Raw genomic sequence first — 87,348 nt, 5'->3', positions numbered from 1 at the left:
CAATGGAATTTAAAAAAGCTGCCGCCTGCAAAATACAGACAGCAGCTTCAACAAGTTGCCTAGGCTTTTTTAAAATGTCCTTTACAAGGGGTACATTTTAGAATATGAGCCAGCTTTTTTATGTTCAAGATCCTTTTTTCAATTTAGACGCTGTCCAGTTGCCAAATGACTGAATCAGCTGCACGAGGCAGATTAACAGGAGGACCGTGATGAACATGACTGGAAGATCCCATTGCTGGTACCCATAGCGTAGCGCTAAATCCCCGAGTCCTCCAGCCCCCACGGCCCCGGCCATCGCCGTTGCACCAATCAACCCAATTGTCGCTATGGTCAGACAGAGCACGATCCCCGGCCTGGCTTCACGCAACATGATTCGGAAAATGATTTGGGACCTTGACGCCCCCATTGCCGAATAGGCCTCGATGATGCCACGATCCACTTCCAGCAGGGCCGTTTCTATCAAACGGGCAATATACGGTGCCGTAAACACGATTAGTGGAACAATTGCCCCCTTAACACCGATTGCCGTGCCTGCCACCCATTCAGTGAAGGGGATGATGGCCACGATCAAGATAATGAACGGAACCGAGCGTATGATGTTAACTAGAACATTCAATAGAAGAAAGACCCCTTTATTCGGTGCAAGATGGTCTTTTCTCGTTATTACCAGTAGCACCCCTATTGGGATGCCAATGAGGGTCGCAATGAAAAGGGCGATCCCGACCATCAATAGCGTTTCGTATAGAGACTGGGTAAATAACGGTGACATCTCTAATAATCTTTCCATCATGGCTTCACCACCCCTAGTTCCTGTATGACATCCACATGGTGGACCGTCTGTTCAAGATAACCTATGGCCCTCATAATTGCTTCTTCCTCACCCGAAATATGAAGCAGCATCATACCAAGCGGCATCCCTTTAACCGTAATCATCGAACCGCTTAACACATTAGTAACTACAGAAAAACGGACGGCAAGGGAATGCAGGACCGGATTAAGTGCAGCCTCTCCCCTGAATGATATCCTGACAACTTTGGAGACCGGCCTTTCTACCAAGATGTTGTTCAACATCATGGTTGGAATCGCATCATCGAAAATGGTACGGATGAAGTTCTTCGTCGTTGGTGCTTGGGGCCTACTGAAAATGTCAAGAACGGAACCCTGTTCGATTATTTCCCCCTGCTCCAGGACAGCAACGCGGTCACAGATCTTTTTAATCACTTCCATTTCATGAGTGATCAGCACGATCGTCAAGCCTAGCTTCTCATTAATATCAAGCAAAAGGTCAAGAATCGACTCTGTCGTGTGCGGATCAAGTGCGGAAGTCGCTTCATCGCATAATAGAAGTTCAGGGTCCATGGCCAACGCGCGTGCAATGCCTACCCTTTGCTTCTGTCCCCCTGACAGTTGGGATGGATATTCCCCTGCTTTATCCTGCAAACCCACTAACAAAAGCAAGCTGTCCACTTTCCGCTTGATTACTTGTTTTGAAACCTTATTCATCCTTAAGATTTCTGCCACATTATCAAACACATTATAGGAGTTTAGCAAGTTAAATTGCTGAAAAATCATCCCGATTTTCTTTCGTGATAATCGCAGCTCTCTTTCACTCAACTGCAATAAATCGACGCCATTCACGATGACTTTACCACTAGTCGGTTTTTCCAGTAGATTAACCGTCCGTAGAAGTGTGCTTTTTCCAGCTCCACTAAAGCCAATCACGCCGAAAATCTCGCCTCTGTTCACGGAAAGGGACACCCCTTTTAATGCATGGACGCTTTTTTTCCCCACTTTATAGGTTTTGTGTATATCAGTCAGCTGAATCATCCTAGACCCCCTAATTCGAAACTTTATTTTCAGGTTTGGGCCAGCCACCTTTTATTCAAAAGGTTGATCAACCGTTTTAAACACGCCCTCATAGTTTTCTTTTATGAATGCTTTCACTTCTTTTGAACTATATAATTCGGTTAATTTTTTGTAGTCTGCATTATCTTTATTTTCTTCTGCCGTTGCCAAGTAAATTGGGAACTTTTCTCCTTGTTCGATATATAATGGATCTTCCTTTGGATCGTATCCGTTTTGGATTGCAAAGTTACTAGGAATAATCGCGACGTCCAAGCTGTTCATCGCTGGAGCAAGCATCCCGCCTTCAAGCTCCTTAAATTTCAATTTCTTTGGATTTTCGGCAATATCCTGAATCGTTGCATAATTTTCAAGGCCTGGTTTCAACTTGATTAAGCCCGCTTCTTCATATAGCAAAAGACCCCGCCACAGATTAAGAGGATCATTCATGATACCCAGTGTAGCCCCATCCGGAATTTCATCTATCGTCTTATATTTTTTCGAATAGAAAGCCATATTTGTGGTAAAAACTTTCCCAACCGTTGTGATATTGGCTTTATGGTTCTCATTATATTGTTCTAAATACGGTTTAGTTTGGAATACATTTACATCTAAATCTCCATTTTCAAGAGCGCGGTTAGGTGTGACGAAATCATTGAATGGTACAATCTCCATCTTGATGCCCTCATCCTTGGCCACCTCTTTCACTTTTTTCGCTACCTCTTCAAAAGGACCAGCGGAAACCCCCACTTTAATCGTCTTTTCTTGGACTTGCTCATCACTGCCGCAACCTGCCAATAAAATTAAACCAGTTATTGCAAGAAGCATCCCCATCATTTTTTTTGTCATAATTAATCTCCCTCCCCATTTTTCAGTATACAATTATTATTATTTTAAAAACACCTAATTTTCGCATTGCCGTATATTTTAAAATAGCTAATGGTTTTTTTATTTATTTAACTATAATAAATACTAATTTATTCAATAATATTGGAACGAAAATAGGCAGTCGCTGTGAAAGCAACTGCCTAATGTAAACCGTTATCAAGTTGAAATTTTGAGCAAATAAATAAGCTGGCCTCATAGGGCCAGCTACATTTTTGTTTATTATGACGCTCTTCTTGTTCCTCTTAAGATTAAGCTTAAGATGAATACAAATACGATAGCACCGATTAATGCTGGAATGATAGCGAAATCTGCTACTGAAGGTCCCCAAGTTCCAAGAATTAATGAACCTAACCATGCACCAACAAAACCTGCAATGATGTTACCAACAATACCGAATGGTACGTCGCGTCCAACAATCATACCTGCTAACCAACCGATAATACCACCGATAATTAATGACCATAAGAATCCCATAATATATTTCCTCCTTGAGTAAATAAATTTTATTCAGCAGACTAGAAGAAATCCAATCACTTTCATTATTCGTGTCCTATCAAGACTAACCTTTACACTCAAAAGGTATAATGCCTGGTACACATATCTTAATAATGAGAATGCTACTGGTTATTTAAAAGTTAACTTTTGTCCAAATGGATTTGATTGGACACTGCGTAATGTTGGTGTGTGTCTTTCTTCTTGTTTGCTGTTGTACTAAGTATTTTCCCCATATTCTAAATCTAAAACCTTATTTTATTTTTATTTTTTTATAGTTTAAATAAGGATTACCTCAATAAAGAACAGGGTATAATACTATTTTTTATCTTCTGCTATCGTATTAATCCGTTTCTTTCTTATAAAAAAGCTTTGTTAAACAATAGTGTTGATTTTAAGAAGCTTTATGCGTGAAGGTCTTTTTTTCATTACCACGCAGATAACCTTGTTCTTGTATCGTTTTCATCGGTAATATATTCAACATCTTCAAATCCAGATTCTATTGCATTCTTGTATAGTAATTCGATTGTTTCTTTATTTTTACAATAGATGGTGATATAACAACTATCGACCACTAATAAAATAAGCTCACATTGACTTTCAATAAATTCTTCATAGGTTTCAATATCAGAAAATTCGCCTTTTGGATATGCTTGTAAGTCAGCGAAAATAATATAATATATATTGTTTTCTAATAGGGTTTTAAGTTCTGCACCTTCAATTACTTTTTTATCTTCTGTGAAAAGTTCTTCATCTAATTCATCATCAACTATTATATATGACTCACCGTTACCAATTCGCCAACTGAAAACAGTTATGTCAATTGGCTTTAGCACTTCTCCGATAAAGGTTCCATATTCATTTGGAATTTCAAAGCTAATTCCTTTCTTCATAAAAAAACAACTCCCCCGAAGCATTGTAAAACAAAGCAGTTTGATTAAATTTCATTTTTCTTAGACTTTTATATGTTTCAATGGTTGAAAATAACGAGCTTTCTACAATCATTTTACTCACTATTTCGTTATCACTTCGATGTTTAACTACATCTAAGAAGTGAAACCAGCTCAAATGAGTTTTGATAATACGACCAGTACCAAGAACCCCTGAAAAAGTTGCTTTTTGTCCGTCTCTTGCGATTAAGACACAAACCTGTTCGTGACTAATCCCACGAAATCTTGAGGAGCCGCCACGTTTGCGAGGCTTACGCCCTTCAATGTTTCTTTTACCCTTTTCAGAATACAAAAAATAGGTTTCATCCATCTCCACAATCCCTGAAAATGAATTAAAGTCCATTTGCTTTAATGCAGACAATACCTTATGTCTCCAATAAAAAAGTGTAACGAAATGAACATCACCTAAGGTCTGCGGATTTGCGAAGAGAATTACCTTCCAACATACATTTAATGAAATCTAACCATTTATCAGGCTTTATCAAATATCAACAGAGTTAAATAACATAGCCTATAAAAAAAAGAGTGCCCAGATTTCACTAGGGCACTCTTTGGGTGATTCATGTAAAGCATCACTTTAAAAAATAAGTTTATCCGGATCGCTGCCGAATCGTTCGTTTTTGTTCAAGGCATCGATTTGATTCATCTCATTAAGGCTTAATGAAAAATCGAAGACTTGAGCGTTCTCCTCAATACGTGAAGGTGTGATGGATTTTGGAATCACGATGATATCATGTTGCAAATGCCATCTGATCAACACCTGCGCAGAGCTTTTACCATGCTTCTTCGCAATATGATTAATGGTCGGTTCATCTATTAAATGACCGCGTCCAAGTGGGCTCCAAGCTTCAACCTTGATATCATGTTTCTTGCAGTAATCGCGAATTTCGGTTTGAGTCAATAATGGATGTAGCTCGATTTGATTGACGACAGGTTTGACCTCACTGTTTGCCAATAGATTTTCTAAATGGTGAACATGGAAGTTACTTACACCAATTGATTTCACTTTTCCATCTTTATAAAGTTTCTCTAGTGCCTTCCATGTGTCCAGGTATTTATCTTGGCCTGGCCAGTGAATCAAATATAAGTCCAAATAGTCCAAGCCCAGCCGTTCCAAGCTATCCTCAAAAGCCTGAAGCGTCGTTTCATATCCTTGTTCCGTATTCCATACTTTCGATGTGATGAACAATTCTTCACGTGGGATTCCACTTTCCCTTATCGCTTGTCCCACACCTTCTTCGTTTTCGTAAATAGCTGCGGTATCAATTGCACGATATCCTATCTCAAGGGCCTTCTTGACGGATTCAACCGTTTCTTCACCGTTTTTCACCTTGAAAACACCGAAACCCAGTTGTGGCATTTGTACTCCATTATGTAAAGTGATTTTCTCTCCAACAGTTGAAATCATAAGGTATACCTCCATAGTTTTTATTTTCCAATTATATCATCTGCATCATGGCAATTCGAAAATTAAGCCTCGGAATTGCATGTCAATATGCGTATAAACGATCCATTATTCTACAAAAGTAGAGTTTATAGAAAGTTTTCTCCTAAATAAAAAAATATTTTGTAAGAAAATGACGAAACATCTTTCCTTATAGATAAGAAATTCGTTACAATTGAATAGTTGGACAAAAAATGTTAAAAGTAGGTGTCTTCTTTTTTAAAAGAATAATCCATTACTATAACTCCCATTCTAAATAAGAAGGAGTTGTAAGATTGTCTTTCACCCACTCTTCGGACGCAAACTAGGTTTTTCATTTACATACTTGAATATTAAGGGAGTCTTCCATGCATGAGTAGTATATTCATTTTAACCGCTGCAATTATTTTCTTTGCCTTAGTTTTTGACTTTATCAATGGGTTCCATGATACAGCCAATGCAATCGCTACCGCAGTATCAACTAAAGCGCTTCAACCACGTCACGCCATCGTCATGGCCGCGATCATGAATTTATTAGGAGCATTGACATTCACGGGAGTTGCACAAACCATAACGAAGGACATCGTCGATCCATTTACGTTAACCAATGGCTCATATGTCATTCTAGCAGCCCTGGTTTCGGCAATCATATGGAATTTGGTCACCTGGTACTTTGGGATTCCAAGTAGTTCATCCCATGCTATCATCGGTTCCATAGCAGGAGCTACGATAATAGCAGGCGGTTTTGACTCCATCAAGTGGGGTGGTTTTTCTAAAATTGTCCAAGCTTTGATCTTATCTCCAATCATTGCATTTGCAGTCGGTTTTATCGTGTATAGTATCTTTAAGATCGTATTTAAAAATAATAACTTAGGTAAGACCAATAAACGTTTCCGGAGAATTCAAATTCTTACGGCCGCCATTCAATCGTACACACACGGAACAAACGATGCCCAGAAGTCGATGGGGATCATCACATTGGCCCTAATGGCCAACGGATATGCCCAAACTTCCAACATACCATTTTGGGTACAACTTTCTTGTGCGGTGGCCATGGCCCTTGGTACTTCTATCGGAGGATGGAAAATCATTAAAACAGTCGGTGGAAAAATCATGAAGATCCGTCCTATAAATGGAGTGGCTGCGGATATGTCAGGTGCCGCCATTATCTTAGGGGCTACCATCATTCATATGCCTGTCAGTACAACCCACGTCATCTCTTCTTCCATACTCGGTGTTGGCTCGGCACATCGGATTAAAGGAGTAAAATGGACTACAGCAAAAAGCATGCTGGTCACATGGTTTATCACGTTACCAATTTCAGCTGCCTTGGCAGCAACTATTTACTATATCATTTCCTTGTTTTTATAACACAGTGAACCTTTCCGAATTGGAAAGGTTTTTCTTTCGATTACATTCAATCGAAGAACTAGATATTCCCATAACAGCCTTTCCTCCTATCTTTTTGTTAAGTTTTATTAAGATTTTGTAAATTTTCGTCGAAAAACCTTTCCTAATGCTAGATGAATTCGTTACAATCAAATTGTTAATACTTAAAGCATACACATCTTTTCGTAAGTACGCTTGACTAATTGGGAGGCATTAACCATGGCTTTTAAATCTAAAAAAGACAAATTCGCAGTAATGCTTTTAAACATTGCTCAAAACATCAAAGAAAGTGCAGACTATTTCGCAGATTATAAACTTAAAAATATCAGCGACTTAAAAGTTTTTTCAGATAAGATGAAAGATTACGAGCATAAGGGCGATGAAATGGTTCATACCATCATCAAAGAGTTAAACAACGCCTTCATCACCCCTATTGAACGTGAAGATATTCTTGAATTGACCATGAGAATGGATGATGTCATTGACGGTTTAGAGCATTGTTCCGCTTTGTTCGAAATGTATTCCATCGTTAATGCGGATGAGTATATGATAAAGTTTGTCGATGCCATTAAAGAATGTACGTATGAAATCGAACATGCTGTCGATACACTTTCAACTAAAAAGTTACCAATGATTCGTGAAAATGCGATTAAGATTAAAGAGCTTGAATCTGTTTGTGATGGCATTCAACGTCAATCGATTAAAAACTTGTTCATCGTTGAAAAAGATCCAATCAGAATCATTCAATATAAAGAGATTTACGAAAGTCTTGAAGAAATTGCTGATAACTGTCAAGCCGTTGCCAATACACTTGAAACAATCATAATGAAAAACGCCTAAGGAGTACCCCCAAAAATGGATACTTTGTTACTTTTAACGATTATCATTGTTTTCCTAGCACTTGCGTTCGACTTCATCAATGGTTTCCATGATACGGCGAATGCCATTGCCACATCTGTTTCAACAAAAGCGTTAAAACCTAGGCATGCTATTATCATGGCCGCTATCATGAACTTTGTCGGAGCTATGACCTTTACGGGGGTAGCGAAGACGATTACGAAGGATATTGTGGATCCGTTCACGCTTCCGAATGGTTCCTATGTGATCATGGCCGCTTTACTTGCAGCGATTATATGGAACCTTCTAACGTGGTATTACGGAATACCAAGCTCTTCTTCCCATGCATTGATTGGTTCAATCGCAGGTGCCGCAATTGCTGCAGCCGGCTTTGGTTCGATTAAATGGGAAGGATTCTTGAAGATCATTCAGGCGTTGATTTTCTCCCCTATTATTGCTTTCTTGATCGGTTTTATCGTGTACAGCATCTTTAAAGTTGTATTCAAAAACAATAACTTGACGAAAACGAATCAAAGGTTCCGTACGATTCAGATTGCCACTGCCGCGCTTCAATCGTACACTCACGGAACGAATGATGCTCAAAAAGCGATGGGAATCATCACACTGGCGTTGATTGCCAATGGATATACAACAAGCAATGATATCGCTATATGGGTGCAATTCAGTTGTGCCGTGGCAATGGGTCTCGGAACATCGATCGGTGGATGGAAAATCATCAAAACCGTTGGCGGAAAGATCATGAAAATCCGACCAATTAATGGTGTCGCAGCTGATTTAACGGGCGCTTTCATCATTTTTGGAGCGACGCTGATTCATATGCCAGTAAGCACCACTCATGTTATATCGTCTTCCATTCTTGGAGTCGGTGCATCCCACCGGGTTAAGGGAGTTAAATGGGGAACCGCACAAAGAATGCTCATTACTTGGTTCATTACCTTGCCTATTTCCGCCACATTGGCTGGGTTGATATACTTGGCTATAAATTTCTTATTCTAACGTTTCCAAAAACCTGCTGATTCAGCAGGTTTTTATTTTTACCTGGAATTCTTCTATCCTATTACTATGTTAAATAAGGATAATCGTTTAAAATTTGTATAAGAAGGAAATTTTTAAAGCGAGGGGTCTTAGTAATATGAAGGATTTTACGAAAAACAGGGATATTTTCAAGGACCTTTACGGGGATATGATGGAATTTGCAGATAGAATCAGTTCGGTATTAGGCTGTCCCATCACAATAGAAGATGGAAATCATCGTCTCCTTGCCTATAGTACGCATGACGATACTACAGACCAGGCCCGCATCATGACCATCATTGGCAGGCGGGTACCCGAAAAGGTCATCAACAGCTTATGGAAAGACGGTATCATCCCTTCCTTATTAAAAGATGAGGCCCCGATTAAAGTTGATGCCAAGCATGACGTTGGTCTCGGCAATCGCGCAGCGGTATCCATTCGGAAAAATAATGAAGTCTTAGGCTTCATCTGGGCTTTGGAAGTAAACGAACCCTTTTCTGAAGAGGCTATGGATTTTCTCCATTTCTCTGCAAAGGAAGCTAAAAATCAACTACAACAGCTACAATTGAAAAAGAAAAGGAAAGAAGCGGGACATCAAGAGTTTCTTTGGCGCATGTTAACGGGGCATTATCAGGAAGAATCTGAAATCATTGAAAATTTTGCGAAGCTATCTATTCCTGTCCCTGTCGTTTTTTCCATATTGGTGTTCGAATTCCCTGAAGAGATCAACCGGGAAGTCGAACGCTTCATATCCTATATGCTAACGACCACCCAAAAGGTTCATTGCTTCTTGTTTGCCATTGATCAGAATAGGCTCATTCTTTTTACAGGATCCAATCAGGAGAATGATTCCGCTTTCTCCACTTATGAATTCATTCCTTACTTCATCTTAGAAATGCAACGCCGTTTCGGTGTCGAACATATCCTTGGGGCATCCGGAAACCTGTATAAAAGCCTGACCGATGTAAAATCAAGTTATGAGGAAGCGCAGTATACCCTGAAAATGAAAACAATCTTTCCTATTGAAATGGAGCACATTCGCCATTATGAGGAGCTTGGCATGTTTCAAATGCTTGAAGTCTTTGCAAGCAATAAACAGCGAACGGTCCATCCTTCCATCCTAAAGCTCAAGGCCTATGATTCGAAAAACCAAACGGAATTATTGCACACACTTACCGTCTATCTCGAAAAGGACGACAATCCCAATGAGGCTTCAAGAACTCTCCATATCCATGTCAATACATTGAACTACCGCTTAAAACGAATTAGCGAGATTGGAGATATCCGCTTAAGAGATCCGATCCAAAAGATGTCCCTCTTTTTGGACATCAAGATCGAACAATATAAAGAGTTCCTTAAAAACACACGATGAATTCCAAAAAAACCGGTAATGCTAGGTATACAGAAAGGAGCAATACATCATGAACCTGGAATCAAGAGAAGACCTAGAAAAAGAACTGCTGATCGTGAAAAAATGGGAAAAGGAACAAAAAGGTTTGTGGATTTGGGACCGGATTGGCCGTCTCCCGTTTAAGATACTCGACAAGGTGACCCCTGCCTTCATTCAAAAGAAGCTGGGGATTGTGCTCGATGAAATAGGTAGCTATATACAGACCGGCGGGAAATACTTAACGAAAGAGTCCACCATCATAGGAAAGTTGCAGGCTCAAAAACCAGAATTAGAGATCACTCAGTTGGAAGACGTTTCAAGTAAGGTCCCGCTCCAAATTATGGACTTTGTCAGTCAAGATATTAAAAAATCCGGCAGCAACTTAGCAACAGTCCAAGGAGCTAGTACCGGAATAGGCGGAATCTTCACCTTGGCCATTGATATCCCCCTCCTTCTCGGCATGTCCATTAAAACCCTGCAAGATATCGCGGTTGCATATGGATACAATCCGCGGGACAAGCAGGAACGGATTTTCATCGTCAAATGCCTTCAATTTACCACTTCGGATATCGTTGGAAAAAAGACGCTTCTAAAGGAACTGGAGAATATGAATCTTCCTGGATCAGAATCAAAAAGGGAAATCGCTTCCGAGTTACAAGGGTGGCGGGAAGTGGTCTATACATACCGTGATCAATTCGGTTGGAAGAAACTGTTGCAAATGGTGCCAGTCGCAGGCATTATCTTTGGAGCTTTCACCAACCGTTCCATGATTGCCGACATCGCGGATACAGGCATGATGATTTATAAGAAAAGGCGGATTGAAGAACGAATAAGAGACATCGTTCCCATTGATTAATTTCATGTTACATTTTCTTACATTCACCTTGAATAACCAAGTTCCAATCCAATAGTCACCCATACCGTTCGACTCTGCCTTTGTGGAATTTCACAAAGGCTTCTTTTTCACTTTTCTGATTTCAACATACCAACCTTTTCCATTCCTGTTTATACTTTAGGTAATACTTAAAAAGAAACTCTTGGAGGGATTTTAGATGAGAATAGGCATTCCGAAAGAAATTAAAAACAACGAGAACCGTGTAGCTATCACTCCAGCTGGCGTTATGGCATTAGCCAATGCCGGACATGAAGTTCTAATAGAAATGAACGCTGGGTTAGGAAGCAGTTTCACCAATGAATCCTATCAAGAAGCTGGCGCCATCATGGTTGAAGATGCTGCAAGCGTTTGGGATAGCACAGATATGATCATGAAGGTTAAAGAACCTATCCCATCTGAATATAAATATTTCCGCAAAGACTTGATCCTTTTCACATATCTTCACCTTGCTGCTGAACCGGAATTGGCGAAAGCATTGAAGGACAATGGTGTACTAGCCATTGCCTATGAAACGGTATCTGTAAATCGCACATTGCCTTTGTTAACACCTATGAGCGAAGTGGCCGGACGCATGGCCTCTCAAATCGGTGCTCAGTTCCTCGAAAAGAACAACGGCGGTAAAGGCATTCTACTAAGTGGTGTACCTGGTGTGAAACGTGGGAAAGTAGCCGTCATCGGCGGTGGAATGGTTGGTACGAATGCAGCGAAAATCGCCATCGGTCTAGGGGCAGATGTGACCATTCTTGATTTGAGTCCTGACCGCCTACGCCAATTGGATGATATCTTCGGCAATCAGTTGACCACTCTCATTTCCAATCCATTTAACGTTGCGGAAGCCGTTAAAGAAGCGGATTTAGTCATTGGTGCGGTTCTGATTCCAGGTGCGAAAGCTCCTAAACTCGTCTCGGAAGAAATGGTCAAATCCATGTCTCCAGGATCAGTCATTGTCGATGTTGCCATCGACCAAGGCGGAATCTTCGAAACGGTTGATCATATTACAACACACGATAACCCTACTTACGTAAAACATGGTGTCGTTCATTATGCAGTGGCAAACATGCCTGGAGCGGTCCCTCAAACATCGACCGTTGCCTTAACGAACGTAACCGTTCCTTACGCTTTGCAAATTGCCAATAAAGGCGCCGTTCAAGCAATTCTTGAGAATGAAGCCTTGGCAAAAGGGGTAAACGTAGCAAACGGGGAAATCACGTTCGAAGCCGTTGCGAAAGACCTTGGTTATACCTATGTAAATGTAGTGAACGCATTGGATCAAAATAATATTAATGCCTAATAAAAAAGAAGGGCCCAAAACGACTAGACGTTTTTGGCCCTTCTTTTTTTACTTTTGGCCTCTTTCCACTTTCACGCATTTAATGAAATATGTGATAAAGCCTGCAAGAAAGCTATATGATCATTAATTGATTCCCTTTGTTTTATCTGTGCAGGCTTTCATCGCCTCCAAAATGCTTGCCCTGAACCGATTCTCTTCTAACGTGGCAACAGCTGCTATCGTTGATCCCCCTGGTGTGCAGACGTCATCCTTTAATGCTCCCGGATGCTTCTCCGTTTCTAGCACCATTTTAGCGGCTCCCAATACAGCTTGTGCTGCCAGGCGATATGCTTGGGTCCTTGGAATGCCGTCCCTGACACCCCCATCGGCGAGTGCTTCAATGAACATGTATACATATGCCGGTGAAGAACCACTGATGGCCGGCACTGCATCCATTTGATGTTCTTGTATGAGCTCGGTCTTTCCAAAGCTATTCAACAGAGTAGTGACATCCAATATATCCGCTGCAGTGATTTCATCATTCATGCTGATTACCGTCATGCCTTCCCCAACGAGGGATGGGGTGTTCGGCATCGTCCTTGCGACCTTCACCGGTTTGCCAAGGCCCTCTTCAATTTGTGAAGTGGTGATTCCAGCTGCCATCGTAATGATTACTACATCTTCTTTTACATAATCCTTCACTTCTGAAAGAACTTGCTCGTGCAAGGCTGGTTGAATGGCCAGGAAAAGCATATCGGCAAACCCAGCCACTTCCTTATTATCTAAGCAAGCTTTCACCGCATATTTTGAGGTGATTTTTGTTAGGGTCGCTACACTTGCTGTACTGACCATGACCATTTCAGGTGAAACGATACCTGATCGCAGCATGCCTGCAAGCATCGCCTCTCCCATTTTTCCGCACCCAATGAATCCAATTTTTTTACTCATATTTTACACTTCCAATCATATCTTCATCTAGTACCTTATTATAGCGGATACGGCTAAGAGAAACATGCCCAAGACTTCCTAACATGCAGAATAGTGAGAATCTAGGACCAATATTCCCTTCGCACTCCTGAAAATCCCCATTCTAGATAGTGAATTTTTTAGCGAAAATTTTGGATTGATTGTATGGTCAGGAAACGTTTATAATTTTTTCCAATTAGTCAATCAATAATATTGAAATGAGAATTACCCTACAGGAATGGAGACCCGAAATGGACATGAAGAAAAATTCAATCAATACCACACTTGTCTTGACTGGATTGATCATTGGGATGTTTTTCAGCTCATTGGAACAGACGATTGTCGGGACAGCGATGCCGACAATTATCGGAGAATTGAATGGCTTCACCATTTTTGCCTGGGTTACGACGGCCTATTTGATTGCTTCCACGACTGTCGTACCTATCGTGGGGAAGTTATCGGATTTATATGGCAGGCGGTCTCTTTACCTGCTTGGAACGATTATTTTTACAGTTGGTTCCTTCTTATGTGCCACTGCCACTTCAATGGAACAGCTCATCATCTACCGGGGGCTACAAGGAATTGGTGGCGGGATGATTATGCCCTTGTCCCAGACCATCATCGGTGATATTTTCACGGCTGAACAAAGAGCTAAATGGCAAGGTGTTTTCGGGGCCATCTTTGGATTAAGTGCGGTCATCGGCCCCTTTTTGGGTGGACTGATTGTGGATCATATCAGCTGGCACTGGATTTTCCTCATTAATGTTCCAACGGGTTTATTATCGGCAGGCATGATATATATCGGATTAAAGCATGAAACGATTTTGAAAAAGGAGAAAGTGAACATTGATTACTTAGGCATTATCACCTTGATCCCCGGCATTGTATTGCTATTGCTCGGATTGACCTTTGGTGGTGATAAGTTTGACTGGATATCGCTTACCTCCTTTTCTATCTTTGTCAGTACCCTGATTTTCCTCGTTTTATTTGTTATGTTTGAAAGAAGGGCCATTGAGCCGATTCTCGATTTATCCCTCTTTAAGAATAGGGTCTTTGCCACCACGAATGCATTAGGTTTTTTATTGGGGCTCGGCATGTTCGGGGCCATCATGTTCGTACCGCTTTTCATGCAAGGAGTACTGGGTGTATCACCTACTAAAGCTGGTTCGACCATGACCCCGATGATGATTGGGATGATTCTGGCAAGTGTCGTCGGAGGACGGTTGCTGTTAAGATTCCGGTTTCGTACGGTGCTGACCTCGGGAATGGCTTTTACAAGCCTTGGATTTATCCTCATGAGTACGATGGATAGTGAAACCAACACGCTGACTGCCTATATTTTCATGGCCGTCCTTGGAGTAGGAATGGGGCAGGTCATGCCGACTTTGATGATAGCGGTTCAAAATGAATTCCCTAAATCGCAGCTTGGTTCGGTCACCGCAGCCTCGACCTTCTTTCGTTCAATAGGCGGAACGATGGGCATTACGATTTTGAACGCTGTCATGAATCACCATCTTCAAAGGAATATGGATGATGCAGTGGTGAACGAAAAAAATCCTGTATTGCATGAAGCATTGGGAGCACTAGCCGATCAGACCGATAAGCTATTCAACATCATGCTTTATCCTGAAAACCTGAAAATGCCGCCAGAAGTCAGCAATGCCTTGATCAAAACGATTGAACACGCCTGGATCCAAGCTTTTTCAAGCGTCTTCATCACCGGTATCTTTTTTGTTGCCGCTGGTATCTTAGTCGCCTTATCCGTAGGTTCCGGTCAAATTAAGCGGGATCAAGCAGTAAAAGATGATAGGAGCATATAAGAATCGTGATCGGCTCATTGTAGCCGATTTTTTCATTGTCACCTGAGGTTTCTTTTTCGTCCTGAAGGGAAATTTAACTGTAACATACATATTTGGAGTGATACGATGCAAAACGACCCTACGATCCCATCCATCTTGCCACAGGAATTTTACAACCAGCCGACCCTTGAGCTGGCCCAATCACTTTTGGGCTGTCTCCTTGTGAAAGAAACCCCGGAAGGAACGGCTGCCGGCTTTATCGTCGAAACCGAAGCCTATATGGGTGCCATGGACAGGGCTGCTCACAGTTTTGGAAATAGAAGGACCAAGCGCACGGAGGTCATGTTCGGTGAGTCTGGCATGATTTATACATACTCCATGCACACCCATACACTGGTTAATGTCGTGAGTGGTGGCCCCGATATACCTGAAGCCATTTTGATACGCGCAGTGGAACCCTATGTGGGGCTGGATTTAATGCATGAAAGGCGTGGACTTCCTGATGTCCGCAAGCTGACGAACGGACCGGGAAAATTATCTAAAGCATTGGGCATTACGATGGCAGATTACGGACATTTTTTCACAGAACCCCCCTTATATCTTACATCGGGTAAACAGCCTGAACACATTTCAAGCGGACCCCGTATCGGAATCGGGAACTCTGGGGAAGCAAAAGACTATCCATGGCGATTTTGGGTGACGGGAAGTCCTTTTATTTCCCGTTAACATGAGGGCAGGCAGAACAGGTAAAGGCATATGACAACAATGAGTACTTACCTTTTCCCTTCTCTGCCTCCTTCCCAACCCATGCACGAGCTTTTTCCCTCTCACCTAGACATGACTATAGCTTTCTTCATCTCGCTTATAAAAACTCGCGTTATATACTTCTTACTTTATCTAGGGATCCACCCCCTAACCATATAACAGTTTCTAATTATGATTTTATCCAAATGCGTTCACTAATTACAATGGCGGGATATCTTGTAAATAACCGAAGTCCTTTAGACTACTTTCCTTTTAAATCAATGAAACTTTCGATTGAATAATTTAACATTTTTTGAACAAATTATAATAAATATGTTATATTATGTCGTGACGTGCTTTAAATGGAAAAAATACCGGCTGAAATAAATGGAGGTGCTTTTCGTAAACAATCTTAATCTTTGTTGCCATTTTTATAATAACGATCAATCCATAACTGACTGTTATTATTAGTCATTTTCTTTGTGCGTCCTTATAACTAAGGAGGTCACCTATTTTGTTTAAAAAAATTCTACTACTCACAATGGCCGTTTTCTTTATAACGACCACTTCATTCAGCCCTTCGCTTAAGGTCCATGCTGCAGAATCCAATGACACGGGAATCATTCATAATATTAATAGTGCCAATGTCTATAAAGGGCCAGGTAAGGCTTACGGGACAACTGGTGGAAAAGTGCTACAAGGGGAATTGGTTACCATCATCAAAACCTCCGGCAACTGGACGTATTTCCAAAGCAACGATGATTATGGCTGGATTGCTTCAAGGTTTGTTCAGTCATCTCTTGGTGAAGCTGTACTGACAAACGGAAAAGCTTCTCATCAACTGTATTCGGGACCTGGAACATCATTTGGGAAAAAAGGATCTGCAAAAGCGGGTGCTACAACCATCCTATTCGAGAAGAGCGGTTCTTGGCGTCAGATATATGTTAATGGTCAAGAAGCATGGGTAGCTGAAAAATACATTCAGCCTACATATGGTGTGGCCAAGGTCAAAGCTACTCATGTCAATTTGTATAATGGAGCCGGTAAGCAATACGGCACCTCTGGAAAATTAGACAACGGTAGTGTAGTTGCTTATGCAGAAGTGAAAAATAGTTGGCGACACGTGTTTGTAAATGGAAAGAGCTACTGGATTTGGAATGCTCACTTGACTAGCACCGACTATGATTCCATTTCACACAAAACCATCATCTCCAAAAATTATGCCAACCTATATAATGGACCAGCCAAAGTTTCTGGTGCTAAAACAAAAGTGAACAACGGCACACCGCTTGTTTCATTAGCGACAATGGGAAGTTGGACATATATCCAGACCTCGTCAAATGAGGGATGGGTTTGGTCAGACTCTCTAGTAGACACGACTTCTACCGCAAAAATCACTGGTACGAGTTCAGCTAAAATCTATAAATCTCCTAATAAGAGCGGTGGCACAACAGGATCCCTTGCAAAAAATAAAATGGTTGCCATTTCTGAAATAAAAAACGGATGGCGCTCCGTGAGAAGTAGCAATACAAAGGGTTGGATCGAAGATAAGTACATGAACAAAACGATGAAGATTTCCTCCAAATCCGAGGGTTTGTCTCAATCAATAAATAATGTAAATGTTTATTTATCTGCCACAAAATCGTTAGGATTGATTGGTCTCATCCCAAAAGGATCTACCGTGAGCTATTTAGATGAGAAAAATGGCTGGAGATACATCCAGGCTGGTAATCTTCAAGGTTGGGTTTGGGATAATTCCCTCTCCACCGTCTCCCAATTAGGTGGACTTACCCTCATTATCGATCCTGGTCATGGCGGAACGGACCCCGGTGCAGTGGGTAATGGTCTGAAAGAAGCCGAACTCACCCTAGATATAAGTGAGAGAGCTCAAAAATTATTTGATAAAACACCCATCAATACCAGCATGACAAGAACGTCAAAAACTAGCAGTGTTACAGCGAATGGAAGTAGTATTTCCACCAGTCAATCCCTGCAAAAGCGTATGGACTTCGCAGCAGCGAACAAGAAATCCGACGATGATATCTTTGTCAGTGTCCATATAAATGCCGGCGGCGGCACTGGCGGGGAAACGTACTATTATAGTTCGTATAGCAGAGCTGCGGTTAATCCGTATAATGCCGATAGCAAACTTCTAGCCCAAAAAATTCAAGCTAGATTAATAGATTATATGGACTTTAAAAATAGAGGGACAAAAGAAGCTAACTTCTATGTTCTTAAATATAATTCCATGCCAGCAACACTTGTGGAAGCAGGGTTTATTGATAATGCAAGCGATGCAGCGAAACTGAAACAAACCTATTATAAACAACAGGCTGCCAAAGCCATCTATCAAGGAACACTTGATTATTACAAAGCAAAAGGGTTCGACGTAGACGCTTATAATCTATAAGTGATCGAACAACATAGCCCGGATAATGGACATCCACACGTTCATTATCCGGGTTTCTTCTTATTAATTTCCATCCAACTCGATTCATTTCCTTACCCCAACAGGAGGTGTTCCTATTAACAAGACGTTATGGCTCATTCCTTTATTTTTTCTCCTTCCTAATACGGAAGAATCAAGGCTAGTCCGGATAGGTACCTTGTGTTTTACTCTTATCGGAAGCCTTCTTTCCTACCCCATGATTATCTGCTTACGCTTATCTTAGCGGGTCTTTTCACATAAAAAAAAAGACCTTCATTGTGAAGTGAATCCAAAAAGTTAGACACTTTATTTAGTTAGGCAACCTTGAAGGCATGAACCCGGTAATTAACCGGGCTCATGCCTTTTGATTTGTTAAGTTAACATAAAATCTGATCTCAGAAGCTGGCCTTTCGTCCCCGTTAATTTAAGTACATTCTTTCACAATCTTAATCTTGTTACTTATTAAAGAATATGTACGATTACTCCCTTGTTATAAAAGAAAAATCAGAGTTCACCTAATTTATAGGTCTAACTCTGACTTTTCTTTTACTGAATATATCCTAATTTAACATGGAAACATCATATTGCTTATTGTTCCACTAAATATTTCGAATGATATTTTTGTATATCGCCTGCCCCCATAAATAACAATACTCCATTCTTATGGTTAGCCAGTTCATTAATATTTTCTTCTTCTAAGATCTTGGAATTTGGTACTCTGCTGCTTAAATCTAATACGCTTTCGTTAGATTTATTTTCTCTAGCAGAACCAAATATTTCGAAGAGATAAACACAATGTGCATTAGACAAGCTTTGAGCAAAATCATCAATGAATTTATAGGTTCTAGAGTACGTGTGTGGTTGAAAAACTGCAATTATAGGTCTATTTGGATATTTCTCTTTAGCAGTCATTATTGTTGCAGTTATTTCAGTTGGATGATGTGCATAATCATCTATTATTATTTGATTTTTATATGTTTTTTCATTAAATCTTCTTTGTACCCCTTCATAACTTAAAAATGCAGATTGTATATCGGAAATTTCAATTTCATTATAATAACAAACTGTGATTACAGCTAGTGTGTTTAAAATATTATGTTTACCATGTTGCTTAATAAAAAAATCATAGTAAAAATGTCCATTTATATACACATCAAATGTTGTTCCATTTTTCGTAGGCCGAATATTCTTCGCGATAACATTATTTCTTTCATCAAATCCAAAATATACTGTCGGGACAGTGAAATTCTTACCTTTTAAATGAGGATCATCCCCATTAGCAATTATTCTTTCTTTCACTCCCTTCGAAAATTCAGTAAATGCCGCTTCTACATCTTTAATATCCGAAAAATAATCTGGATGATCAAAGTCAATATTATTTATAATAGCCATCGATGGTTTATATGACAAGAAATGTCTTTTATATTCACAGGCTTCAAATATAAAATGTTTTGAAGTATCATTCACTTTACCGGTCCCATCACCAATAAGGTAATTTGTAGTCATTACACTATTAAAAACATGCGCTAATAGTCCAGTAGTCGATGTTTTTCCATGAGTACCAGTTATTGCAATACTATAAAAATCGGTTAAAAATCCTCCTAAATATTCATTATATCTGTAAATAGGTAATCCTAATTCATTCGCTTTTTTTACTTCTTGATGCTCTTCGTTAAATGCATTTCCTAAAATAATAATTTGTCCTAATTTTATATTACTTGAATTAAACTTTAAAATAGGTATATTCCTTTTTGTAAGTCCTAATTGCGTAAAAATAAAATCTTCTACATCTGAACCTTGTACATTATTCCCTAAATCACTCAATATCTGTGCTAAGGCACTCATCCCCGAACCTTTTATTCCAATAAAATGATACTCCATCCTTCTACACCACACTTAATTTATTTTAAATATTTTTCAATAATAACTATAAATCACCAATAGCATACAAAGGATTAATGAGTAGTCCTAAGCTGCTAAATAACTCTTTATTCTTTATTGGTAATTCCCCCAATGAACCTAGCTCACTCTGGAAATACGAGTTAACAAGAAATGTACTTAAAAAGGTGAAAAGTGTCCCATTTGATTACCCAAAGCTAAAAGAGGAAATTATTTTTGTGGATGGTGGAAATTTTGATATTCCATGTATTATATAAACCTACTATTCAAACAAATAAAGCTATTATTATGCTTCATGGAGGACCATCTGATTCTTGGAAAGCCACATGGTCCCCAATTATTCATAGTTTAACGAGTAATAATTATAATGTATTTTTGGCAAATCCAAGAGGTAGCATAATTAGAGATTATCCGTTACCAATGATAGCTAAAGGTGATCTAGGTGTAAAAGATTCATATGACATAGGTAAATGTATTGGTTGGCTAATAGATAGTGGATATGCAAAGGATGGTGGTATAGGTTTATATGGACATAGTTATGGTGGTTTTTTAGCTAATCAGGTATTAAAAACATATGAAAGTAAGATTGAGTGTATCGCTATTACTAGTAGCTATTATCAATTTTCATTATTTGTGGTAATAAATATGGCAGAGCATTAGTTATCGCATCTAGAAATCCAACTGTAAGGAACAATGGAGCCAAAACCCTTTTTAGCCTCCAAGAAGAAATTCCTACTTTTTAAAGAAGGAGTAGTAATAATTACACCTTCTTTTTTCCATTTATGATCCATAAAAAATGTCATTAAAGCAGAAATCACAAAAGTAATTGAGTTTATTAATAAAATAATATTTATTGGTAAAAATGTGATAATAAGTCCACCTATCGCTGGCCCCACCACACCTAATACTGAATTAGTACTTAATATCCATGAGTTCATCTTAATAGTGATCTCTTGATTACTTCCCGAAAGATCAGAAATAATTGTTTGACTGACAGGATTATATAAAATACTGAATAGACTACTTATCCCTGATAATACCGCAATATGTATAATGCTTAATTCAATATTAGTGAACAGAACAAACATCAAAAACATGATAAAAGCTTGTGACAAATCACCTAAATAGAGCAGAAATTTCTTATTAAAACTATCAGCTAAAACTCCGGCAAAAATGGCAACCAATGCTACAGGTAAGGTATTAGAAATAATCAAAGCAGTTGCTCCACCTGTCCCTATAAATTTTTCATTAACATACCAAATGAGTCCAATTTTCACTAAATGGTTACCTATTAACGAAGTATAAAGTCCCAACCACAAATATTGAAAAGCACTTGGATCCTTCAAAGAAAATAATTTAACATTATTAACACTAACGGTTGTCGGTGCGTTCATCGCAACTCCCTTTTCATCAAACATATTTTTTACACTTTTCCAAATAGATTAAATTAACTATAATAAACTTAATCTTCTAGAAAATTTAATTCTTAATGTTCATAAGGTAAATCAGTAGTTTTAGCTATAATATTCAATGCAGTTGTTGATGGTAAGTCACCAATAAGAGCTACCCCTACTAAAGTCGTTGTGAGAATAATACCAATTACAATTTTATTTAACTTCATATCAACCACCTCCTGAGATAAATTTACCAAATCTAACTCCTTCTTGCATTGAATATATATGGTTACATATTCGGATATATTGTAATGATGCATTATTTTTTTTTTTTTTTTCTTAGGTCACTATGCTTATATGAATAATTTAAAGAGGTGTGAAAATGGATACTTTTAATTTTAAAAATTTAGGTGCAGCTATTTACGAATTGAGATTAAAACTGAATATAAGTCAAAGTGAATTAGCAAAAGGAATTTGTAGTCAATCTCAAATTAGCAAGATTGAAAAAGGAGTAATAAGCCCCTATATAGATACTTTAATGAATATTTCAAAAAAACTTGGAGTAGATCAATATTATTTCATTAACTTGATTTCAAAAGAACATTATGAGTTTATTAAAGACTTTAAAAGTTCTGTCCGTTCAATGATTAAGAAAAAAGATTACAAAGAGGTACGAAGATTAGTAAATAAATATAAGAAACACCCAGTCATGCAGAATATTGAGGAGCAACAATTTATTAAATGGCATCTTGGTATTTGTGCATATTATTTAGAAAACGATTTCAATAAATCTATTCAACTCTTAACTGAGACTTTAGAAATGGATCATACTATCCATGCTACTGAACAAAACCTACATATTCTTAATAGTATTGCAGTAATATACAGTGAAATAGAGATTTGGGAGCAATCTAAAAAATATTATTCTAAAGCTTGGGAAGTTTTTCACACTTCAATCTATCCAATGAATATTCAAATATTAATAAAACTCTGTTACAATTTAGGAAAGACTCTATATAAATTAGCGTTATATGACGAGGCTCTAGTGAAAATCAGGAAAGGAATCCACTCAACAAAGGAAGCTGAAACTAATTACCTGTTTGGGGAACTATTTTATCAAGAAGGGTTAGTTTTAATTAAGCTTAATATGTATGAAAAGGCATCAATTTCCTTTAATCAAGCAGCTTCCGTATTTTCACTGGTTGATAAAGAAAGTTTTTTAAAAGTAGCTAATGACAAACTTAATTACTGTAAAAAATTTTTATCATAAAGATTATAATATGATCACAACTTTCTATTTTGTTTTAACTGTTTTAGTAATACAACAAATAGGCCACCTATAATTTCATTGGTGGCCTATTTGTATATTGGTGACCTCTGGCAAGCGTTCTAAAGATTTTTTTAGCATATCTGAAACTAATGAATACGTTGGTCGAGATCCAATTGTATATGTAATAATTTCACCATTAAATAAATCTAATACAGGGGATAAATATAGTTTTTCGCCACATACCTTGAATTCTGTAATATCTGTTACCCACTTTTCATTAGGCTGTTCAGCTATGAATTGTCGGTTTAGAATATTAGGGGCTATCTTCCCGACAGTTCCTTTGTAGGACTTATATTTTTTCATTCGCACAAGACACTTTAACCCTAATTCCTTGCACTTTTTTATGATTTACTCTCTTACCACGACCGACTAGTTTCTCGAATTCGGCGATACCCGTAACGGCCTTCATGTTCATCATAAATTCTTTTAATTTCTTCTTTTAAATCGGCATCTGGATCAGATCTGTCCATTTGTTTTATATAAAAATAGTAGGTACTTCGAGGGATTACTGCAAGCTTAACTAGCTCTTTCACCGGAAATTCAATCCTTAATTCATAGACTACTTGCGCTTCGTCTTGTTTGGTGATTTTTGCTTGTTTTGAACTAAGGCATTCAACTTTTTAAATAGGTATTTTCCATACGTAGACGTTCTAATTCTGCTTGTAACGCTTCAAAGGAGCCTTCAGTTGAAGCGTTTATGGTATTTTGTTTTTTGTTTTCTTGTTTCATAGATGGACGCCCCTTTTTCTTTGATTTCAGAGCGTCAATACCATCGGTATTGAACAGTTTAACCCAATTATGTACCGTTGAAGAAGATGAGATGTTATAGATCGCAGCAGCCTCATTAGGAGTTATTCCAAAATCGTTTATAAAGTTTAGTACATCCATTTTAAAGTTCAAATCATAATTTGTATAGGAAGAATAAAAAGCTTCCACTACATTTGATTTATACTCAGCTACACATACCTTTAATGGTGTTAAGCTAACATTGAATTGTTCAGCTATAGTTTTAAATGAAGCTGTTCCTTTCAGATAAGTTAAAACTGACTATTATTTTAGTTCTGGACTAAATTTTGTCATACGAAAAACTGCACCTCCAATTGTTAGATGGTGTCTAACAATTGGGGTGCAGTTCATTGAGAAGGCCCCTTCTTTTCCTTATTTATTCGATACACCTGCAGATTCAAACGTTGCCATTTCCTTCACGACCAAAGTAGCAGCCTGAAGAATGGGAAAAGCAACCGCGGCACCTGTTCCCTCCCCTATTCGCATGCCCAATTGGAGAATTGGTTCTTTACCAAGCCATTCTATCGCCGTTCGATGCCCAGGTTCTGCGGATTGATGGCCAACGAACATGTAATCCGCGGCACAAGCCGAAATCATGGTAGCAATCACACCTGCAGTGGTCGTAATGAACCCATCAAGCAAAATCGGTATTCTTTTGCTGGCTGCCGCAAGCATGGCTCCTGCCATACCGGCAATCTCGAGTCCACCGATTTTGATTAAGATATCGATGGGATCTTTTGGGTTAGGCTTTCTAAATGAAAGGGCCTCTTCAATGATTCTTTGTTTATGTATGATTCCTTCACTTTTCAGGCCGGTTCCCTGACCTACCAGCGACTCTATGCTTTTTCCACTTACCACCGATATGATGGCCGAACTGGTTGTCGTATTTCCAATTCCCATTTCACCAAGGATCAGGCATTTGGCCCCCTGGTCTATCATAGACTCCGCCCGTTCATACCCGACTTCAAGAGCTTGGTTCACTTCATCTAACGTCATCGCGTCTTCTTTATGAAAGTTTCGAGTGCCACGGCGTACTTTCCTTGCAGTCAGTTTATCCGCGTCAATATCTGCATCAATCCCGATATCAACAATGTCAAAGTAAGCGGAAATCGCCCGGCTGAAAACATTGATCGCCGCTCCGTTATTTAGGAAATTGAGCGCCATTTGTTCTGTCACTTCTTTTGGATAAGCGGAAACACCCTCATCCGTAATGCCATGATCAGCTGCAAACACGATTACTCCCGGTCTTGAGACTTCCGGAAATGCCTGACCTGTCATCTTCGCCAGGTCGATGGCCAATTCTTCAAGTCTTCCCAAACTTCCCTGGGGAACAGTCAGCGAATCCACGTATTTTTTAACTTGCCTTCCCATTTCTTCATCCAGCTCTGGGATGGATAGAGTGGCCAGTCCATTCTTCATCATCAAAAAAACCTCCACATATAAAATAAAAAACCTTAACCAATGGAAAAGGTTCTTACCTATCATCTTCTAAAAGTTCAACTTAGTCTATACAATAAACATATTTTATTGAGGCGCACCCAGTTCGTTCAAGGGAAAGAAACGAAACTCCACTTTTCCGACAAGTGAGTCTTCCGAGATGACACCGAACATTCTGCTATCCCAACTATGCCTGCGATTATCTCCCATTACAAACAAGAACCCCTTTGGTACTTTCACGTCGAAATTCTCAGTCAGGTTTTCATTAGGGGGAATCTGCTCTTTATTTGATTTCACGTACGGTTCCTTATACGCTTTCCCATTGATATAAAGAACGTCATCCTTCATTTTCACACGGTCGCCCTCAAGTCCGATGACTCTTTTGATATACTCTTTTTCTGCATCCGGAGCATGAAAAACCACCATATCAGAATGCTCGATGTTTCCGACTTTCGTAACGACAATGCGGTCACTATTTTCAAAAGTCGGCTCCATGGACTCACCTTTTACAGTAACTGGAACAAACAAGAACTGACGACAGATGAAAACGACGATTATGGCAATGAGTATGGATTTCATCCAAGATACTATTTCTTTTTTCATAAAGTCTCCCTTCACACGCTATTCATATATACATATTTTACTAAAATGTATTTATCTTGTATACGATAACTAAGGATTTTCGTTTCGATATACAGTGTTTGGAATATGGTACACTTAAAAATGAAGAAATAAACGGTAGGAAGTGGATGGATGTTGCTACAGTCAATTAATACATATTTAAATAGGGCGATGCCATTTATCACCCCAATAAGCGTTGTCATCGGTGTCTTATTGGCTGAACGGTTAACCGATTACACATTCCTGGTTCCATGGATTTTTGCCTTCATTACCTTTACAGGGAGCCTTGGCTCCAATTTCAAGTCATTAAAACGGGCAGTCTATCACCCGTTACCCGTTTTCATTGTCTTAATCATCCTACATATCCTCATGCCAATATGGGCCTGGTCCCTCGGTCACTTAGTATTCCACGGGGATGCCTATACAATTACCGGATTGGTTCTAAGTGTCGTCATTCCAACCGGGGTCACTAGTATCATTTGGATAACCATTTATAAAGGGAATGCTGCCCTAGCTTTAACGATTATCCTGATTGATACCCTTCTTTCTCCATTCATCGTGCCCTACAGCGTCTCACTATTCGGCGGCGGCACAATTGAAATGGACACATGGCCCATGGTGAAAGGCTTGATAGGAATGGTCGTTCTACCATCTGTGCTTGCGATGTTCTTGAATCAAGTCACAAAAGGGAAGATCAAGGAAGGGCTTGCCCCGCGACTAGCTCCATTTTCCAAACTAAGCGTCGGGTTCGTCGTGATTTTGAACAGTTCAAAAATCGCACCCTACCTTACCCATTTCAATAAGAAATTATTGATCATGGCTCTCTTGGTGCTATCAATCGCCGCTTCAGGCTATGCTTTTTCCTGGTGGATTGGAAAACTATTAAACTGGGAGAAGGAAGATGTCATCACCTTGACCTTTACCGGGGGGATGCGCAACATCAGCGCCGGGGCGGTCCTTGCCACCACCTATTTCCCTGCGGCCGTTGCCGTGCCGGTGATACTTGGTATGCTATTTCAACAAATGCTCGCTTCCCTTTTCGGCTATTCCCTTGATAGGCATTACCATCAACGTGTAGACGAAGGGTGAACTTGATTTATTTAATACAGATATTTGGTGCGTCTTTTTTCCCTTTCTATAAAATTCCAAGTATACTATAAAAGTAGAATTTGCTCGTGCAAAAAAAACAATAGGAGGTTTTTTTATGATGAAAGTCGTTGCCATTGTGGGTAGTATACGTAAGGAATCTTATAACCTGAAGCTAGCTACATATATTCAAAAGAAATATCAAGAAAAGTTCGATCTTGAGATCTTGAACATTAGGGAATTACCATTTTTCGACCAGGATATCGAAAATGATCCCCCTGCCGTTGTGACAGAATTTAAGGGCAAAGTGGCCAAGGCGGATGCCGTCTTGTGGGTAACCCCTGAATATAATGGAACCGTACCAGGCGTGTTAGTCAACGCGATTGATTGGTTATCTCGTGTAGATAAAGTCTTGATTGGTAAGCCATCATGGATTGTCGGTGCTTCCATGGGGAATTTAGGGACAGTAAAAGCTCAACTTCATTTACGGGATATCCTGTTTGCTGCAGGCGTCTCTTCTCCGCTTCTTCCTGGAAATGAAGTATATGTGGGGGCTGTTCATGAAAAAATCGATCCACAAGGAAACCTTACCCATGAACCGACTGTACAGTTTTTAGATATGGTCGTCGAAAACTTCATTGCTTGGTATCAACAGCATAATCGTTAATTCCATTTAAAAATCCCAGTAGTCATGACGCTACTGGGATTTTTTACGCCTAAACAACACTACTTTCTTCATTCTTTATGAGTTGTGAGTCTGGCACTTGAAACGGGCGATTTTTTGTGAACGAACCTCATAAACAAGGGTTACCCCTAAGAGTCATATTTCTGACTTTTTAGGAAAATCTCTAGATTTTTATAACTTGAATGCCCCTAACAACTCCTGTAATTCACTAGCCATTTTGGAAAGATTGTTAGATGCAGATGCTATCTCTTCCATGGAAGCCAATTGCTCTTCAGTGGAAGCTGCAACATTCTGGCTATGTGCTGTTGAATCTCTTGCGACTGTCGTAATGCTCGTTATATTTCTCAGTACCTCTTGGGCACTCGCTGACATTTGCTCGGCAGTTGCCGCCATTTCTTCGATTTGATCACTCGATTCCCCAATCGAATCCAGAATGACTTTGAAACTTTCCTCCGTTTTCGAGACAATACCAAGTCCCTCTTTCACGTCCAGTTTGACTTGATTAATGGATTGATTGGATTTCATCATGTCCTCTTGAATCTCTTGAATGAGTTCAGCTATTTGAGTAGAAGATTGCTGAGACTGTTCAGCCAGCTTACGGACCTCATCAGCGACTACCGCAAATCCTTTACCATGTTCGCCTGCCCTTGCTGCTTCTATCGCCGCATTCAATGCTAATAAATTCGTCTGATTCGCAATTTCTGTAATGGCTTTCGTTATTTCGCCTATTTCTTGCGATCTTTTATCCAATGAAAGAATCGCTTCTCCGCTTTTATCAACCGAATGGGAAATCGTTTGAATTTGCTGGGCGGTCTTATCAACGAACTCGCCTCCCAATCTCGCTTGCTCAGCTACTTGTGCTCCAGCTTTTGCAATAGCATTGGAACTTTCCGCCATCTGTTGAATGGAAACCGATACTTCCCCTAACTCCGCCGAACTTTCCTCAAGGCTTGCGGCAGAATGTACGGATCCATCCGCTATCATTTGGATTGCACCAGAAATATCTGCAGTTGCCTTACTTGTTTGTTCAGCACTGGCCGTCATCTCTTCTGATGAGGCAACCACTTGATCCGAAGTATGGAAAGCACCTTGCATCATGTTTCTAAGGTTACTGACCATTTCATTCATCGATTTGGCAAGAGCCCCGACCTCATCTTTGGTATCAATATCCGATGTTTCCGTTAAATCTCCTTTTGATATATCTCCGACCAAATTCACAACCCTTTTCAACGGCCTCGAGATCACCTGAGAAATGATATATCCTAAAGCAATACTGATTAAAACGGATAAAATAATAAAGATGTATGTATTGTTCTTCGTATGGTTATATGATTCACTTGCACGTTTATAAGCTTCCTGAGCCTTTTCATGGGTCATATCATTCAGCTCTCGAACCTTTATTTCCAATTGATCGCCCTTCCCTTTATTTTCTTTTAATGTTCTGAGGAAGCCTTCGACGTCATTGGATTTTCCTAATGCAATATTCTTATCTGTCAGAACATAAAAATCCTCGAGGGCTATTTTGTATTCTTCAACAAGCTTTCTTTCGGAAGCATCCATATTAGTGCTTTCAAATTTCGTCGTAAGCGTGTTAATTGCATCTTTCTGTTCATTTATTACCTGCACAGCCGATTCCTTTTCCGCAGGCGTTTGCGCGACAAATGCCAGATTACGGACACCGATGCGAATATTTTGATAAGCAACCTCAATATCGCTAAAGTATTGTTGGGGTACAAGCTGATCCTCATACATTCCCTCAAGATCTTCATTCAAAGTTTTTAAATTCTTTACTCCATTCATTCCTACAATAGCCAGAAGCAGGGCCATTAATAAAAACGCTGAAATCAATTTTGTTTTAATCTTCATATTCATATACATCTTCATCTTATATCCTCCACCTAATATTTTGTTTTCTTCCCCTTAGAGCAATAGCCCTTCTTTTATTTATAGTTCTGAATATCTTTCCTTCTTCTTCCACTGCTTATATCGGCACTTCAAGAAATTAGTTAATGCAACTAGCACACTCACATAAAAAACTTATCTACGATTAATCCTAAGTAAAAATTCTATCCGTTACTTTTTATCAAAACCTTGTGAACGTTTACACAATAAACTTTGATATTTCGAAATACATTATGCGAACATTATCATAATTAAGGGATTAATCTCTTTACAACTTAGAACATTTAAAGTAATATTGAATTTATCGCTTTTAAGGAGTTGTGTGTTTTTTGGAGGAGAATACAGGGATTACAATCGACATGTTAGTAAGTGTTTATAATGATTTAGCTAAGAAAATGGCTAACGATCGGTTTAAGGCATTCGCCAGCCACTTGAGGAAACATGAGTTGACGCTCAATCAATATTCCATTCTCAGTTATATTGAACGGAATAACGCATGCACATCAATTCAATTGGCACAGCACTTAAACTTAAAAGCAGCATCGATCACTTATTTAGTCGATTCTCTCGAGAAAAAAGAATTGATTAAACGCGTAGAAAACCCTGAGGATAGAAGGAGTCAGCTTATCCAATTAACTGAAGATGGTTATAGCGTCGTTTCTTACTCTGTAGATAACTCCCATGCTTCGAGATTGTTTGAAGAAATGGACCAGGATGATCGGGAAATGCTATATATGATGGCGCGTATTATGAACAAGAAAATTTTCCGCAAAGTAGAGAACCAACATGACGATTGATACCCCCGCTTGCTTCAAATTTTTTTAAGGAGAATGATACATTTGAAAAAATTATTAAAATTAAAAATAGTCTGGAGACCTATCTGGATAGTTGCGCTGCTCATGTTAGCCATGGTTAGCGTATATTTACCAGTATTCAAAGGCGCCGACCAAAACTTAACCGATTTCCCATTGATCATTGTCAATGAAGATAAAGATTTTTCCGAACAAATCGACGGGAAAAAGATTTTTGCTACCCTTCCTCAATCTCAAGACGAGCATTCGTTGAAATGGATGACTGAAACAAGCGAGCAAAAAGCAAGACAGGCTATTAAAGAAAATAAAGCAAATGGGGCCTTGATTATTCCGGCCAATTATTCTAGTCAAATCACTAAGATTCACGATGCCTTGTTGTCCGGGAAAAAGGCGCCGAAAGCAGTAGAGGTTAAAATTTTGCTCAACGAAGGTGGCGGACAGCTTACATCATCGATTGCTCCTTCGATTCTTAAATCATTGGTCGCTTCAGCTTCAGCCGATATTAGCGGTGAGCTAAAGCAAGAACTGATTCAAGCTAATAAAAAAGTTTCTCCCCAAGCCACCTATTTATTAGATCAGCCCATTATACCTACAACCTCAAATGTTCTTGGTCTTCCTGGAGACCTAAATAAAGGAATGACTCCATTCATGTTGGTCCTTATGGCATCTATTACTGGGTTTATGGGGACGCAAATGATCAGTGGGTACATGAATAAAATTAGTGAGAAAATGAGAGAAAGAGGCTTATCTCTTAGTCACTCAACTGTCCAACTTACCGAAATGCTTCTAGGGGCAATTTTGATGGTCATAACGTCATCTGCATTAATGGTTGTTGTATTCGGATTTTTCAGTAGCACCCATTCAATAAGTATCTGGCCGATTTGGTTATTCATGATCTTAGGTACCCTTACTATGTATTTCCTATTCAAAATGCTTAGTCTATTTTTGGGAACATGGGGAATTCTGGTGATGTTCCCGCTGAACATTTTGGGGATTTTCGGAAGCGGTGGCGCAGTCCCATTAACAGGACTACCAGCATTCCACCGTTTTGTAAGTACCGTCCTACCTACTCGTTATATAGAAGATGGAATGAAATCATTACTATATTTCAACGGAAATTTGGAAGCGGGGCTTGGCACAGCTCTTTGGGTCCTTTTTAGCTACTTGGTGGTGTTTATCATTATCTGCCTAAGCTTTATTTATCGCGCACATAAAAAAGAAAAAGCTACACAAAATGAACCTTCACCTTCAGTCACACAAGCTAGTGAAGCAGAAACCGAAGAACAACCGAACACCGTACTTCAAACAAGTACCCCTGTTTCGGGTGAATTAATGAAAAAGGCACCTTCAACTCAATCTGTTAAAGCAACCATGATAACTTTATCAAAAGATCATAATGGCACAGATGATGATTGGTATCGGAAAGCGCTTCTCAACTTTACAGTAAAGGAAACGAACGATACCCCTCAAAATGACATGGATGATGATGTCTTTCGTCAAGCCTTAATCATGATTAATAAACAAAATTAATCCCTTTTAAAAAGCGTGAAATTGGAAGTAATGGAGGTATGTATGTGAATATTTTAGTTGTATATGATAGTGAAGGCGGACATACAGAAGCCTTGGCAAAGGCTATTGCCCTCGGTGCAGAAAAAACGGAAGAAGCAACAGTGTTTATACAGCATGTTAATGAAGCGGATGTTCACGAGCTCCCAAATATGGATGCGATCATTTGGGGATGCCCTGGTCATTTTGGAACCATTAGTTCAGGTTTAAAAGCATGGATCGATAAACTGGGCTACCTATGGGCTAAAGGTCAATTGATTAATAAGGTGGGGGCTGTTTTCTGTACAACTGCAACCACACATGGTGGATTGGAAGCTACCCTATTAAACCTGATCACCCCCATGCTTCATCAAGGGATGATTATTGCCGGTTTACCAGGGAACATTCCAGAAAATGCGCTATATGGTTCCTATTACGGTGTCGGCATTTCCTGCCCAGTAGAAAGTGACGTACTTATAACCGAGCAAGATAAAGCACTTGGGATGGCGCTGGGACAGCGTGTCGTCGAATTAACGAAACGAATGGTACAAGTTTAATAGAATTAAAAAACGAGGCTGCCTAGTCATTTCCATGACTTTTGGGACAGCCTCGTTTTTTTATATGAGTGGAGCACCCTTAGTTTTCAAGCATATTTCGCTGGTTCCTCTTCTCTAAAAAAGCTCTTCATCGCATGGAATACATCAGCCTTTTGCTTGAGGATGTAATGCCGGAATTTTTCATTGTCAATATTCTTATAGGCCGTCATGAGGGTTGAATGGCGATTATATTGATTGACTTCACCATAACCAAACATATTGGAGACCTTCATGAGTTCTTCCACAAGCTTTACACATCTGACATTATCGGACGTGAGATTGTCACCGTCGGAAAAATGGAATGGATAGATATTGAATTTAACAGGATCATATTTATGATCGATAAGTTCTAATGCTTTGCGGTAGACGGATGAACAGATCGTTCCACCGCTTTCCCCTTTTGAAAAGAAATCTCCTTCAGACACAACCTTCGCTTCCGTGTGATGGGCAATGAACTCGATTTCAACCGTTTCATATTTTGTCCGTAAAAAGCGGTTCATCCAAAAGAAAAAGCTCCGGGCCATATACTTTTCCCATAGTCCCATACTTCCTGAAGTATCCATCATCGCCAATACAACCGCTTTGGAGTCCGGCTTTTCGACCTCATTCCACGTTTTGAATTTAAAGTCTTCCTTATAAATGGGATGAAAGCCTGGGTCACCACTTAGGGCATTCCGTTTAAAGGCAGATATCATCGTTTTCTTTTTGTCGATATTCCCCATCAAGCCTGTTTTCCTGATATCGTTGAATTCAATGTGCTCCAGCGTATGCTCCGCATGTTCCTTTTTCTGTAGATTCGGCAGCTCCAATTGACTGAACAGTGCTTCTTCCAGCTCCATCATGGACACTTCGGCTTCATAATAGTCATCGCCCGCCTTATCCCCTGCACCCTGCCCTTTACCGGAACCTGCATTCGATGGTGCCCCATCTCTTGCTACGACATCCCCGACTTTACTATCTCCGTCCCCTTGACCGACATGTTTGTTCTTATCATAGTTATAGCGAATTTTATATTCATCCAGGGAGCGGATCGGGATTTTGATAACGTCCTTACCATTGGACATCACGATGCTTTCTTCAGAAATCAAATCAGGCAGATTATTCTTGATAGCCTCTTGCACCTTTTCCTGATGGCGTTGTTGATCATCATAGCCTTTTCGATGGAGGGACCAATTTTCCTCTGAGATCACATATTGCTTCTTACTCTCTTCTGACATTCTCTTCCCCCCTTAAAAATGTTTGCACGCTTTTCATCATTCCTTCATATAATAAATTAGTGTGAGAAAGCCCACAGCATCACAGGTTTATCTAGTCAAAAATACAATCCGAAAAAAATCGTATGAAAAGTAAAGTATTAATCTATCTTATGCAGCAGCGAAAGATAATTTACATAAAAATTCAAGAATAGTTGTTTGCCCATGAAGAAGACAAGTCTTTACCCGATATAAGGGGGGAATTCAAGTGACATGATAAGCCGGGAGTCAATTTTGCTGGGGGAATGACGTCGGGTCATTTGCGTGAGGGAACTTTGAGGTTATTATGATAAAGATTACTTTCTTGAGTGAATCTTCAAGCCACCTTTTTGTACATCCGGAAGTCGTATCCGAAACAAGGGTTCCACTTAAAACCCTAACTCGGCATAAATAAAAGGGCATCCTGGGAACTAACTTGGATACCCTTTTTACATAGGAATATTTTTATTGGCACATTGATTCACTCTTTTTTTTCCTCGACTTCATGTTGGACGGTACCTGGGCGTTTATACCATTCCTTCAGTTCTTCGTTCGTTCTCTGCCGTTCCATTTGCTTGCCGAGTTCTTTCATCTCGTCTAAATCCTTGGCCATCGAACTGTTTTCTGGAACATGCTCCCGTTTCAATTCTTCTTTACTCATTGAAATCACCTCTTCCTTATTGATACCCAATATTTCCAAATTCCAAACCGGACATATGTCTTACCGCTTTGGGGTAAAGATAAACCATATGGAAAAATTTCAGGAGGTGCTTGGAGCATGCAAACCACTACGCTCTATGTAAGGGAAGCGACAGCGGAGGGCCCGATTTTAAACCTAGAGTCCATCCTATTGAATACGGACGGTGTCGAGCGAGCCATCATTGATGTAGAAGATGGTGAGATTAAAATCGAGTATAGTGAAGAAAAGTTATCACCAGATCAACTCGTCACACTTATCGAACAATACGGACTGAATGTGACTAAATAAAGGATAAGGATCCCACGACAAAAAACACCGAACTCTCCCGGTACAAGCAGAGTTCGGTGTTTTCATTGATAACGCTTTAGAATTTCCTGCAGCTTCAAAGCCAGTCCGATATTTCCGTCTACCTTCAGGCCACCTGTCATGAACGCGACCGTGGTATTTAAATCATCCTTTAATAACTTCGAGAAGTTTTTCTCAGATAACTTCAATGTCACTTGCGGATCGTTTGCCGTCCCTTCCACCACTTCAACCTGTCCATTTTCAATTAGCAGCTGAACCGTTCCTATATCTTCAATGTCGAATTGATAGACACGATTCTTTTCGTTTTGGATATGCTCCGGATTGCTGTTGATTTTACCAACCAATTCATTCAATTCAGCGATAACACTCATCTGAAATCCCTCCATCAACTTTTTTAATGATGCACTTAGAGATTGATAACTATACGATTATTCTTGGCCATGAAAACTATCCTATATCGAGTAAGAACTTAACTAGGAAGCTCGAACTATTTCAGACTCTTGCATGTCTTGATTTATGAATAAGAGAACCATCATTGCTTCAGCTAAAAGATACCACAAACTCAAATAATTGACAATATTTTCTTATTTCGTTATAAATACCCCCACCTTTCAAGGCAGGGGTCTTCGTTTTTTTAGCGATTTAGCAAGCTTCCTACATAGCGCAGTAAGTCATTGGCCGAGGTCGAATTATACCCATGTTCGTCAATAAGTCTCTTGATGACCTCATTCACTTTCTTCAGTTGTCTTTCGTCTGGTGTCTTCGTTGACGTCGTGATTTTAACAACATCCTTCAAATCAGCAAACAGTTTCTTTTGAATGGCTTCACGCAGGCGGTCATGCGAATTATAATCAAATCGTTTTCCTTTTCGTGCATATGCAGAAATCCGAATCAGGATTTCTTCACGGAATGCTTTTTTCGCATTCTCGGAAATGCCGATTTGTTCTTCAATGGACCGCATCAATTTCTCATCTGGATTAATTTCTTCCCCAGTCAGTGGATCGCGCAGTCTTGATTTATTGCAATATGCTTCGACATTATCAAGGTAATTATCCATAAGGATTTTTGCCGACTCTTCATAGGAATATACAAATGCCTTTTGCACTTCATTTTTGGCAATCGAATCATATTCTTTACGTGCAAGCGAGATAAAATTCAAATACCGTTCCCTAAGCTCGTTCGTAATCGACGGATGTTGGTCAAGGCCTGCCTTAAGCGACATTAATACGTCCAGTGCATTGATGGACGGATTTTCCTTACGAATGATCGTGGAGGAAATCCGGTTGATCACATAACGTGGATCGATTCCGCTCATGCCTTCATCTTGATATTCCTTCTTCAACTCATTGATGTCCGCAGAGTTGAAGCCTTCGACATTTTCCCCGTCATACAATCTCATCTTTTTCAATAAATCGATGTCACCTTTTTTGGGGTCCTTCAAACGGGTCATGATGCTGAAAATGGCTGCCACCTTTAACGTATGTGGAGCGATGTGGACATCGGACACATCACTTTCATGAATCATCTTTTCATAGATCTTTTCTTCCTCGCTCACCTTTAAATTATATGGAATCGGCATGACGATGATCCGGGAATGCAGGGCTTCATTTTTTTTGTTGGAAATGAATGCTTTGTACTCCGTTTCATTCGTATGAGCCACAATTAGTTCATCGGCACTGATTAATGCGAACCTTCCCGCTTTAAAATTCCCCTCCTGGGTCAACGAGAGCAAATGCCATAAAAACTTCTCATCACATTTCAGCATCTCCTGGAACTCCATCATTCCGCGGTTTGCTTTATTGAGCTCTCCATCAAAGCGATAGGCGCGCGGATCAGATTCTGAACCAAATTCAGCAATCGTCGAAAAGTCGATACTACCCGTCAAGTCGGCAATATCCTGTGATTTAGGGTCGGATGGACTGAACGTACCAATCCCCACACGTTTGTCTTCTGAAAGGAAGATACGCTCCACCATCACGTCTTCAATCCGGCTTCCATACTCCTGTTCCAACCTCATCACATTCAGCGGCGACAAATTTCCTTCAACCCGAATGCCATATTCCTCAAAGAAATCCTGCCGCAAGTTTTGCGGAATGAGATGCAGTGGATCTTCATGCATCGGGCATCCTTTTATCGCGTAGATCGCCCCTGAATCATTTAATGAATAACTTTCGAGCCCCCTCTTCAGGAGTGAAACAAGTGTCGATTTCCCGCCTGAGACCGGCCCCATCAAAAGCAAAATCCTTTTTCGTACGTCCAACCTCTTGGCTGCCGGATGAAAATATTCCTCGATGAGCCTTTCCAGTGAATCCTCAAGACCAAACAGCTGACCGCTGAAAAAATTGTATTTCTTCGTCCCATCTACTTCCTCTATCCCAGCATCTCTGATCATGTTGTATACACGCGAATGAGCAGATTGTGCAACTAATGGCTTTTCTTTCAAGATGTCTAAGTACTCTGCGAAGGTACCTTCCCACTTCAGCTTCTGTTCATCTTCTCTAAATTTTTCGATTTTCTTTAAAATATCCATCTCGGAACCTCCCCCTATCACTTTCAGAGAATACTTAAATCTATGCGCCGAGTTTGACAAACATGTCAGACTTTCCAAAGAGGACATCCTTAGTCCGGTTTCTCACTTTACAGCTTTGCTGTAAAGTCTTGAATATTTGAAGACAAATCTCCCGAGAAGAAAAATTACGTGCACACCCACCAAAAATTAGGGTATACTAAGCCTATACTTAAGTGGGACAATATGGATAAGGGAGGTTACATCATGGGCACAGTTATTATCATTGCAGTCGCCATTGCATTTTTAGCAGCCATCTTCACTGGTGGATATGCCGACAAACCAGGTGTGAAAAATAAATAATCTATAGAAAAAGGGTTGTCCCAAAATGACTTTTGGGTCAGCCCTTTTTTTGGAAAGAAAAGCGTATAAAAAAGAGACACCATATAAGTGCCTCCACTAAGAATGATTTCCCTTTTATTTTTCAAACTCTTCAGCAAGCATGCTTGGAATAGAAATTTCCCAACCAGCTTGAGATGTGTAGTTGTATTTACCAGAAATAGTTCCGTACACAGTAATTACATCATCTTCTATATAATCAGTCGTACCCGCATACATGACCATTATAATGTCATTAGGGTCATATCCATATGAAGTTTTTGTAACAGCTAAACGGATAGCCGTAAAGTCCTCTTCCTCCTGGATTTGAACCACCTTACCCGTGTATTTCGTATACTCACCAATCATTTTATCTGGATTTTTCTTCAACCTATTATATTCAATAGGTTTTGCATTTGCTTTTTTAGCAGCCGCTTCTTCTTTAGCTTTCTTTTCTGCTTCTTCCTTGGCTCGCTTCTCAGCCTCAGCCTTTTTCTTAGCCGCTAATTCAGCTTTAGCTTCTTCTTTAGCTTTCTTTTCTGCTTCTTCCTTGGCTTGCTTCTCAGCTTTAGCTTTTTCTTCAAGTGTTTCTGCTTTTTCTGTTTTCTGTTCTTTAGCTAGCTTCTCTTTATCTATTGTGGTTGCTTCTGATTCCCCACTTACTCCTATAATAATCATTGAAATGATGGCTACGATAAATGAACCACCCAACTTAATAAAACGTGATTTTGCCTTTCCGTTCTTTTTGATTAGTGCTACTATACCTAGAATAATAAATACAAAGATAGCTATGAAGCTACAAAAAAATAAAATACCACCTAATACCTGCAAATTGTTACTTCCTTTCTTAATTAAAAAAATCAGTGCGAATGATTATTATATACTTAAATACGTTGCGAAGTTTTCTCACTATTGCCTTTGTCAATATTTACTTTGTTAAAAAGCGGATATTGCTCCTTATACTTGAATTATGACTTGACTTCGTGAAGCTTTTAAAATAGTTCATCAAGCAAAATTCATCTGCATTATTTTGATTAATACAAGAAATAAGAGCCCAACACTTAGTGTCGGGCTCCTTATTTTTAAGCTCTATATAATTAATGGAATGTGATCCTTTTGAATGGATGCTACAACATTAAGTAGAGAATATCCACCGATGATTATTGTTTTTTCAATCCTTGTTTTTCCACATAGTCCTTCATATACATGCGGCTTTTCTTGCCGGCCATATCAGCCATTTGTTGCGTCCAGGTTTCTTTACGTTTTCCGTTGGTCCGAAGCTCATAATAACGGGAAATCGTTTCATTATACTCTTCAAGCTGGTCGATGAATGTCTGTTTGTCCGTTTGATAGCCATTTTCATGGTATACATTGACTTGAGGAAGCCTTGGCTTTTTATCTGAACGTTTTTTAGGATACCCAACCACAAGGCCGAATAAAGGGACGACACGCTGCGGAATATCCAGGATTTCCGAAACTTGCTGAAGATCGTTACGTATGCCACCGATATAGCAAATGCCAAGGTCCATCGATTCAGCAGCAAGTGCCGCATTTTGAGCAGCGAGTGCTGCATCGATGCATGCTACCATGAATTTTTCCGTACTTTCAATCGGTGCCGTAAGATCCTGATCTTCCATCTCTGCAACCATGTCCATACGATGCAGATCGGCGCAGAATACGAATAAATGTCCATTATTTTCTACATATGCTTGAGGTCCGGCCAATTCAGCAAGCCTGGCTTTCTTTTCCGGATCCGTCACCCCAATGATGGAATATGCTTGGATATAGCTTGAAGTCGATGCAGCCTGCGCACACTCAACAATCGTGGAAATTTGTTCTTTGGACAATAACTTGTCCTCAAAGGAACGGACGGAACGGTGGTCTAATATTTTCTCGATCATGTTATTCATTTCTTTCCCCCCCTAAATATATGTATGGTGAAATATCCGTCAGCAAAGGGTCCCCCTCGCTGACGGATTCCTCATCAATATTCTCTTTTTAATTCCAAATCGCGGTAATCCTGTTGTCTTAGTGCTTCATATATCAATATGGCAGCCGTATTGGATAGGTTCAATGACCGTATTTTATCCGTCATCGGAATCCGGAGACAGCGGTCCATATTGTCATTGATCAATTCTTTTGGCAGTCCTGTCGTTTCGCGTCCGAAAATGAAGTACACTTCACTTTCTTTATCACTATAATCGAAGGTTGTATGTGGTTGCTCACCAAATTTCGTTAAGTAATAAAACTCGCCACCGGCATTCTTCTCAAAGAACTCTTCCAATGAATCATAATAATGGATTTTAACATGTTCCCAATAATCGAGCCCCGCCCGCTTAAGCTGTTTGTCATCCGTTGAAAAACCAAGCGGACGGATTAGGTGCAAGTGTGTATCCGTTCCTGCACACGTTCTTGCGATGTTACCTGTATTTGCTGGAATCTGTGGTTGATATAAAACTACATGTATAGCCACTTCATTTTCACCTCTAGTTTAAACTTCATCTAATTATAGCATTAAACAAACAGACTAAAAACAATCACACTCCATCTAATATCATGAAGAACTTATAGACGATATTCGGGGTATACCTGGACGAATCCTCATACGTCCAGTACCGGTGACGACTATTCATCGTATGGGCGTTCACGAGTGGCATTCCATTTTGATCCTTGGCCGTCACAATCAAGTTATGGTCAAATCGTCCATCCCCTTCAAAGTCAATGCACAGGATGTCACCCAGGTTCAATTCTTGAGCCGTCCCTACTTCTTTAGTCCTGATCCCCTTACCACCCTTAAGCAGATGATATAAAGAATGGGCAGTCGTCCAAGTATAGCTCCAGTTCTTGCCCCTGATCCACCATCCCTGATTTTTATTCGACGCCCCCCACATGGGGATGCCCCCTGCATGCAAACACTGGGAAATAAAATTGGTGCAATCATCGGTGAACTTGTAATAATCCGGATTAAATTCATTCCACCATCGCTCGGCATACTGAACAGCCTTCATTCGGTCATATCTATAAGAAAGCCGGTCCAATCCCACTTCCCAATTTTGCGGGACCTCAATAGAGTCAAGATTCGGCTCAAGTTCCCGTTCTTCTATTAAATATCCATCTCGGAACCTTGCCTCCCTTTCCTCCATTTCCTCTTCTATATAAAAGACATCCTCCTGTTTCATCAAGTATTGCAGTTGCACTTGATAGCCGAGTATCTGAACATCTCCTTCATGCCGCTCCGAGTGAACCTTGCCAGCAGCATTCACACGCACAATTTCAGTAGAGTGTTTCTTCAACGCTTCCTTTTTCAAATAAATCTTTCCCTCACCCCGGACATGCTCGTCGGAAGTGTAAAGTTCCACTCTTTCCTGTAAAAGCTGTTTCAACTGTTCCCTCACAATCAAACCCTCCTTCATAACGCCTCTTCTAATGTGTATGAAGGAGGGCATGGACAAAAACACAACTACATTTAGGAGGAAAAAATGCCTTCTTGCCCATTTATCGGTCTGTTTGTTGGTTTTATCGGTCAAATGGGTCCATTTATCGGTCTATTCAGCCTTTTTATCGGTCAAACACCCATTTGAAAAGACCCCGAAACAGGAATCGGGGTCTTTCTTCCAACTATTGATGGGTGATGGTGAATTGCAATCCTTTTTCTATTTCCGCTAATACCTCTTCATCGCTTTCCTTCATCCTGGCTTCTTCCAAGATGGATGCCGATTGTTCCTGACCAATTTTCCCAATCGCCCATGCTGCGGTTCCACGCAGTACAGGGCGCGGGTCTTCCTTCATGATCTGAATCAATTCCGGCAGAGCCGTTTCGTCCTTAAAGTGAGCCAGTGCAAGGATGGCATTACGTTGTATCGGTTTTTTGCCCCGCCACGATCCGGAAACATGCCCATATGTCTCCTTAAAGTCGCGATTGGAGATGGTGAGCAAAGGTTTCAGTAGCGGTTTAGCGAGCTCGGGGTCCGGCTCCATTTCTTGATGGAAATGAAAATCCATCCCTTTGTTTTTTGGACAGACCGTCTGACACGTATCACATCCATACAACCGGTTGCCGATCTTCGTCCTGAATTCATCAGGAAGGAAGTCTTTCGTCTGCGTTAAAAAGGCAATACAGCGTTTGGCATTCAGCTGCCCACCCTGCACCAGTGCACCTGTTGGGCACACATCCACACACTTGTTGCATGTGCCGCATTGATCCTCCATCGGCTGATCCGGCTCAAATGGCAGGTTGGTGATCATGTCACCCAAATACACATATGAACCAAATTCCGGAGTGATGATCATGCTGTTCTTGGCGCTCCAACCGATTCCTGCCCGCTCAGCAACGGCCCGGTCCGAAAGCTCACCCGTGTCGACCATTGATTTTGCCATGGCACCAGGTACTTTCTCTTTGATAAAATCCTCCAGGAGCTGCAGTTTATTACGTAAAACCTTATGGTAATCCGTTCCCCAGGAGGCCCGGCAAAAAATCCCGCGCCGCTCTCCTTTCTTGCTCTGAGGGGCATGCTTTAATTTCGAAGGGTAGGCCAGTGCAATGGAAATGATCGATTGCGGTTTATCAAAGATCAATTCGGGCCTGACCCTTTTTTCAATGTCCTTTTCTTCAAAACCGGACTGGTAATCCAACTCCTGCTGCCGGATCAGCCTACTTTTCAAATCCGTGAAAGTCGTGGCCGACGTAAATCCGATTTTATCGATGCCTATTTCCTTACTATATATAATCACTTCTTGCTTGAGTGCATGCATATCCATATTGATCACCTTCGTTCTCTTCATTCTACCCAATGATGCGTGTAACATATCAAACCATTGGTATCTATGATAAACTAATTTCAATCATTTTTGGAGGTGTATCACTTGGAAATTAAGATTTCCTCTAATATCGGCAGCAAAATCCCTGATTTCAAGGTTGGTGTCATTACATACGAAAACATCGAAGTCGGCCCCTCACCGCAAATGGTAAAAGGGAGACTTCAATTATTCCAGGAAGCTCTATTCTTCGACCTGGAAGAAAAAGAACTCACGGATTTTCCAGGTATCAAGGAATGGCGTGAAATTTTTAAAATGACTGGAACAAACCCGTCACGCTACCGGCCTTCCGTCGAAGCCCTCTATCGCCGGGTCAAAAAACAGAATTACTTAACACCCATCCATTCGGCCATCGACTTGAATAATTTTTTCTCGCTTTTATACGAAGTTCCGATTGGCATTTACGATACCGACAAATTAGCAGGAAATATCTCGATTGATATTGGCGGGAGCACAGACAAGTATGACGGCTTGAACGGCCGGTTGAACTCGATGGAAAACATGATTGTTTCCGTTGATGATCATGGCCCGTTTGGAAGTCCCTATGTCGATTCAGAACGGACAAAGGTCACCGAAGAAACGAAACATGCCATCCAGATCATTTATTTGCAAGCCAAGACACCAATCAAAGAAGCGCAACAGCTGACGAAATCATTGATGGACATGTTCCTTGAGATCCACGGCGGGGAAGGAACGTATTCTGTCCTAGAAGGATAAAACAAATAAAACCTGGGTCGCGAAATACATGACCCAGGTTTTTTTATGCGATTCAGTTTTGTAGCTGCAATTGTTGTGTGGCAAGCTTACGATACAAGTCGTGACTAGTAAGCAGCTCCTCATGTGTTCCTGCTCCAGTAATCCGACCTTCTTCCACCACAAGCAGTTGGTCGGCTTCAATTACAGTTGAAAGCCTATGGGCAATGATTATTGTCGTCCGTCCAGCCATCAGATTTTTGATGGCCTGCTGTACAAGGAGCTCCGATTCACTGTCGAGATTCGAGGTCGCCTCGTCAAGCAGCAGGATTTTTGGATTGCGCAGCACAGCACGGGCAATGGCAATCCGTTGCCGTTGACCACCTGATAACTTCACGCCTCTTTCCCCCACCTCGGTATCAAAGCCCTCCGGAAGCTTTTCAATAAACCGCTCGGCATTGGCCATTTTTGCCGCACCGATGATTTCATCCAATTCCACATGGCGGCCTAATCCATACGCTATATTTTCTTTTATCGACCCGGTCATGATCGGACTTTCCTGTGATACATACCCAATTTGCGACCGCCATAACGACAGGTCAATATCCTTGATTGACACGGGTCCCAGCGTGATTTGCCCATTTGTCGGTTCATAAAACCGTTCAATCAACGAGAAGATGGTCGTCTTCCCGCCACCGCTTGGTCCCACAAGGGCGACGGTCTTATTAGCTGGAACCGTAAAGGATATGTCCTGTAAGATCGGCTTGGCCGTTTGATAGGAAAATGAAACATTCTTGAATGTAAAATCCGCCGTAACTAACGTGCCATGCTTCCCTTCATATGTTTCACCCGGTATCGACAGGACGTTCTGAATCCGTTCCGTTGCTCCCATCGCCTTTTGAAAGGCCGTAAAGAACGAGGCCAACTGACTGAATGGGACGATGATTTGTATCATGTAAATAATGATGGCCACTAGCGTCCCGGCGGTCAATGCACCGGAAGCAACCCGTACTCCCCCGTACCCAATCAATATTACAAGGATCACCATCATGACCGTCGTCATGAAGGGGGATATGATGGCTTGGATACGCGCCTCCTTCAAGCCGAAACGAAAGAGCTCACTTACGCCACCATTGCCTTTTTCACGTTCTATCGCTTCTGCATTATGTGATTTCACAAGACGCACTTCACTCAGGACCCTCCCTAGGTTTCCGCTGAAGGTCGCCATTTCATCCTGTGTTTGCCTAGAGACTTTATACATTTTTCGTCCAAGCGGAATTAGAATTAACATCGACAATGGCACGATGCTAAGCATGATGGTGGTCATTCGCCAATCCAACATAAATAAAATGATGACCGATCCAATTATCGAAATGATTCCCGAAATGAATGTCACGAAATGGTTGGTGATAATCGTCTTGATCGTATTCGTATCCTGAGTGATCCGGCTAAGCGTCTCACCGGACTGGTGGGAATCGAAAAAGGAAATCGGCAATTGCAATGTATGGTTCCACAGTTTCCGGCGAATACCGGCCACTACATTTTCACCGATATAGCTCAAAAAGTAATAAGAAAATCCTCCCGCAACAGTCTGGACGATGAATGCACCAAGTAAAAGGAAGATGGTCGTTCTTTCAATCCCACTTCCTGAGACCATATCGACCAGGTCCTTCGTGACCAAAGGCACAACAAGGCTCGCCACCGTTTCCACTAAACTTAGCACCAATACAAAAATAACCATTCCCATTGGCAACTTTTCCGATCTTAACAAGGAAAAAAATGATTTGATATTCAACTTCTTATCCATGAACAACCTCTTCTCTCCATATACACTTACCTAAATTATAGGCAAATGAACAGATACTTACAAATGCAGGCATTAAAAAAATCCAGCTGCATTCAGCGGGATCTCTTATCGAACATATAAAAAACGCAAAGCTTCGTTCTCCAAGTAACGAAACCCTGCGTTATGAGTATGTAAAATTGGAGCGGGTGAAGGGAATCGAACCCTCATCATCAGCTTGGAAGGCTGAGGTTTTACCACTAAACTACACCCGCAGGCTATTGTAGAAGTTTGTCGAAGAAACTAATAAAATTATTATAAAGGTTAATAGAATAAAATGCAATAGTTTTTTCACAAGACTTTCTTACCACTCATTTATGATTACTTAGCATCTCAGTAAATATAAAAAACCCAAGGCTTCGTTCTCCAGGTAACGAAACCCTGCGTTATGAGTATGTATGATTGGAGCGGGTGAAGGGAATCGAACCCTCATCATCAGCTTGGAAGGCTGAGGTTTTACCACTAAACTACACCCGCAGGTTTTTGTAGAACTTTGTCGAATGACTAACAACAAAAATAATTATATAGCTAATTCTAAAGAAATGCAATAGTCTTTTTGAAAAAAATATAATTTCCTGGAGATATGACTAGTCTATGCTCTATTCTAGAATACATGTTAAAAAGTTCCCTAAAAAGAGAACTTTCCAACCATTCATGTTCAAGACCATATGACTTCCATAAGACGTGGATAAACCTGCTCTGCTGTCTCAAGTAGCATAATCAACTTTCGGAATGCTAAATCCGGGTGAAATTCCTCATCCAGGGAATAGGCATAGCGGATGGAAATCGTCCCATTTTCCTCGTACAACTTCGAATATCGGAAATTAGCATTATATTCATTCAACAGTGTATGTACATCCATTTTCTTATCAGGATTCTTTAGCTCAGCTACATTGAAACAAAATAAGTCCGCCACCTTTTCATCTTGACTAAAAGAAAAGACCAAAAGGACCTTCCACCCGTCCTTTAACTTCTGTTCCACTCTAAAAAAGGTGATATCATCCTCCTTCAGCTCATTCATATAGATTTTCTCCCGGTTTAAAAAATCTCGAAATTTAGCAACGTTTGACATAATCCATCACCTTTCTGTCTGTATGTACATTTTATATGCAAATTCGGAATATTTACACACATTTCAATGGATAAAAGACAAAAAAATGAAATAGTCCCCGTGAACATAAAAAAAAGCATAGTAAAGGTCTCCCTCTACTATGCCTGATATGAAAACTTATAGCGTTGCATATTTTGGATCGGCAACTTTTACAAGCTGCTTGCCTAGATTTTTCCCTTTGAATAAGTCCAAGAATGCCTCAGGCGTGTTCTCGAACCCTTCCACAATCGTTTCTTCATACTTCAGCTTACCTTCTTGCAGCCACTGGCCCAAGTCTGAAGCGCCTTCTTGTAAACGATCTGCATAATTGCCAATCGTAAAGCCTTTCATAAGGGCACTCGTTTTAATCATCGCGGATTGCAGGCGTGGCCCAAAATCTTTTCCTTCTGCATTATAAGAAGAAATCGCACCACACAATGGAATACGAGCATTCGTATTTAACAGTGTGAAAACAGCATCAGTTACTTCTCCACCAACATTATCGTAATAAACATCGACACCATCAGGAAGAGCGTTTTTCAAATCTGTTTCAAAACTATCTTTCTTATAATTGACGGCTCCATCAAAGCCCAATTCTTTTGTTAAATACTCGATTTTCTCATCCGAACCGGCAATGCCCACTACCTTGGCCCCTTTGATTTTAGCAATTTGTCCGACTACCGAACCAACGGCACCAGCTGCTCCGGACACAACGACCGTTTCGCCTTCTTGTGGTTTACCGATATCCAGTAATCCAAAGTACGCTGTTAATCCCGTCATTCCCAGTATCCCTAAATGAGTCGTGATTGGCGCAACTTTAGGATCAATCACTCTAACTTGCTTTTCATTTACAACTGTATATTCTGCCCAGTCGATGTTTCCCACAACGACATCGCCCTGCTTGAAGGAATCTGATTTGGATTCTACCACCTCAGCCACGACGCCCCCCGTAATAACTTTGTTCAATTCGAATGGGGCAATATATGATTTAGTGTCTTGCATTCTTCCACGCATATAAGGATCAACGGATAAGTAAAGTGTCCGAACTAGTACTTGATTGTCTTTTGGTGTAGGAACTTCACCCTCCACAAATTTGAAGTCTTCTTTTGAAGGCATCCCTTTAGGTCGGTTTGCCAAAGTAATGGTTTGTTGTTTTAATTGTGTCATGTGTATTCCTCCTTGATTTTTACTACATGATATAGAAAAGTAAGACTAGCATTATCTAATAACACCGGTCAAAATTTATGCTTGCTTTTCTTCTATATTCTATAATGTAGCCCATATTGTAAATCCTAAACGTTCCATCGCCATTCCCTTCCCCTTACATCAAAAGTAAAGTTGGCCCTATACAGACCGTTCATATATCTGGTACACTATTATAGTTACCAAGGGTAACTATAATAGACGAGGGGGCAACGAAAATCGAAACGTACCGCAAATTCTTCCATCAATTAGTTCTATTATACAGGCCTTTTGAAAATAACCTTAATATCGAGCTTGGTAAACACAATCTATACAGAGCGCAATGGACAATTTTGTATCGATTATTTAATGACGGTCCCTCAACACTTGTAGACCTATCCACCTATCAAGGTGTGGAAAAACCGACGGTCACACGAACCATTAACCGATTAGAAGAACTCGGTTACGTGGAACAAATTCCAGGTAAGGATAAACGTGAAAGAATCATGCAACTTACTGAATTAGGGAAAACTATATATCTGGAAGTACGTGTGACGATTGATCAATTCGAGCAGGATATCTTGACGGGGATTTCGGAGGTTGAACAGCAAGAGGCCATTCGCATTATGGAAAGCATACGACACAAACTTATAAAGTGAGGAGACAAGAAAATTGCAACAATCTAAACAAAAATTGTGGACGAAGGACTTTATCATCGTTTCTTCCGTCAACTTTTTTATCACGTTAATCTTTTATTTATTAATGGTCACTATCGGGGTCTATGCGGTAAAGGAATATGGTGCCACAACGAGCCAGGCAGGACTTATAACCGGAATTTTCATTATCGGTTCATTAATTGGCCGACTCATGATCGGTCGCTTCATCAATGCAATTGGTCGAAAGAAGACATTAATCATTGGATTGGTTCTCTTCACATTGGCATCCATATTATACTTTGTGGATCTCGGGGTTCCCTTTCTCCTCTTTAACCGCTTAATTCATGGTTTTACAATGGGAATGGCCGGAACTGCCTCTGGAACGATCGTGGCTCAGATCATCCCGGTCACAAGAAAAGCGGAAGGCATCGGCTACTTCAGCATGAGTGCAACATTGGCTACAGCAATCGGACCTTTCATCGGGCTTTCCTTAAGTCAACATTCTTCATTCCAAGTGATTCTAGGATTCTGCGTGGTCTTAGGCATAATCGCTTTTATTACATCCCTTTTCGTATATGTTCCAAAATTACAGACCTCAACCAAGGGATCTGAGGTTAAAGGCTTTAAGCTCTCTAGCTTTATTGAACCGAATGCCGTTCCAATCGCAATCATTACGCTACTAGTCGCTTTCTGTTACTCTAGCGTCCTGTCCTATATTAATTTTTATGCAATTGAAATTAACCTGGTCAGCACGGCAAGCTTCTTCTTCCTTGTCTATGCGGTCGCCGTACTCGTATCGCGTCCTTTCACAGGTCGCTTAATGGACTCCAAAGGTTCGAACTATATTATGTACCCTTCCTTCATTATCTTTGCTGGAGGTATGTTGCTACTAAGTACAGCAACCACTAGTTTTACCTTGCTTTTAGCCGGAATCCTAATTGGTCTTGGCTTTGGTAATATGCAATCGAGCACGCAAGCTATCGCTGTCAAATTGACGCCGCCTCACCGTATGGGGTTAGCCACATCCACTTTCTTTATCGCACTTGATGCGGGACTTGGCTTCGGACCTTACGCTTTAGGATTTATCATTCCAAAAACGGGATACAGCAATCTATACATCATCTTGGGAATTGTCGTCCTTGTCACTGCTGTTCTTTACTATTTCTTGCATGGAAAAAAAGAACGTGCAACAATGGCAGAGCTTAAGAAATCCGGATTGGCTTGATTAAAAATCTAAATAAAAAAGAGTAGCCAGAAGAGAATGTTGATCTCTTTCTGGCTACTTTTTTTATGCTTGTTTTTCGCGTGCATTTTTTATGAAGAGGGAAACAACCAGACCAACGACAGCAAGAAGTAAACCGAAGATAAAGGCATCTTGAACACCTGCGGTCAACGCAGCGCCTAAAACAGTTGGGTCTAATGGATTCTCCACTTCCAACATATACGATTTTTGCGAAGCTGACATGATTGTAATAGCTACTGTCGTACCTATTGCACCCGACACTTGTTGCAATGTATTCATTAAAGCCGTTCCATCGGGATATAGATCTTTTGGAAGCTGATTAAGACCATTTGTCTGTGCAGGCATCATCACCAGGGAGACACCGACCATCAATAACGAATGCAGGATGATAATCGTTGTGATCGTCGTTTCCGTTGTGACATTCGATAGGAACCATAACACGATAATCACGATGATGAATCCTGGAGTGACTAATCCTCTTGGACCATACTTGTCAAAAATGCGCCCAGTTATCGGAGACATGATCCCGTTCAGGATTCCACCCGGCAATAGCACAAGACCAGCCGTAAACGCAGCTAATGCCATTCCCGTTTGCAGGTACAGTGGCAATAGTATCATGGAAGACAAGATGACCATGAAGGCAAGGAAAACCGTGATTAATCCTAAGGTAAACATTGGGTATTTCATGACACTTAAGTCTATCATCGGCTTATCCATCTTCAATTGTCTTAGTGAGAATGAAAGCAAGCCAATTAACCCGACAATAAGGGTTAATAAGACGACAGCACTCCCCCATCCTTTATCTCCAGCCATACTGAAGCCATATACAATTCCGCCAAAACCGATCGTCGATAAAATAATCGATGGAATGTCGATTTTAGGTTTAGTGATTGGTGAGACGTTTTGCATATATACTAATCCAAACAATAAGGCAAAAACAAGGAAAGGCAAGGAAACCCAAAAAATCCAATTCCAAGTCAGGTGTTGAAGAATCAGGCCAGAAACCGTTGGTCCGATTGCTGGTGCGAACATGATGACCAGCCCCATTAGCCCCATCGTGGCCCCACGTTTATGAACCGGGAAAATCAATAGTATCGTATTGAACATAAGAGGTAACAATAAAGCTGTTCCGATTGCCTGAATGACACGAGCTACCAGCAACAATCCAAAACCTGGAGATAATGCGGCAACGAGCGTCCCAATGATGGAGAACACCAATGAAGCAAAGAATAATTGACGAGTACTGAACCACTGTATCAAGAGTCCTGATACCGGGACCAAGATTCCCAGGGTCAATAGATATCCCGTCGTTAGCCACTGTATCGTGGAAGGGCTGACACTGAATTCTTCTATTAAATCGCCCAGTGCCATATTTAAAGCTGTTTCACTAAATAGTCCGATGAATCCTGCGATTAGAAAAGCGATCAAAATAGGTGTCGTTCTAATGGCCAGATTGGGACTTTGTTGCTGTGTTGCATCTGACATAAAAATAATTCCCTCCAATTGTTACTTGATATGATTTGACCTAGCACATCATAATTTTTCTGTATGCCTCATTTGCCTATAAATAATGATGGGATAAGTTTAGCAATCGCTTCTAGAGGTTCCGCATTTTTCGCCGTTAAAGATAATAGGATGCCTCCTTCGATTAAAGCATTGATAACAAGGCTCAAATCTTTCGACCGCTCTACACTGTATCCCGCATCCAGAAATTTATTCACATAAATGGATTGCCATTGTGCAAAGGCACTCTGACAGGCCATTCTTATAGGTTCACTCGTTGAGTATGTTTCTGCCGCTATCGTACCAATTGGCAATCCAATGAGCTCTCCCTTTTCACCGAACAGCTTAGATACCTCATAGACATGATCTTGAAGTGCCTTAATGGGATCATCATTGATCTCGAACACATGCTTTATATTCCGTAAAACAACCTCTTTAGCATGGTTAATTGCCTCGATGGCGAGTTCCTCTTTCCCCTTTGGAAAGTAATGATAAAGAGAACCTTTAGGAATACTGCTCTCCTCAATGATTTCCTTTAGTCCTACACCATAATATCCACGGACTCTAAAAAGTCGAGAAGCGGCTTCAATAAGGATTTCTTTAGATGTTCGTTTATCAGCCATTACTGAATCATCACTCCTAGAAAATTATAACAACCGGTCTATTAGTACAATAAGGGGAGCTTAAAACTTTGTCAATCCAGAAGGACCGTTATAAAAAAACCTTTCTCGCTAAACAGATAATTCCCCTGAAATTACAATCAAACGTTCAAGGCTTCCTATCATGATTTTTAAAATCAAGAATCGCAATGACAAACATGCCAAAACCAAGCATGAGAGATAGAACTTCAAAAGTACCCATTCCTGCATCGCCTCCTTTCCTTCAGCATTTACTGATCCGAGATTGTCCTATACAAGGAATATAAAAAAAGCAAACCCCTTTTGAGTCTGCTTCTGTCTTATATGATTTAAATAATCCTTCTCCTACATTTATTGAGGAAGGTTAGCATGGTGTGGAACCCCTACTACTATTATTAAAACAACTCTATGAAATGTTGCGCCGTTTTAGAAAGGTAGCGGTCATTGCGCCAGATCAGCGCTATATTCGATTGAAACGAAGAATCGACGATATCAAGCACCCTTACGCCTTTTATGCCGTGTGGAGAGACAGCGGATTTCGGGACGATACTTGCGCCTATTCCTGCTGAGACCATAGAAAGCAGGACGTTCACATCATGGCACTCACACAGAATATCGGGCTTCAATTCCCTCTTTTTAAACTCCTCCATAATCTCTTCATAGATTCCGGATCCTTTCTCCCTATGCACTAAAAGCAATGGAGTATTTTCCACTTCACTTATGGAAATTTCATCTTTGGAACGAAACTTCTCCCATTCTTCAGGGACGACAAAAACGTTCGGTACCTCCCCAAGATTCTTGATGGAAACCTGGTCCATATCTATAGGTAAATAAACAAGGGCGACCTCGATATCCTGATTCTCCATATAGTTATGGATTTCATATGGATCTCCTGCAAATAATTTAAAAGTAACGGAAGGATATTTTTCATTGAACAGTTTAATTTTGCTTGGTAAGTAAGACATATATGCAAGTACTGCCCCTATGGCTAAAGTACCTTGTATCCCCTCACCTGTTTCTTTCACTTCGAGCATGGAGTCATCGAATAAATCCAGCAGAACCTTAGATTTCTCATAAAGCGCTCTTCCCGCCTCGGTTAACTCCATACTCTTGCCATTCCTTTTCCGATCAAGCAACGTAACGCCCAGTTCTTCCTCCATGAGATTAAGTTGCTGACTTAAAGGTGGCTGAGACATATTCAACTTTTTGGCTGCACGAGAAACTTGCCCCTCTTCCGAAAGGGCAAGGAAATAGCGTAACTGTCTAATATCCATATTTCCACCTCAAAATGATATATATATGCTGAGCATATATATATGTAATAATATAGGTATTTTTAATTAGGTGCAAACCATGATAAACTCAAAGCGTTTCAATAAAAAGGGGTGGATTGAATGACAAAGATTAAAGATTTAAACAAAAGCTTCATTAACGGGGAATGGGTCGAGGGTTTAAGTACACGTAGATACGATATCCTAAATCCATATGACAATACAGTAATCTCAAACGTTAGCTTGGCTACGGCAAAGCAACTGGAAGATACTTTTGAAATAGCAAAACAAGCTCAAAAAGACTGGGCAAAAACATCTGCCGACACACGTCGCCAGGTTATGATAAAAGTCGGGGAATTTTTAGAGAATAACCGTGAGGAAATCATTGAAATGATCGCTCGGGAAACCGGTGGGTCTCTTATCAAAGCGACTGTTGAATTCCAACTGACGATGGAAATAGTAGAAGCTTCGGCTAATATGGTCGATGAAATACATCAAATGCATGAAGTGCCATCAGCAATCGATGGAAAGGTCAATCATATACATCGTCTGCCTTTGGGGGTCATTTCCTCCATTTCACCATTTAACTTTCCTATGAATCTATCGATGAGAACCATTGCTCCAGCCATCGCATTAGGAAATGCAATCGTTCATAAACCTGATGTTCAAGTTTCGTTTGCCGGCGGAATCTTCATTGCCGCAGCCTTCGAATATGCTGGACTACCAAAAGGGATCTTCAATATGATTCTTACGGATTTAGACGAAATCGGGGACGGCATGCTGACCAATCCGATACCTAGACTAATCAGTTTTACAGGATCGACCCCTGTAGGAAAACATATCGGAGCCATCGCAGGACAAAACCTGAAACGTGTGGCACTGGAACTTGGCGGAAACAATCCCTTCGTCGTCTTGTCTGACGCAGATGTGGACCGTGCCGTTGATGCGGCGATTTTCGGCAAATACATCCACCAAGGGCAAATTTGCATGGCCATTAACCGCCTGATTGTCCATAAAGACCTTTACGAAGAATTCACCACCAGATTCGTAGAGCGGGCTAAGTCACTTCCTTATGGTGACCAGTTAGATCCGAAAACCGTTATTGGACCACTTGTGAACGAACGTCAATTAGAAAAGGTTCAACAAATTATCGCAGACGCCAAAGCTGCCGGCGTGAATCTAGCATTAGAAGGAAAACGCTTTGGCAATGTACTTACTCCAACCATTTTCCGTGATGTTAAAAATACAGATGCCATTGCTCAAACGGAATTGTTCTCTCCTGTTGTTTCCATCATTGAAGCAGAAACGGATGAAGATGCAATCGAGATTGCCAATGACACGATGTATGGTCTAAGCTCTGCCATTTTCTCTTCGGACATGGAGAAAGCAGAACAGTTAGGTCTTCAAATCGATAGCGGTATGACACACATCAATGATCAAACGGTTAACGATGGAACGAATGTACCTTTTGGCGGAAATAAAATGAGTGGATTAGGAAGGTTCGGTAACCCATGGATTGTCGAAGAATTCACTGTCACAAAATGGATTTCCCTACAAACTAAATATCGCGAATATCCATTTTAATTTCATATGCAAAGTATATGCCTCTACAAAAAATCCCTTGACACTGTTGCAATGTCAGGGGATTTTGTTTAGAAACGGCTTTAATAAATCTGAAGGAATCATTTGCCGATATAAGTCAATAAATCCTTTGTCATCAAAGAAACTTTTTCTATCCCAATTCCTTTACTATTTTGTTAAAATCAAATTAAACACTTACTTATAAAGGATTACAGTAAATTATGTGGAATTTAAAACGCCATTAAGGATGAATAAACATGAAAAAAAAGGACCTACATGGTTTTAATAATGTTGACTACCTCGAACTTATCCCAAGGAATGGATTTGTATTTAGATATATAAAAAAGAATAATGACTATATTCATACTTTCGTAGAAGGTTCGTTCATGACAGATGCTCTCACCCCAACCGACATGGTAATCGGTCATACCTTACTTGACTTTTTACCTCATAAACAAGCCCTACAGAAGCTAACCTATTATGAAAGGGCCTGGAGGGGTGAAAATGTTACGTATGAAGGGAATATTGATGATGTTTATTATGTTGCCTCGCTCAATCCGATCATAAATGATGGTGAAGTCGTAGAGGTGATCGGGACCGCCTTTGATATTTCGGATCAGAAAAGAAACGAAGCAAAGATACAGGAATTAGAGAAATTAGCCGTAGTAGGTGAGTTAGCTGCTGGAATTGCTCATGAAATTAGGAATCCATTAACTTCCCTAATCGGGTTCACCCAGGTCCTTAAGGAACGGACAAAGGATGATCCCATGCAAGGCTACCTGGATATCATGATGGATGAACTAGATCGAATCAATGACATCATTGATAAATTCATGTTTATAGCACAACCCGATAAGACGGTAAATATTGGGGTCCATTCGATAAACTCTATCATCTCCAATGTTATAGAAAGCATGGAAGAGGAGTGTGCTTTAAAGGGTATTGAAATTGACTTTGATGATGAAACCAGGATTAAGGCAGAGTGCGATCAAAGCCTCATCACGAACGTCTTGCAAAATCTTATTTCCAATGCTCTAGAAGCAACCAAGGAAAATAGGGAAGACATAAAGATTTCCCTGAAAAATATTTCTGAAAAACACTATTTAATCAAGATTACGGATAAGGGTTCAGGAATGACGGACGAGAGATTAAAAAAACTATTTGAACCTTTTTATACGACTAAAGAAAAAGGCACAGGTTTAGGCCTTATGATCAACAGACGGATTATCCAGCTGCACCAAGGCATGATAGATTTCAAAAGTGAAGTAGGCAAAGGAACGGAAGTACAAATCACCTTACCCAAAAGAATGAATTAAGAAGGACTTGAAGGCTACGAGGCTTTCGGATCTTTCTTAATTTTGGATAACTTGACTTACATACTCGTACTTTAAATTCCTATCCAGGTGATTCTTCAGTCTTGAGTGGTTCCTTTCTATCTATTGAAAAGCTGAAGGTATTCAATGTATATATTCTAGCCGTAAAAATGAATAAATCATGATAGTTATGTTCTACATATTCATCGATAATGGCCATCCCTTCCCTAAACCTACCAACCAATAAATATGTGTACTTTTCATCCCAGGTAAAACGGTTTATTCTTTGAAGTTCATCCGCTATCATTTGAAACTTGTATTCTTCGATGAGAAGCTTCAATTGATACAATTTATCGTGATTTAGCGTAAAGCAATTATCTTTATCTTCGTACTGTTTATAAACAAATTTTACAAAACCATCAATATTTTCAGCCAGCATTCTCGCCATTTGCATCTCGAAGTTCATATTTTAACTCCCCTCTAAACTTTCTATTTAAGAAGAGTGTATGTATGGAGTCATTGTTTTAACACTATCAAAGAGACTTAATCTCGTTTTTTCCAAAAAGATAGAATGCAAAAAAAGATGACACCCTGTAAATGGGAGTCATCTTCTTAACGCTATGAAACATTCATGAACCTTAATGGATATTTTTCTTCTTGAAACTGCCACCTTTAACTTCAGCTACGTCATATACAGTAACGAAAGCATTAGGATCAATTTCATGAATGATTTCTTTCATTTTACTTTCTTCCAAACGGTTAATGATACAAGTGATTTCCTTAAATAGTTCATTCGAATAACCGCCGTAGGCATCATTATAGGTTGCGCCACGACCTAAGCGATCGCGGATCGTCTCAACCATTAATTCTGGTTGTTTTGTTATGATTTTAAATGTTTTGGAACCACTTAATCCTTCTTCGACGATATGAATGACTTTGGACGCAATAAAGTATGCGATCGCCGAAAGAATAGCCCCTTGCAGTCCGAATACCGTTGAAACGATGACAAACACGAACGAATTCAAGAAAAGAATGAGGTCACTCGTCCCGAAAGGCAATTTTTTTGAAAGTAGGACGGCTAACATATCGATGCCATCCAATGCCCCACCATTACGCAAAGCTAAACCCATACCAAAACCGATGATAATACCTCCGACAACGGTAACGAGCAATGTATCCCCTTCAATGATTGTCGGTACACGATGCATAAGGACCGTACCAACTGCTAATGAGACAATACCAATCACGGAATATAAAGCGAAACTTTTACCAATTTGTTTATAACCTAACCAAACAAATGGGATATTGATGATTCCAATCAGAAGTCCTAACGGTAATTCAGACAATTGTGATCCAACGATACTTAAACCCGTTACCCCCCCGTCCGACACGTTATTGGGAATTAACACGGCTTCTAGTCCATAGGATGCGATAAGCGCCCCGATCACTATAAAGAATACTTTTGTAAATATCTTCAGTTTTTTACTTTTTTTCTTTGTATCATACATATATCTTCCTCGTTTCAAACTAATTTTATCTTCATTCCTATGTATTTTTCATATTCCCCTTCATTTTGCAATGGGTTCTTTCCTTCATCCCTTTTTATTTTCTACTATAAAGTATAGCTTAAACCAGTGAAAATCTAAAATAATAAGGGGAAAAACCTCATAATCTGTCTGGTTATGCTGGATTTTACTACCTTTTGTTTCTTGACCAAACGCAAAAAAGGCAACTCCTATGTAAGTGAGTTGCCTTTTATAAACAAACCAGCGCCATCCTTTAAAGCACCTTACTTAAGAATGACTGAGTTCGCTCATGTTGGGGGTTACCAAAAAGTTCTTCTGGTGCGTTCTCTTCGACGATATATCCACCGTCCATGAATAGGACCCGGTCCCCGACTTCCCGGGCAAAGCCCATTTCATGGGTGACCACCACCATGGTCATGCCCTCTTGCGCGAGTTGTTTCATCACTTCTAAAACATCCCCTACCATTTCAGGGTCAAGTGCGGAAGTAGGTTCATCAAAAAGCATGATTTTGGGATTCATGGCCAGCGCCCTCGCTATGGCCACCCGTTGTTTTTGCCCACCTGATAGTTCCCCGGGATAGCTTTTCGCTTTCTCCCTTAATCCCACTTTGTCCAGTAATCCATAGGCTAATTCCTCAGCTTTTCCCTTTTCGATAGACTGAATCTTAATGGGCCCCAACGTTATGTTCTCCAAAACGGTTTTATGCGGGAAGAGGTTGAAATGTTGAAATACCATCCCAACCTCTTGCCTGACTTTATTAATATTGATTTTTGTCTTTTTGTCCGTTATCTCGTGCCCGTTAATGATGACGTCGCCACCCGTGACATCCTCGAGAAGATTTAAACAACGCAGAAAGGTACTCTTCCCGGAACCGGACGGCCCTATTACGCAAATCACTTCTTTTTCTTTCACAACAGCATTGATATCTTTCAGGACTTCCACGTGACCGAAGGACTTTTTCAAGTTTCTCACTGTGATCATGCTCATCGTAACTGAACCCTCCTTTCTATGAAATTAGCGAGCAAGGTCAACAGATAGATAACGATAAAATAGACCACACCGACAGTCAGCCAAATCTTGAAGGCTTCAAACGTTGCCGAGGCCTGTATCTGCCCTTGCTGTGTTAAATCCGCAATACCTATAATTGATAAGAGGGAGGTATCTTTTAAACTGATGATCGATTGGTTTGTAATGGTAGGAAGCATTCTTCTAAACGCCTGTGGGAGAATGATGAAGCGCATCGTTTGGGCACTTGTAAAACCGATTGATCTTGCTGCCTCCGTTTGTCCCTTATCAATGGATTGAATGCCCGCCCTTATGATTTCGGCAAAGTATGCTCCGGCATTGATTGCAACGGTGATGATTCCAGCGGTGGTATTATTCAAGGAAATGAACTGTAGGGAATTAATTCCAAAGTAGATAAAAAACAACTGAACGATAAACGGAGTCCCTCTAAGCGCATCCACATAAATCTTTGCAATCCAATTCAATATCTTGAAGGGTGCCAGGCGCAACATGGCCACGACTAAACCAATTAAGAAACCTAGTATAATAGCAAACGCGAATATATAAAGCGTTACTTGCAGTCCTTGTAATAAATAGGGCAGTGCTGAAACAATGATATCCACTTTTATTTTCATCACCTTTCAAAAAGAAGGCGCGCTATAAGCACGCCTTCCCTTCCTTTATTCACCAAGATACGTTTTTAAGATTTCATCGTATGTTCCATTTTCCTTCAGGTTGGCAAGTCCTTTATTGATTTGTTCCAGCAACTCCTGGTTTTTCCCTTTCAATACGGCAATGCCATACTGATCCCCATTCAAACGATCCCCCACGATTTGTAGACCTAATTCCTTCTGAGTGATCGCATAGGAGATAACCGGGTAATCTTCGATAAGGGCTTCTGCATTTCCGTTCGACACTTCTTGAAACATAGCTGGACTATCATTGAATTGAACGACTTTAATTCCTAGTTTCTTAGCGTTATCCTGTGCATATTTGGCACCCGTCGTTCCTTTTTTAACGGCTACAGTCTTACCCTTAAGGTCCTCGATAGATTTAACGGCCGTATTATCCTTATTGACGACCACCGTCAATCCGGCATCAAAATAGGGTTCCGAGAAATCCACTACCCTTTTTCTTTCATCGGTAATGCTCATTCCAGCTATGGCCACATCAAGCTGATTCGCCTGCAGCGCCGGGATGATTCCGCCAAAGTCCATTGGGGAAAGTTCAATGGTAAATCCTTGATCTTTCGCAATCGCATTGATTAAATCTATATCAATGCCCTTATAATCATTTCCTTCTTTAAATTCAAACGGGGGATAGGTTGTATCCACACCCACCTTGTAAACCTTTTCATTTTTTTCTTCCGTTCCAGAACTGTTCCCTTTCTCTTTTTCTTCTGTTGTGGTATTGGTTCCACAAGCAGCGATTAAAAGAGTAAGAATAAAAAGCAAACCAAGCAAGCTAAGTTTCTTCATAAAATCCCTCCAAATCAATTGTGGGTATTTTCTCACCAACTATTTATCTCCTATAATATAACATATTTTATAATTTATGTAATAATTACACATATAAAGTTTACAATATAGGTATTTTAATGGTTCTTCTATTTATTGAATTATTCGTTTTAAGTAATAGATTGGATGAAACTATCATGTTTTTTGGCAGTGTTTTAAACGCAAATACTCTTAAACGGTGTTAGGAGCCTTTTCAATGGATACTTTGAATATAAAGTCTGGCTTAATTCTCCTGGTTGTTTTTTTATTGTTACAAATCCTTGTTCGAATAATGTTTAGAACCATCGGGTTTAGTCTGAAACATGTAAACATACCTGAAGATTGGTTAAGGTTCATAAGAGATAGCACAGCTATCCTAACATTTATAATTTATCTATTTTATAGCAATAATCTTGATTCTACTGACTTTACCATTAGTTATGCATGGATGTTCTTTTTCATCATATTAGTTTTATCCTTACTGATTATAGAGAACCTTTTCTTAAACAAATTCACTTCTTCGGAAAGTGAATTGCTTGATATACTTAAACAATATCCCATTTCTCAAATTGTTAATATTCTTCTCTTTGCTCCGATTATTGAAGAGATTGTATGTAGGAAAATCATTCTGGGAGATATGAACTTAGGAAACATTTGGATAGCTCTGATTGTAAGTACATGTATATTTGCTATTCTTCATTTCCAATTCAATTTTTTCGATTTTATTTTAATATTCATCTATGGTTTACTATTAGGTTTTTGTTATATAAAAACCGAGAGTATTATCAATCCGATAATACTCCACATATTTATTAATGCAATTCAATTACTATTTATATTCAATAATGAAAAATCCACTGTATAACAAAAATCTTAAAATTGATTAGCCTGAAATTCATCAGGTGGTTTTTACAACAGTCAGTTCAAACTTCAATCAATTTAAACGAATGATTGTTAAAGCAGCACCTAAAGATCCTCCCCCAGCTAAAATAGCAGTCCCTACCACACCAAAGAACTGGAGTGAAATCGTATCGCCTGCATTTAAATTCGCAAATACATCATTATTATAACTAGAGATGGAGACTGCCGGAGTTATGATCGAACTTGGAATGGCTGTCGATCCGTTCAACAGTAATCGTGAATTTAATAGCAGAGCAAGTGTTGTGTTGATTTGATAGGTCAAATAATAACGCCCTGTGACCGGAACCGTAAAAGTAGTATTGGCACCATTCGCTGTGAACGTAGCCAAACTTTGATTACTTGGCAGTGGGACACTTGTACCAGTCAATAAAACGACAACCGTACTTCCTATCGTATTCGACGCATACATTGAGTTTGCCGTTACGCTCGTTCCTGTTGGACCTGTTGCTCCCGTTGGTCCTGTTTCTCCTGTCGAACCCGTTGCTCCGGTTGGACCTGTTGCTCCTGTTGCTCCCGTCGGACCCGTGAATCCCGTTGCTCCCGTTGACCCCGTTGGGCCCGTTGACCCTGTCGGACCCGTTACTCCTGTTGGGCCTGTGACTCCCGTCGGACCTATTGCTCCTGTTGCTCCCGTTGCTCCCGTCGGGCCCGTGACTCCCGTTGGGCCTGTGACTCCCGTCGGACCTGTTGCTCCTGTTGCTCCCGTTGCTCCCGTCGGACCCGTTGCTCCGGTTGGACCTGTTGCTCCCGTCGGGCCCGTTACTCCTGTTGGGCCTGTGACTCCCGTCTGGCCTGTTGCTCCTGTTGGGCCGGTTGCTCCCGTCGGGCCGGTTGCTCCCGTTGGGCCTGTGACTCCTGTTGGACCTGTTACTCCCGTCGGACCTATTGCTCCTGTTGCTCCCGTTGCTCCCGTTGCTCCCGTTGCTCCCGTCGGGCCCGTTACTCCCGTTGGGCCGGTTACTCCCGTTGGGCCGGTTACTCCCGTCGGACCTGTTGCTCCTGTTGCTCCCGTTGCTCCCGTCGGACCCGTTGCTCCTGTTGGACCTGTTGCTCCCGTCGGACCCGTTGCTCCTGTTGGACCTGTTGCTCCTGTTGGACCTGTTGCTCCCGTCGGGCCCGTTACTCCTGTTGGGCCTGTGACTCCCGTCGGGCCGGTTGCTCCTGTTGGGCCGGTTGCTCCCGTCGGGCCGGTTGCTCCCGTCGGGCCTGTTACTCCTGTTGGACCCGTTACTCCTGTTGGACCCGTTACTCCCGTCGGGCCTGTTGCTCCTGTTGGACCCGTTACTCCTGTTGGACCCGTTACTCCCGTCGGACCCGTTACTCCTGTTGGGCCTGTGACTCCCGTCGGACCCGTTGCTCCTGTTGGACCCGTTACTCCCGTTGGACCTGTTGCTCCCGTCGGGCCTGTTGCTCCTGTTGACCCTGTTGCTCCCGTTGGACCCGTTACTCCCGTCAGACCTGTTGACCCCGTTGGACCCGTTATCCCCGTCGCTCCCGTTGATCCCGTTACTCCCGTCGGGCCGGTTGCTCCTGTTGACCCGGTTGCTCCTGTCGAACCCGTTGCTCCGGTTGGACCTATTGCTCCCGTTGGGCCGGTTACTCCCGTTGGACCTGTTGCTCCGGTTGCTCCCGTCGGACCTGTTCCTCCTGTTGACCCTGTTGCTCCCGTTGCTCCTGTTTCACCGGTTGGTCCTGTTTCACCGGTTGGTCCTGTCGGCCCCAGTGGATCGCAGCACGATTTATTAATTCGTGCACACATATTGATCACTACCTTTAAAAGATTTACTTGATGTAAACTAACATGTAAACTCTTATTCTATGTTTTAAGGTAATATATCTGATTAAATAAAGGAGGATGAGCAGAATTCATCCTCCTTTTAAATTAGTACTTATAGTTTAGTGAAAAAGAGACTTTAACACTGCCAGTCGTCCCTGCGGGAGTTCCTCCTGTTCCAATAATCCCAATTGAATTCAAGTTATTCACAGTGATGGATCTAGCCTCACCCGGGGCGACAGTAAAGCCAGCCACTGCTGTTCCGTTTACTGCCAACCCCGCTGTTGGTCCGACATCCTCAATTCCATTGTTTTCTACCAAAATAGTCCCGTTAATGACGTAAGTAGTGGTATCCTCCCAAATTGCTAATGTCGCTCCTGCTGTATCACCTAAATCAATTGTAAAACATAATGAATCATTCACACCAACTAGCTGATCTGTACAACAATTTCCAATCTGCGCCATATTGCTTTCCTCCTAATTAAAATATATTCTTAATAATCCTATGTCCCACATGCCCTAAAGGATTGGACACTTTATATATAATGTCTACCTATTAACCTATACACAGGCATCTATATGATAGTGGATAGTTAGACTATATTGGCCACTCCCTATTTGGCTGTCCTCTCCTTCAAAACTGACGAAAATTTCTGCAATGGATCCTAGGGATATCGATTTTGCCTGACCTCTTTCATTTAGAGTAAAAAGAAGTGTATCTGCTATTCCATCCCCACTTGTATCTGCTCTAACGGTCATCGGACAATCACATTTGTTCAAGACTGAAATAGAACCTGATGGGAGGGGAGAAATCCCGACAGATTTCCAATAAACTTCTGATTGCCCATTGCACTTTTGCAGAATACAACCACTAATGTCATCGTTTATTACATTCTTTCTCTGCCTTCTTCTGCTATTTTTTTGATCAATCTCCGCATTCTCTATATTGCCATTGGGAGATTTAGAATTTTTTTTGATCCTATCTGAAGGAAGCAGTTCGGTTTTACTGTTTCTTCTACTTTTTTTGATCTTATCTGCCAACTCTTCCCCTCCCTGCCCTCTAGTCTCAATAATTCATAGTATGTGGTACCATACTTTTATGACTTGGCCATTTCCCCAGAATACACAGTATATTTGTCCTTTTTTTAAAAATAACTATCCTAATTCACTCCATGAAAAAAGGATAATCAATATTGATCATCCTTTTTTAGAATACCGGTTCTATAAAATAAAAAAAAACACCCGCAAGGATGTTTTATTTGTTAGGTCTATACTTGATTGCATCTTGTTTCACTCTATCCGGATTCTCTACAATTTCAATGCTAATGACATTTGCCAAGTTGATATGCTTGCCCCCGACCTGAAGCCATGTCGCATTTTGAATTAATTGCAAGTTAATAATACTTGCATGATCCATTATGGGCTCATTCGCTTCTAGTTCTTCTGTTACCCCATTGACATAATAAAATTTATATTTCTCTTTACTCATTTATATCATCCTCTTTTCACCTAACTTACTTAATTCGCCATGGGAAGATAATAGTCCTGCTTTCAGTGAGTACTATTAATATAAGTCCTTAAGTTCCTTGAACCTAGTTTCATCAATTCCTTCTTTCGTCATTTTCCCATCCTCCCATTTCGTAAAGGAGGTTTCCGTTAATGTGATACTCCCATTTTCCGTAAGTCTTGTCATTAACGGACTCTTGTTAAATGGCGATTGGGGATGTTCCCTGATAATCGTTTGTACTTCGTCCAATTCCATGATTTGTTCTACGGTCTTTTCTGTATCGAAGGCATACCCTATTCTCCACTCGGTGTCTTTATGATTCAGCTTCAGTTCAAGAATATGGTCACCATGCTCGCTATCCACCTTTTTCACCCGGAATTCTCCATTTTTAGAAAACACGATTTCCCCGGTTAGTGGTACAGGTTTCAATGGTAGATTCGCACCAAATCCCGTGTCAACTAGATAGGTTTCACCCTCATGAATCAAAAGGATTGCCACATGGGTTCTTCCGATGGTCGACCATCCTTGGTTATAAATCACACCACGGACCAAATAGACATCAAAGTCATTCTCCGCTAAAAAAAGATAGAGGGCCGCATTCAATTCATAGCAAACTCCTCCCTCATTCCTAATGAGCACTTTATCAGTAATGCTTTCTTCGCTGATAGCGCTTGAGTGTTCGGCCAGAACCGATGAATTTTCAAAGGGAATCGTCTTCGCAGTTTTATCGAGAATGTTTGCTAATCTTTCAAATGTGACCTTTTCATGTTCCGGAATTCCTATCCTTTTTCGAAACAAATCATTTATTTGTGCCATAGTTATACTCACCTCATTGACATAGTTTAATTTAGTTAAATGGGTCTATACGTTTTATATTAATAATACCTGACCTACCACGAAATTATCCGTCGATATATAACCAAGTCCTTTTCCATGCTTATGTATCCTCAAAATGCATATGCACAAAAACATCCAAAGACGTAACTCTTTGGATGTTTTTTCTCGAACAAATTATTTTAGTCTATTAATGAATGGACCATAATTTCGGCGGTCATGTTGGACCGACAACCATTTTAATGTCGTGAATTCTTCAAGGACCCATTCACCGTTGAAACGGCCAAGGCCTGAATCCTTTTCGCCACCGAAAGGCATATGTGGTTCATCATTAACGGATTGATCATTCACATGAATCATACCTGTATGGATTTTATGAGCTACCTGTGTACCGCGTTCAAGATTAGAAGAATGAACAGAACCACTTAGGCCATATGGATAGGCATTAGCCAGTTGAATTGCCTCTTCATCATTTTCAAATGGAATCAGGATCGCAACCGGTCCAAAGATTTCATTTTCAGCAAGCGGCATCGAGTTTGTAACTCCCGTCATGACTGTCGGCTGAAGGACATTTCCTTGAGCTTGCCCACCTAGGCGGATTTTAGCTCCTTGTTCAACGCTTCCTTCTATATCTTTTAAGATACGGTCCACTTGTTCACGATTGATAAGAGGCCCTACGTTCGTATCCTCTTCCGCAGGATTTCCGTATTTTAATTTTGCTGCCTGCTGGATGAATCGTTCAGCAAATTCATCATAGATGTCTTTATGGACAAAAATCCGATTAACTGCCATACAAATTTGTCCCTGATGATAAAATTTCCCGAATAATGCCGAATCGACAGCCTGGTCGAGATTAGCATCATCGAGCACGATGAAGGCATTATTGCCTCCCAATTCCAATGCTGTTTTCTTCAACCCACGACCTGCAAGCTCTCCAATATGCCTACCCACTTCAGTGGAGCCTGTAAACGAGATGAGGCGTGGAGCCGGGTGAGTGACAATGTCATCGCCAATTTCAGATCCGCGTCCGACAATGACATTCAATAAACCTTTTGGAAGGCCTGCCGCTTCAAAAATGCTGGCAAAAATCAAACCGCCAGTGACTGGTGTATCCGTTGCCGGTTTGATAACGACTGCATTTCCCGTTGCCAAGGCCGGTGCTATCGAACGAATTGCCAGATGGAAAGGGAAATTCCAAGGGCTGATGATACCGATTACTCCTAGCGGATTTCGATAAACACGATTTTCTTTTCCAGGTACTTGTGAAGGGAGGATTTTCCCTTCCATTCGATACGGATAGGTGGTCGCTTCTTTTAAGATGTTAAGCGAAGCATGAAATTCAGAAGTAGCCTTCATGTAGGTACTTCCTGATTCTTTGATGATCCAATCCATGATCACGCCTTTGTTATCCTCCATGACAGTGATGGCTTTTTCCAAGATGCCCCGCTTAACTTGTGGAAGTTCGGTGGCCCATTTTTCCTGTGCAAGGGTCGCTGCATCATAGGCCCGGTTCAAATCTTCTTTCGTAGCCGCCTGAATGGTGAAAAGCTCTTCCCCGGTAAAGGGATTCACATTCTTCATGGTTTTTTCGCTGTTTCCTTTTTGCCATTCTCCATCTATATACATACGTGTAAAGTCTGTATTCATCATCTATTACTCTCTCCTTCAAAATCGCGATAATTTATCTTATCTTACACTGGGATCACAAAATCAATCCGCTTTGCAAACTGACCTGCGTAAGACATCAAAACTCCAAATATCATTTTAGACAAAATAGTTTAATATAGTCTAAAGTGTTTATATTGATACTTTATACCTCTCGTACCTATTTGTAAACTAATCCGCCTTGGGCATCATGAATCGGATTATGATATAATTTTCGGTATTGAAGGGGGTGTCGTTTTTGCGAAAAATCGCACCTGAAGAAAAACGATTAATGAGAAGATCCTATGTAAAGAGGATCATGAACGTGGTTCGTACAAAAGGGTTTCTATCCTTGACCATTTCCGATATGGCCAAATTGATGAATATGAGCCGGGCTTCTTTATATAATTATTTTTCATCAAAAGAAGAGATCCTTTTAGAAGTAATCGAATGCTACCTTACCTATATTCACGAAGCTGATCAAGTGATTGCCGATGAGTCGTTATCCTATCAGATCCGTCTTCAAAAGGTGTATGAACAAACAGTTTTATCAGCGCTTTATGCCTCTGACATTTTCATGAACGATCTCCAGGTTGGCTGTCCCTCCCTCTATGCAAAAAAGATGGATGCGAGAAAACAACGCTTGGATACCGTCCACTCATTCTACTCACAGGGAATGGCAGCTGGCTTGTTCAATCAACTGAACCCGAAGGTCTTGATCATCCAAGATGAAGCCGCACTTAAAGTCCTGACCAATTCGTCCTTCTTATTGGGGGAAGGCCTTTCCTTGAAACAGGTCCTATATGATTATTACGAAGCGAAGAAAGTACAAATCCTAAAACCTGAAGCGATATCCAGTGAAGTAGATGAACATATTCATGAAGTTATCGAACGAATTCTACGAAAACTTTCGTCCACATTTTAATACTACAAACAGGCTGACCAAGATCTATTTCCTGGTCAGCCTGTTTGCTTCTATTCACTTACCTTCATGACTATTTTTCCTGTATTCTTATTTTCTTCCATATATTGGTGTGCGCCTTGGATACTATCAAATGGGAAGACTCGGTCTACTATCGCCTTGACTTTGCCTTGTGTGAAAAGTGGCATTGCTTTCTGAACGAATTCTTCCGTCAGCTCCTTTTTATACTCATCGCTTCTTGGAGTTAATAATGTGCCTTTCAAATGAACCCTTTTTAGCAATAAATCCATCAGGTTCACTTGATTCACCACTGTTCCACCCAGAATCCCGATTAACACCCAACGACCATCTGTCTTTATGCTTCTAAGATTTTTCTCCCAGTAGGATGCACCGACAAAATCAAGGATGACATCCACACCCTTGTTATTGGTCGCCTTCAGGACCTCTTCGTCGAAAGATTGTTCTTTATAGTTGATACACACATCAGCCCCTAGTGAACGGCAAAAATCCAGTTTTTCTTCCGAACCGGCGGTTGTAATGATTCTCGCTGAGGTCATCTGTTTTGCCAATTGGATTGCAGCCGTCCCGACGCCGCTCCCTCCAGCATGAATCAATACCGTGTCTTGATCGTTTAATTGACCCAACCAAAACAGTGTTTGATACGCTGTCAGAAACACTTCCGGAATCGCAGCGGCTTCTTCGTACGACAGGGTATCCGGGACTAGCATTGCCCTGTCAGCAGGCATGACTGCATATTCTGCATACCCACCGCCATTAACAAGGCCCATCACCCTTGTTCCTGGTTTGATATGGGTTCCAGCAGCAGCTTCCACCACTTCACCCGCAACTTCTATACCAAGAATAGGATTTGTCATATACCCCGCTTTTCCTTCTCTCGCAACGATATCCGTTCTGTTGATTGCAGATGCCTGCACCTTGATCAACAATTCGCCAGAACCGATAGGCGGCTTAGAAAACTCCTCGAACCGTAATTGTTCGGCTCCCCCTGGTTGTTTTACTGTCACTGCTTTCATTATGAAATCTCCCTCCAATCAGTTTGTGGATATATGCTACTCCAAATGAATGCGGCATGCAAATGATTGAATTGCCCCATTGAACATACTAATCAACAATGACCCTTTCAAGAAACCTTCCCAAAAAAACCTGCCCCCCTCGAGGGACAGGTTACAAAACCCTATAATAAGATCTTATTTTAATACTGCTTTTCCATCCAGGTCATGATGCAGTTCAGCAGCAGGAACTTTCGGATTAGGAATTTGACCTTTTGCCACTGGTTCTGCTACATAGACAAAATCACCCGTTCCATCTGGTGCGCTTCCTGTCGCCCATAGACCTTCTCCCGATTCTTGACCTTCTGATAGATTCCAGAATTCATACGCTTCCGGTTGAGACTCCAATTCCGCTTCCGGTGGGAATGAAGCCGGTACAACGACACCATTCTTCTCTTCTAGCTCTGCGATAGCCGCCATCCATTGATATTGGTGATAACGATCACGTGCCAGCATCTTCCGGAATGTGGCACGGACACCTTCATCTTTGGTCATATGATATAAGCGTGCTACTTGTAGACGACCTTGACTCTCTGCATGCAGATTTGAACGCATATCTGCCAATAAATTACCGCTTGCTACAATATAAGAGCCGTTCCAAGGAACGCCATTGGAGTTCGTTGGCAGTCCACCTAGTCCGCTTACAAGTAGATGCTGGGGATTGATGCCACCCATGATAGCAGCTGTTGCAGGATCTTTCGCCGCTTCTGCTTGGTCTTCCGGAGAAGCTCCGTCTAGTAATTGGCTTATAAGCGAACATAGCATTTCAACATGTCCAATTTCTTCTGTACCGATGTCCATTAGCATGTCCTTATATTTTTCTTCTCCCCGACAGTTGAAACCTTGGAATAGATATTGCATCATTACTGTCATTTCACCAAACTGGCCACCCAATACCTCTTGGATTTGACGGGCAAGCATCGGATCCGGACGATCTGGTTTTACTTCAAATTGCAATTCCTTTTGATGACGAAACATTAAAAATTCCTCCTTTAGTTTTACTAGATTCTTTTATAGTTGGTTCCTAATTATGAATTTCTCGTTGTTGTTCGTTGTGATGACTCCTTCCGAATGAACGAGTCTTACCACGCACGCTAATTTACTACCCGGCTATTTACTCTCTAAAACCCTTAAAATCCTTATAAAAAAAGTTATGAAAACTGGATAATTAAGGGGTTCATTTGGGGTTATGGGTGGTATAGTAGAAACAATATGCAAGTGGCAAATATTACTATACATAAAGATAGAAACTGAACGGAGAAAACCTATATTCACTCAAGGAGGATACAAATGGACGTTAAATCACGCCACCATAAGAATAAAACCATGTCGGAAAATCGCTATATTCATTCATCCCGCAATCTATGGTCCGGCATCTTGTTCGGCATCGGTCTCGTTGCATTCATAGATGAAATGGTTTTTCATCAACTCCTGCATTGGCACCATTTTTATGATAAGTCGACAACAAATATTGGCCTGGTTTCAGATGGGTTGTTTCATGCCCTGAGCTGGTTTGCGACAATCGGATCTTTATTCATGTTCGCAGATCTTCGAAGGAGGGGTGCAATGTGGTTCAAAAGATGGCAAGGCGGTGTGTTTCTTGGAGCGGGCGCATTCCAATTATATGATGGTCTCATCCAACACAAACTAATGCGATTGCACCAGATCCGCTATGATGTGGATATCCTCCCCTATGACTTGGTTTGGAATATAATTGCTGGGGCATTGGTGGTGATGGGTGCCTTTATCGTCTATCGTACAAGGCGAGGCATGATAAACAGTTCGAAAGTGGCCGACTCACATGAAAATGGATGAGCACATGCACCATGTCAATAGCGGACCGAATGCTGGACTCCCTCTAGGGATCCTACTTGGCGTATTGCTGGTACTTTATATCGCAGCGATAATTGTATCTAACCGGCAGCATAAAAAATGGCCGCTATATCGGACAGCCTTTTGGATATTTGGAACGGTTTGTGGAGCTGCATCAGTCATGGGGCCCATCGCGGATAGTAGTCATATGAATTTCACCGCCCATATGGTCAGCCATTTGCTCCTCGGCATGCTTGCTCCACTGATGATGGTCATGGCTGCACCCATGACTCTTCTTCTGCGAACACTAAAAATAGCTCACGCAAGACGTCTTTCTCGCCTGTTGAAGGCGTGGCCAGTACGTATCTTGGGCAACCCCATCACCGCATCCATCTTGAATATCGGAGGGCTTTGGGTTCTTTATACGACCGAATTGTATACGCTCATGCATCAACAAAATTTTCTATACCTATTGGTGCATATCCACGTCTTCCTTGCCGGCTACCTATTCACAGCAAGCATGATTTATATTGATCCCACTCCACATCGATTCAGCTTCCAATTTCGGACAGGGATTTTCATCTTGGCTTTGGCCGGACATGGCATTCTATCCAAGTACATCTATGCCAACCCTCCAAGCGATGTCATGAAAGTACAGGCGGAAGCGGGAGCCATGCTTATGTATTATGCTGGAGATGCCATCGACCTGGTCCTTATCAGTCTCCTCTGTTTTCAATGGTATAAAACGGCTAGACCTCGCAAACCATTATTGATGGATCCTTAATCCCTTACTGTTTTTATGTTTAATCATTTCCGTTTGGCTCATACTAATTTCTAGGAAAAGAATATTAGGGATGGAGCTGAATGGAACTTGGAATTTGACGCAAAGAATATGACAGAAGCCGCTCTTCATGACTATAAAGCTGGTATTGGATCATTTACTAGTAAGATGCCTGAACTCGCAACAAAGTTCAATTCATTAACCGAAGAGTGCTTTAAAGAAGGCGTACTATCAAAAAAGGAAAAACAACTGATTGCATTGGGAATTAGCTTGTACTCCCAAGATGAATACTGCATCATCTATCATACGAAAGGCTGCCTTGATCAAGGGTGTACGGAGCAAGAAATATTCGAAGCAATTGGAGTAACGATCGCATTTGGTGGCGGTGCAGCAATGAGCCAAGCAGTCACACTGATTCAAACGTGCATCCATGACTTTAATCAACTCAAATAATAGGAAAAGGCGAGCATACGTCATGCTCGCCTTTTCCTATTATACATATCAAATCAATGAGTCATATTATTAGTGGGATTGGTTGGGTTTCCACTTGCAGGTGCAAATGAATTCAGCATTTGCTGCATATCCTGCTGTGAAAGCTGAGGTACTTGGTAATAATGATGTTTATTTTGATATATCGAAATTTCATATGCCATCTCAATGCAATTCGGAACGGAATCGGCGATGACCCGACGTAATACTGGATTGGTCATCTCTAAGGCAGACATTGCCTTTAATGTTGCACTTGATTTCATGGCCCCTAGCATTAAACCAGATACACCTTGGTCATTAATTTCTGAAACCGACTGATATGGCTTCTTAGGCTGCGATGGTTTTAAGCCATATATAAAATCATTCCCTTGATTCATATTATAGCTTTGCGTTGGTACAGAAGGTTTTTGACCCGTCTGGAATGCTTCTAATGAAGTATTGTACTCTTGTTGGATAAATTGGTATTGACGATCTAGGATATCCAATAATTCTTGATCTTGTACATGTTGGCGTAGCAACATATACGTGTCCATGACACCGATTGTCCCTGCTAATACTTCGTGGACATCAAAAAGTTCATGACCGCCATGGTTCATTTGCGGTGGTACCGCACCTGTTTGCATATTTTGATGTGTTTGGCCTTGGGGTTGGTTCTGATTTGAATTTTGCATGTGCATCCCCTCCTCGTATTTCTGTTGGAACAAATATTAGTATGGTTAAACGATTTGGGAATATTCATCCTTCCCGCCTTTGGAAACAACTTCGTCTAAGAAAGGTCCGTTACGTCCCATGATTATAAGGAGATGGAAATGGGGTACATTACAATATGAATGCTATATTTAAGGAGGTAGATGATGGGAATATTAAGTGGAAATCCAAAAGATGAACCCATGCACTATGGAGAGGTTTTTGGAGCGTGGACCTATTTAGCAACGGCAAAGGGATGTGTGGCTAATCATCAAACCTTACTGAATCACGCAGGTGATGAGGATTTGCGGAAATTGATAGAAGAAACGATTGAACAAAGTAAACGAGAAATCACACAAGTCGAGGAACTATTAAAAGAAAACGGTGTTGGTTTACCTCCAACACCACCTGAACGTGCAAAGGTCAATGTAGAAGACATTCCTGTTGGTGCCCGCTTTCAAGATCCTGAAATTGCGACTTCCATATCCACGGACATGGCGGCAGGTTTAATCGCTTGCAGCAATATGATTGCCCAATCCGTACGTGATGATGTCGCTGGAATGTTCGAAGAATTCCATACTGAACATTCAGCAATGGGGGCTAGATTCCTTCATTTGAACAAGAAAAAGGGATGGTTGGTCCCCCCTCCGCTTCATTATAATAAATCAGAATAAATACCCCCTTATTCAAGGGGGCTTCACTCATTTCAAATTATCAAGAATTGGATAAAGTCCCTCTAAATGCGTGATTTCATAAGTAGGCTTGACTTCATTCCGCTCCTTGTCGTGTCGATTGATCCAAACCGATTGGATGCCGGCCCTTGTTGCACCAAGAATATCCGTCATTAAATTATCGCCGACCATAAGCACTTCATCTTTATCAAGTTCCATGACCTCCAGCGCATGTTCGAAAATGGAAGCATCCGGTTTCCCTCGTCCAAAGGCTCCAGAAATGATGATTTTATCGAAATAAGGGACCAGTTCTGGCGTGATCTCTAGCTTCGTATTTTGAAGCTCGGGTGAACCGTTCGTCAATAGTAACAGTTTATACTTTCCTTTCAACTCATCTAACACCCTGAAAGATTCTTCATAAATAAACGGTTTTTTTCTTCTCTCCTCCGGGAATCGTTCTGCAAGCTCCGAACCGAATGCTGGATCATCGATGCCGAATGCCTTCAATCCCCTTGTCCAAGCCTCTTTCCTGTATGTCGGCACAATCTTGGCCATTTTCCGGAATTCATCATGATCATCTTGAAAATCCCCCCAAAGTCCTTCGAAAGGGTTGATGCCAATCATCTGCGTAAACGCGTATGTATCATAGGAAGAGTAAAGTTCACGAGCTTCCTTGCGTACAGCATCTTCAAATCCATCAACATCCAGGCCATACTTCGCCCTCGCCACTTCACATGTTGCCACAAAAGCCTCTTTTACACTTTTCTGATCCCAAAGTAATGTATCATCTAAATCAAAAAAAATTGCCTTCACCAAAATGCTCCCTCTTTTCCTACCAATGAATTCGCAAAAATTAAACTATTACAATAATAAACTACAACGATTAGAAAAAGAATAACTATCGGGGAAATTCGCTACATCTTTTTTGGGAAGTTAATATACATGGAGAATCAGACGTATACCTTATGATTTTTCGAACACATATAACTTCCCATTGCTAGCAATCCTGAACTTCGGACCTGCGAATCCCCTTCGAATCAACTCTTTCCTCATATAAACCATGAGGGCTGCATGACTCACAATCAAGGTATCTTCCTCTCCTTTTGCCAGGATTTCATCCAATGCTTGATTGATTCTTTTTTTGGCTTTCCTAATCTCTGCCCTCGTTTGCTTGTTCATGAATGAAGAACATCGAATCCAGATGGCCCAAAAAATGAAGGGAAGTTTCACCTTTCCCTTAAGAGGCGGAGAGGGAATTTCCCGAAGTTCCTTCATTTGAATGACTTCACCTACATAAACATCCTCAGCAGTCTTCACGGCTCTCGACATATCACTGCTATAACAAGCCTTCCAATCCACGTCCGAAAGCTGGGTTTCCCCATAAAGAATATCCGCTTCATCATAATCCTTGAACCATTGCTCCATGAAATCCGCCGTCACATACTTTCCGGATGGGAAATCATGCGCTACTTTAAAATGCCGTACAAGTCCGATTTTCATCCGAATCCCCTCCTATCTATGTAATATACTTGAAACGTAAATGACACTATCAAATTCATCTAATCCCGTATATAATGGAATTGTAAAAAAATAACACTAGGAGGAATACTCATGTGGCCAATTAAAAACATCTCAAAGATCGTCCTCGCTACCATACTAGCTTTTTCAACCATTTCATACTTCCTGCTATCTACTGACTCTGCTTCCGCTGCCACTACCGAAAATGCCACGGTCAATACGAAGGACAGTGACTTAACCGTCAGAAAAGGTCCTGGGACCAACTATAAAAAAATGGGCTCGTTAAAGAAAGGCAAATCCGTGACCGTCTATTCGAAAACTAAATCTGGCTGGTCTGAAATCCGTTACAATGACAACAAAGCCTACGTATCTACTAAATATCTTCTATTCAGCCCTGTGAAGATCACCAAGAAAAAGTATAAGAATATTAGTGATCTATCGTATCCGCAAGTATCAGGACTAAAAAATAATAAGGCCCAGGATAAAATCAATCAAACTTTCACCAACCATGCTAAAAAGGCTTATAAATCGTATCTAAAAGGACAACAAAAGGATAAAGAAGACTATGAGTATAAGACCATATATAAAGTGAAATACAACCAAGATGGAAAACTGAGCATCCTCCTCTACGATTATATATATGAGGGTGGAGCACATGGCATGGCCGTGGTTACATCGTATAATTTCAAAGTTTCTTCCGGTAAACAAGTGAAGATAGCCGATATCCTCACATCGAAACAGAAATATACGAAAGTACAGAATTACGCTTACAAATACATGAGCAAACACGATGAATTTTACGTCAAAAAACAAAGTGATGTTCCCGTAAACAAGAACTCACAATTTTATTACACCAAGGACGGAATCTATCTCATATTCCAGGAATATGATGTAGCTCCCTATTCGGCTGGTAATCCTTCCGTAAAGATTCCAAGCTCAATTTATAAATGATTCAAGGGTATAGGAGCAGCTACTTCGCTCCTATGCCTTTTTCCCATCCTTTTTTTAAAAAACTGGCTACCCCATGATAAGAATAGACAGATTGTTCACAATCTGTTACGATTTCAGGCGAGCTATCTTAAGAATTCGCACAAAAGGGGTATTATCCATGTCAGATATTCTGAAAAACGTTAACACTTACCATCTACTGGACAAAATAGAAGAAAACATTTTTATAACGGATGCCGAACATACCATTATATGGGTTAATCTACATGCGAAGAATCTCCTAAAAACTATCGGTCCCTATGTGGGCATCAACAATCCCGATCAATTCATTGGCCTTAACGTCAGTACCTTTCACGGGGAACGACAGAATAAAATCCTTCAGGATGGTCCTTTTCCCCATTCTGCACAGATTGTTCTTTTCAAGAAATTCAGTGCCAATATCGTCGTCGATGAAATACTGACCGAAAATGGAAAACGAACAGGCTTTATCCTTTCATGGCAAGATGTCACGGAATACGAAGATACGATCAAAGAAGGCAAACAGCTACTAATGGAAATTGATACGCCGATTATCCCCACCGTCCACGATTCTACGGCTTTAGTGCCTATCATAGGAAAAATGACACCCGACCGCTTAGAAACGATTCAGTCTAAAATATTAAATTATTGTACAACCCAACAAATCGAATATATTATCTTGGATTTCACTTCATTTATACACGACTTTGATATGTTCGAATTAGATGGCATCAACAAGATATTCAAGGCCTTGTCTCTCATGGGAGTGGAACCTGTCGTGGTAGGAATTGGCCCTAAACTGGCGCAATCAATTCTCCGGACCCGGATCGATATCAATTTTCGTCCCTTTAATTCTTTTAAACAGGGAATGCAGTACATCTTGGATATCAATGGATATAAAATGCTTAAAGAATAATAGAGAAGGCTATGCGCCTTCTCTATTATTTATTTTCCACATTGAAATTCCGTAATCGTGCAAATCTTTCTGAACTTATATTTACCGCTCAAGTCGCTGAACTGGTAATTCTTCAATACAGTTTCAAGCTGATTTTTCAACTTATCTTCCATCATATAAGATTCAACTGTTTTTTTCCAATTTTCGTGTCCAATCAAGGACTCGAACGGTATCGTATCCAACACCTCATCATAAATCTGGATGCTCTGGTCAATGCCGAAGCTACCATAAATGGAGCCATTCTCATCTGCGAATATATGCTCCGATTCCAACTCCTCCACCAGAACCTCTAAAAACCCCTTTGACTGTACAGGACTGATGGAAATCTCCGCTTCCGCCTTAACGGGACCGAATCGCTTATCGACGATGTCAATCGTCATTGTCACGTGTAAAGGCTGATACGTATCCACCACTTCTGAACATAATTCTGCAGCCGTATTAACTAACATGAAATCTTCCCCCTTTTTTCACTATCATTATATAATAAGACACCCTTTTTTCATTCACACATTATTCAAGATCACTTAAAACGGTATCCTTCTTTAATACCAGCTCGTCCTTTTCTATATCATAATAATAGATTTTGAACGTTTCTTCCTCACTTAGCTCCGTTCTGCCAGACAGGACACCGAAATGTCCATTTCCCAAATCAACCATATTGGAATATTTGAACTGAGGATACACATTCATTCCTGACCCATCATCATCTGGATAGTCTAACGTCAGATTATTTGAGTCTCCGGATACCACGATCGTAATGATGATGAAGACTATCAATGTGATTCTGATATTCCTTAGTTCACGTGCATAGGCATCAATCATTTCCCCCACCCCTTTTATATGTAAATATACCATTTTTCTTTGCATAAAATCCAAACTACCCATGCCAAAAAAGCCAATGAATACTCACATTGGCCTTTTTGGAACATCTATTTTTTATGGCTTCAATATAACTTTAATGCATTCATCTTCATGGTCGTTAAAGATTTGATACGCAGCACTCGCCTGATCGAGCGGAACTTTATGGGATATAATTTCGGTCGGATCGAACTCGCCTTTTGTTATCTTATCGAAAAGCATAGGCATGTAATGAATGACCGGCGCTTGTCCCATTTTCAGATTGATGTTTCGCTCGAACAGATTACCGAGTGGGAACATGTTGTATTTCGAACCGTATACACCTGTCAGTTGGATTGTACCGAATTTCCTCACTGAGTTCATGCCGATTTCGATGGCACTTAACGTTCCACCTTGTAGCTTAAGTTTTTGCTCGATCGCTTCAATCGGTGATTTCTTCCCATCCATCCCAACACAGTCGATGACGATATCCACCCCACCTGAGGTGATTTCTTTAATATAAGCACCCATGTCGTTATATTCATCAAAATTATACGCTTCCACCTTATTCATCTGCTTTGCCCGGTTCAGCCGATATGGGAGGTTATCTATGGCGATTACTCGCTTGGCGCCTTTCATCCAGGCAAACTTCTGGGCCATTAAGCCAATCGGGCCACAGCCTAGAACCGCCACCGTGCTACCTTCTTTCACTCCCGCGTTCTCCACGCTCCAATAAGCTGTCGGGAGCACATCCGACATGAACAAGAGCGCCTCATCTTCCAGTTCACACGATTCCGGAATTACAAACGGCATGAAGTTTCCGTACGGCACCCGCAAATATTCCGCCTGACCACCAGGGTAGTTCCCATAACGCTCGGTGAAACCAAAATATCCCCCTGTATCGATTTCCTCATTACGATTGGAATTGTCACATTGACTTTCCATGTCATGTTCACAATAATAACAATGACCACATGAAATATTGAAAGGAAGGACGACCCTATCGCCTTTCTTCACCTTCGTGACCTCGGGACCGACTTCCTCGACGATACCCATTGGCTCATGTCCAATGACATAATCCTTATGCGTCGGCAATGCTCCCTGGTAAATATGTAAATCCGATCCACAAATCGCCGTCGATGTAACCCGCACGATGATATCATCTTTCTGCTGAAGTGTTGGATCCTCCACCTGTTTTACTTTTATATCCTTTGCTCCTTGAAAAGTTACCGCCTTCATATTCAACCTCCTAAAAATTCTTGTTACTTTTTTATACCCAGCCATCTTACTAATATGTCCCATATTTTAAAATTTCGATGAAAATTTTGTAAAAAAAAAATAAACCCCGGCGATTCCTAGAGGTTTACAAGCATGTCTGTCTTTTAATCTTAATTTCTATTAACTTTCTTTGTTTCTTGTACCCTACCTGGATATACATCCAGATACTTTGTCTATGGTAGTTTGCTTTTCATCCGAATTTCAGAAAAACCTCATTAAGAGCGGAACCTGTAAGCCTACATTTTCTTCTGCAAATTGACGGTATTTTATATGGAACCATGAACCTGCATTCAGTTTAAAGTCTGCTAACAATAAATTTTTCACCTAGCCTGTACCGTTTGTTATACGGTCGTAAAGAAACGGTAATTGGACACAAATGAGTAGAAATTCCCTTTAGCCAACTATTGCGCATGTTATGGAACATACTCGCTTGATTTCTGATTTACAAAAATGTAGGAAAGGATTACTATTGACTAAATAGTAATTTTTAGAATATAAGGTGATGTATGTTAAAAAACCATCAGTATTTTCAAAAGCAACAACGATTCATTCTAAAGAGTTTTATGAGTGTGCTCTCTTTTTTACTTGTAGTCGGTATCTCCATATCTCCAATAAGCTGGAAGAACGACCCTGTTGATATGGCTATACAAGTTGTCCTGATTTCCTGTATCATCCTGTCTTTATTCTTTTTCATCAAAAAAGAAGAGAATAAATGGAAAACGACCTTCATTCTTCTCATCACCATTTATTTATATCTTAAATTTTGGGTGTTTCCTAATACCGCTATCATGATGGCCTTATTCGCAATGGCTCCCCTGATTCCCATTTTCTTATTTGATAAAATTGGATTTTACATTGTCGCTACTTCTAATCTCATACTCGGCCCGGTTTTCATCTATGTTATTTCTCACACAGATTTACAACATACGTATAGATACGTCTCACTTGATAGTTTCGGGAATATAGTGAATTTTATCGCTATCCAAATCATATTGGCCTTTGTCTTTATCAGCACCCGCAACAGAATGAATTCAATAAATGCCTTTCATAACGAATTGCAACAAGCCAAGCAATTGGATTCGGTCGGTCAGCTAGCTGCGACCATCGCCCACGAGATAAGAAATCCGATAACAGTTGTAAAGGGATTTGCACAGCTATTGCATCAAGAAAAGGAAATGAATGAAACCGAAAAATTTTATGTACAAACGATGCTTACGGAACTCGAATTCACACAAGTCATAATCAATGACTATTTATCATTGGCAAAGCCCCATACGGATAATGTCGAGGTCATCCAATTGAATCAGGAAATCCAAAAAACTTCCGACCTTTTAACCAGTTTTGCTAACAATCGAAATATAGGCTTCCAACTTATATTCAAAGAGGATCTCATTATAAAGATCAACCCTATAGAGCTTAAGCAGCTACTGGTCAATATCATGAAAAACGGGATTGAATCCATGAACAATCCTGGTTTTATCACTGTGGAGACTAGTCAAGAGCGCAACATGGCAAAAATAAAAATTACAGACACCGGCATCGGACTATCCAAAGAACAACTTGAAATGATTGGCACCCCCTTTTATTCACTTAAAGATAGGGGAACCGGCGTTGGCTTGACCGTCTGCTATAACATCGCCCGTAAATACAAGGGGGAGATTATCGTAAAAAGCCAAGTGAATATAGGAACATCCTTTATTATCTATTTCCCTCTCTTTAAAGAGTAAGTTCAATCTAGCAAGAAACTCTATTAACTTTTGTGAGGGGTTAAACTATGGGCCAACTAAATAAGTTTGATATATTTCTACAAATAGCAAAAAAATTAAATGAGAAAAATATCATTCCTTTATTAATGGGATCCGTTGGGTTAGAAGAAATCACCATGAAAGATTGGGATTCGAAAGACCTGGATATACATGTACCTGGGGATAAAAGAGGGTGGGAAGTCCCCGCTGAAGTAGCTATTGATAATTGGGAAGATATTATGGACCTGATGGAAAGATTGGGATTTGAATTAATTGATTTACATGAACATGAATTTGTGAAAAATCATGTTTCCGTTGAATTTGGCATTATTGATACATTACCTGAATTTGCAGGTATTATGTTAAAAGATCTGCAGATGCACACGGTAGAAGGAGCTCATTATTTTCTACTTACAGCAGAGCAATATTTGAAAGTATATCAAGCTTCTACGCAAGATAGCTATCGATTAGAGCAAAACAATAGTAAAGATTTTGAGAAAATAAACTATTTAAAGTCCATTTGTAATTGAAACCGTTGTCTTTCCTACGGCTTGTATAGTAAATATACAGTTCTTCATTAGGTTTTGATGGCTAAAATAAAACATCCTCCAATATTTCTACTGGAGGATGTTTTATAGTGGAAAAGTATATGGTTATTATTTCTCCACTTTTACTTTTGCCACTTTTGATTTATTTTTCGCTGCATCCTGAACGATAACAAGCAATGTCGTCTCGGCTTTTTGTTTTGGCACCTTGATTGAGAATGTACCTCTCGCATTGACTTTACCCGATGCTACCTTAACTTTTCCTTTAAAGATAGTGACGGTTGCCTTTTTCTCCGCTTTTCCTTTTACGGCAGTTGATTTAGTTGTCACCTTTTCTACAATTGCCGGTTTAGGCGCTGTGCGGTCTAATACAATTCCTGTTTGTTTCGCCATATTACCAGCTTGATCCTTGACGATTAGTACCCATTTCGTATTGGCTGGAAGTTTAGCAATTTTTAATGTATACTTGCCATTTTTATAGGAAGGCTTTGTATACGTCATGCCCTTTGCCGTGAATGTCATGGTCACATTTTTTTCAGTAACAATCGTAACAGCATTCGTCTTATCTGTAACTGTAATCGGTTTAACGGTTGGCGCGGTGCGATCAAGCACGAGTATCGCTTTTACTTTACTTGCCGTATAACCTTTCAGCGTCGCAGATAGAGATAGTTTCATACCTGCTTTTTGCTTGGCAATCTTCATTGTATAGTGTCCATTCTTATCTGCTATTGCCGTATTAATCGTCTTTTTACCATTTTTCAGGGTTACAGTCGCTTTAGGCGTCGTTTTTCCTGTGACCACAGTTGTACGGTCGGTTATTTGAGAAACAGTTGGAACCATTACCTCTTCTTTGATTTCTGGAAGTGGTGGTTCCATTTCAGTGTCTTTTCCTATTTGGAATGCACCAGTATTTCTGGCTGATAGGATGGGGCCTTTGGGACTCGCAGCCAGTGCTAGCTCTGCACGATACCGGCCGTCTTTTAGTGATAACTCTGTATCATGAATATGTCCATAATAATCAAGACTTGCCTCTTCGAATACCTTATTTTCCTCTGCATCGTAAATACGCAATACAGGCTTGACGCTTGATGCTGAAGCCGTTGTTTCACCATGACTAATCGTATAGTCGCTCTTCACCGCTTTTTCGACAATTTGTCCATTCGCTTGTTTTTCATAGGCAACGAGTGCATCGTCAGCGATGCTATAGTCCGTTGATTGGTTGACTAATACCGATGATACGGTATTTCCATATGCATCCTTGATGGATGTATGGCCGGAAAGCTTGTCTCCCTGAAGCAGCTTCGTTTTTGCTAGAGTAATATTCGCTTTGAAATCCCCTCCAACCTGCCAATTGACTTGCTGACCTTTTTGGAATGTCTGATCACCTTTTGATAGGAAGTAGTTCCAAATCGTATTTTTTGATTCATTGTCACCAAAGCCTAGTTGAACTTGTAAATCCATCGCTAAGTTAGATGGTACATAAAAGGTATGACCCACGCGTAATGTTTTTATAAAAGAATGACTATATTCGTTGTACGGATAAATAATGGCCCCGCGCACATCGCTGTAACCTGTTGCGTCAGCTGAGATCTTCATTTGGGCTAATTTCTCTTTATCGAAAACAACTGTATTCGTTTGGCCATCTTTTACTTGTACATTCGGCTCAAGGAAATAATAGTTATCTTTCTGATTGTTTTCATCTGGCAAGGAAACATAGTTTCCTTCCATGACGAAGTTTCCGGGTTCTAGATAAACTGAATCATACTTATAATTTTGTAAATTATTCGCCGTGACATATGATGTTCGACCACCAATCGTAACGGGCTTTTTAATCATCCACAGTCTCGTGGATATACTATCAAGCTTTTTATCCCCGTCCATTGCCGTCACGGCAACCTTTTGCATATTTGCCGGGATGGATATCGTTTTTAATTCATCTAAACTAGTAAACTGTCGGTAGATATACGAATACTCACCCGTTGGTTGCACATAACGAATGATCGCAACATTACCATTTTCTTCATCGCTCAATTCTAGATTACTTGGTAACGACAAGCTTTTCGTCGTATCTGTATTCTGACCAAGTGATTGGACCCATTCCAAATCGCCATCTTCAGTCTTCTCTAAGCGATTGATCGTAATGTAAGATGCCACATTACTTCCTTCTGCATTTTTCACTTGCATGGTCGTGCCTGAATCCTGCATATCAATATTGATTGATTTGTATAAGCCCTTTTTCGCTAAAGGATTTTTATCTAACGACAGTGAAATTTCGTATTTTCCTTCCGTCACATCTGAACTGCTTGTGACCCAGAAGGAATAGAAATAATATTGACGATTTGCTGGGTTGGTCGCGTTCTTTGCATGACTATCGAGCATTACTTTACTATCAGATAATCGCATAACCTTATATTTCGAATAAATATCGCCAAAGTTAATGGCTTCAATCTGCGCTTCATCATCAGCTGTGGTCACGGTTTTTCCCGTATTTATATCTTTTTTATATAAAGCATCATCAGAATGCAATGAACCTCTGTACATACCTGCTAATTTATTGCCATAATCATCACCAAATGTTTGCTTCGTATAAAATGCCTTATCTAGCTTATAGGCGATATTCGGATAAGGACGTTCGATATACGTTAAGCCACGTTGCTTGTAGTACTTTTTGAGCGATTCTTGATCGGGTTCGAAATTTGTAATATCAATGGAGCCACCCGCTTTAATCACTGTCTTTTTATTTTTTTTGATAACGGCTTTTGTTTTATCGTTGGCAAATACATATACCCAATTTTCTTGTCCATCAGGATCTTTCACTTCCGCATCGACTAAATAATCATACTCACCAGGCGTTACAAAGAACTTTTGCCCAGTGATGACTTCATCAGACCCGATAGCCTCCGAAATAGCATCATTATATAAATACAACACGCCATTTTCTAGCCCTTTATCAAGATTATCAATGGCAACTTCCCCGGCATCACGACTGTCAAAATTCAAAGTCTTTGTACCGTTCCCAACCTCGGCGGCTGTGTTTGATAAGAAGTAGGTTTTCCCCTCGACCTTATGGTAAGAGAAAATATTATATGCTCCCTTATCTAAATAAACAGTCGGTGTCTCTTTCGCACCCTCCTCATTGATCATCGTCGTTGAGCCTAAAGTCTTTTGATTCGCATCCTTCATGGCGATGAAATATTGTGCGCCTGGCAAGTCTTTACCTTCTTCATCCAGCGTATTCAATGTCACTGGTACAGTATTTTCACTTTTTAAAGTAATCGCTCCAGATGAAGCCACTTCACGTGAATACATGAACCAAGTATTCCCTTTTGACGTATCGAATTTCCCCTGCACAACAACTTGTAGGCTTTTTAAATCCGTTCCCACATGGCTCGGTACACGAACCGTACCTTCTGTATCTGTCGTACCTGTCCATAATTCATTGTAGCTATAAGCATTAGCGTCATCTTCTTGTTCAACTTTTTCATACAGTTTAACGGATGCACCCTTGGCAATCGTGTCGCTTGGCGTTGTAACGGTGAACATGTAGCCTGATTGCGGTGAATTTACAACCTTCACGGACGTTTGGTCACGGGATAACTCATTGCCATTCGAATCAACTGCAACGGCAATGATTTGATGTGAACCATCTGTTACCTTAGTCGTATCCCATTTAAATTGTGTAGAGGTTTGTCCTACTGCCTCAACTTTGCCAATTAGATTTGTTTCTTTTACTTCATCTGTATAGAAAATTGTTTGGCTTGTGTTCGTATCATTGATGGCTAATTGTAAAGTCGTATTGCCAACAACACTCGCATTATTTTTCGGCAGAAGGAATGATAATCCTGGAATCTCCACATCATCCGCTAACGCAGCTTTCGCATTCAGCTTACCATGGCCCGTTTTTTCATCCCAGCCCTCTTCATTCAAATCCGTGGCTGTTGAAGTAATGGCCTCTTCCACCTGACCGGCTGTAGCCTCCGGATGGTTCAGCTTATAAAGCGCCGCAACAGCAGCGACATGTGGTGCAGCATAAGATGTACCAGAACCTGTGGAGTAGTGGCCTTCCTCAATTCCTAAATCACCTAGTAGGGATGTACTTAAAACACTGACTCCTGGTGCCACGATATCTAAAGTACTACCATAATTAGAGCGTTCATACACTTGATCTTTTGTAGCGATGGCCCCAACTGATAAAACATTTGGAAGGGCAGCAGGGTACGATGCATCCGCATTGCCTCCGCCGTTTCCAGAAGCTGCAACCACCACGATTCCTTTATCCGCTGCATTCTTTACCGCTTTCTCAATCGTCTCACTATACTCGCCACTTAAGCTCATATTGATGACATCGACACCTTGGTCGACTGCATAATCAATGCCTTGTGCAATATTGAAGGCATCCCCTACACCTGATTTACTCATTACTTTAACAGGGAGTATCTGAACATTCGCCTCACCTGCTATCCCTGTAATTCCCTTTCCATTATTCGCTTTGGCCGCAATAATCCCGGATACGAAAGTACCATGGCCTTGGTCATCCCCTTGCCACGCTGGATCATATCCTTCAACGAATGTTTTTCCTTTTAGTACGCGGCCTGTCAAGTCCTCATGTGTATCTTGAACACCCGTATCTAGCACAGCTACTTTTACTAGTTTACTAGTATCCTTGACGTTTTCCCAAGCCCCCTGTGCATCGATAGCGCTTAAGTTCCATTGGTTTTTATAATATGTATCATTTACATCTACCGTTTCTGCAGTTTTATATGTCACGTTTTTTTCAACGTACTCGACGTTATCCAGTTTTTCAAGCTGTCTAATGGCAGTATCCGCTGCTGCTTCTTTTACACCATAAAGACCTAGTTGATTCTCCTCATCTATACCTTCAACCCCAATATTATTCATTTGTTCTTTTGATAAGGTCTTATCCGTTTTATATTTAACTATTAATTGCTCGGTTTCTGTTGTAGATCCTTCTTCTGCAGAGACCATATTACCCACTGGTAGAATTGCTGACGTAGCAAGCGTAATTGCTGCCATCGTTTGAAGCCACGTTTGTTTCTTTCTCATAAGTAAAGCTCTCCCCGCCTAATACCGAATATTGTTAACTACACAAAATCATCATAATCAAGAATGATTATCATTGTCAATTACTTTCTGAAAAACGAGATGAATATCATACCTATTACCTAGCACTCAATAGAATGTGTGATTCAAGTGTTGGGGGCAAAAAAAATAAGCCCTAGGAGGAGAGCCTATCTTTGAAGAGATATATATTTACCAATAGTCCATGCGAATAAAAATGTGAGACTGTCTCTAACAAGTATTTAGAACGTTTTCTTTCATTGTTTAGGCATAATATTTTCATGTGGAATGGATATCTTTAAACTACCTAAAGGGTATATTTCATTTTCAAAGTAAAAAAAGATCTCAACAATTTTGTTGAGATCTTTTCACTAACTAATATTCGACCGTTTGATACCCGAGGCCGGGGTCGAACCGGCACGCCTTGCGGCACTGCATTTTGAGTGCAGCGTGTCTGCCATTCCACCACTCGGGCAAAATTATGTTGGAGGCGGCAACCGGAATTGAACCGGTGATAAAGGTTTTGCAGACCTCTGCCTTACCGCTTGGCTATGCCGCCAACATTTTTGGAGCGAAAGACGGGATTCGAACCCGCGACCCCAACCTTGGCAAGGTTGTATTCTACCACTGAACTACTTTCGCATATGGCTGGGCTAGAAGGGATCGAACCTTCGCATGACGGAATCAAAATCCGTTGCCTTACCGCTTGGCTATAGCCCATTAATAAGATTAGTCATACCATTCATTTTATTATAAATGGGGCGACTGATGGGAATCGAACCCACGAATGCCTGAACCACAATCAGGTGCGTTAACCACTTCGCCACAATCGCCACAATAATAAAATTGGCAGGGGGAGTAGGACTCGAACCCACACTGGAGGTTTTGGAGACCTCTGTTCTACCTTTAAACTATACCCCTATAAAGATGGTGGAGGGGGGCAGATTCGAACTGCCGAACCCGAAGGAGCGGATTTACAGTCCGCCGCGTTTAGCCACTTCGCTACCCCTCCACGGATGGATCTTACATGGTGCCGGCAAGAGGACTTGAACCCCCAACCTACTGATTACAAGTCAGTTGCTCTACCAGTTGAGCTACACCGGCACTACTATGGTGGCTCAGGACGGAATCGAACCGCCGACACAAGGATTTTCAGTCCTTTGCTCTACCGACTGAGCTACTGAGCCAAACTAATAAAATGGCGGTCCCGACGGGAATCGAACCCGCGATCTCCTGCGTGACAGGCAGGCATGTTAACCGCTACACCACGGGACCATAGATTGCGGGGACAGGATTTGAACCTGTGACCTTCGGGTTATGAGCCCGACGAGCTACCAGACTGCTCCACCCCGCGACGGTAATAATGTTACTATTAAGCTCAAGTTTTCGTGTTAATTGTTTCATTCTTATATAGAAACAACTTGTTGCTTTTTCAAAAATGGTGGAGGATGACGGGATCGAACCGCCGACCCTCTGCTTGTAAGGCAGATGCTCTCCCAGCTGAGCTAATCCTCCAATAAGTTTTATGGTGACCCGTACGGGAATCGAACCCGTGTTACCGCCGTGAAAGGGCGGTGTCTTAACCGCTTGACCAACGGGCCAGGTATAAATGGCGGAGAGCAAGGGATTTGAACCCTTGAGACAGGGTTACCCGTCTACACGATTTCCAATCGTGCTCCTTCGGCCACTCGGACAGCTCTCCAATATGGCTCCGCAGGTAGGACTCGAACCTACGACCGTTCGGTTAACAGCCGAATGCTCTACCACTGAGCTACTGCGGAACGATATAAGCTTGGCGACGTCCTACTCTCACAGGGGGAAACCCCCAACTACCATCGGCGCTGAAGAGCTTAACTGCCGTGTTCGGAATGGGAACGGGTGTGACCTCTTCGCT

Annotated in this window: 81 protein-coding genes, 17 tRNA genes, 1 rRNA gene and 2 pseudogenes; 32 read left to right on the top strand and 69 right to left on the bottom strand. The window is 40.8% G+C overall.

The genetic code is table 11. The features are described from left to right. Nucleotides 1–124 precede the first annotated feature (124 nt). From ACQKL5_RS18365 to ACQKL5_RS18335, 7 genes and pseudogenes are all read right to left on the bottom strand, one after another. The gene (locus ACQKL5_RS18365; protein ID WP_427610321.1) at nucleotides 125–787 is read right to left on the bottom strand and encodes a methionine ABC transporter permease; all 663 of its coding nucleotides are present in this window, start codon (nucleotides 785–787) and stop codon (nucleotides 125–127) included. After that, complete coding sequence (locus ACQKL5_RS18360; protein WP_427610314.1) at nucleotides 787–1,827, bottom strand: methionine ABC transporter ATP-binding protein; 1,041 nt, start codon at nucleotides 1,825–1,827, stop codon at nucleotides 787–789. Before ACQKL5_RS18360 ends, ACQKL5_RS18365 begins: the two co-directional genes overlap by 1 nt. 51 nt (nucleotides 1,828–1,878) lie before the next feature. Next, nucleotides 1,879–2,691: a MetQ/NlpA family ABC transporter substrate-binding protein gene (locus ACQKL5_RS18355; protein ID WP_427610313.1), complete on the bottom strand. Its 813-nt coding sequence runs from the start codon at nucleotides 2,689–2,691 to the stop codon at nucleotides 1,879–1,881. A gap of 258 nt (nucleotides 2,692–2,949) precedes the next feature. After that, a complete protein-coding gene (locus ACQKL5_RS18350; protein ID WP_427610312.1) occupies nucleotides 2,950–3,204 on the bottom strand; it encodes a GlsB/YeaQ/YmgE family stress response membrane protein in 255 nt (84 codons plus the stop codon). A 446-nt stretch (nucleotides 3,205–3,650) separates the two neighbouring features. After that, entirely contained in the window at nucleotides 3,651–4,115 is a 465-nt protein-coding gene (locus ACQKL5_RS18345; RefSeq protein ID WP_427610311.1) for a DUF2691 family protein, read from the bottom strand. Beyond that, nucleotides 4,099–4,651, bottom strand: a pseudogene (locus tag ACQKL5_RS18340) (IS1595 family transposase); the annotation flags it as partial. The pseudogene ACQKL5_RS18340 and the gene ACQKL5_RS18345, both read right to left, overlap by 17 nt. Before the next feature lie 98 nt (nucleotides 4,652–4,749). Beyond that, nucleotides 4,750–5,580 carry an aldo/keto reductase gene (locus ACQKL5_RS18335; RefSeq protein ID WP_427610310.1) on the bottom strand — a complete coding sequence of 277 codons (831 nt, stop codon included), beginning with the start codon at nucleotides 5,578–5,580 and terminating at the stop codon, nucleotides 4,750–4,752. Nucleotides 5,581–5,967: 387 nt separating this feature from the next. Here ACQKL5_RS18335 and ACQKL5_RS18330 point away from each other — a divergent pair, with 387 nt between their 5' ends. From ACQKL5_RS18330 to ald, 6 genes are all read left to right on the top strand, one after another. Beyond that, nucleotides 5,968–6,966: an inorganic phosphate transporter gene (locus ACQKL5_RS18330; protein ID WP_427610309.1), complete on the top strand. Its 999-nt coding sequence runs from the start codon at nucleotides 5,968–5,970 to the stop codon at nucleotides 6,964–6,966. 237 nt (nucleotides 6,967–7,203) lie between these two features. Next, nucleotides 7,204–7,824 carry a DUF47 domain-containing protein gene (locus ACQKL5_RS18325; protein WP_427610308.1) on the top strand — a complete coding sequence of 207 codons (621 nt, stop codon included), beginning with the start codon at nucleotides 7,204–7,206 and terminating at the stop codon, nucleotides 7,822–7,824. Between the two features lie 15 nt (nucleotides 7,825–7,839). Then, the gene (locus tag ACQKL5_RS18320) at nucleotides 7,840–8,838 is read left to right on the top strand and encodes an inorganic phosphate transporter (protein WP_427610307.1); all 999 of its coding nucleotides are present in this window, start codon (nucleotides 7,840–7,842) and stop codon (nucleotides 8,836–8,838) included. A gap of 136 nt (nucleotides 8,839–8,974) precedes the next feature. Next, nucleotides 8,975–10,228 carry a PucR family transcriptional regulator gene (locus ACQKL5_RS18315; protein ID WP_427610306.1) on the top strand — a complete coding sequence of 418 codons (1,254 nt, stop codon included), beginning with the start codon at nucleotides 8,975–8,977 and terminating at the stop codon, nucleotides 10,226–10,228. Nucleotides 10,229–10,277: 49 nt separating this feature from the next. Beyond that, complete coding sequence (locus ACQKL5_RS18310) at nucleotides 10,278–11,102, top strand: EcsC family protein (protein WP_427610305.1); 825 nt, start codon at nucleotides 10,278–10,280, stop codon at nucleotides 11,100–11,102. A gap of 196 nt (nucleotides 11,103–11,298) precedes the next feature. Next, nucleotides 11,299–12,432 carry an alanine dehydrogenase gene (gene ald / locus ACQKL5_RS18305; protein ID WP_427610304.1) on the top strand — a complete coding sequence of 378 codons (1,134 nt, stop codon included), beginning with the start codon at nucleotides 11,299–11,301 and terminating at the stop codon, nucleotides 12,430–12,432. Nucleotides 12,433–12,555: 123 nt separating this feature from the next. Here ald and proC read toward each other — a convergent pair whose 3' ends face one another. Then, nucleotides 12,556–13,359, bottom strand: coding sequence for a pyrroline-5-carboxylate reductase (gene proC / locus ACQKL5_RS18300; RefSeq protein WP_427610303.1), 804 nt, complete (start codon nucleotides 13,357–13,359; stop codon nucleotides 12,556–12,558). Nucleotides 13,360–13,628: 269 nt separating this feature from the next. Between proC and ACQKL5_RS18295 the strand changes: the two genes are divergently transcribed. The 3 genes from ACQKL5_RS18295 to ACQKL5_RS18285 all read left to right on the top strand — a co-directional run bounded on the left by ACQKL5_RS18295 (nucleotide 13,629) and on the right by ACQKL5_RS18285 (nucleotide 18,330). Continuing rightward, nucleotides 13,629–15,197 carry an MDR family MFS transporter gene (locus ACQKL5_RS18295; RefSeq protein WP_427610302.1) on the top strand — a complete coding sequence of 523 codons (1,569 nt, stop codon included), beginning with the start codon at nucleotides 13,629–13,631 and terminating at the stop codon, nucleotides 15,195–15,197. A gap of 105 nt (nucleotides 15,198–15,302) precedes the next feature. Further along, the gene (locus ACQKL5_RS18290) at nucleotides 15,303–15,902 is read left to right on the top strand and encodes a DNA-3-methyladenine glycosylase (RefSeq protein WP_427610301.1); all 600 of its coding nucleotides are present in this window, start codon (nucleotides 15,303–15,305) and stop codon (nucleotides 15,900–15,902) included. Between the two features lie 532 nt (nucleotides 15,903–16,434). Next, nucleotides 16,435–18,330, top strand: a complete 1,896-nt coding sequence (locus ACQKL5_RS18285) for an N-acetylmuramoyl-L-alanine amidase (RefSeq protein ID WP_427610300.1) — start codon at nucleotides 16,435–16,437, stop codon at nucleotides 18,328–18,330. A 606-nt stretch (nucleotides 18,331–18,936) separates the two neighbouring features. Here the strand turns inward: ACQKL5_RS18285 and murC are convergent. Continuing rightward, a complete protein-coding gene (gene murC / locus ACQKL5_RS18280) occupies nucleotides 18,937–20,229 on the bottom strand; it encodes a UDP-N-acetylmuramate--L-alanine ligase (protein WP_427610299.1) in 1,293 nt (430 codons plus the stop codon). Nucleotides 20,230–20,469: 240 nt separating this feature from the next. Between murC and ACQKL5_RS18275 the strand changes: the two genes are divergently transcribed. Next, nucleotides 20,470–20,907, top strand: a complete 438-nt coding sequence (locus tag ACQKL5_RS18275) for an alpha/beta hydrolase family protein (protein ID WP_427610298.1) — start codon at nucleotides 20,470–20,472, stop codon at nucleotides 20,905–20,907. Here ACQKL5_RS18275 and ACQKL5_RS18270 read toward each other — a convergent pair. Both ACQKL5_RS18270 and ACQKL5_RS18265 read right to left on the bottom strand, forming a co-directional pair. Next, on the bottom strand, nucleotides 20,904–21,665 hold the full coding sequence (locus ACQKL5_RS18270) for an MFS transporter (protein WP_427610297.1): 762 nt from the start codon (nucleotides 21,663–21,665) through the stop codon (nucleotides 20,904–20,906). The genes ACQKL5_RS18275 and ACQKL5_RS18270 overlap by 4 nt on opposite strands. A gap of 68 nt (nucleotides 21,666–21,733) precedes the next feature. After that, nucleotides 21,734–21,868 (bottom strand): hypothetical protein, encoded by a 135-nt coding sequence (locus ACQKL5_RS18265; RefSeq protein ID WP_427610296.1) that lies wholly within the window; start codon nucleotides 21,866–21,868, stop codon nucleotides 21,734–21,736. 155 nt (nucleotides 21,869–22,023) lie between these two features. Between ACQKL5_RS18265 and ACQKL5_RS18260 the strand changes: the two genes are divergently transcribed. Beyond that, on the top strand, nucleotides 22,024–22,911 hold the full coding sequence (locus ACQKL5_RS18260; protein WP_427610295.1) for a helix-turn-helix domain-containing protein: 888 nt from the start codon (nucleotides 22,024–22,026) through the stop codon (nucleotides 22,909–22,911). 105 nt (nucleotides 22,912–23,016) lie between these two features. Here ACQKL5_RS18260 and ACQKL5_RS18255 read toward each other — a convergent pair. The 3 genes and pseudogenes from ACQKL5_RS18255 to lepB all read right to left on the bottom strand — a co-directional run. After that, nucleotides 23,017–24,003, bottom strand: a pseudogene (locus tag ACQKL5_RS18255) (IS3 family transposase); the annotation flags it as partial. 126 nt (nucleotides 24,004–24,129) lie between these two features. Continuing rightward, complete coding sequence (gene cobT / locus ACQKL5_RS18250) at nucleotides 24,130–25,176, bottom strand: nicotinate-nucleotide--dimethylbenzimidazole phosphoribosyltransferase (protein ID WP_427610320.1); 1,047 nt, start codon at nucleotides 25,174–25,176, stop codon at nucleotides 24,130–24,132. Nucleotides 25,177–25,281: 105 nt separating this feature from the next. Beyond that, nucleotides 25,282–25,773: a signal peptidase I gene (gene lepB / locus ACQKL5_RS18245; protein WP_427610294.1), complete on the bottom strand. Its 492-nt coding sequence runs from the start codon at nucleotides 25,771–25,773 to the stop codon at nucleotides 25,282–25,284. 174 nt (nucleotides 25,774–25,947) lie between these two features. On the opposite strand from lepB, the gene ACQKL5_RS18240 reads away from it, so the two are divergent. Together ACQKL5_RS18240 and ACQKL5_RS18235 are read left to right on the top strand one after the other, a co-directional pair. Further along, entirely contained in the window at nucleotides 25,948–26,904 is a 957-nt protein-coding gene (locus ACQKL5_RS18240) for a bile acid:sodium symporter family protein (RefSeq protein ID WP_427610293.1), read from the top strand. A 118-nt stretch (nucleotides 26,905–27,022) separates the two neighbouring features. After that, nucleotides 27,023–27,568: an NADPH-dependent FMN reductase gene (locus ACQKL5_RS18235; protein WP_427610319.1), complete on the top strand. Its 546-nt coding sequence runs from the start codon at nucleotides 27,023–27,025 to the stop codon at nucleotides 27,566–27,568. Nucleotides 27,569–27,757: 189 nt separating this feature from the next. Here ACQKL5_RS18235 and ACQKL5_RS18230 read toward each other — a convergent pair whose 3' ends face one another. Beyond that, complete coding sequence (locus ACQKL5_RS18230) at nucleotides 27,758–29,470, bottom strand: methyl-accepting chemotaxis protein (protein WP_427610292.1); 1,713 nt, start codon at nucleotides 29,468–29,470, stop codon at nucleotides 27,758–27,760. A gap of 347 nt (nucleotides 29,471–29,817) precedes the next feature. Here ACQKL5_RS18230 and ACQKL5_RS18225 point away from each other — a divergent pair, with 347 nt between their 5' ends. The 3 genes from ACQKL5_RS18225 to ACQKL5_RS18215 are packed head-to-tail and all read left to right on the top strand — an operon-like array spanning nucleotide 29,818 to nucleotide 32,402. Next, on the top strand, nucleotides 29,818–30,285 hold the full coding sequence (locus ACQKL5_RS18225; RefSeq protein ID WP_427610291.1) for a MarR family winged helix-turn-helix transcriptional regulator: 468 nt from the start codon (nucleotides 29,818–29,820) through the stop codon (nucleotides 30,283–30,285). A 42-nt stretch (nucleotides 30,286–30,327) separates the two neighbouring features. Further along, nucleotides 30,328–31,830, top strand: a complete 1,503-nt coding sequence (locus tag ACQKL5_RS18220) for a YhgE/Pip domain-containing protein (protein WP_427610290.1) — start codon at nucleotides 30,328–30,330, stop codon at nucleotides 31,828–31,830. A 44-nt stretch (nucleotides 31,831–31,874) separates the two neighbouring features. Next, a complete protein-coding gene (locus tag ACQKL5_RS18215) occupies nucleotides 31,875–32,402 on the top strand; it encodes an NAD(P)H-dependent oxidoreductase (protein WP_427610289.1) in 528 nt (175 codons plus the stop codon). Between the two features lie 86 nt (nucleotides 32,403–32,488). Here the strand turns inward: ACQKL5_RS18215 and yhbH are convergent, their stop codons facing one another. Both yhbH and ACQKL5_RS18205 read right to left on the bottom strand, forming a co-directional pair. Continuing rightward, entirely contained in the window at nucleotides 32,489–33,658 is a 1,170-nt protein-coding gene (gene yhbH / locus ACQKL5_RS18210) for a sporulation protein YhbH (RefSeq protein WP_427610288.1), read from the bottom strand. 496 nt (nucleotides 33,659–34,154) lie between these two features. Further along, nucleotides 34,155–34,334, bottom strand: a complete 180-nt coding sequence (locus ACQKL5_RS18205) for a hypothetical protein (RefSeq protein ID WP_427610287.1) — start codon at nucleotides 34,332–34,334, stop codon at nucleotides 34,155–34,157. A 117-nt stretch (nucleotides 34,335–34,451) separates the two neighbouring features. On the opposite strand from ACQKL5_RS18205, the gene ACQKL5_RS18200 reads away from it, so the two are divergent. Then, entirely contained in the window at nucleotides 34,452–34,661 is a 210-nt protein-coding gene (locus ACQKL5_RS18200; protein ID WP_427610286.1) for a heavy-metal-associated domain-containing protein, read from the top strand. A gap of 62 nt (nucleotides 34,662–34,723) precedes the next feature. Here ACQKL5_RS18200 and ACQKL5_RS18195 read toward each other — a convergent pair whose 3' ends face one another. The 7 genes from ACQKL5_RS18195 to queG form a co-directional block, all read right to left on the bottom strand. Further along, nucleotides 34,724–35,050, bottom strand: coding sequence for an SCP2 sterol-binding domain-containing protein (locus tag ACQKL5_RS18195; protein ID WP_427610285.1), 327 nt, complete (start codon nucleotides 35,048–35,050; stop codon nucleotides 34,724–34,726). Between the two features lie 263 nt (nucleotides 35,051–35,313). After that, the gene (locus ACQKL5_RS18190; protein WP_427610284.1) at nucleotides 35,314–37,209 is read right to left on the bottom strand and encodes a PrkA family serine protein kinase; all 1,896 of its coding nucleotides are present in this window, start codon (nucleotides 37,207–37,209) and stop codon (nucleotides 35,314–35,316) included. A 453-nt stretch (nucleotides 37,210–37,662) separates the two neighbouring features. Beyond that, nucleotides 37,663–38,394: a hypothetical protein gene (locus ACQKL5_RS18185; protein ID WP_427610283.1), complete on the bottom strand. Its 732-nt coding sequence runs from the start codon at nucleotides 38,392–38,394 to the stop codon at nucleotides 37,663–37,665. Nucleotides 38,395–38,723: 329 nt separating this feature from the next. After that, a complete protein-coding gene (gene nfsA, locus ACQKL5_RS18180; RefSeq protein ID WP_427610282.1) occupies nucleotides 38,724–39,473 on the bottom strand; it encodes an oxygen-insensitive NADPH nitroreductase in 750 nt (249 codons plus the stop codon). A 74-nt stretch (nucleotides 39,474–39,547) separates the two neighbouring features. Continuing rightward, complete coding sequence (gene trmL, locus ACQKL5_RS18175) at nucleotides 39,548–40,036, bottom strand: tRNA (uridine(34)/cytosine(34)/5-carboxymethylaminomethyluridine(34)-2'-O)-methyltransferase TrmL (protein ID WP_427610281.1); 489 nt, start codon at nucleotides 40,034–40,036, stop codon at nucleotides 39,548–39,550. Between the two features lie 64 nt (nucleotides 40,037–40,100). Then, nucleotides 40,101–40,958 carry an amidase domain-containing protein gene (locus tag ACQKL5_RS18170; RefSeq protein ID WP_427610280.1) on the bottom strand — a complete coding sequence of 286 codons (858 nt, stop codon included), beginning with the start codon at nucleotides 40,956–40,958 and terminating at the stop codon, nucleotides 40,101–40,103. 223 nt (nucleotides 40,959–41,181) lie between these two features. Beyond that, nucleotides 41,182–42,321, bottom strand: coding sequence for a tRNA epoxyqueuosine(34) reductase QueG (gene queG / locus ACQKL5_RS18165; RefSeq protein WP_427610318.1), 1,140 nt, complete (start codon nucleotides 42,319–42,321; stop codon nucleotides 41,182–41,184). Between the two features lie 105 nt (nucleotides 42,322–42,426). On the opposite strand from queG, the gene ACQKL5_RS18160 reads away from it, so the two are divergent. Further along, the gene (locus tag ACQKL5_RS18160) at nucleotides 42,427–43,095 is read left to right on the top strand and encodes a B3/B4 domain-containing protein (protein WP_427610279.1); all 669 of its coding nucleotides are present in this window, start codon (nucleotides 42,427–42,429) and stop codon (nucleotides 43,093–43,095) included. Nucleotides 43,096–43,147: 52 nt separating this feature from the next. Here ACQKL5_RS18160 and ACQKL5_RS18155 read toward each other — a convergent pair whose 3' ends face one another. The 5 genes from ACQKL5_RS18155 to ACQKL5_RS18135 form a co-directional block, all read right to left on the bottom strand. Next, nucleotides 43,148–44,878, bottom strand: a complete 1,731-nt coding sequence (locus ACQKL5_RS18155; RefSeq protein ID WP_427610278.1) for an ABC transporter ATP-binding protein — start codon at nucleotides 44,876–44,878, stop codon at nucleotides 43,148–43,150. A gap of 177 nt (nucleotides 44,879–45,055) precedes the next feature. Further along, nucleotides 45,056–45,129 (bottom strand) — tRNA-Gly (locus tag ACQKL5_RS18150). Between the two features lie 188 nt (nucleotides 45,130–45,317). Then, nucleotides 45,318–45,391 (bottom strand) — tRNA-Gly (locus tag ACQKL5_RS18145). A 181-nt stretch (nucleotides 45,392–45,572) separates the two neighbouring features. Further along, the gene (locus tag ACQKL5_RS18140; protein ID WP_427610277.1) at nucleotides 45,573–45,935 is read right to left on the bottom strand and encodes a YbjN domain-containing protein; all 363 of its coding nucleotides are present in this window, start codon (nucleotides 45,933–45,935) and stop codon (nucleotides 45,573–45,575) included. 207 nt (nucleotides 45,936–46,142) lie between these two features. Next, on the bottom strand, nucleotides 46,143–47,171 hold the full coding sequence (locus tag ACQKL5_RS18135; RefSeq protein WP_427610276.1) for an NADP-dependent oxidoreductase: 1,029 nt from the start codon (nucleotides 47,169–47,171) through the stop codon (nucleotides 46,143–46,145). 230 nt (nucleotides 47,172–47,401) lie between these two features. On the opposite strand from ACQKL5_RS18135, the gene ACQKL5_RS18130 reads away from it, so the two are divergent. After that, nucleotides 47,402–47,845: a MarR family winged helix-turn-helix transcriptional regulator gene (locus ACQKL5_RS18130; RefSeq protein WP_427610317.1), complete on the top strand. Its 444-nt coding sequence runs from the start codon at nucleotides 47,402–47,404 to the stop codon at nucleotides 47,843–47,845. Nucleotides 47,846–47,858: 13 nt separating this feature from the next. Beyond that, nucleotides 47,859–49,067 carry an MFS transporter gene (locus tag ACQKL5_RS18125; protein WP_427610275.1) on the top strand — a complete coding sequence of 403 codons (1,209 nt, stop codon included), beginning with the start codon at nucleotides 47,859–47,861 and terminating at the stop codon, nucleotides 49,065–49,067. Between the two features lie 63 nt (nucleotides 49,068–49,130). Here the strand turns inward: ACQKL5_RS18125 and ACQKL5_RS18120 are convergent, their stop codons facing one another. The 4 genes from ACQKL5_RS18120 to ACQKL5_RS18105 all read right to left on the bottom strand — a co-directional run bounded on the left by ACQKL5_RS18120 (nucleotide 49,131) and on the right by ACQKL5_RS18105 (nucleotide 52,500). Further along, nucleotides 49,131–50,570, bottom strand: coding sequence for a DHA2 family efflux MFS transporter permease subunit (locus ACQKL5_RS18120; RefSeq protein WP_427610274.1), 1,440 nt, complete (start codon nucleotides 50,568–50,570; stop codon nucleotides 49,131–49,133). Nucleotides 50,571–50,638: 68 nt separating this feature from the next. Further along, nucleotides 50,639–51,211, bottom strand: a complete 573-nt coding sequence (locus ACQKL5_RS18115) for a TetR/AcrR family transcriptional regulator (protein ID WP_427610273.1) — start codon at nucleotides 51,209–51,211, stop codon at nucleotides 50,639–50,641. 145 nt (nucleotides 51,212–51,356) lie between these two features. After that, nucleotides 51,357–51,449 (bottom strand): putative holin-like toxin, encoded by a 93-nt coding sequence (locus ACQKL5_RS18110; RefSeq protein ID WP_427610272.1) that lies wholly within the window; start codon nucleotides 51,447–51,449, stop codon nucleotides 51,357–51,359. 172 nt (nucleotides 51,450–51,621) lie between these two features. Then, on the bottom strand, nucleotides 51,622–52,500 hold the full coding sequence (locus ACQKL5_RS18105; protein WP_427610271.1) for a LysR family transcriptional regulator: 879 nt from the start codon (nucleotides 52,498–52,500) through the stop codon (nucleotides 51,622–51,624). A 120-nt stretch (nucleotides 52,501–52,620) separates the two neighbouring features. Between ACQKL5_RS18105 and ACQKL5_RS18100 the strand changes: the two genes are divergently transcribed. Both ACQKL5_RS18100 and ACQKL5_RS18095 read left to right on the top strand, forming a co-directional pair. Further along, nucleotides 52,621–54,081, top strand: a complete 1,461-nt coding sequence (locus ACQKL5_RS18100; protein ID WP_427610270.1) for an aldehyde dehydrogenase family protein — start codon at nucleotides 52,621–52,623, stop codon at nucleotides 54,079–54,081. Between the two features lie 254 nt (nucleotides 54,082–54,335). Further along, nucleotides 54,336–55,394, top strand: a complete 1,059-nt coding sequence (locus tag ACQKL5_RS18095) for an ATP-binding protein (protein ID WP_427610269.1) — start codon at nucleotides 54,336–54,338, stop codon at nucleotides 55,392–55,394. 79 nt (nucleotides 55,395–55,473) lie between these two features. On the opposite strand, the gene ACQKL5_RS18090 is transcribed toward ACQKL5_RS18095, so the two are convergent. The 5 genes from ACQKL5_RS18090 to ACQKL5_RS18070 form a co-directional block, all read right to left on the bottom strand. Further along, nucleotides 55,474–55,857, bottom strand: coding sequence for a hypothetical protein (locus tag ACQKL5_RS18090; RefSeq protein ID WP_427610268.1), 384 nt, complete (start codon nucleotides 55,855–55,857; stop codon nucleotides 55,474–55,476). A 172-nt stretch (nucleotides 55,858–56,029) separates the two neighbouring features. Continuing rightward, nucleotides 56,030–56,899: a YitT family protein gene (locus tag ACQKL5_RS18085; RefSeq protein ID WP_427610267.1), complete on the bottom strand. Its 870-nt coding sequence runs from the start codon at nucleotides 56,897–56,899 to the stop codon at nucleotides 56,030–56,032. A 271-nt stretch (nucleotides 56,900–57,170) separates the two neighbouring features. Beyond that, nucleotides 57,171–57,905, bottom strand: coding sequence for an amino acid ABC transporter ATP-binding protein (locus ACQKL5_RS18080; protein WP_427610266.1), 735 nt, complete (start codon nucleotides 57,903–57,905; stop codon nucleotides 57,171–57,173). After that, complete coding sequence (locus ACQKL5_RS18075) at nucleotides 57,902–58,546, bottom strand: amino acid ABC transporter permease (RefSeq protein WP_427610316.1); 645 nt, start codon at nucleotides 58,544–58,546, stop codon at nucleotides 57,902–57,904. Before ACQKL5_RS18075 ends, ACQKL5_RS18080 begins: the two co-directional genes overlap by 4 nt. A 57-nt stretch (nucleotides 58,547–58,603) precedes the next feature. Then, nucleotides 58,604–59,401 carry a transporter substrate-binding domain-containing protein gene (locus ACQKL5_RS18070; protein ID WP_427610265.1) on the bottom strand — a complete coding sequence of 266 codons (798 nt, stop codon included), beginning with the start codon at nucleotides 59,399–59,401 and terminating at the stop codon, nucleotides 58,604–58,606. Between the two features lie 235 nt (nucleotides 59,402–59,636). On the opposite strand from ACQKL5_RS18070, the gene ACQKL5_RS18065 reads away from it, so the two are divergent. Beyond that, nucleotides 59,637–60,284, top strand: coding sequence for a CPBP family intramembrane glutamic endopeptidase (locus ACQKL5_RS18065; protein WP_427610264.1), 648 nt, complete (start codon nucleotides 59,637–59,639; stop codon nucleotides 60,282–60,284). Between the two features lie 69 nt (nucleotides 60,285–60,353). Here ACQKL5_RS18065 and ACQKL5_RS18060 read toward each other — a convergent pair whose 3' ends face one another. The 6 genes from ACQKL5_RS18060 to ACQKL5_RS18035 form a co-directional block, all read right to left on the bottom strand. After that, complete coding sequence (locus ACQKL5_RS18060) at nucleotides 60,354–62,099, bottom strand: BclA C-terminal domain-containing protein (protein WP_427610263.1); 1,746 nt, start codon at nucleotides 62,097–62,099, stop codon at nucleotides 60,354–60,356. Between the two features lie 123 nt (nucleotides 62,100–62,222). After that, nucleotides 62,223–62,579, bottom strand: a complete 357-nt coding sequence (locus ACQKL5_RS18055) for a DUF3992 domain-containing protein (protein WP_427610262.1) — start codon at nucleotides 62,577–62,579, stop codon at nucleotides 62,223–62,225. A 96-nt stretch (nucleotides 62,580–62,675) separates the two neighbouring features. Beyond that, nucleotides 62,676–63,155 (bottom strand): S-Ena type endospore appendage, encoded by a 480-nt coding sequence (locus ACQKL5_RS18050; RefSeq protein ID WP_427610261.1) that lies wholly within the window; start codon nucleotides 63,153–63,155, stop codon nucleotides 62,676–62,678. A 214-nt stretch (nucleotides 63,156–63,369) separates the two neighbouring features. Continuing rightward, nucleotides 63,370–63,603, bottom strand: a complete 234-nt coding sequence (locus ACQKL5_RS18045) for a hypothetical protein (protein ID WP_427610260.1) — start codon at nucleotides 63,601–63,603, stop codon at nucleotides 63,370–63,372. Between the two features lie 75 nt (nucleotides 63,604–63,678). Further along, entirely contained in the window at nucleotides 63,679–64,437 is a 759-nt protein-coding gene (locus ACQKL5_RS18040; RefSeq protein ID WP_427610259.1) for an arylamine N-acetyltransferase family protein, read from the bottom strand. Nucleotides 64,438–64,632: 195 nt separating this feature from the next. Further along, entirely contained in the window at nucleotides 64,633–66,102 is a 1,470-nt protein-coding gene (locus ACQKL5_RS18035) for an aldehyde dehydrogenase family protein (protein WP_427610315.1), read from the bottom strand. Nucleotides 66,103–66,358: 256 nt separating this feature from the next. Here ACQKL5_RS18035 and ACQKL5_RS18030 point away from each other — a divergent pair, with 256 nt between their 5' ends. Beyond that, complete coding sequence (locus ACQKL5_RS18030; protein WP_427610258.1) at nucleotides 66,359–67,024, top strand: TetR/AcrR family transcriptional regulator; 666 nt, start codon at nucleotides 66,359–66,361, stop codon at nucleotides 67,022–67,024. A gap of 50 nt (nucleotides 67,025–67,074) precedes the next feature. On the opposite strand, the gene ACQKL5_RS18025 is transcribed toward ACQKL5_RS18030, so the two are convergent. Next, nucleotides 67,075–68,055, bottom strand: a complete 981-nt coding sequence (locus ACQKL5_RS18025; protein WP_427610257.1) for an NAD(P)H-quinone oxidoreductase — start codon at nucleotides 68,053–68,055, stop codon at nucleotides 67,075–67,077. 174 nt (nucleotides 68,056–68,229) lie between these two features. After that, nucleotides 68,230–69,069 (bottom strand): manganese catalase family protein, encoded by an 840-nt coding sequence (locus tag ACQKL5_RS18020; RefSeq protein ID WP_427610256.1) that lies wholly within the window; start codon nucleotides 69,067–69,069, stop codon nucleotides 68,230–68,232. A 312-nt stretch (nucleotides 69,070–69,381) separates the two neighbouring features. Between ACQKL5_RS18020 and ACQKL5_RS18015 the strand changes: the two genes are divergently transcribed. The 3 genes from ACQKL5_RS18015 to ACQKL5_RS18005 all read left to right on the top strand — a co-directional run bounded on the left by ACQKL5_RS18015 (nucleotide 69,382) and on the right by ACQKL5_RS18005 (nucleotide 71,137). Further along, the gene (locus ACQKL5_RS18015; protein WP_427610255.1) at nucleotides 69,382–69,906 is read left to right on the top strand and encodes a DUF2243 domain-containing protein; all 525 of its coding nucleotides are present in this window, start codon (nucleotides 69,382–69,384) and stop codon (nucleotides 69,904–69,906) included. Further along, on the top strand, nucleotides 69,893–70,687 hold the full coding sequence (locus ACQKL5_RS18010; RefSeq protein WP_427610254.1) for a cytochrome c oxidase assembly protein: 795 nt from the start codon (nucleotides 69,893–69,895) through the stop codon (nucleotides 70,685–70,687). Before ACQKL5_RS18015 ends, ACQKL5_RS18010 begins: the two co-directional genes overlap by 14 nt. 87 nt (nucleotides 70,688–70,774) lie before the next feature. Beyond that, nucleotides 70,775–71,137: a carboxymuconolactone decarboxylase family protein gene (locus tag ACQKL5_RS18005; RefSeq protein ID WP_427610253.1), complete on the top strand. Its 363-nt coding sequence runs from the start codon at nucleotides 70,775–70,777 to the stop codon at nucleotides 71,135–71,137. 53 nt (nucleotides 71,138–71,190) lie between these two features. On the opposite strand, the gene ACQKL5_RS18000 is transcribed toward ACQKL5_RS18005, so the two are convergent. After that, the gene (locus ACQKL5_RS18000; protein WP_427610252.1) at nucleotides 71,191–71,844 is read right to left on the bottom strand and encodes a spore coat protein; all 654 of its coding nucleotides are present in this window, start codon (nucleotides 71,842–71,844) and stop codon (nucleotides 71,191–71,193) included. A 183-nt stretch (nucleotides 71,845–72,027) separates the two neighbouring features. On the opposite strand from ACQKL5_RS18000, the gene ACQKL5_RS17995 reads away from it, so the two are divergent. Then, the gene (locus tag ACQKL5_RS17995) at nucleotides 72,028–72,534 is read left to right on the top strand and encodes a DUF3231 family protein (RefSeq protein ID WP_427610251.1); all 507 of its coding nucleotides are present in this window, start codon (nucleotides 72,028–72,030) and stop codon (nucleotides 72,532–72,534) included. A 27-nt stretch (nucleotides 72,535–72,561) separates the two neighbouring features. On the opposite strand, the gene ACQKL5_RS17990 is transcribed toward ACQKL5_RS17995, so the two are convergent. Both ACQKL5_RS17990 and ACQKL5_RS17985 read right to left on the bottom strand, forming a co-directional pair. Beyond that, nucleotides 72,562–73,347, bottom strand: coding sequence for an HAD family hydrolase (locus ACQKL5_RS17990; protein WP_427610250.1), 786 nt, complete (start codon nucleotides 73,345–73,347; stop codon nucleotides 72,562–72,564). 147 nt (nucleotides 73,348–73,494) lie between these two features. Beyond that, complete coding sequence (locus ACQKL5_RS17985) at nucleotides 73,495–74,031, bottom strand: histidine phosphatase family protein (protein ID WP_427610249.1); 537 nt, start codon at nucleotides 74,029–74,031, stop codon at nucleotides 73,495–73,497. A gap of 111 nt (nucleotides 74,032–74,142) precedes the next feature. Here ACQKL5_RS17985 and ACQKL5_RS17980 point away from each other — a divergent pair, with 111 nt between their 5' ends. Beyond that, nucleotides 74,143–75,000, top strand: coding sequence for a PdaC/SigV domain-containing protein (locus tag ACQKL5_RS17980; RefSeq protein WP_427610248.1), 858 nt, complete (start codon nucleotides 74,143–74,145; stop codon nucleotides 74,998–75,000). A 157-nt stretch (nucleotides 75,001–75,157) separates the two neighbouring features. Continuing rightward, complete coding sequence (locus ACQKL5_RS17975) at nucleotides 75,158–75,931, top strand: STAS domain-containing protein (RefSeq protein WP_427610247.1); 774 nt, start codon at nucleotides 75,158–75,160, stop codon at nucleotides 75,929–75,931. Between the two features lie 29 nt (nucleotides 75,932–75,960). Here ACQKL5_RS17975 and ACQKL5_RS17970 read toward each other — a convergent pair whose 3' ends face one another. From ACQKL5_RS17970 to ACQKL5_RS17960, 3 genes are all read right to left on the bottom strand, one after another. Beyond that, nucleotides 75,961–76,419, bottom strand: a complete 459-nt coding sequence (locus ACQKL5_RS17970; protein WP_427610246.1) for a hypothetical protein — start codon at nucleotides 76,417–76,419, stop codon at nucleotides 75,961–75,963. A 61-nt stretch (nucleotides 76,420–76,480) separates the two neighbouring features. Beyond that, entirely contained in the window at nucleotides 76,481–76,792 is a 312-nt protein-coding gene (locus ACQKL5_RS17965) for a hypothetical protein (protein WP_427610245.1), read from the bottom strand. 114 nt (nucleotides 76,793–76,906) lie between these two features. Beyond that, nucleotides 76,907–78,046 (bottom strand): zinc-dependent alcohol dehydrogenase, encoded by a 1,140-nt coding sequence (locus ACQKL5_RS17960; RefSeq protein WP_427610244.1) that lies wholly within the window; start codon nucleotides 78,044–78,046, stop codon nucleotides 76,907–76,909. 677 nt (nucleotides 78,047–78,723) lie between these two features. On the opposite strand from ACQKL5_RS17960, the gene ACQKL5_RS17955 reads away from it, so the two are divergent. Further along, nucleotides 78,724–79,812, top strand: a complete 1,089-nt coding sequence (locus ACQKL5_RS17955; protein ID WP_427610243.1) for an ATP-binding protein — start codon at nucleotides 78,724–78,726, stop codon at nucleotides 79,810–79,812. A 47-nt stretch (nucleotides 79,813–79,859) separates the two neighbouring features. Beyond that, a complete protein-coding gene (locus tag ACQKL5_RS17950) occupies nucleotides 79,860–80,360 on the top strand; it encodes a phosphoribosylanthranilate isomerase (protein ID WP_427610242.1) in 501 nt (166 codons plus the stop codon). A 126-nt stretch (nucleotides 80,361–80,486) separates the two neighbouring features. Here the strand turns inward: ACQKL5_RS17950 and ACQKL5_RS17945 are convergent, their stop codons facing one another. The 17 genes from ACQKL5_RS17945 to rrf all read right to left on the bottom strand — a co-directional run. After that, complete coding sequence (locus ACQKL5_RS17945; RefSeq protein WP_427610241.1) at nucleotides 80,487–85,439, bottom strand: S8 family serine peptidase; 4,953 nt, start codon at nucleotides 85,437–85,439, stop codon at nucleotides 80,487–80,489. A gap of 409 nt (nucleotides 85,440–85,848) precedes the next feature. After that, nucleotides 85,849–85,929 (bottom strand) — tRNA-Leu (locus tag ACQKL5_RS17940). A 10-nt stretch (nucleotides 85,930–85,939) separates the two neighbouring features. After that, nucleotides 85,940–86,013, bottom strand: a tRNA-Cys gene (locus tag ACQKL5_RS17935). Between the two features lie 8 nt (nucleotides 86,014–86,021). Beyond that, nucleotides 86,022–86,096 (bottom strand) — tRNA-Gly (locus ACQKL5_RS17930). Nucleotides 86,097–86,099: 3 nt separating this feature from the next. Continuing rightward, nucleotides 86,100–86,174, bottom strand: a tRNA-Gln gene (locus tag ACQKL5_RS17925). A 37-nt stretch (nucleotides 86,175–86,211) separates the two neighbouring features. Further along, nucleotides 86,212–86,287, bottom strand: a tRNA-His gene (locus tag ACQKL5_RS17920). A 14-nt stretch (nucleotides 86,288–86,301) separates the two neighbouring features. Beyond that, nucleotides 86,302–86,375, bottom strand: a tRNA-Trp gene (locus tag ACQKL5_RS17915). 7 nt (nucleotides 86,376–86,382) lie between these two features. Next, nucleotides 86,383–86,466, bottom strand: a tRNA-Tyr gene (locus ACQKL5_RS17910). A 16-nt stretch (nucleotides 86,467–86,482) separates the two neighbouring features. After that, nucleotides 86,483–86,558 (bottom strand) — tRNA-Thr (locus tag ACQKL5_RS17905). Between the two features lie 7 nt (nucleotides 86,559–86,565). Continuing rightward, nucleotides 86,566–86,641 (bottom strand) — tRNA-Phe (locus tag ACQKL5_RS17900). Between the two features lie 12 nt (nucleotides 86,642–86,653). Further along, nucleotides 86,654–86,729 (bottom strand) — tRNA-Asp (locus ACQKL5_RS17895). A 5-nt stretch (nucleotides 86,730–86,734) separates the two neighbouring features. Continuing rightward, nucleotides 86,735–86,808, bottom strand: a tRNA-Met gene (locus ACQKL5_RS17890). An 85-nt stretch (nucleotides 86,809–86,893) separates the two neighbouring features. Beyond that, nucleotides 86,894–86,969, bottom strand: a tRNA-Val gene (locus tag ACQKL5_RS17885). Between the two features lie 11 nt (nucleotides 86,970–86,980). Then, nucleotides 86,981–87,055: transfer RNA gene (locus ACQKL5_RS17880), tRNA-Glu, on the bottom strand. Nucleotides 87,056–87,064: 9 nt separating this feature from the next. Further along, nucleotides 87,065–87,156, bottom strand: a tRNA-Ser gene (locus ACQKL5_RS17875). Nucleotides 87,157–87,160: 4 nt separating this feature from the next. Next, a tRNA-Asn gene (locus ACQKL5_RS17870) sits at nucleotides 87,161–87,235 on the bottom strand. A 9-nt stretch (nucleotides 87,236–87,244) separates the two neighbouring features. Then, nucleotides 87,245–87,348: ribosomal RNA gene (gene rrf / locus ACQKL5_RS17865) — 5S ribosomal RNA — on the bottom strand; the annotation flags it as partial.

Source organism: Peribacillus sp. NPDC097675 (genome assembly GCF_050277655.1).
In the GTDB taxonomy this organism is placed as follows: Bacteria; Bacillota; Bacilli; order Bacillales; family DSM-1321; genus Peribacillus.
The sequence above is the reverse complement of the archived record's forward strand: the minus strand, read 5'-3'. Positions and strand labels throughout refer to the sequence as shown.

What these genes read in the sequence shown, in the direction of transcription:
- ACQKL5_RS18365 (WP_427610321.1), bottom strand. Translation starts at nt 787, where the DNA reads ATGGAAAGATTATTAGAGATGTCACCGTTATTTACCCAGTCTCTATAC.
- ACQKL5_RS18360 (WP_427610314.1), bottom strand. Translation starts at nt 1,827, where the DNA reads ATGATTCAGCTGACTGATATACACAAAACCTATAAAGTGGGGAAAAAA.
- ACQKL5_RS18355 (WP_427610313.1), bottom strand. Translation starts at nt 2,691, where the DNA reads ATGACAAAAAAAATGATGGGGATGCTTCTTGCAATAACTGGTTTAATT.
- ACQKL5_RS18350 (WP_427610312.1), bottom strand. Translation starts at nt 3,204, where the DNA reads ATGGGATTCTTATGGTCATTAATTATCGGTGGTATTATCGGTTGGTTA.
- ACQKL5_RS18345 (WP_427610311.1), bottom strand. Translation starts at nt 4,115, where the DNA reads ATGAAGAAAGGAATTAGCTTTGAAATTCCAAATGAATATGGAACCTTT.
- ACQKL5_RS18335 (WP_427610310.1), bottom strand. Translation starts at nt 5,580, where the DNA reads ATGATTTCAACTGTTGGAGAGAAAATCACTTTACATAATGGAGTACAA.
- ACQKL5_RS18330 (WP_427610309.1), top strand. Translation starts at nt 5,968, where the DNA reads ATGAGTAGTATATTCATTTTAACCGCTGCAATTATTTTCTTTGCCTTA.
- ACQKL5_RS18325 (WP_427610308.1), top strand. Translation starts at nt 7,204, where the DNA reads ATGGCTTTTAAATCTAAAAAAGACAAATTCGCAGTAATGCTTTTAAAC.
- ACQKL5_RS18320 (WP_427610307.1), top strand. Translation starts at nt 7,840, where the DNA reads ATGGATACTTTGTTACTTTTAACGATTATCATTGTTTTCCTAGCACTT.
- ACQKL5_RS18315 (WP_427610306.1), top strand. Translation starts at nt 8,975, where the DNA reads ATGAAGGATTTTACGAAAAACAGGGATATTTTCAAGGACCTTTACGGG.
- ACQKL5_RS18310 (WP_427610305.1), top strand. Translation starts at nt 10,278, where the DNA reads ATGAACCTGGAATCAAGAGAAGACCTAGAAAAAGAACTGCTGATCGTG.
- ald (WP_427610304.1), top strand. Translation starts at nt 11,299, where the DNA reads ATGAGAATAGGCATTCCGAAAGAAATTAAAAACAACGAGAACCGTGTA.
- proC (WP_427610303.1), bottom strand. Translation starts at nt 13,359, where the DNA reads ATGAGTAAAAAAATTGGATTCATTGGGTGCGGAAAAATGGGAGAGGCG.
- ACQKL5_RS18295 (WP_427610302.1), top strand. Translation starts at nt 13,629, where the DNA reads ATGGACATGAAGAAAAATTCAATCAATACCACACTTGTCTTGACTGGA.
- ACQKL5_RS18290 (WP_427610301.1), top strand. Translation starts at nt 15,303, where the DNA reads ATGCAAAACGACCCTACGATCCCATCCATCTTGCCACAGGAATTTTAC.
- murC (WP_427610299.1), bottom strand. Translation starts at nt 20,229, where the DNA reads ATGGAGTATCATTTTATTGGAATAAAAGGTTCGGGGATGAGTGCCTTA.
- ACQKL5_RS18275 (WP_427610298.1), top strand. Translation starts at nt 20,470, where the DNA reads ATGGTGGAAATTTTGATATTCCATGTATTATATAAACCTACTATTCAA.
- ACQKL5_RS18270 (WP_427610297.1), bottom strand. Translation starts at nt 21,665, where the DNA reads ATGTTTGATGAAAAGGGAGTTGCGATGAACGCACCGACAACCGTTAGT.
- ACQKL5_RS18265 (WP_427610296.1), bottom strand. Translation starts at nt 21,868, where the DNA reads ATGAAGTTAAATAAAATTGTAATTGGTATTATTCTCACAACGACTTTA.
- ACQKL5_RS18260 (WP_427610295.1), top strand. Translation starts at nt 22,024, where the DNA reads ATGGATACTTTTAATTTTAAAAATTTAGGTGCAGCTATTTACGAATTG.
- cobT (WP_427610320.1), bottom strand. Translation starts at nt 25,176, where the DNA reads ATGAAGAATGGACTGGCCACTCTATCCATCCCAGAGCTGGATGAAGAA.
- lepB (WP_427610294.1), bottom strand. Translation starts at nt 25,773, where the DNA reads ATGAAATCCATACTCATTGCCATAATCGTCGTTTTCATCTGTCGTCAG.
- ACQKL5_RS18240 (WP_427610293.1), top strand. Translation starts at nt 25,948, where the DNA reads ATGTTGCTACAGTCAATTAATACATATTTAAATAGGGCGATGCCATTT.
- ACQKL5_RS18235 (WP_427610319.1), top strand. Translation starts at nt 27,023, where the DNA reads ATGAAAGTCGTTGCCATTGTGGGTAGTATACGTAAGGAATCTTATAAC.
- ACQKL5_RS18230 (WP_427610292.1), bottom strand. Translation starts at nt 29,470, where the DNA reads ATGAAGATGTATATGAATATGAAGATTAAAACAAAATTGATTTCAGCG.
- yhbH (WP_427610288.1), bottom strand. Translation starts at nt 33,658, where the DNA reads ATGTCAGAAGAGAGTAAGAAGCAATATGTGATCTCAGAGGAAAATTGG.
- ACQKL5_RS18205 (WP_427610287.1), bottom strand. Translation starts at nt 34,334, where the DNA reads ATGAGTAAAGAAGAATTGAAACGGGAGCATGTTCCAGAAAACAGTTCG.
- ACQKL5_RS18200 (WP_427610286.1), top strand. Translation starts at nt 34,452, where the DNA reads ATGCAAACCACTACGCTCTATGTAAGGGAAGCGACAGCGGAGGGCCCG.
- ACQKL5_RS18195 (WP_427610285.1), bottom strand. Translation starts at nt 35,050, where the DNA reads ATGAGTGTTATCGCTGAATTGAATGAATTGGTTGGTAAAATCAACAGC.
- ACQKL5_RS18190 (WP_427610284.1), bottom strand. Translation starts at nt 37,209, where the DNA reads ATGGATATTTTAAAGAAAATCGAAAAATTTAGAGAAGATGAACAGAAG.
- nfsA (WP_427610282.1), bottom strand. Translation starts at nt 39,473, where the DNA reads ATGAATAACATGATCGAGAAAATATTAGACCACCGTTCCGTCCGTTCC.
- queG (WP_427610318.1), bottom strand. Translation starts at nt 42,321, where the DNA reads ATGGATATGCATGCACTCAAGCAAGAAGTGATTATATATAGTAAGGAA.
- ACQKL5_RS18155 (WP_427610278.1), bottom strand. Translation starts at nt 44,878, where the DNA reads ATGGATAAGAAGTTGAATATCAAATCATTTTTTTCCTTGTTAAGATCG.
- ACQKL5_RS18140 (WP_427610277.1), bottom strand. Translation starts at nt 45,935, where the DNA reads ATGAATGAGCTGAAGGAGGATGATATCACCTTTTTTAGAGTGGAACAG.
- ACQKL5_RS18135 (WP_427610276.1), bottom strand. Translation starts at nt 47,171, where the DNA reads ATGACACAATTAAAACAACAAACCATTACTTTGGCAAACCGACCTAAA.
- ACQKL5_RS18120 (WP_427610274.1), bottom strand. Translation starts at nt 50,570, where the DNA reads ATGTCAGATGCAACACAGCAACAAAGTCCCAATCTGGCCATTAGAACG.
- ACQKL5_RS18115 (WP_427610273.1), bottom strand. Translation starts at nt 51,211, where the DNA reads ATGGCTGATAAACGAACATCTAAAGAAATCCTTATTGAAGCCGCTTCT.
- ACQKL5_RS18110 (WP_427610272.1), bottom strand. Translation starts at nt 51,449, where the DNA reads ATGGGTACTTTTGAAGTTCTATCTCTCATGCTTGGTTTTGGCATGTTT.
- ACQKL5_RS18105 (WP_427610271.1), bottom strand. Translation starts at nt 52,500, where the DNA reads ATGGATATTAGACAGTTACGCTATTTCCTTGCCCTTTCGGAAGAGGGG.
- ACQKL5_RS18100 (WP_427610270.1), top strand. Translation starts at nt 52,621, where the DNA reads ATGACAAAGATTAAAGATTTAAACAAAAGCTTCATTAACGGGGAATGG.
- ACQKL5_RS18095 (WP_427610269.1), top strand. Translation starts at nt 54,336, where the DNA reads ATGAAAAAAAAGGACCTACATGGTTTTAATAATGTTGACTACCTCGAA.
- ACQKL5_RS18090 (WP_427610268.1), bottom strand. Translation starts at nt 55,857, where the DNA reads ATGAACTTCGAGATGCAAATGGCGAGAATGCTGGCTGAAAATATTGAT.
- ACQKL5_RS18085 (WP_427610267.1), bottom strand. Translation starts at nt 56,899, where the DNA reads ATGTATGATACAAAGAAAAAAAGTAAAAAACTGAAGATATTTACAAAA.
- ACQKL5_RS18080 (WP_427610266.1), bottom strand. Translation starts at nt 57,905, where the DNA reads ATGAGCATGATCACAGTGAGAAACTTGAAAAAGTCCTTCGGTCACGTG.
- ACQKL5_RS18070 (WP_427610265.1), bottom strand. Translation starts at nt 59,401, where the DNA reads ATGAAGAAACTTAGCTTGCTTGGTTTGCTTTTTATTCTTACTCTTTTA.
- ACQKL5_RS18065 (WP_427610264.1), top strand. Translation starts at nt 59,637, where the DNA reads ATGGATACTTTGAATATAAAGTCTGGCTTAATTCTCCTGGTTGTTTTT.
- ACQKL5_RS18060 (WP_427610263.1), bottom strand. Translation starts at nt 62,099, where the DNA reads ATGTGTGCACGAATTAATAAATCGTGCTGCGATCCACTGGGGCCGACA.
- ACQKL5_RS18055 (WP_427610262.1), bottom strand. Translation starts at nt 62,579, where the DNA reads ATGGCGCAGATTGGAAATTGTTGTACAGATCAGCTAGTTGGTGTGAAT.
- ACQKL5_RS18045 (WP_427610260.1), bottom strand. Translation starts at nt 63,603, where the DNA reads ATGAGTAAAGAGAAATATAAATTTTATTATGTCAATGGGGTAACAGAA.
- ACQKL5_RS18040 (WP_427610259.1), bottom strand. Translation starts at nt 64,437, where the DNA reads ATGGCACAAATAAATGATTTGTTTCGAAAAAGGATAGGAATTCCGGAA.
- ACQKL5_RS18035 (WP_427610315.1), bottom strand. Translation starts at nt 66,102, where the DNA reads ATGAATACAGACTTTACACGTATGTATATAGATGGAGAATGGCAAAAA.
- ACQKL5_RS18025 (WP_427610257.1), bottom strand. Translation starts at nt 68,055, where the DNA reads ATGAAAGCAGTGACAGTAAAACAACCAGGGGGAGCCGAACAATTACGG.
- ACQKL5_RS18020 (WP_427610256.1), bottom strand. Translation starts at nt 69,069, where the DNA reads ATGTTTCGTCATCAAAAGGAATTGCAATTTGAAGTAAAACCAGATCGT.
- ACQKL5_RS18015 (WP_427610255.1), top strand. Translation starts at nt 69,382, where the DNA reads ATGGACGTTAAATCACGCCACCATAAGAATAAAACCATGTCGGAAAAT.
- ACQKL5_RS18010 (WP_427610254.1), top strand. Translation starts at nt 69,893, where the DNA reads ATGAAAATGGATGAGCACATGCACCATGTCAATAGCGGACCGAATGCT.
- ACQKL5_RS18000 (WP_427610252.1), bottom strand. Translation starts at nt 71,844, where the DNA reads ATGCAAAATTCAAATCAGAACCAACCCCAAGGCCAAACACATCAAAAT.
- ACQKL5_RS17995 (WP_427610251.1), top strand. Translation starts at nt 72,028, where the DNA reads ATGGGAATATTAAGTGGAAATCCAAAAGATGAACCCATGCACTATGGA.
- ACQKL5_RS17985 (WP_427610249.1), bottom strand. Translation starts at nt 74,031, where the DNA reads ATGAAAATCGGACTTGTACGGCATTTTAAAGTAGCGCATGATTTCCCA.
- ACQKL5_RS17980 (WP_427610248.1), top strand. Translation starts at nt 74,143, where the DNA reads ATGTGGCCAATTAAAAACATCTCAAAGATCGTCCTCGCTACCATACTA.
- ACQKL5_RS17975 (WP_427610247.1), top strand. Translation starts at nt 75,158, where the DNA reads ATGTCAGATATTCTGAAAAACGTTAACACTTACCATCTACTGGACAAA.
- ACQKL5_RS17970 (WP_427610246.1), bottom strand. Translation starts at nt 76,419, where the DNA reads ATGTTAGTTAATACGGCTGCAGAATTATGTTCAGAAGTGGTGGATACG.
- ACQKL5_RS17965 (WP_427610245.1), bottom strand. Translation starts at nt 76,792, where the DNA reads ATGATTGATGCCTATGCACGTGAACTAAGGAATATCAGAATCACATTG.
- ACQKL5_RS17960 (WP_427610244.1), bottom strand. Translation starts at nt 78,046, where the DNA reads ATGAAGGCGGTAACTTTTCAAGGAGCAAAGGATATAAAAGTAAAACAG.
- ACQKL5_RS17955 (WP_427610243.1), top strand. Translation starts at nt 78,724, where the DNA reads ATGGCTATACAAGTTGTCCTGATTTCCTGTATCATCCTGTCTTTATTC.
- ACQKL5_RS17950 (WP_427610242.1), top strand. Translation starts at nt 79,860, where the DNA reads ATGGGCCAACTAAATAAGTTTGATATATTTCTACAAATAGCAAAAAAA.
- ACQKL5_RS17945 (WP_427610241.1), bottom strand. Translation starts at nt 85,439, where the DNA reads ATGAGAAAGAAACAAACGTGGCTTCAAACGATGGCAGCAATTACGCTT.